This window comes from Bacillus sp. JZ105, from assembly GCF_053903125.1.
Map to the genome: position 1 here is coordinate 1,726,592 of NZ_CP096387.1, position 115,343 is coordinate 1,841,934.

The 115,343-nt window shown below is 38.8% G+C and carries 116 protein-coding genes and 8 pseudogenes (1 of these 124 cut by a window edge); 78 read left to right on the forward strand and 46 right to left on the reverse strand.

The window, feature by feature from the left end:
• The 8 genes and pseudogenes from miaA to M1D81_RS08760 form a co-directional block, all read left to right on the forward strand.
• On the forward strand, nt 1-857 hold the 3' portion of the coding sequence (gene miaA / locus M1D81_RS08725; RefSeq protein WP_252050450.1) for a tRNA (adenosine(37)-N6)-dimethylallyltransferase MiaA. 100 nt of this gene lie to the left of the window's left edge; 857 of the gene's 957 nt are visible here — the last part of the coding sequence; its start codon lies off the left edge, out of view; the stop codon is at nt 855-857.
• A 25-nt stretch (nt 858-882) separates the two neighbouring features.
• Entirely contained in the window at nt 883-1,104 is a 222-nt protein-coding gene (hfq, locus tag M1D81_RS08730; RefSeq protein WP_024424088.1) for an RNA chaperone Hfq, read from the forward strand.
• Nucleotides 1,105-1,264: 160 nt separating this feature from the next.
• Nucleotides 1,265-1,585, forward strand: coding sequence for a YmzC family protein (locus M1D81_RS08735; RefSeq protein ID WP_024424087.1), 321 nt, complete (start codon nt 1,265-1,267; stop codon nt 1,583-1,585).
• Between the two features lie 79 nt (nt 1,586-1,664).
• Entirely contained in the window at nt 1,665-1,877 is a 213-nt protein-coding gene (locus tag M1D81_RS08740; RefSeq protein ID WP_456265040.1) for a hypothetical protein, read from the forward strand.
• 265 nt (nt 1,878-2,142) lie between these two features.
• The gene (gene nrdI / locus M1D81_RS08745) at nt 2,143-2,535 is read left to right on the forward strand and encodes a class Ib ribonucleoside-diphosphate reductase assembly flavoprotein NrdI (protein ID WP_008360380.1); all 393 of its coding nucleotides are present in this window, start codon (nt 2,143-2,145) and stop codon (nt 2,533-2,535) included.
• A 7-nt stretch (nt 2,536-2,542) separates the two neighbouring features.
• Nucleotides 2,543-4,596, forward strand: a pseudogene (gene nrdE, locus M1D81_RS08750) (class 1b ribonucleoside-diphosphate reductase subunit alpha).
• Between the two features lie 17 nt (nt 4,597-4,613).
• On the forward strand, nt 4,614-5,594 hold the full coding sequence (gene nrdF / locus M1D81_RS08755) for a class 1b ribonucleoside-diphosphate reductase subunit beta (RefSeq protein ID WP_024424085.1): 981 nt from the start codon (nt 4,614-4,616) through the stop codon (nt 5,592-5,594).
• 84 nt (nt 5,595-5,678) lie between these two features.
• Nucleotides 5,679-6,296, forward strand: a complete 618-nt coding sequence (locus tag M1D81_RS08760; protein WP_456265039.1) for a hypothetical protein — start codon at nt 5,679-5,681, stop codon at nt 6,294-6,296.
• A gap of 67 nt (nt 6,297-6,363) precedes the next feature.
• On the opposite strand, the gene M1D81_RS08765 is transcribed toward M1D81_RS08760, so the two are convergent.
• Entirely contained in the window at nt 6,364-7,122 is a 759-nt protein-coding gene (locus M1D81_RS08765) for an N-acetylmuramoyl-L-alanine amidase (RefSeq protein ID WP_024427042.1), read from the reverse strand.
• Between the two features lie 320 nt (nt 7,123-7,442).
• Between M1D81_RS08765 and spoVK the strand changes: the two genes are divergently transcribed.
• The 19 genes and pseudogenes from spoVK to M1D81_RS08860 form a co-directional block, all read left to right on the forward strand.
• Nucleotides 7,443-8,402, forward strand: a complete 960-nt coding sequence (spoVK, locus tag M1D81_RS08770; protein WP_024424083.1) for a stage V sporulation protein K — start codon at nt 7,443-7,445, stop codon at nt 8,400-8,402.
• A 121-nt stretch (nt 8,403-8,523) separates the two neighbouring features.
• A complete protein-coding gene (gene hflX / locus M1D81_RS08775; RefSeq protein ID WP_456265038.1) occupies nt 8,524-9,795 on the forward strand; it encodes a GTPase HflX in 1,272 nt (423 codons plus the stop codon).
• A gap of 6 nt (nt 9,796-9,801) precedes the next feature.
• A complete protein-coding gene (locus M1D81_RS08780; protein WP_456265037.1) occupies nt 9,802-11,082 on the forward strand; it encodes a methionine gamma-lyase family protein in 1,281 nt (426 codons plus the stop codon).
• Nucleotides 11,083-11,173: 91 nt separating this feature from the next.
• Nucleotides 11,174-11,584, forward strand: coding sequence for a MerR family transcriptional regulator (locus M1D81_RS08785; protein ID WP_456265036.1), 411 nt, complete (start codon nt 11,174-11,176; stop codon nt 11,582-11,584).
• Between the two features lie 60 nt (nt 11,585-11,644).
• On the forward strand, nt 11,645-12,979 hold the full coding sequence (gene glnA / locus M1D81_RS08790; RefSeq protein ID WP_024427046.1) for a type I glutamate--ammonia ligase: 1,335 nt from the start codon (nt 11,645-11,647) through the stop codon (nt 12,977-12,979).
• Nucleotides 12,980-13,292: 313 nt separating this feature from the next.
• Complete coding sequence (locus tag M1D81_RS08795) at nt 13,293-13,610, forward strand: hypothetical protein (protein ID WP_456265035.1); 318 nt, start codon at nt 13,293-13,295, stop codon at nt 13,608-13,610.
• Nucleotides 13,611-13,715: 105 nt separating this feature from the next.
• The gene (locus M1D81_RS08800) at nt 13,716-14,009 is read left to right on the forward strand and encodes a hypothetical protein (RefSeq protein ID WP_456265034.1); all 294 of its coding nucleotides are present in this window, start codon (nt 13,716-13,718) and stop codon (nt 14,007-14,009) included.
• A 167-nt stretch (nt 14,010-14,176) separates the two neighbouring features.
• Nucleotides 14,177-14,558, forward strand: a pseudogene (locus tag M1D81_RS08805) (ArpU family phage packaging/lysis transcriptional regulator).
• Nucleotides 14,559-14,687: 129 nt separating this feature from the next.
• Entirely contained in the window at nt 14,688-16,283 is a 1,596-nt protein-coding gene (locus tag M1D81_RS08810) for a ribonuclease YeeF family protein (RefSeq protein ID WP_456265033.1), read from the forward strand.
• A 21-nt stretch (nt 16,284-16,304) separates the two neighbouring features.
• Complete coding sequence (locus M1D81_RS08815; protein WP_087976851.1) at nt 16,305-16,766, forward strand: Imm30 family immunity protein; 462 nt, start codon at nt 16,305-16,307, stop codon at nt 16,764-16,766.
• Between the two features lie 493 nt (nt 16,767-17,259).
• Nucleotides 17,260-17,442 carry a hypothetical protein gene (locus tag M1D81_RS08820; RefSeq protein WP_456265032.1) on the forward strand — a complete coding sequence of 61 codons (183 nt, stop codon included), beginning with the start codon at nt 17,260-17,262 and terminating at the stop codon, nt 17,440-17,442.
• An 89-nt stretch (nt 17,443-17,531) separates the two neighbouring features.
• Entirely contained in the window at nt 17,532-17,876 is a 345-nt protein-coding gene (locus M1D81_RS08825; protein ID WP_135031713.1) for a structural protein, read from the forward strand.
• A 55-nt stretch (nt 17,877-17,931) separates the two neighbouring features.
• Nucleotides 17,932-18,138: a ParB N-terminal domain-containing protein gene (locus tag M1D81_RS08830; protein ID WP_235183636.1), complete on the forward strand. Its 207-nt coding sequence runs from the start codon at nt 17,932-17,934 to the stop codon at nt 18,136-18,138.
• 1,559 nt (nt 18,139-19,697) lie between these two features.
• Nucleotides 19,698-20,545 (forward strand): annotated as a pseudogene (terS, locus tag M1D81_RS08835) (phage terminase small subunit).
• Between the two features lie 8 nt (nt 20,546-20,553).
• A complete protein-coding gene (locus M1D81_RS08840) occupies nt 20,554-21,861 on the forward strand; it encodes a PBSX family phage terminase large subunit (protein ID WP_456267136.1) in 1,308 nt (435 codons plus the stop codon).
• Complete coding sequence (locus tag M1D81_RS08845) at nt 21,858-23,381, forward strand: phage portal protein (RefSeq protein WP_456265031.1); 1,524 nt, start codon at nt 21,858-21,860, stop codon at nt 23,379-23,381. Before M1D81_RS08840 ends, M1D81_RS08845 begins: the two co-directional genes overlap by 4 nt.
• Nucleotides 23,378-24,290 (forward strand): annotated as a pseudogene (locus M1D81_RS08850) (phage minor head protein). Before M1D81_RS08845 ends, M1D81_RS08850 begins: the two are co-directional and overlap by 4 nt.
• A gap of 41 nt (nt 24,291-24,331) precedes the next feature.
• Nucleotides 24,332-24,961 (forward strand): hypothetical protein, encoded by a 630-nt coding sequence (locus tag M1D81_RS08855; protein WP_034623542.1) that lies wholly within the window; start codon nt 24,332-24,334, stop codon nt 24,959-24,961.
• A 33-nt stretch (nt 24,962-24,994) separates the two neighbouring features.
• Nucleotides 24,995-25,255, forward strand: a pseudogene (locus M1D81_RS08860) (XkdF-like putative serine protease domain-containing protein); the annotation flags it as partial.
• Between the two features lie 20 nt (nt 25,256-25,275).
• On the opposite strand, the pseudogene M1D81_RS08865 reads toward M1D81_RS08860, so the two are convergent.
• Nucleotides 25,276-25,434: pseudogene (locus M1D81_RS08865) on the reverse strand (BhlA/UviB family holin-like peptide); the annotation flags it as partial.
• Between the two features lie 70 nt (nt 25,435-25,504).
• Here M1D81_RS08865 and M1D81_RS08870 point away from each other — a divergent pair.
• On the forward strand, nt 25,505-26,386 hold the full coding sequence (locus M1D81_RS08870) for a peptidoglycan recognition protein family protein (RefSeq protein WP_456270901.1): 882 nt from the start codon (nt 25,505-25,507) through the stop codon (nt 26,384-26,386).
• Between the two features lie 141 nt (nt 26,387-26,527).
• Here the strand turns inward: M1D81_RS08870 and M1D81_RS08875 are convergent, their stop codons facing one another.
• Together M1D81_RS08875 and M1D81_RS08880 are read right to left on the reverse strand one after the other, a co-directional pair.
• Nucleotides 26,528-28,801 carry a S8 family peptidase gene (locus tag M1D81_RS08875; RefSeq protein WP_034623540.1) on the reverse strand — a complete coding sequence of 758 codons (2,274 nt, stop codon included), beginning with the start codon at nt 28,799-28,801 and terminating at the stop codon, nt 26,528-26,530.
• A gap of 14 nt (nt 28,802-28,815) precedes the next feature.
• Nucleotides 28,816-29,919: an AAA family ATPase gene (locus M1D81_RS08880; protein ID WP_456265029.1), complete on the reverse strand. Its 1,104-nt coding sequence runs from the start codon at nt 29,917-29,919 to the stop codon at nt 28,816-28,818.
• A gap of 492 nt (nt 29,920-30,411) precedes the next feature.
• On the opposite strand from M1D81_RS08880, the gene M1D81_RS08885 reads away from it, so the two are divergent.
• On the forward strand, nt 30,412-30,564 hold the full coding sequence (locus M1D81_RS08885; protein WP_235183634.1) for an STAS-like domain-containing protein: 153 nt from the start codon (nt 30,412-30,414) through the stop codon (nt 30,562-30,564).
• A gap of 188 nt (nt 30,565-30,752) precedes the next feature.
• Here M1D81_RS08885 and M1D81_RS08890 read toward each other — a convergent pair whose 3' ends face one another.
• Nucleotides 30,753-31,604, reverse strand: a complete 852-nt coding sequence (locus tag M1D81_RS08890) for a hypothetical protein (protein WP_034623537.1) — start codon at nt 31,602-31,604, stop codon at nt 30,753-30,755.
• Nucleotides 31,605-31,818: 214 nt separating this feature from the next.
• Between M1D81_RS08890 and M1D81_RS08895 the strand changes: the two genes are divergently transcribed.
• From M1D81_RS08895 to M1D81_RS08920, 6 genes and pseudogenes are all read left to right on the forward strand, one after another.
• Nucleotides 31,819-32,658, forward strand: a complete 840-nt coding sequence (locus M1D81_RS08895; protein WP_283860092.1) for an SMI1/KNR4 family protein — start codon at nt 31,819-31,821, stop codon at nt 32,656-32,658.
• Between the two features lie 139 nt (nt 32,659-32,797).
• Nucleotides 32,798-32,932, forward strand: coding sequence for a hypothetical protein (locus M1D81_RS08900; RefSeq protein ID WP_432244192.1), 135 nt, complete (start codon nt 32,798-32,800; stop codon nt 32,930-32,932).
• Between the two features lie 125 nt (nt 32,933-33,057).
• A complete protein-coding gene (locus M1D81_RS08905) occupies nt 33,058-34,935 on the forward strand; it encodes a T7SS effector LXG polymorphic toxin (RefSeq protein ID WP_245207140.1) in 1,878 nt (625 codons plus the stop codon).
• A gap of 12 nt (nt 34,936-34,947) precedes the next feature.
• Nucleotides 34,948-35,322 (forward strand): immunity 22 family protein, encoded by a 375-nt coding sequence (locus M1D81_RS08910; protein ID WP_135031704.1) that lies wholly within the window; start codon nt 34,948-34,950, stop codon nt 35,320-35,322.
• A gap of 322 nt (nt 35,323-35,644) precedes the next feature.
• Nucleotides 35,645-36,052 (forward strand): annotated as a pseudogene (locus M1D81_RS08915) (DNA/RNA non-specific endonuclease); the annotation flags it as partial.
• 68 nt (nt 36,053-36,120) lie between these two features.
• Nucleotides 36,121-36,519: an immunity protein YezG family protein gene (locus tag M1D81_RS08920; RefSeq protein WP_456265028.1), complete on the forward strand. Its 399-nt coding sequence runs from the start codon at nt 36,121-36,123 to the stop codon at nt 36,517-36,519.
• Nucleotides 36,520-36,582: 63 nt separating this feature from the next.
• Here M1D81_RS08920 and M1D81_RS08925 read toward each other — a convergent pair whose 3' ends face one another.
• On the reverse strand, nt 36,583-37,044 hold the full coding sequence (locus M1D81_RS08925; protein ID WP_456265027.1) for a macro domain-containing protein: 462 nt from the start codon (nt 37,042-37,044) through the stop codon (nt 36,583-36,585).
• Between the two features lie 228 nt (nt 37,045-37,272).
• Between M1D81_RS08925 and M1D81_RS08930 the strand changes: the two genes are divergently transcribed.
• A complete protein-coding gene (locus tag M1D81_RS08930) occupies nt 37,273-37,854 on the forward strand; it encodes an undecaprenyl-diphosphatase (RefSeq protein WP_456265026.1) in 582 nt (193 codons plus the stop codon).
• A 50-nt stretch (nt 37,855-37,904) separates the two neighbouring features.
• Here the strand turns inward: M1D81_RS08930 and M1D81_RS08935 are convergent, their stop codons facing one another.
• A complete protein-coding gene (locus M1D81_RS08935) occupies nt 37,905-38,276 on the reverse strand; it encodes an iron chaperone (RefSeq protein WP_456265025.1) in 372 nt (123 codons plus the stop codon).
• Nucleotides 38,277-38,818: 542 nt separating this feature from the next.
• On the opposite strand from M1D81_RS08935, the gene M1D81_RS08940 reads away from it, so the two are divergent.
• Nucleotides 38,819-39,931 carry a response regulator aspartate phosphatase gene (locus M1D81_RS08940; RefSeq protein WP_456265024.1) on the forward strand — a complete coding sequence of 371 codons (1,113 nt, stop codon included), beginning with the start codon at nt 38,819-38,821 and terminating at the stop codon, nt 39,929-39,931.
• Nucleotides 39,932-40,311: 380 nt separating this feature from the next.
• Entirely contained in the window at nt 40,312-40,620 is a 309-nt protein-coding gene (locus tag M1D81_RS08945; RefSeq protein ID WP_456265023.1) for a hypothetical protein, read from the forward strand.
• 40 nt (nt 40,621-40,660) lie between these two features.
• On the opposite strand, the gene M1D81_RS08950 is transcribed toward M1D81_RS08945, so the two are convergent.
• Both M1D81_RS08950 and M1D81_RS08955 read right to left on the reverse strand, forming a co-directional pair.
• Nucleotides 40,661-41,356, reverse strand: a complete 696-nt coding sequence (locus tag M1D81_RS08950) for a YoaK family protein (protein WP_456267135.1) — start codon at nt 41,354-41,356, stop codon at nt 40,661-40,663.
• Nucleotides 41,357-41,423: 67 nt separating this feature from the next.
• Complete coding sequence (locus M1D81_RS08955; RefSeq protein ID WP_456265022.1) at nt 41,424-43,259, reverse strand: DNA ligase D; 1,836 nt, start codon at nt 43,257-43,259, stop codon at nt 41,424-41,426.
• A gap of 115 nt (nt 43,260-43,374) precedes the next feature.
• On the opposite strand from M1D81_RS08955, the gene ku reads away from it, so the two are divergent.
• Nucleotides 43,375-44,223 carry a non-homologous end joining protein Ku gene (gene ku, locus M1D81_RS08960; protein ID WP_024425113.1) on the forward strand — a complete coding sequence of 283 codons (849 nt, stop codon included), beginning with the start codon at nt 43,375-43,377 and terminating at the stop codon, nt 44,221-44,223.
• A 23-nt stretch (nt 44,224-44,246) separates the two neighbouring features.
• On the opposite strand, the gene M1D81_RS08965 is transcribed toward ku, so the two are convergent.
• A complete protein-coding gene (locus M1D81_RS08965) occupies nt 44,247-44,687 on the reverse strand; it encodes a DUF2188 domain-containing protein (protein WP_456265021.1) in 441 nt (146 codons plus the stop codon).
• A gap of 160 nt (nt 44,688-44,847) precedes the next feature.
• On the opposite strand from M1D81_RS08965, the gene M1D81_RS08970 reads away from it, so the two are divergent.
• The 4 genes from M1D81_RS08970 to M1D81_RS08985 all read left to right on the forward strand — a co-directional run bounded on the left by M1D81_RS08970 (nt 44,848) and on the right by M1D81_RS08985 (nt 47,799).
• A complete protein-coding gene (locus M1D81_RS08970; RefSeq protein WP_456265020.1) occupies nt 44,848-45,321 on the forward strand; it encodes a VOC family protein in 474 nt (157 codons plus the stop codon).
• Nucleotides 45,322-45,369: 48 nt separating this feature from the next.
• Nucleotides 45,370-45,783 carry an Rrf2 family transcriptional regulator gene (locus M1D81_RS08975; RefSeq protein WP_456265019.1) on the forward strand — a complete coding sequence of 138 codons (414 nt, stop codon included), beginning with the start codon at nt 45,370-45,372 and terminating at the stop codon, nt 45,781-45,783.
• A 101-nt stretch (nt 45,784-45,884) separates the two neighbouring features.
• Nucleotides 45,885-46,736, forward strand: coding sequence for an SDR family oxidoreductase (locus M1D81_RS08980; RefSeq protein ID WP_456265018.1), 852 nt, complete (start codon nt 45,885-45,887; stop codon nt 46,734-46,736).
• 154 nt (nt 46,737-46,890) lie between these two features.
• Nucleotides 46,891-47,799, forward strand: a complete 909-nt coding sequence (locus M1D81_RS08985; RefSeq protein ID WP_456265017.1) for a DMT family transporter — start codon at nt 46,891-46,893, stop codon at nt 47,797-47,799.
• Nucleotides 47,800-47,811: 12 nt separating this feature from the next.
• On the opposite strand, the gene M1D81_RS08990 is transcribed toward M1D81_RS08985, so the two are convergent.
• Nucleotides 47,812-48,003 carry a hypothetical protein gene (locus M1D81_RS08990; RefSeq protein ID WP_025093255.1) on the reverse strand — a complete coding sequence of 64 codons (192 nt, stop codon included), beginning with the start codon at nt 48,001-48,003 and terminating at the stop codon, nt 47,812-47,814.
• A 110-nt stretch (nt 48,004-48,113) separates the two neighbouring features.
• Between M1D81_RS08990 and M1D81_RS08995 the strand changes: the two genes are divergently transcribed.
• From M1D81_RS08995 to M1D81_RS09025, 7 genes and pseudogenes are all read left to right on the forward strand, one after another.
• Nucleotides 48,114-50,330 (forward strand): RNA ligase, encoded by a 2,217-nt coding sequence (locus M1D81_RS08995; protein ID WP_456265016.1) that lies wholly within the window; start codon nt 48,114-48,116, stop codon nt 50,328-50,330.
• A gap of 64 nt (nt 50,331-50,394) precedes the next feature.
• Nucleotides 50,395-51,022, forward strand: a pseudogene (locus M1D81_RS09000) (DUF421 domain-containing protein).
• Nucleotides 51,023-51,250: 228 nt separating this feature from the next.
• The gene (locus M1D81_RS09005; RefSeq protein WP_456265015.1) at nt 51,251-51,829 is read left to right on the forward strand and encodes a TetR/AcrR family transcriptional regulator; all 579 of its coding nucleotides are present in this window, start codon (nt 51,251-51,253) and stop codon (nt 51,827-51,829) included.
• A 21-nt stretch (nt 51,830-51,850) separates the two neighbouring features.
• Nucleotides 51,851-54,994: a bifunctional cytochrome P450/NADPH--P450 reductase gene (locus M1D81_RS09010; RefSeq protein WP_456265014.1), complete on the forward strand. Its 3,144-nt coding sequence runs from the start codon at nt 51,851-51,853 to the stop codon at nt 54,992-54,994.
• A gap of 194 nt (nt 54,995-55,188) precedes the next feature.
• Nucleotides 55,189-56,097 carry a trypsin-like serine peptidase gene (locus M1D81_RS09015; protein ID WP_456265013.1) on the forward strand — a complete coding sequence of 303 codons (909 nt, stop codon included), beginning with the start codon at nt 55,189-55,191 and terminating at the stop codon, nt 56,095-56,097.
• 255 nt (nt 56,098-56,352) lie between these two features.
• Nucleotides 56,353-56,733: a NucA/NucB deoxyribonuclease domain-containing protein gene (locus M1D81_RS09020; RefSeq protein WP_044335941.1), complete on the forward strand. Its 381-nt coding sequence runs from the start codon at nt 56,353-56,355 to the stop codon at nt 56,731-56,733.
• Nucleotides 56,734-56,872: 139 nt separating this feature from the next.
• On the forward strand, nt 56,873-57,721 hold the full coding sequence (locus tag M1D81_RS09025; RefSeq protein WP_456265012.1) for an STAS domain-containing protein: 849 nt from the start codon (nt 56,873-56,875) through the stop codon (nt 57,719-57,721).
• Nucleotides 57,722-57,753: 32 nt separating this feature from the next.
• On the opposite strand, the gene M1D81_RS09030 is transcribed toward M1D81_RS09025, so the two are convergent.
• A complete protein-coding gene (locus tag M1D81_RS09030) occupies nt 57,754-58,296 on the reverse strand; it encodes an IseA DL-endopeptidase inhibitor family protein (RefSeq protein ID WP_456265011.1) in 543 nt (180 codons plus the stop codon).
• 294 nt (nt 58,297-58,590) lie between these two features.
• On the opposite strand from M1D81_RS09030, the gene M1D81_RS09035 reads away from it, so the two are divergent.
• Complete coding sequence (locus M1D81_RS09035) at nt 58,591-59,037, forward strand: hypothetical protein (protein WP_456265010.1); 447 nt, start codon at nt 58,591-58,593, stop codon at nt 59,035-59,037.
• 45 nt (nt 59,038-59,082) lie between these two features.
• Here the strand turns inward: M1D81_RS09035 and lexA are convergent, their stop codons facing one another.
• Complete coding sequence (gene lexA / locus M1D81_RS09040) at nt 59,083-59,703, reverse strand: transcriptional repressor LexA (protein ID WP_024425129.1); 621 nt, start codon at nt 59,701-59,703, stop codon at nt 59,083-59,085.
• Between the two features lie 158 nt (nt 59,704-59,861).
• Between lexA and yneA the strand changes: the two genes are divergently transcribed.
• The 6 genes from yneA to M1D81_RS09070 all read left to right on the forward strand — a co-directional run bounded on the left by yneA (nt 59,862) and on the right by M1D81_RS09070 (nt 64,277).
• Entirely contained in the window at nt 59,862-60,173 is a 312-nt protein-coding gene (gene yneA, locus M1D81_RS09045; protein ID WP_024425130.1) for a cell division suppressor protein YneA, read from the forward strand.
• Nucleotides 60,174-60,190: 17 nt separating this feature from the next.
• On the forward strand, nt 60,191-60,838 hold the full coding sequence (locus tag M1D81_RS09050) for a YneB family resolvase-like protein (protein WP_456265009.1): 648 nt from the start codon (nt 60,191-60,193) through the stop codon (nt 60,836-60,838).
• Nucleotides 60,839-60,907: 69 nt separating this feature from the next.
• The gene (locus tag M1D81_RS09055; RefSeq protein WP_024425132.1) at nt 60,908-61,138 is read left to right on the forward strand and encodes a DUF896 domain-containing protein; all 231 of its coding nucleotides are present in this window, start codon (nt 60,908-60,910) and stop codon (nt 61,136-61,138) included.
• 187 nt (nt 61,139-61,325) lie between these two features.
• Nucleotides 61,326-63,329 (forward strand): transketolase, encoded by a 2,004-nt coding sequence (gene tkt / locus M1D81_RS09060; protein WP_456265008.1) that lies wholly within the window; start codon nt 61,326-61,328, stop codon nt 63,327-63,329.
• A gap of 198 nt (nt 63,330-63,527) precedes the next feature.
• On the forward strand, nt 63,528-63,974 hold the full coding sequence (gene sirA / locus M1D81_RS09065) for a sporulation inhibitor of replication protein SirA (RefSeq protein WP_024425134.1): 447 nt from the start codon (nt 63,528-63,530) through the stop codon (nt 63,972-63,974).
• Nucleotides 63,975-64,058: 84 nt separating this feature from the next.
• Entirely contained in the window at nt 64,059-64,277 is a 219-nt protein-coding gene (locus M1D81_RS09070; RefSeq protein ID WP_003212379.1) for a YneF family protein, read from the forward strand.
• Between the two features lie 261 nt (nt 64,278-64,538).
• Here M1D81_RS09070 and M1D81_RS09075 read toward each other — a convergent pair whose 3' ends face one another.
• The gene (locus tag M1D81_RS09075) at nt 64,539-64,712 is read right to left on the reverse strand and encodes an aspartyl-phosphate phosphatase Spo0E family protein (protein ID WP_369810454.1); all 174 of its coding nucleotides are present in this window, start codon (nt 64,710-64,712) and stop codon (nt 64,539-64,541) included.
• Between the two features lie 208 nt (nt 64,713-64,920).
• Between M1D81_RS09075 and M1D81_RS09080 the strand changes: the two genes are divergently transcribed.
• Both M1D81_RS09080 and M1D81_RS09085 read left to right on the forward strand, forming a co-directional pair.
• Nucleotides 64,921-65,628: a cytochrome c biogenesis CcdA family protein gene (locus M1D81_RS09080; protein WP_064498509.1), complete on the forward strand. Its 708-nt coding sequence runs from the start codon at nt 64,921-64,923 to the stop codon at nt 65,626-65,628.
• 94 nt (nt 65,629-65,722) lie between these two features.
• Nucleotides 65,723-66,205, forward strand: a complete 483-nt coding sequence (locus M1D81_RS09085; protein WP_024425136.1) for a CcdC family protein — start codon at nt 65,723-65,725, stop codon at nt 66,203-66,205.
• Nucleotides 66,206-66,423: 218 nt separating this feature from the next.
• Here M1D81_RS09085 and M1D81_RS09090 read toward each other — a convergent pair whose 3' ends face one another.
• From M1D81_RS09090 to sspO, 4 genes are all read right to left on the reverse strand, one after another.
• Complete coding sequence (locus M1D81_RS09090; protein WP_024427086.1) at nt 66,424-66,852, reverse strand: DUF2621 domain-containing protein; 429 nt, start codon at nt 66,850-66,852, stop codon at nt 66,424-66,426.
• Between the two features lie 264 nt (nt 66,853-67,116).
• Entirely contained in the window at nt 67,117-67,518 is a 402-nt protein-coding gene (locus M1D81_RS09095) for an Hsp20/alpha crystallin family protein (RefSeq protein WP_456265007.1), read from the reverse strand.
• Between the two features lie 102 nt (nt 67,519-67,620).
• Nucleotides 67,621-67,767, reverse strand: coding sequence for a small acid-soluble spore protein P (locus M1D81_RS09100; RefSeq protein WP_003211331.1), 147 nt, complete (start codon nt 67,765-67,767; stop codon nt 67,621-67,623).
• Between the two features lie 16 nt (nt 67,768-67,783).
• The gene (gene sspO / locus M1D81_RS09105) at nt 67,784-67,930 is read right to left on the reverse strand and encodes a small acid-soluble spore protein O (RefSeq protein ID WP_058015660.1); all 147 of its coding nucleotides are present in this window, start codon (nt 67,928-67,930) and stop codon (nt 67,784-67,786) included.
• Between the two features lie 220 nt (nt 67,931-68,150).
• On the opposite strand from sspO, the gene acnA reads away from it, so the two are divergent.
• The 7 genes from acnA to M1D81_RS09140 all read left to right on the forward strand — a co-directional run bounded on the left by acnA (nt 68,151) and on the right by M1D81_RS09140 (nt 72,946).
• The gene (acnA, locus tag M1D81_RS09110; protein WP_456265006.1) at nt 68,151-70,880 is read left to right on the forward strand and encodes an aconitate hydratase AcnA; all 2,730 of its coding nucleotides are present in this window, start codon (nt 68,151-68,153) and stop codon (nt 70,878-70,880) included.
• Between the two features lie 66 nt (nt 70,881-70,946).
• Nucleotides 70,947-71,453: a TlpA family protein disulfide reductase gene (locus M1D81_RS09115; protein ID WP_456265005.1), complete on the forward strand. Its 507-nt coding sequence runs from the start codon at nt 70,947-70,949 to the stop codon at nt 71,451-71,453.
• A 70-nt stretch (nt 71,454-71,523) separates the two neighbouring features.
• Entirely contained in the window at nt 71,524-71,649 is a 126-nt protein-coding gene (locus M1D81_RS09120; protein WP_003211002.1) for an FbpB family small basic protein, read from the forward strand.
• A 51-nt stretch (nt 71,650-71,700) separates the two neighbouring features.
• Nucleotides 71,701-71,844, forward strand: a complete 144-nt coding sequence (locus tag M1D81_RS09125) for an acid-soluble spore protein N (protein WP_008357830.1) — start codon at nt 71,701-71,703, stop codon at nt 71,842-71,844.
• 14 nt (nt 71,845-71,858) lie between these two features.
• Nucleotides 71,859-72,101: a small acid-soluble spore protein Tlp gene (gene tlp / locus M1D81_RS09130; protein WP_024427090.1), complete on the forward strand. Its 243-nt coding sequence runs from the start codon at nt 71,859-71,861 to the stop codon at nt 72,099-72,101.
• A gap of 107 nt (nt 72,102-72,208) precedes the next feature.
• On the forward strand, nt 72,209-72,631 hold the full coding sequence (locus M1D81_RS09135) for an acyl-CoA thioesterase (RefSeq protein ID WP_117730445.1): 423 nt from the start codon (nt 72,209-72,211) through the stop codon (nt 72,629-72,631).
• A gap of 3 nt (nt 72,632-72,634) precedes the next feature.
• Entirely contained in the window at nt 72,635-72,946 is a 312-nt protein-coding gene (locus tag M1D81_RS09140) for a hypothetical protein (RefSeq protein ID WP_456265004.1), read from the forward strand.
• 39 nt (nt 72,947-72,985) lie between these two features.
• Here M1D81_RS09140 and M1D81_RS09145 read toward each other — a convergent pair whose 3' ends face one another.
• Nucleotides 72,986-73,273 (reverse strand): HesB/YadR/YfhF family protein, encoded by a 288-nt coding sequence (locus M1D81_RS09145; RefSeq protein ID WP_456265003.1) that lies wholly within the window; start codon nt 73,271-73,273, stop codon nt 72,986-72,988.
• A gap of 98 nt (nt 73,274-73,371) precedes the next feature.
• Nucleotides 73,372-73,953 (reverse strand): glycerol-3-phosphate 1-O-acyltransferase PlsY, encoded by a 582-nt coding sequence (gene plsY / locus M1D81_RS09150; protein ID WP_456265002.1) that lies wholly within the window; start codon nt 73,951-73,953, stop codon nt 73,372-73,374.
• Between the two features lie 75 nt (nt 73,954-74,028).
• Here plsY and M1D81_RS09155 point away from each other — a divergent pair, with 75 nt between their 5' ends.
• From M1D81_RS09155 to parC, 4 genes are all read left to right on the forward strand, one after another.
• The gene (locus M1D81_RS09155) at nt 74,029-74,157 is read left to right on the forward strand and encodes a hypothetical protein (RefSeq protein WP_254966706.1); all 129 of its coding nucleotides are present in this window, start codon (nt 74,029-74,031) and stop codon (nt 74,155-74,157) included.
• On the forward strand, nt 74,108-74,521 hold the full coding sequence (locus M1D81_RS09160; RefSeq protein WP_456265001.1) for a CoA-binding protein: 414 nt from the start codon (nt 74,108-74,110) through the stop codon (nt 74,519-74,521). Before M1D81_RS09155 ends, M1D81_RS09160 begins: the two co-directional genes overlap by 50 nt.
• Before the next feature lie 417 nt (nt 74,522-74,938).
• A complete protein-coding gene (parE, locus tag M1D81_RS09165; protein ID WP_456265000.1) occupies nt 74,939-76,906 on the forward strand; it encodes a DNA topoisomerase IV subunit B in 1,968 nt (655 codons plus the stop codon).
• Nucleotides 76,907-76,908: 2 nt separating this feature from the next.
• The gene (parC, locus tag M1D81_RS09170; RefSeq protein ID WP_456264999.1) at nt 76,909-79,347 is read left to right on the forward strand and encodes a DNA topoisomerase IV subunit A; all 2,439 of its coding nucleotides are present in this window, start codon (nt 76,909-76,911) and stop codon (nt 79,345-79,347) included.
• Between the two features lie 53 nt (nt 79,348-79,400).
• Here the strand turns inward: parC and M1D81_RS09175 are convergent, their stop codons facing one another.
• The 3 genes from M1D81_RS09175 to M1D81_RS09185 form a co-directional block, all read right to left on the reverse strand.
• A complete protein-coding gene (locus M1D81_RS09175) occupies nt 79,401-79,526 on the reverse strand; it encodes a hypothetical protein (RefSeq protein WP_254966705.1) in 126 nt (41 codons plus the stop codon).
• A gap of 43 nt (nt 79,527-79,569) precedes the next feature.
• Nucleotides 79,570-79,905, reverse strand: a complete 336-nt coding sequence (locus M1D81_RS09180; protein ID WP_456264998.1) for a hypothetical protein — start codon at nt 79,903-79,905, stop codon at nt 79,570-79,572.
• Between the two features lie 184 nt (nt 79,906-80,089).
• On the reverse strand, nt 80,090-81,271 hold the full coding sequence (locus M1D81_RS09185; protein ID WP_456264997.1) for an MFS transporter: 1,182 nt from the start codon (nt 81,269-81,271) through the stop codon (nt 80,090-80,092).
• Between the two features lie 202 nt (nt 81,272-81,473).
• On the opposite strand from M1D81_RS09185, the gene M1D81_RS09190 reads away from it, so the two are divergent.
• Nucleotides 81,474-81,608 carry a hypothetical protein gene (locus M1D81_RS09190; RefSeq protein WP_456264996.1) on the forward strand — a complete coding sequence of 45 codons (135 nt, stop codon included), beginning with the start codon at nt 81,474-81,476 and terminating at the stop codon, nt 81,606-81,608.
• A 245-nt stretch (nt 81,609-81,853) separates the two neighbouring features.
• On the opposite strand, the gene M1D81_RS09195 is transcribed toward M1D81_RS09190, so the two are convergent.
• Nucleotides 81,854-82,435, reverse strand: a complete 582-nt coding sequence (locus M1D81_RS09195; protein ID WP_456264995.1) for an NAD(P)H-dependent oxidoreductase — start codon at nt 82,433-82,435, stop codon at nt 81,854-81,856.
• A gap of 122 nt (nt 82,436-82,557) precedes the next feature.
• On the opposite strand from M1D81_RS09195, the gene M1D81_RS09200 reads away from it, so the two are divergent.
• Nucleotides 82,558-82,899 (forward strand): winged helix-turn-helix transcriptional regulator, encoded by a 342-nt coding sequence (locus tag M1D81_RS09200; protein WP_456264994.1) that lies wholly within the window; start codon nt 82,558-82,560, stop codon nt 82,897-82,899.
• Nucleotides 82,900-82,999: 100 nt separating this feature from the next.
• Here M1D81_RS09200 and aldA read toward each other — a convergent pair whose 3' ends face one another.
• On the reverse strand, nt 83,000-84,466 hold the full coding sequence (gene aldA / locus M1D81_RS09205) for an aldehyde dehydrogenase (protein ID WP_456264993.1): 1,467 nt from the start codon (nt 84,464-84,466) through the stop codon (nt 83,000-83,002).
• Nucleotides 84,467-84,508: 42 nt separating this feature from the next.
• A complete protein-coding gene (rhaD, locus tag M1D81_RS09210; protein ID WP_456264992.1) occupies nt 84,509-85,345 on the reverse strand; it encodes a rhamnulose-1-phosphate aldolase in 837 nt (278 codons plus the stop codon).
• Nucleotides 85,346-85,688: 343 nt separating this feature from the next.
• On the opposite strand from rhaD, the gene M1D81_RS09215 reads away from it, so the two are divergent.
• From M1D81_RS09215 to M1D81_RS09225, 3 genes are all read left to right on the forward strand, one after another.
• The gene (locus M1D81_RS09215; protein WP_456264991.1) at nt 85,689-86,471 is read left to right on the forward strand and encodes a DeoR/GlpR family DNA-binding transcription regulator; all 783 of its coding nucleotides are present in this window, start codon (nt 85,689-85,691) and stop codon (nt 86,469-86,471) included.
• A gap of 324 nt (nt 86,472-86,795) precedes the next feature.
• Nucleotides 86,796-87,110, forward strand: a complete 315-nt coding sequence (gene rhaM / locus M1D81_RS09220) for an L-rhamnose mutarotase (RefSeq protein WP_456264990.1) — start codon at nt 86,796-86,798, stop codon at nt 87,108-87,110.
• Nucleotides 87,111-87,196: 86 nt separating this feature from the next.
• Nucleotides 87,197-88,468, forward strand: a complete 1,272-nt coding sequence (locus M1D81_RS09225) for an MFS transporter (RefSeq protein ID WP_456264989.1) — start codon at nt 87,197-87,199, stop codon at nt 88,466-88,468.
• A gap of 144 nt (nt 88,469-88,612) precedes the next feature.
• On the opposite strand, the gene M1D81_RS09230 is transcribed toward M1D81_RS09225, so the two are convergent.
• From M1D81_RS09230 to M1D81_RS09300, 15 genes are all read right to left on the reverse strand, one after another.
• On the reverse strand, nt 88,613-89,326 hold the full coding sequence (locus M1D81_RS09230) for a LutC/YkgG family protein (protein WP_456264988.1): 714 nt from the start codon (nt 89,324-89,326) through the stop codon (nt 88,613-88,615).
• Nucleotides 89,326-90,750 carry a LutB/LldF family L-lactate oxidation iron-sulfur protein gene (locus tag M1D81_RS09235; RefSeq protein ID WP_456264987.1) on the reverse strand — a complete coding sequence of 475 codons (1,425 nt, stop codon included), beginning with the start codon at nt 90,748-90,750 and terminating at the stop codon, nt 89,326-89,328. Before M1D81_RS09235 ends, M1D81_RS09230 begins: the two co-directional genes overlap by 1 nt.
• A 19-nt stretch (nt 90,751-90,769) precedes the next feature.
• Nucleotides 90,770-91,486, reverse strand: coding sequence for a (Fe-S)-binding protein (locus M1D81_RS09240; protein ID WP_456264986.1), 717 nt, complete (start codon nt 91,484-91,486; stop codon nt 90,770-90,772).
• A 118-nt stretch (nt 91,487-91,604) separates the two neighbouring features.
• Nucleotides 91,605-92,873 (reverse strand): L-rhamnose isomerase, encoded by a 1,269-nt coding sequence (gene rhaA, locus M1D81_RS09245; protein ID WP_456264985.1) that lies wholly within the window; start codon nt 92,871-92,873, stop codon nt 91,605-91,607.
• Nucleotides 92,874-92,894: 21 nt separating this feature from the next.
• Complete coding sequence (gene rhaB, locus M1D81_RS09250) at nt 92,895-94,313, reverse strand: rhamnulokinase (RefSeq protein ID WP_456264984.1); 1,419 nt, start codon at nt 94,311-94,313, stop codon at nt 92,895-92,897.
• Between the two features lie 144 nt (nt 94,314-94,457).
• Nucleotides 94,458-95,426, reverse strand: a complete 969-nt coding sequence (locus M1D81_RS09255) for an AraC family transcriptional regulator (protein WP_456264983.1) — start codon at nt 95,424-95,426, stop codon at nt 94,458-94,460.
• Between the two features lie 168 nt (nt 95,427-95,594).
• Entirely contained in the window at nt 95,595-96,245 is a 651-nt protein-coding gene (locus M1D81_RS09260; RefSeq protein WP_456264982.1) for a response regulator, read from the reverse strand.
• A 5-nt stretch (nt 96,246-96,250) separates the two neighbouring features.
• Nucleotides 96,251-97,435 carry a sensor histidine kinase gene (locus M1D81_RS09265; RefSeq protein ID WP_456264981.1) on the reverse strand — a complete coding sequence of 395 codons (1,185 nt, stop codon included), beginning with the start codon at nt 97,433-97,435 and terminating at the stop codon, nt 96,251-96,253.
• A gap of 101 nt (nt 97,436-97,536) precedes the next feature.
• Entirely contained in the window at nt 97,537-99,699 is a 2,163-nt protein-coding gene (locus tag M1D81_RS09270) for an MMPL family transporter (RefSeq protein WP_456264980.1), read from the reverse strand.
• Between the two features lie 216 nt (nt 99,700-99,915).
• Nucleotides 99,916-101,019 carry a threonine synthase gene (locus tag M1D81_RS09275; protein ID WP_456264979.1) on the reverse strand — a complete coding sequence of 368 codons (1,104 nt, stop codon included), beginning with the start codon at nt 101,017-101,019 and terminating at the stop codon, nt 99,916-99,918.
• 72 nt (nt 101,020-101,091) lie between these two features.
• Nucleotides 101,092-101,466: a RidA family protein gene (locus M1D81_RS09280; protein WP_024427108.1), complete on the reverse strand. Its 375-nt coding sequence runs from the start codon at nt 101,464-101,466 to the stop codon at nt 101,092-101,094.
• A complete protein-coding gene (locus M1D81_RS09285) occupies nt 101,463-102,128 on the reverse strand; it encodes a helix-turn-helix transcriptional regulator (RefSeq protein WP_202738998.1) in 666 nt (221 codons plus the stop codon). Before M1D81_RS09285 ends, M1D81_RS09280 begins: the two co-directional genes overlap by 4 nt.
• A gap of 324 nt (nt 102,129-102,452) precedes the next feature.
• Entirely contained in the window at nt 102,453-102,860 is a 408-nt protein-coding gene (locus M1D81_RS09290) for a Rok-like winged helix domain-containing protein (RefSeq protein WP_087977606.1), read from the reverse strand.
• A gap of 131 nt (nt 102,861-102,991) precedes the next feature.
• Nucleotides 102,992-103,558: a class D sortase gene (locus tag M1D81_RS09295; RefSeq protein WP_327823357.1), complete on the reverse strand. Its 567-nt coding sequence runs from the start codon at nt 103,556-103,558 to the stop codon at nt 102,992-102,994.
• Nucleotides 103,559-103,566: 8 nt separating this feature from the next.
• Entirely contained in the window at nt 103,567-105,270 is a 1,704-nt protein-coding gene (locus tag M1D81_RS09300) for a hypothetical protein (protein WP_456264978.1), read from the reverse strand.
• Nucleotides 105,271-105,459: 189 nt separating this feature from the next.
• On the opposite strand from M1D81_RS09300, the gene M1D81_RS09305 reads away from it, so the two are divergent.
• Entirely contained in the window at nt 105,460-106,692 is a 1,233-nt protein-coding gene (locus M1D81_RS09305) for a hypothetical protein (RefSeq protein ID WP_456264977.1), read from the forward strand.
• A 1,207-nt stretch (nt 106,693-107,899) separates the two neighbouring features.
• Here the strand turns inward: M1D81_RS09305 and M1D81_RS09310 are convergent.
• Entirely contained in the window at nt 107,900-108,580 is a 681-nt protein-coding gene (locus M1D81_RS09310) for a TetR/AcrR family transcriptional regulator (RefSeq protein ID WP_456264976.1), read from the reverse strand.
• Between the two features lie 42 nt (nt 108,581-108,622).
• Nucleotides 108,623-109,792, reverse strand: a complete 1,170-nt coding sequence (locus M1D81_RS09315) for an FAD-dependent oxidoreductase (RefSeq protein WP_456264975.1) — start codon at nt 109,790-109,792, stop codon at nt 108,623-108,625.
• 252 nt (nt 109,793-110,044) lie between these two features.
• Between M1D81_RS09315 and M1D81_RS09320 the strand changes: the two genes are divergently transcribed.
• Together M1D81_RS09320 and M1D81_RS09325 are read left to right on the forward strand one after the other, a co-directional pair.
• Nucleotides 110,045-110,233, forward strand: coding sequence for a hypothetical protein (locus M1D81_RS09320; protein ID WP_025093227.1), 189 nt, complete (start codon nt 110,045-110,047; stop codon nt 110,231-110,233).
• Nucleotides 110,234-110,400: 167 nt separating this feature from the next.
• Complete coding sequence (locus tag M1D81_RS09325) at nt 110,401-110,535, forward strand: YdhR family protein (RefSeq protein WP_456264974.1); 135 nt, start codon at nt 110,401-110,403, stop codon at nt 110,533-110,535.
• A 162-nt stretch (nt 110,536-110,697) separates the two neighbouring features.
• Here the strand turns inward: M1D81_RS09325 and M1D81_RS09330 are convergent, their stop codons facing one another.
• The 3 genes from M1D81_RS09330 to M1D81_RS09340 form a co-directional block, all read right to left on the reverse strand.
• Nucleotides 110,698-112,161, reverse strand: coding sequence for a glycoside hydrolase family 1 protein (locus M1D81_RS09330; protein WP_456264973.1), 1,464 nt, complete (start codon nt 112,159-112,161; stop codon nt 110,698-110,700).
• A gap of 23 nt (nt 112,162-112,184) precedes the next feature.
• Nucleotides 112,185-114,086 (reverse strand): beta-glucoside-specific PTS transporter subunit IIABC, encoded by a 1,902-nt coding sequence (locus M1D81_RS09335; protein ID WP_456264972.1) that lies wholly within the window; start codon nt 114,084-114,086, stop codon nt 112,185-112,187.
• A 113-nt stretch (nt 114,087-114,199) separates the two neighbouring features.
• Nucleotides 114,200-115,042: a PRD domain-containing protein gene (locus tag M1D81_RS09340; protein WP_456264971.1), complete on the reverse strand. Its 843-nt coding sequence runs from the start codon at nt 115,040-115,042 to the stop codon at nt 114,200-114,202.
• Nucleotides 115,043-115,343 lie beyond the last annotated feature (301 nt).

Genomic DNA, 115,343 nt, shown 5'->3' on the forward strand with positions numbered 1-115,343 from the left:
TTATCAGCGGGGATTCTATGCAGATTTATAAAGGGATGGATATCGGAACAGCTAAAATCACCCCCGAAGAAATGAATGGCATTCCGCACCATTTAATTGATATTAAACAGCCGGACGAATCTTTTTCGACAGCTGAATTTCAGCAGCTGGTTCGTTCGAAGATCAAAGAGATTGCCGCTAGAGGGAAAACGCCAATGATTGTCGGCGGAACAGGCCTCTATATCCAATCTGTTTTATATGATTACACATTTACGGATGAGAAAAGTGATCCTGCTTTTAGAGAAGAAATGACGCTCTTTGAACAGCAGCACGGCGCGCTTTTGCTGCACGAAAAGCTAAAGGCAGTAGATCCTGATGCGGCAAACGCTATTCATCCGAATAACGTCCGCCGCGTGATCCGGGCGCTGGAAGTGATTCATACAACAGGTCAGAAAATGTCGGAGATGCAAAACGGGCATCAAGAAGTTCCTCTTTATGATACAGCCTTCATTGGACTGAAAATGGATCGAGAGCTTTTGTACGAGCGCATTCATCAAAGAATTGATATGATGATAGATGAAGGCTTAATTGAAGAAGTGAGAGCACTTTATCAATCTGGCTTGAAGGATTGTCAGTCTGTTCAAGCCATTGGTTATAAAGAGCTGTATGCCTATTTTCAAGGTGACTGCTCACTTGATGAAGCCATCCAGCAATTAAAGCAAAATTCCCGTAGATATGCGAAACGTCAGTTCACGTGGTTCCGTAATAAGATGGCGGTCACTTGGTTTGATATGACACCGCCTTGCCACTTTTCAGACAAAAAAGAGGAAATTTTCGCATATATAGCAGGAAAGCTTGGACTTAAAGCGAAACTGTAGTTATCAGAATCAAGGAGGACGAAACATGAAACCGATTAATATTCAGGAGCAGTTTTTGAATCAGATCCGCAAAGACAATACATTTGTCACAGTATTCTTGCTGAATGGCTTTCAGCTTCGCGGTCAAGTGAAAGGGTTTGACAATTTCACGGTGCTGCTTGAAACAGAAGGGAAGCAGCAACTTATTTATAAACACGCCATTTCTACATTTGCGCCTCAAAAGAATGTAAATCTAGAATTAGAATAGGATAGGTTGTATTAAATAGCCCCATGCCTCTGCGAATAAACCGGCCGGAACCCGCTACGTTTTTTGTCAGTGCAGAGGGGCTATTTTGTATGCAATGAAACTTTTCTGCCAATTTTCCGTATCATTCCTTATTGGATATTAGAAGGGTGAGGGGATTCATATGGAAAATGCAGAGCTTGAATTAAGAAGGATTAGAGTGATCCTCCTTTTGATTGGAATTGTTGTCTTGTTTGGATCGTGCGCTATCTCAAACATTGAAACGAGACAAGAAAGTTGGAATAACCATTCTCATGAAAATGCAGATGGAGTTTTACCATCATCTGCTGCACTAAAAAATAATCATTTTGCTGTTGTGAAAGATGATCAAGTACATGTGTACCGGTTTGATGAAAAAGAAGGAGAGCTGACTCTCGTTACAACGAAATACATAGATGAATGGGATGATGAAGAATATGATGATGACCTCGATGAAGAAGAGTAAGCACGTAAATTTACAAATGAATGTGAAGCCGCTACACTATAATCATGCATCAGACATCTAGACAGAAAAGGATGAGTTCATGACACATAAAATTAAAATTAATCATTGGGAACAAACTTGTGAAGACGATTCCTGTTTCGAATATGGAACAAGTGTTTCTGTAAATGGGAAAGAATTAGTGAGAGAAGCTTCAATCGTCTCTGCGCTTGAAGCGGTGCTAAAAGAATTAGGTGTTGAAGTGGAAATTACAGAAGTGTCAGAAGATTTACAGTGCAATGCCTACAAAAAATAAAACAAAAAGTCTAGTCTACTAAGCGATTTTTTTTCGTGTTATGATAGATTTCGGTTTCAGTTGAATAGGGAGTAGAGCAGTCTATTTTTAGATCCTGTTCTGCTCTATTTATTTGAACGTACGAGTTCGGCTATGAAGGTTCGGCCGGGTTGGTTGATTTTTTTCGTTTTGAACATCTATATGTTGTGTTTTGAAAAAACATAGTATACTATATATAGTGAATAGCGAAATGATCAACAATACTAAAAACTAGGTCGTGATGGAATTGATTCAAATCGTATTTGATTCAAAAACAGGAAATGTTCAACGCTTTTTGGACAAGACCCCTTTTACAGACAAACGAAAATTGACTGGAGAAGAGTTTTTGGATACGCCGTTTATTCTCGTCACCTTTACGACAGGATTTGGACAAGTCCCTAGTACCACTCAGTCATTTTTAGAGAAAAATGCTCACCTTTTACTAGGTGTTGCGGTGAGTGGCAACAAAGTGTGGGGAGATAATTTTGCAAAAAGCGCCGATACGATTTCTAAACAATATCAAGTTCCTATTTTGCACACCTTTGAACTAAGCGGAACAAAAAGGGATGTTGAATTGTTTACACAGGAGGTAGAAAGAATTGTCACAAAATCAGGTTCCAAAGTGGATACAATTAAATAACGAAATTATGATTCAAAAAGAAGGAAAGTTTCAGTTCGATAAGGACAAAGAAGCTGTACATAGTTATTTCGTAGATTACATTAATCAAAACACGGTCTTTTTTCACAATCTAGAAGAGAAGATTGATTACTTAATAGAAAACGACTACTATGAGGAAGAATTTTTAAGACAATACAGCATGGCAGATATTAAAGAAGTCTTTGAAGCTGCATATGCCAAAAAATTTAGATTCCCATCATTTATGAGTGCGTTTAAGTTTTACAATGACTATGCACTGAAAACAAATGATAAAAAGAAAATCCTTGAACGCTATGAAGACCGTATTTCAGTTGTAGCACTTTTCTTTGCGGGCGGGGATAAAGAAAAAGCTCTTGAGTTTGTAGAACTGATGATCAATCAAGAGTACCAGCCAAGTACACCAACCTTCTTGAACGCTGGACGTAAAAGACGCGGTGAGCTTGTGAGCTGCTTCTTGCTTGAAGTGAATGACTCACTAAACGATATTTCAAGAGCGATTGATATTTCCATGCAGCTGTCAAAACTAGGCGGCGGCGTCAGTTTGAACCTGTCAAAACTTCGTGCAAAAGGCGAAGCAATCAAAGATGTCGAAAACGCGACAAAAGGTGTTGTCGGCGTGATGAAGCTTCTTGATAATGCATTCAGATATGCAGATCAAATGGGGCAAAGACAAGGATCAGGCAGTGCCTACCTGAATATTTTCCACAGAGATATCAATGATTTCTTAGATACGAAAAAAATCTCTGCTGATGAAGATGTGCGTGTGAAAACTCTGTCCATTGGAGTCGTCATCCCGGATAAATTTATCGAGCTTGCTAGAGAAGATAAAACAGCTTACACTTTCTATCCGCATACAGTCTATAAAGAATATGGACAGCATCTTGATGAGATGGACATGGAAGAAATGTATGACGAGCTTGTAGAAAACCCGAAAGTCAAAAAGAAAAAGTCAATCCGAGAAAGCTTCTTGAAAAATTGGCTGTTCTACGCTCAGAATCAGGCTATCCATATATCATGTTCCAAGATAATGTAAACAGAGAGCATGCTTTGAACCATATTTCACGAGTGAAATTCTCAAACCTTTGCTCAGAAGTGCTCCAGGCTTCAGAAGTTTCTTCTTACACGGACTATGATCAAGAAGATGAAATCGGTCTTGATATTTCTTGTAACCTTGGTTCATTAAATATCATGAATGTCATGAAAAACAAATCGATCGAAAAAACGGTTAAGCTTGCAACAGACTCACTAACGCTTGTGTCTGAAACAACAGACATTCGCAATGCACCGGCTGTTCGAAAAGCGAACAAGGCGATGAAGTCAATCGGACTTGGCGCGATGAATCTTCACGGGTATTTAGCTCAAAACCAAATTGCCTATGAAAGTGAAGAAGCAAGAGATTTCGCAAATACGTTCTTTATGATGGTGAACTATTATTCAATTAAACGCTCAAGTGAGCTTGCAAAAGAAAAAGGAGAAACATTCCATCGTTATGAAGGCTCTGGCTATGCAACTGGTGAGTACTTCAATAAATACGTGGAAAATGATTTCACACCAAAAACAGAAAAAGCAGCTGCACTATTTGAAGGCATGCACATTCCAACTAAAGAAGACTGGGCCGCACTCAAAGAATTTGTAGCGGAACATGGCATGTATCACAGCTATCGTTTATGTATTGCACCAACAGGTTCCATTTCTTATGTTCAATCGGCAACAGCCTCTGTGATGCCAATTATGGAACGTATCGAAGAAAGAACATACGGCAACAGCAAAACCTATTACCCAATGCCAGGTCTTTCAGCACAAAACTGGTTCTTCTATAAAGAAGCGTACGATATGGACATGTTTAAAGTGGTCGATATGATCGCCACAATTCAGCAGCACGTCGATCAAGGAATCAGCTTTACACTATTCTTAAAAGATACGATGACAACGCGTGATTTAAACCGCATCGATCTTTATGCACACCATAAAGGCATTAAGACACTTTATTATGCAAGAACGAAGGATACAGGGCAGGAAGGCTGTCTTTCTTGTGTTGTTTGATTAAAGGAGAGTTTAACGTGACAAAAATTTATGATGCAGCCAACTGGTCAAAACACGAAGACGATTTTACACAAATGTTTTACAACCAAAATGTGAAGCAGTTCTGGCTTCCAGAAGAGATTTCCTTAAACGGAGATCTCTTAACATGGAAATATTTAGGTGAAAAAGAGCGGGATACGTACATGAAGGTACTTGCTGGACTGACTTTGCTTGATACAGAACAAGGAAATACAGGGATGCCGATTGTTGCTGAACATGTGGACGGCCATCAGCGTAAAGCTGTACTCAACTTTATGGCAATGATGGAAAATGCGGTGCATGCGAAATCATACTCAAATATCTTCATGACACTCGCACCAACTGAAACGATCAGTGAAGTGTTTGAATGGGTCAAGAAGAATAAATTCCTGCAAAAGAAAGCAGATATGATTGTCAGTTTATACCGTTCGATTCAAAAGGACGATCCTATTTCTCTCTTTAAAGCAATGGTTGCTTCTGTTTATTTAGAAAGCTTCCTATTTTATAGTGGTTTTTACTACCCGCTTTATTTCTATGGACAAGGAAAGCTCATGCAAAGTGGTGAAATCATCAACTTAATTTTGCGTGATGAAGCGATTCACGGTGTGTACGTTGGATTATTAGCACAAGAAATTTACAACAAACAAACACCTGACGTGCAAAAAGAGCTGTATGATTTCTCTATTGACCTTTTAAACGAGCTTTATGAAAATGAACTTCATTACACTGAAGATATTTATGACCAAGTCAATTTATCGCATGATGTGAAAAAGTTCATTCGTTACAATGCCAATAAAGCGTTAATGAACCTTGGATTTGCCCCTTACTTTGAAGAAGAAGAGATCAATCCTATTGTATTGAATGGACTCAATACAAAAACAAAGTCGCATGACTTCTTCTCAATGAAAGGGAACGGCTACAAAAAAGCAACAGTTGAGCCGTTAAAAGATGACGACTTCTTCTTTGGAGATGAATCATAAGGAAAGCGTAAAAGTCAAAACGCATCACTCGTTTTGGCTTTTTGCCATTTCTAACAATGTGTTACATACTGGAGGTTACCGAACATGGGAAAAATGGACGAAATCATTTTAGTTGCACCGCGTACGCGGGTGTTCCAAAACGAATCACTTGCGTTTAATGGTGTGAATAGTGAAGAGAAAACAATCAGCACCATTATGAAAGAAATCGAAGAGCACTTCGAGCAAATGCGAAGAGGCGATGCAGAAGAAAATCCTGACTTCAAGCAGCCGATTCCTTATGTCGTGATTAAGCGTGAGGACGAAGTGTATGTATACGAAAGACTTCAAGGCGGAGGAGAGACTCGCTTACATCATAAGTTATCTCTTGGCTTTGGGGGGCATATGAATTTCATCGAAGGAAAAAACTTTGCTGAGATTCTAAAAGAAAATACAGATCGTGAGCTGGACGAAGAACTTTCAATTCAAGAAGAAGACAAACTTGAAATGAAAACCCTTGGGTTAATCAATGACGATGACAACAGTGTCGGCCGTGTGCACATCGGACTGTTATCAGCGCTTGAGCTATCTCCGGGTGCTCATGTGGAAGTAAAAGAAACAGATCAAATCTCAGGAAAATGGATGAAAGCAGCCGATTTGAAAAAGCCTGAATACTTCGATCGTCTTGAAACATGGTCTCAATTTGTCGTTAACATCTTAGCGTAAATGAATACACAACAAACCGGCTCAGCAGAAGACTTGAGCCGGTTTTTTTCGTTACAACAGCTTCAGCTTATTGGAAAACGAATGCGTCGTGACCGGCCTGCTTCAATCTTGCGACGAGATCATCTGCATTTTGCTTTGTACGGAAAGCCCCGGCTTGCACTCGGAACATGCCGCCGTCTAATACAACAAACGCGTCAAAGCCTTTGGATTTAAGTGTAGCTGCTAATTCATCTGCATTGGCTTTCACTTTGAAAGCTCCTGCCTGCACTTTATAAAGATTACTTGCTTTTTTTTTCAATTGAAAGGCTTCTTCTAGACCAGTCGCATGAGCGCGAGCGATGCCTTGAAGGAAGGTTGCGTTGCGGAGCTTATTAGCATCAGCTGCCGTATCGATGAAACCATTCTCTGTTAAAATAGCGGGCATAGAAGTTTCTCGAAGAACGTGGAAGTTCGCCGTTTTCTTGCCGCGGTTAGCGAAATCAACCGAGCGGACAATTTCATCATGAAGGGCATTGCGATACGTGGTAGTCGGTGCTGAAACGCCTGGATACACATAGCTTTCAAACCCTGTGCCCCCGCCAGCATTAATATGAATAGACACGAAATAGTCTGCCCCCCAGCTGTTTGCCGCATTCGTACGCTGGGACAAAGTGACGGATTGGTCAGTTGAACGACTTAAGCGGACGGAAACCCCATCATATTCACTAATCAAAATGTCTCTCAATAAAAGCGCGATTTGAAGTGTTATATTTTTCTCCAAAAGTCCATTAGCACTAGCTCCAGAATCTGTTCCTCCGTGGCCAGGATCAATAAAAATTTTCACCATCTATTCATCACCTCGTCTTTATTTTATGAGAAAATAGAAGAATTGCCTGTACAAAATGCGGAAATCATTGAGACTCTTTTCTGCATCATTTGTGATCAAAAAGCTACATTTTTCTAAGAAAAAGCAAATTGTTGGTTTGTCCGCCCAAACGGGATGAATACAATGGAAATAGCACATCATTTCCTGGGAAACCGCAGAAATCCCTACAATATTCGGTTTCTCGGGTCATTTTGACAGCAAACTTGGGCTTAAGCGGGCGATTGTCACGATTACAGCTCCACCCGAATAGAATAAAGAGAGAAGAGCGAGAGGTGAATACGTTGGAGCGAGCTGTCACATATAAAAACAACGGCCAAATCAATATTATACTTAACGGACAAAAGCAAGTATTGGTTGATGCAGACTCAGAAGCAGAATACCTAGAAGCCTTGCAGAAAAATGAGGCAAAACACAGCATCTTACGGGAAATAGAGCGTGAAATGAACAGCCTTGTCGGTATGGATGAAATGAAACGAAACATAAAAGAGATTTATGCTTGGATTTTTGTTAATCAAAAACGGCAGGAACAAGGGTTAAAGGTAGGAAAACAAGCGCTTCATATGATGTTCAAAGGAAACCCAGGCACAGGAAAAACCACAGTTGCAAGACTTGTCGGGAAGCTTTTCTTTGAAATGAATGTGCTCTCAAAGGGTCACTTAATTGAAGCAGAACGCGGTGATCTTGTTGGAGAGTACATTGGTCATACAGCGCAAAAAACAAGGGACTTAATTAAAAAATCACTAGGTGGTATTTTGTTCATTGACGAGGCCTATTCTCTTGCACGCGGAGGAGAAAAGGATTTTGGAAAAGAGGCGATTGATACCCTTGTAAAACATATGGAGGACAAACAGCACGAATTCATTCTCATTCTTGCAGGCTACTCCAAGGAAATGGATCATTTTCTTTCTTTAAACCCCGGTCTGCAATCAAGATTTCCAATCAACATCAGCTTTCCTGATTATACAGTCGATCAGCTCATGGATATTGCAAAACGAATGATGGCAGACAGAGAATATGTATTTACACAAGAAGCCGAATGGAAGCTGCGGGATTATTTAATGCACATTAAAAGTACCACAAGCCCGGCAAAATTCAGCAACGGCCGGTTTGTGCGAAACACCATTGAAAAAGCCATACGAACCCAGGCGATGAGACTGCTTCTTGTGGATCATTATGATAAAAAAGATCTGCTGACCATTAAAAGTCACGATCTTCAAATGAAAGAGGATACGCCTTCTTGAAATGGCGTATCCTTTTTATAAAGAGTCACTAAAATAAACCATCCGAATAGTGGTATACGTGTGATGTGTTTGGTATGATGGTACTACTGAAAACTTAAGTACAGAAAGGAAACAACTAACGTTGAATGAACATGAAATGACTGAAAAAGCGATCCTTGTCGGCTGCCAATTGCCGCATGTAACGGATGAACGCTTTCAATACTCAATGGAAGAATTAGCTTCCTTAACCAAAACAGCTGGCGGTGAAGCTGTCAGTGTGATGACGCAGAAGAGAAATAGACAAGACAGTGCAACGTATATCGGTAAAGGGAAAGTAGAAGAACTTGAAGTGCTTTGCGAGGAACTCGAATGTGATGTCATTATTTTTAATGACGAGCTTTCTCCAAGCCAGCTAAAAGCTTTGGCGTCTGCTTTAGATGTAAAAATTATTGATCGTACGCAATTGATTTTAGATATCTTTGCAAAAAGAGCCCGTACAAGAGAGGGGAAGCTGCAAATAGAGCTTGCCCAGCTTCAGTATGCCTTGCCGAGACTAAGTGGACAAGGGATCAGCCTTTCAAGACAAGGGGGCGGAATTGGCGCAAGAGGTCCAGGTGAAACAAAACTTGAAACAGACAGACGTCATATTCGAAACCGCATTCATGAAATTAACGGGCAGTTATCTGCAGTCAAAGAACACCGAACAAGATACCGGGAGCGCCGAAAGAAAAATGGTGTGTTCCAAATTGCCATTGTCGGGTATACGAATGCCGGAAAATCAACTTTGTTTAACCAATTAACAGAAGCGGATAGTCATGAAGAGGACCTGCTGTTTGCGACACTTGATCCAATGACACGTAAGATGACATTAGAATCTGGCTACAGTGTGCTGATTTCAGATACAGTTGGCTTTATCCAAGACCTTCCAACTACACTGATTGCCGCATTTCGTTCCACCCTTGAAGAAGTGAAGGAAGCCGATTATCTGCTTCATGTCATCGACTCTTCTAATGAGGATTATGAAGGACATGAACGAACGGTTCATGAGCTTTTAGAAGAATTAGAAGCGGACCGAATTCCGATGCTGACTGTTTATAACAAGGAAGATCAAATTAGACCAGATTTCATCCCATCTTCAAAACATCGCCACATCTTAATCAGTGCTAAGCGCAAGGAAGATGTAAAAAGGTTAAAAGCGGATATTATGGCAGAGCTGAAAAAAGCCTTTTTAAAGCCATATCATGTAAAGATTCCAGCGCATGAAGGCAAGCTCATTTCCGCATTAAAATCAGAAACGCTTGTGGAATCACTAAAATTTCAAAAAGAAGCAGAGATATATGACATCACCGGATATAGTGGTGAGGATCAGACCATTTTAGGTCAAATCAAGAAGTATATGTTGGAAAGGAATTAAATCAAGATGTTTCACACATTAAAACACGGCAGTATTTTAGAAAAAGCAGCAGCAGAAACAGAACAAGAGATTTTACACGTGCATCAGCAAATTGATCAAAAGAGCGAACAAAATGAGTGGCGGGTGCTTGAAAGCTATCGAAAGCACAAAGTCAGTGACTCTCACTTTAATCCGACGACTGGATATGGCTACGATGATATGGGGAGAGACACATTAGAAAAGATTTATGCGGAGGTCTTCGGAGGAGAAAGCGGCCTCGTGCGTCCGCAAATTATTTCCGGTACACACGCAATTTCCATTGCCTTATTTGGTGTGCTGAGACCTGGCGATGAATTGATCTATATGACGGGAAAACCATACGATACGCTAGAAGAAATTGTCGGGATTCGCGGGAAAGAAGGGACAGGCTCATTAAAAGACTTCCAGATTGACTACAAAGCCATTGATTTACGACAAGATGGATCCGTCGATTATGAGAAAGTAAAAGAGTCGATTTCCTCTAAAACAAAAGTCATCGGCATTCAGCGTTCAAAAGGCTATGCGTCAAGACCATCCTTTACTATAGAAGAAATTGAGCAAATGATTTCATTTGTGAAAGAGATTAATGAAGAAATCATTGTGTTTGTAGATAACTGTTATGGTGAATTTACTGAATTAAAAGAGCCATGTCATGTCGGAGCTGACCTCATGGCCGGTTCACTCATTAAAAACCCAGGCGGAGGCCTTGCCAAAACAGGCGGCTACATCGTTGGAAAAGAAAAATGGGTAGAAGCTTGCTCTTATCGAATGACATCTCCAGGCATCGGCAGTGAAGCGGGTGCATCGCTGTATGCCCTTCAGGAAATGTATCAAGGCTTTTTCTTGGCGCCGCATGTTGTAGCTCAAAGCTTAAAAGGCGCAGTGTTTACGGCTCGTTTTCTTGAGAAGCTCGGATTCCAAACAAACCCGGCGTGGAATGCGAAAAGAACGGATTTGATTCAATCAGTCGAATTTGGGGATCCTAAAAAAATGATTGCGTTCTGTCAGGCAATCCAGTATGCATCTCCGATTAATAGTCACGTCACACCACATGCAAGCTATATGCCAGGCTACGAAGACGATGTCATTATGGCAGCGGGCACCTTTGTACAAGGAGCTAGTATCGAATTATCAGCCGATGGTCCGATCAGACCGCCTTATACTGCCTATGTTCAAGGCGGACTCACGTATGCCCATGTGAAAAATGCGATTTGCAGTGCTGTCGATGCCTTATTGGAACAAGGTTTTATTGAAGTACCTGCTCAATAAAAAAATCCATGTTAATATTCCTAACATCTTGTTGACACATAATATAACATGACATATAATAAATTTAAGCAAAGAGGAGGAGACAGTTGAGATGAGTGATAACATTCGCCGCTCAATGCCTTTATTCCCAATTGGGATTGTCATGCAGCTAACAGAATTATCTGCAAGACAAATTCGCTATTATGAGGAAAATGGTTTAGTATTTCCAGCAAGAAGTGATGGAAACCGCCGATTATTTTCTTTTCATGATGTTGATAAATTACTAGAAATTAAAAACCTCATCGAACAAGGTGTAAACATGGCAGGAATCAAAAAACTTTTTGCCAAAGCTGAAGCAGAAAATCCATCGTCTAATACAAAGACGGAGGAAAAAGCTGCAGCTAAGCACAACTTGACAGATGATGAACTCAGGAAGCTACTGAAGAAGGAACTCATTCAGGCTGGACGTTTCCAACAAGGAACGACCTTTAGGCAGGGGGATATGTCAAGGTTCTTCCGTTAACCAATTAGCAAAAGCATTGCTATACACATTTTACCTTTTGTAGGGGAGGAGTTTTACGAAATGGCAAAGTACACAAGAGAAGATATCGTAAAATTAGTAAATGAGGAAAACGTAAAGTACATCCGTCTGCAATTTACAGACATTCTCGGAACGATTAAAAATGTTGAGATTCCTGTGAGCCAGTTAGAAAAAGCTCTCGATAACAAATGTATGTTTGACGGTTCATCTATTGAAGGATTCGTACGTATCGAAGAATCAGATATGTACCTATACCCAGATCTAAACACATTTGTTATTTTCCCTTGGACAGCAGAAAAAGGTAAAGTTGCACGCTTTATTTGTGACATTTATAAGCCAGATGGGACACCATTTGATGGAGACCCGCGTAACAACTTAAAGCGTATCTTAAAGGAAATGGAAGAACTAGGATTTAGTGATTTCAACCTTGGACCTGAGCCAGAATTCTTCTTATTTAAATTAGATGAAAAAGGCGAACCAACACTTGAACTAAATGATAAAGGCGGATACTTTGACCTTGCACCAACTGATCTAGGTGAAAACTGCCGCCGTGATATCGTACTTGAGCTTGAAGAAATGGGCTTTGAAATTGAAGCATCTCACCACGAAGTAGCACCAGGGCAGCACGAAATTGATTTCAAATATGCAGGCGCGATCCGTTCTTGTGATGACATTCAAACATTCAAACTCGTTGTCAAAACCATTGCGAGAAAGCATGGTCTTCATGCGACATTCATGCCAAAACCATTGTTCGGTGTAAACGGATCTGGTATGCACTGTAACCTATCATTATTCAAAAATGGTAAAAACGCATTCTTTGATGAAAAAGCAGATTTACAATTAAGCGAGACTGCTAGACACTTTATCGCTGGTATCGTCAAGCACGCAACAAGCTTTACAGCGGTCACAAACCCAACTGTAAACTCTTACAAGCGTCTTGTACCTGGCTATGAAGCACCTTGCTATGTGGCATGGAGTGCACAAAACCGCAGCCCATTGATCCGTATCCCGGCATCACGCGGCATCAGCACACGCGTAGAAGTGCGCAGCGTAGACCCATCTGCAAACCCATACCTTGCACTAAGCGTATTACTTGCAGCAGGTCTAGACGGAATCAAAAACAAACTAGAAGCACCAGCACCAATCGACAGAAACATCTATGTCATGGACAAAGAAGAGCGCCTTGAAAACGGCATCTCTGACCTTCCTGCAACACTTGCAGAAGCACTCGAGCTGCTGAAATCAAACGAAGTCATGATCAACGCACTAGGCGATCACCTATTCGAGCACTTCATCGAATCAAAAGAAATCGAATGGGATATGTTTAGAACCCAAGTACACCCATGGGAACGCGATCAGTATATGTCTCAGTATTAATAAAGAAAACCCCTTGGAGCCATTGGCTTCAGGGGGTTTTTGTTTTGGGATGTTTTTAATATTTCAAAATGAAGCAGGCACCACCCACAATTCACCAACAAAAAAAGTGTCTTTGAAATTTCAACAATGTGGTGTTGGCTGAAACCCCAATGTACGGTAAAACCAAGATCACTACACGAGATGGCCAGTTCACAAATTTAAATTATACAAGTTCTCACAGAATAGATATTTAGCAGATAGAGCTTCCTAATTACTTGAAAAAATCTAAAAAATGCCGATTCAATAAAGAAGAATATTGAAAAGGTGTGTATTTATGGACTATTTTGGATTTCTTAAAACGATGGGGATACCAGGTAATTTGGCTCCTGCAACTATACTTTTTATTATCATTTTCAAATTAATAAGACCTATTAATTTATTATCATCAAGTATCTTTGAACAAAAGTTGTTAACTAAAGATATGGTTATACTATTATTAAGTATTAAATATCTTGGACAGACTTTATGGTGGGTATTGATTAATTTGTCTATACTTTATATTTTTGATGTACCGTCCTGGACAGGGGATCCAGATTTATCTCCCATGATAGGATCAATTTTTTTTGCAATTGGTGCTCCAACTTTTTTTTAAATTTATGCTATTAATAGTGAATTCCCTTCAAAACTTAATCGGTTAAGAGTAAGAATATTATTAGTAATACTTTTCATGATTTGTTTATTATGCTATTATTTTCCGTTGAATGGAACAGTTGTAACAAATGTATTTGTAGTAAATCCAATTGGAAAATTAGCAATTATAATAGGGTGTACGACCGTTTTATGTCTCCCTATACCAGCTTTAATGAAGCAAATTTCAAAATTTTTATATTGGACAAAAGAAAAATATATACTCGTTTCTGACATTGATTTAGCTAATGAACAAAATAATCTTGAAAGTGATTTAAATAAAAAATCTTGGTATGTACTACACGCTATAAACAAAGAATTAATTTTATTAGGAAATAACCCTAAGCCAAAGTTATGTACATAAACAAAAATTATCAAGTTAGAAGACTTGTGCAATATAAAAATGTCGATTGAAGAGGTCGATCAAGATTCTACAAACGAGGAATTTACGAACGATAGTACTACAAACAATAATTCAATTATATAATTAAAGAGCCTGCTTATAAGATTTTTTAGAGGGAGGGTATAAATTTGTTAACCAACCAATTATACCTTATTCCTGAGGTCAATGAAAAGCAGGTACGTAAGACATTAATAAATGAATTGAAGCTTTATAAATCATTAAAAGTTAAACAAGAGAACTTGAATGAGCAAAAAGCAAATGGCATCTTAGCTTTATTTCCAAAATTAAAAGATCAAAATGTTTGTTCGGAGCTGAAGGTGCGGCAAATAGAAAGAGCACTAGAGTAGTTTGGATGAAATTGAACAAGACATTATTCGCATGAAGTACCTTACTTCACGAATCGTCAAAGATCTTGAGGTATGCGAAGAGCTAGGATTAAAGAAAGATCGATATTACAAATTGAAAAAGCAAGCTACGTTTAAACTTTCGACAGCACTTGGAATCATCTGAGTGCTGTTTTTGTATCTTTATTCCTATTTAATGACTAGTTTTGTGTTGGTAAAATTGACCTTGTCAATGAATAGGAAGGAGTGAACTCTGCTGGGGAAGATACTTGATGCTAAAGGACTAACCAGTGCCATGGACGCAAGGGCGAAACATTATCAGGAACTCCGCGAACAAATGGTTGATTTAAAAAAGGCACTTCAAGGCGTGGCAAACCTGGGTGATGATTTCACTGGGAAAGGTGCGGATAACATAAAAAGTTTCTACAAAGAGCTCGCCGGAAATGTAGACATGTTTATCAGCTTCATCGATAAGCAGAAAGCCTTTCATGAAGGTGTTTCTGGGACACTTGATGATACAAACTTTGGCGGTGACACCTTTGTAGAAGAACACTTTTTAGACAACGCTGTACATATGGGAGTCAAGAATGCCAAAAGCATTGTGAAGGATCAAAAAAAGGCACTCAAAACGATTTTCGAAGATATTGATGACCTCATATCTCTAGAGGTATTTGATAGTAAAACCTTTGATGAAAAGATTGCAGATGCGGAAGACGAACGAAAAAAGACGGTTAAAGATTTAATAGAGCTTGATCAAAATCTAAAAGATGAATATGCTTTGTCAGAGACTGAGGAGAAGGCTACAATGGCATTGTATGCAGAAATGATCAATGCTACGAATGACGGGAAATCCATTTCACCTATGAATTTTGATAAAAAAGCATTTCAAGATAGTGAAATCTATAAGGCAAAAAGCGATATTGAGAAGCAAACTGCTGAATATCTCAAAATCAAAAAAGAACAAGAAGAAGCCCGTGAGATCGCAAAGGAACAAGAGGCCCTCGCCAACCGTTCTTGGTATGAAAAAGCGCTCGATTATGGTGGAAACATCGTAAATGAACTGACTGGCGTGAACGATGCAAAACGTGCCGCTACAGGTGTTGACCCGATCACAGGTGAAGAACTAACGTCAGGCCAGCGTGTCGCCGCAGGCGGCATGGCGGCAGCCGGCTACATCCCAATTGTCGGTTGGGCAGGGCGCATTTTTAAAGGCGGAAAAGCGATATATAAAACTTCTAAAGCCACATCAGCTGCAGTAAGAGCGATCGATATTTACAAGACATCACAAAAATCCTTTGACGCATTAAAAACATCTCAAAAAGGCTTATATGGACTCACCGCAACTAACGGCTTCAGCGAAGCGATTACAGGCCGAGACATGTTTGGAAATAAGATCTCAAAAGAACAGCAGGAAGCGAGTATGAATGCGGCGCTGGGGATGCTTTTACCGTTTGGAACAAAAGGATTTCATGGTAAGATGGGGGTTAAGGATACTGGGAAAACTCTGCTTCCTAACGAAGGGAAAGTTGGAACGTATAAAGAACTAATTAAGCAAGGAACAGCTTTTGATAATATTACTCCTCATCACATGCCGGCCGATGCAAAAATGAAACAGTCGGGTATAAAAAGGAACAATGGTATCAGTATGAATATGGAACAACCACATCCTGGTACTGGTGGTAGACACCGTGAGACATATACATATGGTTTATCCGGGCAAAAACTGAAGGATTATCTAGAACTCAATTATCGCGATGCATTAGCTCATGATATTTGGGATGCCCGGAAAATATATATAAAAGATGGTTTATACAATTCTGAGATAAGACAAGGTTTAAAAACCGTAATGAATAAAAATAGAGAACAGTATCCTGATTTGTTCATTAAGTAAATATGGAAGGGTTGAATTCCTTTGAATCTTAAGCAGGAATTAAAAAGCTTATACGATAATCGACTTTTAGAAAACGAAAATAATATAAAAGAGTTTGAAGAGTCTTTGGCAAAAGTACTTGATTATGGAAGTGTTTCGGTTATCCCGGATTTATGTTTAGTTTTTGATGACGATACTGAACAATTTGAAGTTATGTTTGGTTTAGTTCATGGAATAGAAAGGTTATATAAAAATAATACAGAAGAAGGGCTCAGTTACATTGCTAAGGCGATTCCCCAGATTCTTAACCAAGCTTCAGAATGGATTGAAATTCTACATTATAGGATTCTAAACCATCCTGAAGTGAGATTAGTTTATCGCAATGTACTATCAAAACAAGATCCATTCATAGTAGATAATATTAAAGAACTATTAATTGAAATAAAGAATGAAGACCCTGATATGTTTAGTAAATCTGTAGATGAAGTAATAAATAATATCTAGAAAATATTTTAAACCTTGATTGGCCCTTGGCTTTCAAGGTTTTTTTGTGTTTGTTTTTTTGGGCTTTAAGCCGAGAAAACCCCGACAAAAAGGGGGATAAAAAGGGGACCTTTTTTCCTGCGTGGATCATCGTATGATAGAGACAAGCAAAACGAACGTGAATATTTTGTCCAGAAGGAAGAACCTGCGGACGCTGATCATTGAGCACTCTAAGTGCCTTGATTGGTGTCCGCTTTTTTTATTGGGAGACGCGCCTTTCCCTTATCAATGGCGTATCTGGATACGGAACAAAGGTGTTGAGGAATGTGGCCATACGAGAGGGACATTCTGAGCCTGGATAGCAGCTGGTCTGCGGCGGCCGTATCGAGGACAGTTTTTCATTTTATTTGATGATTGACTGTACTTGGCATCCTCTCGGAGTGTAGTCATCATTCAAAAATCTATTAAAGCGAATAGCGTAAGGTGGTGCTTATTCGGCAAGGAGAGTATGAACATGAAGATCAGAGATTCTTTATCAGTAGAAACAACGAAGCAATTTAAAAGCATTACTCCTGGTTCTAATAGAAAGAAGGAGAACGATGCTGATCTCATTACTAATAGGGATTGGGAAGAAATCATGGGAACGAGACGCGAAACATACCAACGACAAGGCGGCCGTATTCGGAGAAAACGATAAATTATTGGGAACAGTCGTCTTTTGGGTGTATGGCTGCAGGTGCTTTGGTGAGGGATAGGAGCGCAAAAACAAAAAAGGAGATGATGAACATGGCATCAAAATTTGGTGTATCTGCTAATCCAAAAAAAGCGAATCATACTTTAGGAAAGGACAAGGTTGTGGTTGTTGCGATTCAGAATCACAATGATTACATTTGTGGGCCAAACCTTATTCCACAGAGCAAGGTTAATGGTAAGTGGGAGACGATTAAAACCAATTCCCCGAACCCGCTTAACCCAGATGAAAAACTTTATGACCAATTTGACATCAAAGAGTCATTTGGTAACAAGAAAGGTACGTATCGATTCAAGGTTGATGTAGAGCGATACGACAAACATGGCAACCATGTTGAAACTGTCGGTACATTCTACACTTCGGAATTTTACATCAAGTAAGCAGCTGATGCCGCCTCCAGAGCGGCATCATTTGTTTTTATAGGAGGAAACAGCGATGAATATCAAAACAATCCCCGTACATAAAATTAACCCTGCACTATATAATCCCCGCATCGATCTGCTGCCAGGAGATCCTGAGTACGATGCTCTTAAAAATTCCATGAAGAAATTTGGATACGTTGATCCGTTAGTTTGGAACGAAAGAACAGGCCATCTTGTTGGAGGCCATCAACGTTTGTCCTTTGTATCACTTAATAAATAAGGTGAAATTTCAATAAGGTTTATAGAAAAACAATTAAGTTCTCCCAAGATTATCTACCGATTCTGTACTTTTTAGATACTCCTTGCTATATCTTCTATAAGGAATAAAATTCTTATGTAATCTCTTCCACTGGAGATTAGGGTTTAAGGACGCTACACCCTCGAATGAGGATTCCTGCAGTAATGATGAAAAAATAACAGAAAAGATTAACAGAATGTGGTTTTATGTAGATTGATTAACTTTTATTTACAGATTAATATCCTTTTGATTAGATAAAATAATTTGTGACTAGTCAAAATACTTTATGAGGTGAAATTATTAATGGATGCAAAAGATATTACTGATAAATTATCGATTAAGTTTCAAGGGCTTGCTTTTGACGATCATGAGGATGAAGTAGTCAGGAGAGGATAAGATGTAAAGGGAATGAGCGGTGGATAGATGGGACTATTCAGGCAGTGGAGTTCCCCCATGGTGAAAAGTTTGAAGACGGAAGGTATTCGACTACAGTACGATTAAAATATGCTGCAAATTATCGAAGAAAGATATTTCACGGTTATGGCTGTGAGTATGATACCGAAAATTTGAATTGCAGTGGGGAGTATGAATTGGATTTGTTTTTATCTATATTTGGGAGAGGAATTACTGATAAGAAGTTATTGTCTTCGGATCCTTCAGAAGCGCATGATTCAACAAGAATGTGTAAAGAAGGTCTAGAAGCGGCAGTAATCAATGCACTGAATAATATTGATTAGCTGCAGAAGTCGACTTATAAAGTCGACTTTTTACATAAAAAGAGGGTGCTTATAACAACCTTTCTTTCAACAAAAAAACTCCCCGCGACCGTGTTTGTGGGAAAATATCACGCTCTTATCCACTTTTTTAATGGAGGTCAGGGAGAATGACAATAGAAGTTCCCTTTCTGACGAAGAAAAGATGGAAATGCTTATTATTCAAGACTGAAGGTATAAAGAGAACTACTGCAAAACTGCACAGGCTTGTATCTCTCAATGGGTGAGAGATTTTAAAGAAGGTAACATCAAACTGTCTTCAGTGGAAGATCTGAAGAAGCTCATAGAACTAGACAATGAGCTTCAGAAACATAAATTTTAGTTATCTTAGTGGAGAAACACCAGACTCGACGGTTATTCTATCCCCTAGAACTGTGATTGATCTGCCAACACATTTGTTATTCGCAGTTCGTGCGTATATAAAGGTTACATTTTCACGGTTTTGAGTATCTAGGAATGAGTTGTGAATAAATATTCTTGTAGGGTTTTGTATAATGCCATCTACTGTTGCTGTGACCCATTGACCTACGTACATTGATAAATCTCTAAGCCCGCTTTGTTGAGAGGGTGGAGGGAAATAGTAACGATAATCATACTGAGTTGGAACATACTGATACGGTTGATAATAATACACTTAAATCAATCTCCTTTTAGATGTGTTGCTGTTATTTATATGAAGGACAGTCTCCTAGTTGGAACGGGAATAAATACTCATTTTTAAAAACAAACTCAAACTTAATTCAGCAGCTCGGAGGTGGGTGATATGTAATGGCTAGACCGAGAAATCCTAAAAGAGATCAGGCATTCCATCTGTGGAAGGAAAGCAATGGAACCCGCTTACTGAAAGACATTGCTGAAGAATTAGAGTGTTCCCCAACGCTTATCCGCAAATGGAAGAACCAAGACTCTTGGGATGAGAAATTGAATGGTAACGTTACTAAACGTCCTGGCGCTCCGAAAGGGAGTAAAAACGCCAGAGGTAATAAAGGGGGTAAAGCGCCACCTGGTAATCAAAATGCTAAAGGCAATAGGGGTGGCGCAGCTCCTAAAGGGAATAAGAATTCATTCAAAACCGGTGAACGATCATGTTTGAGTACATGGATGAAAAGGAGCAGAAGCTTTTTACTGAGATTGAGACTGATCCTTTGTACCAAATTGATCTATCAATACGATTATTGAGCGTTCGTGAAACAAGAATGATGCGCTTAATCAATAAGTATGAGAAAGGATTGACTGATAAGCAGCGGACAGTCTTGCAGCTAATGCGGAAAATGAAAGACGTTGTTCAAGCTCCGGATAAGAATGGGCTGATTAAAGCTGTTCCAATAACTAATGAACGTCTAGCAGTGGTCCAGATCAAGGAGACAGACTCACCGCTGCTAGATAAGATATTGAGCATTGAAGAAGCTCTGACACGTGTGACAGTACAACGTGATAGAGCCAGTGTGAAGAAGGCTGAAATAATGAAAACTATGTCAGAGCATGAATTGAGACTCAGAGGTCTTGATCTTGCAAACCGAACGAGAGAGGCAGAGCTGGAGCGGATCACCGCTCGACCTGTCGATGATTCGGTTCAAATTACTATAAAGAGAGCAAAGAAAAAAGGTGATGGCTGATGCAACTGATGGAGAAGGAAGTCAATCCACACTTTGAAGATTTTCTCTTTGACTGGGATCAGAAGTTTCAGTTCCTAGTGGGTGGTTATGGATCATCTAAAAGCTATCACATTGCCTTGAAACTCATTTTAAAATTGCTTGATGAAAAGAGAACAGCCCTTGTGATTCGTGAAGTCTATGACACACATAGAGATTCGACTTTCTCTTTATTTGAAGAGATCGTGAATGATCTTGGACTTGATCATGTCATTCAATGCCGGACATCACCGCTCATGCTTAAATTCCACAATGGGAGACGGATCATTTTCAAAGGTCTGGACAAGCCTGCCAAGCTGAAGTCGATCAACAACATCTCGATCATATGGATTGAAGAATGTTCAGAGGTAAAGTACGAAGGATTCAAGGAGTTGCTTGGTCGTTTGCGTCATCCAACGCTGCAGCTGCACATGATCCTATCAACGAACCCTGTCGGTCAGGATAATTGGACGTACAGACATTTCTTTAAGGACGATCAAAACAACCGCTTCACCCTTGATGACGAGACACTATACAAGGAACGTACTATCGCTATCAACGATACGTACTATCATCATTCTACAGCTGAAGATAACTTGTTCCTTCCGGTCAGTTACATCAAGCAGCTGGACGCACTAAAGGAATACGATCCAGACCTTTATCGCATAGCCCGAAAAGGTCATTTTGGCATTAACGGAATTCGTGTTCTTCCTCAATTCGAGGTGCAGCCGCATGAAGATGTGATGCTGGCCATCTCAAATATCAATCGGCCTTTGCTTAGAGCGGGAATGGACTTTGGTTTCGTAGAGTCATATAACGCTTTGATTCGAATGGCCGTCCATCACGAAAAGAAATATCTATACATCTATTGGGAGTATTATCAAAAAGGCACAACCGATGATGAAACTGTACAAAAGCTCATCGAATTTACAAAAACAAAAGAGCTGATCAAAGCGGATGCAGCTGAACCGAAAACCATCGCATACTTCAGGAAGATGGGAAACAACATGGTGGCTGCTCGTAAGTTCCAGGGATCACGCTTGCAGTACACCAAAAAGATCAAGCAGTTCAAGAAAATCATATGTTCCGACTCATGCAAAAACACGATCTATGAGCTTCAGCCGCTCACTTACAAGACGGACAAGCACGGTAATATCATAAAGGATGAGTTTCAGATTGACCCTCATACTTTTTCAGCCATCTGGTATGCGTTAGATGATTATGAAGTCACCGATCTGAAAGAGCAGCCTAAAGAGCGGAAACGCCCTAATAGAGAAAGGAGGTCGATGAGAAGGCTATGACAAAACATGTGAAAGCTACTGTGTTTAAAGCAGACATTTCTCAAACTACGAAACAAATTCACGATGATAGTTTTAACTATGAGGCTGATGGATTGATCGAGCCGCCGTACAATATCACAGAGCTCAAACAAATAGCTGAGTATTCTACCATTCTTCAGCAATGCATCGATGCGTATAAAACCAACATTCTAGGTTTTGGCTTGGGAATCGAATATGTCTTTGATTTCAACGCTGAGGATGCACCAGAAGGAAAGAAAGGCGCTGCTGAAAAAGAATGGACGAGGCTAGAGGAACTTGTGCGATACATGAACTATGATGAATCAGCCGAAGTGGTTCTAGGATATGTGATAGAAGATCGGGAGCGGACAGGGAATGGCTTTCTTGAAGTGTTACGTAATGGCACAGGGCAACCATCAGGGATTGAATATTTAGATGCTCAACACATGCGAATATGTAAGATAGGCGATCCTGTCGAAATTGACTTTAAATATACCGATCAGGGTCAAGTCAAATCTCTCAAAAAAATGAAGCGGTTCAGAAAGTATGTGCAGCAGATAAACACTAAAAAAGTATTCTTCAAAGAGTACGGCGATCCAAGAACAATGAACGCTGCTACGGGAGAATATAGCGAAAAAACTCCCCCTGAACTTGTAGCAAGCGAAGTCATTCACTTCAAGATAGGCAGCGGTACATATGGTGTTCCTCGTTGGATTGGTAACATCGTCAATATGTATGGAGCCCGCAAAGCTGAAGAGTTGAACTATCTGTACTTTAAACAGGGGCGGCATGTGCCAGCAGCCATCACAGTGGAAAATGGGATGCTGTCTGAATCGTCATATGAACAGCTGCAGGAATACATGAACGGCATCGAGGGGTCAGACAATGCACATAAATTCCTGCTGCTAGAAGTCGAAGGGATTCCGAAGAAGGATGAGCTATCGAACGATGAAGAGCCGGCTAATGTAAAGGTGGATATAAAATCACTGGCCGAGATTCTCCAGGAGGATGCGCTGTTCCTTGAATATGATGAGAAAACGAGAAACAAGATACGTTCCTCATTCCGTCTGCCGCCGATCTACACTGGCGAATCACAGGATTATAACAAGGCCACAGCTGACACCGCTCGTAAGACAACTGAAGAACAGGTATTTCAGCCGGAAAGAATGATCATCACTGGCAAGCTCAATACGCTCTTCCTTCCTGATCTTGATCTCTGGCATGTGCGGCTCATATTAAATGGTCCTGATTTTCGTGATCCGCTCGAAATTGCAAAGGTTCTTACACCATTTATTCAAGCAGGAGCGGTTTCACCGAATGACCTGCGTGATCTGGCTGGCCGTATTCTTGGTAAGACACTTGAAGAATGGCCAGAGGAAGAATATCACCGACCAATTGAGGCGAAGCCAAAGGCATCAACTAGCTTGCTTGATACGGTTCTTCAAAAATCTGCGGGTTCCCAGGAAGATCTGATCCATCTCTTAAAAGATGTTAGGGATGAACTAGAGGAGATCCGTAAATGAGCAAGATCGATCAGTTGATAAAAAACATCAATGCCTTTGTGCAAAAAGCGGAATCGGATGAGGTCGAGGAACTCAAAGCTGCGGTGGCTGATTTCCCTGAACTGAAGGACGTTCCCTCTTTGGTGGAAGAGTATGAGAAAACCACCGCAAAACTTCTCAGATTGCAACGCAGGACGTTTTTGAATGAACTGAATGGTTTTTATCCAAGGATGATTCGGAGACGTTAGAATCAATTTTAGCGTTCTTTCAAAATGACTTGTTTGCAGCCGATGAATTTGCGGAGCTGTTCGGAAAACTGCTGTCTTTCTGACTCTTACCGTCACCCAGCTGGCCGAGAAAATCATGAATTCCATCGATGCAGATATTCCATTCAAGGTGCTTTCTGAGAAATCTGAACAGTGGATTGAATCATGGTCACAGGAATTGGCGCAGCTGATGCAGCTGAATACTCATACAGCCATTGAACAAAGGTTGAAAGAGGGCATCAAAGATGGCCGCTCTATCCAGGAGATTGAACTGCAGCTGAAGGACATTCCTGAATTCAGTCGGAAGCGCGCACGTGTGACAGCTATAACTAAAGTGTTGACCGCTTCTTCCGTCGCTCAACATGAATCTTATGTTCAATCTCCAGCTGTGACGGGGAAGAAGTGGAAGCACAGTGGAGGGAAAAAGAATCAGTCAAGAGAAAGTCATGTGCAACTCGATGGAACGATCATCCCTCTCGATGAAGAATTTGAAATACCAGGTAGCGGAGAGCGGTGCATGTTTCCGAGGGATACACAGCTCACACCAAAAGAGCGAGTAAACTGTCATTGTGCGGTTGGTCCTGTGGTTGATCCTGTCATTTTAGGTTTGTCAGCTGAGGAAAAAGAAGAGATTAGAAGAAGAGTCTTACAAAACATGGAATGAAATAGTATAATATCCTCATTACTTTGGGAATGAGGGGAAATATGAGTTGGCTTGAGTTCTTTTCTTCAATACTTACTTCAGGTTCGTTAGCAACTATTATAGTGGTTTTGATTTTAAAACAACCTATAACAGTAATTCTTAGTAGAGTTGGTAATTTGTTGAGTTTTAAATATAAAGATATTCTTCATCTTGATTTTGCAAAAACTTTAGATGAAATTGAGCAAAATGAAGATGTAAAAGAAGATGAGCAACATGAAAGTGCCCCCAATAAAAATAGTCATAATAATGCTGAAACAAACGGACTGGATGTTGGATATGTAAAGCATTATGAGCGTTTGGCAAAAAAGTCTCCTGAGGAAGCTGTTTATACAGCTTGGCTGGAGCTTGAGGCAGAATTAAGGTATGTAGTAGTTAGATTAAGCGAGAATAACTTAAGAGATATACCTGAAATAGTGAGAGATCTTCTGTACAAAGAACATATTTCTCAGAATATGGCTAATAACATTTTGGGCTTATGGAGTCTAAGAAATGATATTGTTAAAAACCCACATGCAGTGTTTCTTGATTATAAGGAAGCTATGAGATACTGTTCATCAGTAATTAAGTTAATTAAACAGCTGCAAAAAATTACTGGCGATTATTATATGAGTGGTGAAAAACTGTCTGATTAAAAGACAGTTTTTTCTTTGAAAGGGGGTGAACATATGCCAAGGGAATTAATAAATGCAAAGATCACACACGTTTCATACGTGGACAAGGCTACTAATCAAAAGCAGTTCTTTTTTATGAAGTCAGAAAAACAGCCAGACTTTCAAAAAGAGATCAAAGTCATTGCGAAGGCTGATGATGTGCAACGTCTTGTGTATGGAATTGTATACGAACCAAACGTAGCTGATGCACATGGAGACTTTATGACACCAGAAGAAATTGAGAAAGCGGCTCATGGGTTCCTGAAGGATGCGAAGTTTTTCATAAATGTTCCCTCCTATTTTAAATTCCGTTCAATTTTATCGAGCTTGTCGATAACGACATCATACTTTTCACTAAACTTTGCTAACACTTCATTTTGCGCTTCGATTTGTTCATTGAGCTTGTTTTCTCTTTCCTTTGTCGTGTTGAGAACATAAAACAATACCCAACAAAAACTTCAATGGTTAAACAAGCAATGTCATTTGATGACTGTACTATTGAAGATCTAGAAGAGGGAAACAGAACTGAAGGGCATGAACAAAACTGAACAAGAAGCCATTGTTATTGATCTTGGCGGCGATCCGACTCAGCTCAAGGTAAAAATCATTAAAGATTTTATTCCGAAAAGCAACAAGAACCGTCCTGGCAACTATATGAAACCTTTATATATTACGGTTCATAACACAGCTAACACAGCAAAAGGGGCAAACGCAGCGAGTCACGCATCGTTTGTGAAACGATCTAGTACAGGTGTAAGCTGGCACTATACGGTGGATGAAAATCGCATCTATCAACATCTGCCGTTAAATGAAAACGGATGGCATGCAGGAGATGGCCGAGGAACCGGAAACATGAAGTCAATTGGAATTGAGATTTGTGAAAATGAAGACGGAAATTTTGAAAAATCGGTTGAAAATGCTCAATGGCTCATTCGTAAGCTGATGACAGAACAAGGCATTCCATTAGCCAATGTTGTGCCTCATAAGAGATGGAGTGGGAAACAATGTCCACGAAAGCTGCTTAATCGCTGGAACAGCTTCAAGGCAGGTATTGCAACCGCTCATACGAGTAAAAAGGCAACAGCGAAGCCGACGAAAGCGACACCTTTCAAAAATACATCATCCAAGCCAAAGAAAAGCACGTCTAAAAAGTCATTTAACTTACCATCTGGCATTATTAAAGTAACCAAGCCTTTGACAAAGGGCGCTGGAGTAAAAGCATTGCAGGAAGCTCTGGCTGCTGTGTATTTCTACCCGGACAAAGGCGCAAAAAATAACGGAATTGATGGCTACTATGGGCCAAAAACAGCGAATGCGGTCAAGCGGTTCCAGTTGATGCATGGGCACACAGCAGACGGCATTTATGGTCCGAAGACAAAGGCAAAGCTAGAATCATTATTAAAGTAATGAGCCCTCTTGGAAGAGGGCTTAGCTTTTTATAAACTCAACCTGTCAATTGTTATTCATCACTGTCTCATCTTTTTGACAGTTTGTTGAACATAAAAACCCTTCAAATATAGGTTAGAAGGGCATCACGCTATAATTATACTAAACTCTTAATAACACTTGGTTTCTTGATCGTATAGAAACTGGCTGCAATACCTTATATTCATTTAAGATGTCTTCATACAAGTTCCCAGCATATTTTGGAGCATGAATTGTTATAACTGCGGAATAATCCATTCGATCATAACTACTACCGTTTCTACCCATTCCATGAAGTAAAAGGAAAGGTTGCTCTAAAGAAGAACTTCGCATCTTCTTCCAATTCTTAACTACAGTATCCCATTTTAATTCTCCGCGCCTAGCCAATTCTGTTTGGTATTGGTGTGGAGAACTAGATACAGGCTGTAGACTCTGTTGCCAACCCTCCCTGAGTAATTCTTTGATCTTATCTGCATCTTTCTCTATATGTAAAATTTTACTTTTACCTTTTTTGCTAAACGAAAATTTTTTGGAGTGTGGATAAAATGTATGTTCAATAGCTGATTCAGTGTAATCTTCTGCGTGTAATGCATTTGCTTTGGATAACGTTGCAAAAGTCCAAGATAAGGAAATTTCCCCTTTTAAATTTGAATTTAAGGGTACTGGAATTAATAATTTCGCAACGGCCTTAGGATTAATAGATGCTGAGTAGACAATGGTTACTTTATTCTCGTCACACCCTAGGATATCATCAACATTTTTATTTAAAAATCCATACCCTATTTCGTCATCAACTTTCTCAGGATGAATAGCAGAATGTATCAATAGAGCTCGTGCTGACAAGGAATCGAATTGATTACATCTTCCCATAATTTCTGCAGCCTTTCCTGCGATAAATGGGGATGAAAAGCTAGTACCTGCAGATAATTCCTTCTTATTCATATCCAATGCTAAAAGATGTATTGGAAATTTATCATCCCCTCCAAAAGCGACCAAATCTGGCTTTACTTTGCATCCTTCTCTCCCCATGCCAATACAACTGTAAAAAGCTCTAACTTTTTCTTTGCTACCATAATCGTAAGTAAAAGAACCTACACCGAGACCATTTACTAGATCTGCAGGAGCTTGAACCCTATTCATTGGAGAAGGCTTATCACCGTCATTTCCTACAGCTACAACAAATAACTTTCTATAATTCCAAGCAAGTCTGTCCAACGAGTATGTAAATCTACTTATTTCATCATCAATAATAGGACCTATAGGACCAAAGGATAGGTTGTATACATCTATATCCTTTCGCGAAGGGACTACTGTTTCAATTAAATTAATTGCCTCATATAAATCAAAGTCTCTAGGGTCGCTTTGCGGCAACACTCTAAAACTCTCGACCGTCACTAAAGGATCTTCTAATTGTGTGTTATTATCATACTGGTTTAAATCTCCATATAAGATCACTCCAGCAACTTGAGTGCCGTGCTTTATTCCAGGTAGGATAGGACCAGATGCAACCGATTCATTTTCTTTTGCAAATTTGGACAAAAAAGGATTACTTTCGTCTATACCACCATCGAATACACCCACTTTTAAAGGAGAGATATACTCACCCTTAGGCGGAAATAACTGCAATTCATTTGTGTCAAAACTTCTAGTTGACGGAAACAAATTTACTCTTAAAGGGTGAACAGTTCTTAATGGATTGAAGTCAGCTACTTCTTTTAATAATTGCCTTTTGACAAAAGCACTAATAAAAATAGGACCTTCGTGATATTCTTTTATTCTAAGGGAATCCATATCAATCCCATTCTCTTTCAATAACTTCGAAAATTTGTCAATCACTTCTTTGTTTTCATTTCCGAATGGATGCAAAACAAATTCAACAGTTCCTTCCTGCCAATCATGATCGAACCCTTGTATGACTTCGTTTTTTTGTAAAATTGAAAGTTCTTCAAGTTTTTGAACATCTTTTTTAAAACTGCCTGTTAAATCACTTTCTTCTTTACTAAGTGCATTTTCAAGGGCATCAAGACTGCTTGAGGTGATCTTAACAAAATGCATCTTACTTAGAACATCATTTTCATCATCTAGCTGTTTTCTCCATCTTCGAGATCCGATATTTTCAAAATGGGATGCTTTAAATAGAGAATTTGGAGTATATGACTTTGCAAGAAACTTTTCATTTAGCCTAACAGTGACAACTACCTCATCCATTTTTTTATTTTGTGGAATTGATGATATTGAGCTTCTTAGTTTTTTTAAATCTTCTTGAACTTTTGTTCTAGCTTCTTTGTACGTTTGAGGGAATTTTGGAGGGTTACTACCAAACTTTTTCTTGGAAGGCTCAATTAAATTTTCTCCGTATCCAATAATGGGTAAATACTTAGGTTCGTTATTATCCATTTAAAATCTCTCCTCTATTTTTTTAAGTGATGATTCACTGTAGAAGTACTAATTCCAAGTAACTCGGCTATTTTAGCTTGGCTTATTTTTCTTCCGTATATTTCTTTAAGTTTTAGAGACATTACCTTATTAAATTCTCCTGCATTTCCATCAAATCTTCTTCTTAATTCTTGAATTAAACATAGGTTAGGATCACCGTTGTCAACAACTGTTCGTCGAACTACTTTTTCGCAGATTTGTTTAATATCAGAGGGGCTTATTTGGTTTACGGTTGTGCTTATTAAGTCTAATAAATCTGGGGTGAGCGATGGTGTATTACTCTCATTCAAGAACTCTTTCCACAACCTTTTTCTCGACTCACTTCCTGGCAATGGGACTTCTATTTTTAAGTCAAACCTTCTCCAAATTGCTTTATCTAGATAGTCTGGAAAATTTGTTGCAGCAACCAATACTGAATTACTCGGCCATTCTTCTAATTCTTTTAGAAGAACATTTACAATTCTTTTTAATTCTCCAAGGTCTGAAGGATCGTCCCTTCTTTTTGCCACAGCATCAAACTCATCCAACAATAAAATGCAAGGTGACATTTTAGCGTACTCTAATACTTTTTTTAAATTCTGTCCGGTTTTACCTAGATAACTTGATATTGTTGCTGATAAATCTAATGTTATAAGCGGGAGCATTAATTCTTTTGCAAGATATTTTGATATTAATGTTTTTCCAACGCCAGGTTGACCATAGAGAATTATGCTGTTTGGTGGTTTAATCCCCATTGATAATAATTTTTGAGAAACTGCTCTTTCTCTTACAAAACGTTGAATCATTTCGTCTGTTTCCTGTTCTAAAATAAGTTTATCTGATAAGTCTTTGATTTCTTCAACCTTTACAAGAGACAAAAAAGAATCATTGTCAGCAGGTGGTGGAGTAACTCCCATTGATCTAGTTAGTGAGGCGCCTGCACTGTATGTAGTTATTATTTCGGCAATTTCTTGGCTAATTTTAGGATGTTCTTTTTTAATTTTTCTAATTAAACTAATGGCTGTGAGTTCAACGGTTCTTTTGTCTCCGTCTAGGGAAGCTCTTATTAAGCCGGGGATATTTTTCAATATATTATCCATTCGATTGACACCTCTTAGTTCGTAATATCGAATTTTAACTGAATTTTTCTTTGTATTAAAAGAACTTTTGGTAATTCGATGTGATTTAATTATATAATATTATCGAATTTTTGCAATTAGAAGCTTGATTTTTTTTAGCTATATCCTTCAGTATTAATAAGAAAAATCTTTTCTTTGAGTGAAAATAAATGCAACTTTTATCTTCGATCTGATCCAGACAAGAAACGGCCTTTTTACTTTGTCTAGGTGGTTACTTTATAAATCGGGAAGCAGGCTGACTTGCTCTGGTAGAATCATAACTGAAAATTTATTGATCTCCGATCTTTCAAGTTGTCATCTTTTATGGTGGTTATCTCCTTGAGATTATTATGAGGGAACTCTTGTTCATTATTTGGCAATAAATAAAACCCATCTTTCGAATGGGTCTTTAATAAAAGTTTTAGAATATTTGAACGTTGTTACTCCAATAATGATGGTCAACTTATACAGACAATGATTAAGTGTGCTTTTAGAAACGACGAGAAAATCACTTTGTCGTTTAAGGGTGTGGATGGAGTTACATCATCCTATGTCAAAACTGCTCTGATCGATCTTTTGAAAGAATTCGGTTTTGACTTTATAAAAAAACCATCTCGCTTTTTCTGATACTAACTCTCAAATAAACAAGCTTATAAATGATCGTTTTAAATTTGAAGTAAAAAAAGAAAAAGTATGGTTAATTGCTAAAACCCTTCAATTGAAGGGTTTTTTTAATTCCATAAAAACGAAACAGATGATTTAAATTAATTGAGACTTCCGTTCAAATTTTATATTGAAAGTTTATTTGCTTAACTTTAACCATTTAACCATTTATCCCAATAAGGATATAATTGATCCTTAATAGCAAAAGCAATCCAAGGAAACAGGAAGCAAAATATAAGCAAGATAAGAAATATCATTATGAAAATACTCTCTAAAAATATTATGAATGGTTTTTCCCCTTTTTTTACTGTCGGTAATGCTCTTTTTGTAGTTGACATGATAATGAAGAAGGTAATAAGAAAAAATCCAATACTCCGTCCAATTAAATAATTTAAAGAATCTTTACCAAAATTGTTTATAATATAAGGAATTACACTTCCTAGCCAAGATAAAATAGAATTCATCCCCTGAGAAAATATGGATATGTTGAATTTCAAATCTTTATCAACCTCAATGAGTTCTTTAGGTATAGGTATTAATAGTAAACAAATGATCAGACCAAGTAAAAAAAACATATTTATAAAAGCTAACGTAAATTTTAATTCATTAAATGACCTATTCAGTGTTTTGATTGCAAAAGAAGCCCGGATATAGAAGGTATATCTAATTATAAATATCACTATTAGAATCATATTAAAGAAGTTTAGATAACTAAAATAAATTAATCCAAACAAAATTGAAACAAACAACCATCCAAGGAATTTTGAAATTTCTTTTTCAGTACTCGAGTTCTGAGAAGATTTTTCTACTCTATGTATTATATTATGAGATTGATGTACAGTAGGTTGAATTATTTTATTGATGATCTTTGTTTTACCTATGTTAATTTTATTGCCGTCTCCTTTTACAGATATATTTGTTTTATTATCACGAGCCGTTATAAATCCAATGATTCCTAAAACAGCAGCAATGATAGTCAAAATAACACTCAACAGTTCTAACATGAAATTAACCTCCTGTTATTTATTTTTATTTCAAAACTTTTCATATTATAGCATTTTTAAGGTTTTGTGAGTTCTTATTTTCCATCTATTCATATAATTCCCTAACCAAGAATCGAACTGGATTGTTCTTCTAGCGCGTGCAAAACCAAAGTTGCTAAACAAAACCATTAAAAATGTTACACTTATGTGCATATTATACTTGGGGGTACAAACCTTGAAACCATTTTGGGAAATAGATGAAGAAGGCTATTATACGTTGGAGAAGATAAATGAGAAAAAAATAGCTAAAGCAGAAAAAAAGCTTGGAGTAATTTTACCTGTTACATATAAAAAGCTCATATTGGAACAGAATGGCGGTTATATAGTTCATAATGCTTTTCCAACCACTCACTCTAATGCATGGGCTGAGGATCATATTCAATTTAATCATCTTTTGGGAATTGCAGAAGATGAGGGGATCATGGATAGTGCCTATTTAATAAAAGAGTGGGAGCTGCCAGAAGGGCTTGTTTTGATTAACGGGGATGGCCATACTTGGGTAGCTATGGATTATCGAAAAACGAAAGAGAATCCTGGAATTCATTATTTTGATGTTGAGATGGAAGAAGACTTTAAGTTAGCAGATTCCTTTGATGAATTCATTCAGGGGCTTTATACAGCTGAGTACACTGTTGATGAAGAAGCAGCAGAGGGTGAATATGAACTTTCTGAAGTTAATTTAAGCAAAGAAGAACTTGAAGCCATATTTGAGTTGGACGTCCTTGATGAAGAGAATCTGTATAAAATTCAATATTACCCGATGGTTGATTTGAACGAAATTGAATGGTTTTTTAAAAAGATGCAATATCACATTGAAAAAACAAAAGATGAAGATGCGCTTTATCAAGTAGCTGATACGATTAATAACATTCTCTTATTGAACCCAAATATGCCAATCAATAATAATATTAAGGGGCTGGTGCAACAAATATCCGATTTCTTACAAAGTAATGAAGATCCACTTGTAGTAAATGTAGGCGAACTTATTCTTAGTGAGGTTGAGAGTATTATTTAAGGTGAATTTTAAGAAAAAGAGGTTAAGCAATGAGAGCACCGTATCAAGTTAAGAAGTTAAATCTTTATGAAGAAAGTAACTACTTCTTGGAATTGGCTTTGAAATCTTGTACGCTTATAGGAAAGGAGGTCATATGATCATGAAAAAAATAATGATGATGATTACTACCGCTTTGCTATTAGGTGCAATTCTTGGAATGCCTGCTGGACAACAAACTCAGGCAGATGAGAAAAATGATGTAGTGTTGCTTTTCTCTAGAGGGGCAGGATCATAAAAGGGATAAGATTTAATCCGCCACTACGGAGGATAATTGGTTAAAAAACGATAAAGTGGATTAAAGTGTAAGACTCCTTATGGTATTCTAGTAAAAGAATACGCCATTAAAGGAGTCTTTTTTATATGAAAATATTAGATGCTCCATCTTTACTATCAGCTGTCGAACAAAGGTCAAAAGCCTATCAGGAGCTTCGAGACGAAATGCAGCATGTGAAAAAAGCATTAAAAAGTGTGTCGGGATTAGGTGATAAATTTACTGGAAAAGGTGCAGACAATATCAAAGCCTTTTATGAGGATCTTGCGCTTTACACAGACACTTATCTTGATTTTATTGATATGCAAAAAGCTTTTTTAGATGGGGTAAAAGGAAAGCTTGATGATGAATCGTTAGGCGGGAGTACATTTATTGATGAGCATTTCTTAAACGCTCAACTGAAACAAGGGATTCAGAATAATAAAGATATGGTCAAGGAACAAAAAGAAGCCCTATCCACTATTTTTGATGACATCAGTGATCTCATAGAACTGAATGTATTTTCAAGTAAAGAGGTCAATGAACATTTAGACGATGCGAATAAAAAAAGAAAAGAGGCAATTGATGCTGTACATAAATTAGATCATGCCCTAAAAACTGAATACGAAAAATCAGAAGCGATTGAGAAACATCTTGCAACCTTTTATGCAAAAATGATGGCTGCTACAGGAAAAGGGAAAAATGCGCAGCCCATGTATTACGATTCAAAAGAATTTCATGAGACAGATGTGTACAAGAATCATGATAAAATCGATGCACAGGTGAAAGCATATTTAAAATTGAAAAAAGAAGAAAAAGAGAAACGAAGAATCAAAGAATTGAAAGAAAAACTCAACGATCCTTCGTGTATATCAGAGGAAAAATACTTTGAGATTGTAGACGAAATTGGATATGAAAATCTTTCTTACGATCAAAAAATGTATTACAGCCAGCTTCTCCAGATCAAAGCGCAGGAAGAAGCATCAGAGGGATTTGTTGATGTTGTAAAAGGAGCAGCAGTTGGTCTATATGATGTGGCCAAAGATACAGTAGTTGGCATCTATGATCTTGTGACAGATCCTGGAGGTGCCGTTGAATCGGTCGTAACGGCAGTTTCACATCCAATTGAAACATCGAAAGCGATTGGAAAGTCGATTTCAGACTCATTCCAAAAAGAAGTCATCGATGGTGATGCATATTCTCGATCACACTGGTTCGCCTATGCAACTGGTTCTCTAGCAGAAATCGTCTTTGGTTCTAAAGGGGCAGGTGCCATTACAAAAACGGGGACTACAGCGGCCAAAACAACGGTGAAGAAAGGGCTTGAACAAGGAGCAAGATCGATCGATAACGTCACCATTCCAAATCTATTGCCATATTCACCAAAGTTTCAACTAGCAGGTGGAGGGAAACTGCCTTATAATGTGTTTGATGGTGAGAATATCAAAAATAAGCTTCTCTCCATGGCGAAGCGACTAGACAATTCAGAAGGTAATGGAGGTCATTTGACCTCATCTAATAAAGGATCTAAGGGTATAGACAATGCTAATGATATAACCAAATTAACTGTCGATGATATACCAACTGCAAAAAGTGGGAACTTTAATAAATTTTTCAATTCCCTTACAAGTAAAGAACTAGACGAACTTTGGAAAGATAAAAGAATTAGAAAGAAAATTGAACGTCAGCTTAGAGAACCTGGAGGTTTACATGAGTGGCACTTAGTTTCAAGAGCGCCGCAATTTAAGCATTGGAATATTAGTGCGGAAGAGATTAAAGATTTACGAACAGCAATATCTGATGTTAAATTCGTCAATCCAAACGGTGTCCATGGTGGATTAGGCTCAACTAAGGCACATAATGAATTGTTAGCAATAATAGACACTTCTAGCGACTATGATACATTTGTAAGACGACTTAATAATTGGGCTAATTATAGACTAGAGGGTGGGGTTTCATCTTTACCGGAAGGTCTAAAATTAAAGTAGGAGGATATTATAATGGAAAAACAAGGATGGGTTTCTATTTGGCTAGGTACTATTAAAGAAGGGGACTCTATAGAAGAGTATGTAGATTTAAAGTATGATGAGGATGGCGAGTCTGTACCTTCCAAATTTTTCATTGATTTTAATATTGATATGGATGAAACAGATGAGGATACAATAGAAAAAGCAGTCTATAAGAATAGTAGTAGTGATATTTCATCATTATTAAATGGGTGTTCGTATGAAGAGATTGTCATCCCAAAAATCCAGAAAAGTATAAACCTAAAGAAATCATATAACGCAGTAATTTTAATATATAATTTTGAATATAACAATGAAATTAGTTCAACTGGTGCTTTTGATTTTATTGCTACTACAAATTATGAATAAGAGAACCCTTAAAGGTTCTGATTAGCAAGACTACAGGCAAAGAGATTGATATAATGTAATTTATTGAAACCTTGATTGGCAAAGTGCCTTTCAAGGTTTTTTTGTTGAAGAGATACCTCGTGACGAAATAAACTATTTATTACTTACTGAATAGAGATAATCTTTGCAATCCCAATCTGATGTTTTAACAAAATTTTTAGTACGTACAACACCTTTAGATTGTATGCCCTATTTAATGAATTTCTTAAAAATCGTCATATATTACCATTTTATTCCTGAATATTTTACCTTGCCTTTCTCCCTGCCTTTTAAATTTTTCTCAACTTTTACGAACGATCACTACGGACGTATTGTCAAAGTCGAAGCAAGTGATTTAAAATACGGAGAGGTTAAAAGAAACCAATATGCCCAATCCAATTCAGGTAAGCCAGATCGATTACTGGATGATGACGGAGGTCATTTAATCGCATCTATTTTTAAAGGGTCTGGGGGTATTGATAATCTTGTGCCGATGAGTTCACAGATTAATCGTAGTGGTGGGAAATGGTATCAGTTGGAGCAGGAATGGTTGGCAGCCTTGAGGAAAGTCCCACCTGAGACAGTATCAGTTTCCATAGAAAGCATTAGATATGAAGGAGATTCTATGCGACCAACTTTATTTAAAATTAAGTATAAAATTGGAGCTAGGAGAGTTAAAAAGGTATCGATTGAAAATAAGCCAGGAGGTTAATTCAATGGAAATGGAACCATCGAATGAAGTTTATCAAGAAATTTTGAATACAATAAATGAAATAATATTTGCTATATGCGGAAATTCTGGATGACTCTCGTGAAGTTTATTTTTTCTTTAATACAAACAAACAACAAGAATATATTTATTCTCATGATATTCCTGATATATTTGAGGTCAGTGAAAATATATATGATGACTTATTAATTAATTTACAGGATTCTTTTAAGAAACTCAGAGATGAATTTAAAATTAACGAGCAAAAAACTTGGACAAATTTAACGCTGAAAATCAAGAATAGGAATCAATTTACCATTGATTTTAATTATGATGATGTATTGAACTCTCATTACAATACCTATCAACGGATGGCTATTTGGGAATATGAAAATTTGGGATATCTCCCTGAAGATGAAGAAGATAAAGAAGCCGTATTAAATTATATAAAAAATAAAGACGATAACTAACGCACAATACCCTCCGAATAAAGGAGGGTATTTCTCATATATGTTTCAAAAAACCTCATTCCATTATCTAAACCGATAAACCGTCACTTCACAATCACCCAGCACCTCTTCAATCATCTCTTCCACAATCGTCCAATCGCCGCCAGCCAAGCCGCAGCCGATCCCGTATGGAATGGCGATGGACGTTTGGTGTTTCTCCTCAGATGATTGTGTCACTGTATCCTTTAGGTGTTGAAAGCAGCTGCGTAAGGCATCGTAGTCTGTTTGCTGTCTTGTTCTTCCGTATCCAGCTTGGGCAAATAAGTTGGCAATTGTTTTTCCGTCTTTTGTTGTGATGAGTTGAACGGAGCTTAGCAAGTCATCTCCTTGTTCTGTACATAACTGTTTATAATCTTTGTGCACATTCGGATATTTGCTTTTGATTTGTTTCGCTAATCCAGCTCCCATGACGCCTTTACAGTTCACCTGGTGACAAATGATGTCTTCGCTTGCCTCTAATATATTGCCGTCTACCGTTTTGATCATATGCAGTAACCCCTTTTTGATAAAATGCAAACTTAAGTTCTATTATAGCAGTTTTGTTTCTATGATTTAATAGCCTTTGATGAGTTTTTAGTTAGTACACGATGTTCAGGTGACAGCAAAGTGACAAACATGTCATATGATTCCATGGTTTGTTCGTTCGATCGATGGAGGCAGACATCTCATTTCAATTATCCTTATCGTAAATCAAGTAAAAAGGGATGAAATGAGATGCGGGGACTTAATGAAGATTTATTTAGGTGGGTGAATGAGCTCAGTATCGATCATGGTTACTTGAATCCAATATTTATTGGACTAGCTGAATATACAGTGCTGCTGGCAGTGCTTGTGTGTCTGTTCGTATGGTTTCAAAATCGCAGCAGGTACAATAGAGCGATGGTCGTTTCTGCCGGACTGACCTTCGTGCTCGCCGAGTTACTTGGGAAAATCGCTGGGGTGTTTTATTTTAATCAGCAGCCCTTTGCAGAAATGAGCCGCGTCAATCTTTTGATTCAAAAGGAAGTGAATAACTCGTTTCCGAGTGATCATACCATCTTTATTTTTTCGATTTGCGTGATCTTTTGGCTGTTTCACAAACGCCATATGTATTGGCTGATCATTGCGTGTGCTGTTGGTTTTTCAAGGATTTGGGTAGGTGTTCATTATCCATTTGATGTCTTAGCAGGAGCTGCTATAGCGTGTTTAACAGCCGTCGCCGTTGTATATTTGCCGATATGCCAAAAGAACGTTCATGCCCTTTTGTCATGTTATGAATGGGTTGAACAAAAATTGGTAGGGAAGAGAATAAAATAACTTGCAGCAGTAAAATACCCCGATCTGTAAAGCTGAGATCGGGGTACTGTTTATTTTCGCCAAAACGTTGAACAATCCGCTTTGTCTTCGATATTAAATTCGATGATTTTCTTTAGGAGAGGATAATCAACTGGCAAGCTTTCTTTCATGCGAAACAGATTTTTCCCATGCTCGTACCCAGCTTGTACAATGTCAGCTGAAAATTGATCAATTCCTTTTGCTTCTGGTGCGACAGAAATGTGATGTTTTGCCACGCTAAACCCAATAATAAATGTGCCGTGATCTGTGAACATGGGCTGATTCCAAGCAATTCTTGGCTCTAATTGAGGGAATGTGTCTTCTACCCATTGTAAGATGTCTTGAGTGCGCTGCTTCAGCTCCGGGTTACCGATTTTGCTGATATATTCTTCAAACACATGCATGATATTTTATCCTCCCAATCCATCTACCTCATAAGCCTCAGACGGGATTCGAACCCGCACTCCTTTCGTAAGCATAGGCTAGGGGCAACACGCTTCCCTACGGAATTTCACCGACAGGAATTTCACCTGTCTCAGCTCATGTGCTTTTCGGTGCTTCTGAAACCCTTGCCTTGCGACCCGCCAGCTACAATTTGTTTTACGGCGCTCTTCCCTTCTAGAGCTACTGAGGCGTGTAAGTGATTGATCATATTATATAAAGAAACTGGATAAATGAAAAGCTGCTATGAACCATCATCAGATTAGAAAGCCTCGACATTGGGCTTTTTTCATTTCATCTCAAGATGTTTATTTTAAAAAAAGGCGGAATTTTTTCGCAAATATCATTGACTAGGAGAAAGAAACGCACTTTCAATGGAAACGGTTATTGAAGATTCAAGTGATTCATATTAAAATGATGTCAAATGGACTAATTAGCAATTGCTAATAGAAGTTCCATATTTAGTGAAATATGTGTTGCAGCTGAAGGTGATTGGGGGTGTAGAATGAGCAAAGTTCCTGTTGCGGAATTGGCATCACTATTAAATGACTGGAACATGGAAATCAAAAAAGATCATGCAGATGAGGCAGAACGGTTATTTGCCAAAGCGAAAAAAGCGGTAGAGGAAATTGACGATGCGGATATCCTCATATACTATTCTCTTCTTGAGAAGAGGCATCACATTCTTATGTACAATTTAAGAGGTCAAAAGGGCAATGTTTCAACGAAAAGCATAGAGGGTCATTATGGAAAAAAAGAAGATGACCTGTCTAATCGTCTTGCCTATTATTTTGATTTTTATGAGGGTGTGTATGAGCAGCATCAAGGTAATTATGAGGTTGCATTGCAAATGTATCAAAGTGCTGAAAAGCTCTTAGATAAAATTCCAAGTGAGATAGAACGTGCTGATTTCGATTTTAAAGTGGCATGGCTTTATTACCGGCTCAGTCATATCATGCTCTCATTAAGCTATATCCGCAGAGCGCTGCACGTCTATAAGCGGCACAAGCAGTATGAAAGAAGAACGGCCCTTTCATACTCCCTCATAGCAGCGAATCTAACGGAGATCGGCCGGTATGAAGAGGCGCTTGAGAATTATCGTTTGGCGGAAGAAGTTTTGACAAATGAGCAGGATGATTTTATGCTGGCTCAGCTTCATCACAATGTGGCCATTTTATATTCATTTTGGAATAAACCGAAGGAATCGATACGTCATCTTGAAAAAGCACTGTCCCATCAAGAGTATTATGATTCAGATTTCTTTTTCCATTCTACGTATCTGATCAGCCGGGAACTCTGTGTGATTGGTGAAAAGCAGCGTGCAAGCCAATATATAGAGGCTGCATATGCCAGAATAAAAGATGCTTCTCATGAAGTGTTTCAGCTAAAAATAGGCATCGTACATGATCTTTACTTAACGCATGCGTCACAAAGATTTCAGCAAATTGATGAGAAATTAAGAAAGTTAGAAGAGAAGAATGAATATCATGAAGTAAAAGAGCTATCACAATTTGCAGCAAAATATTGTGAAAAGCAAGCACTTTATGAGCAGTCTGTTTTTTACTTGAACAAAAGTTTAGAAGCGGATTTACATATGAAAAGAATGGGGTTGATTTAAGATGAAAACAGGATTAAAAGTATTATTCGTTGTCGGTTTAGCGGTCGCTGCGACTGTTCTATCGCAAAACGTTGCAGGTTCATTCGAAGTTGCAGAAAAAATCATTGGTGGTTAATACCATTTATCTCTCGCCCTTGTTGATGATCGTCAGCAAGGGTTTTTTGTGTTTTAATAGGCTCTTCTTATTAAACGCTCCAAGAACGTTTAATAAGAAGAATTCGCAACAAAGGGGGTGTGCAAATTTATTACCTGCTCCATTATTCTAAATAAACATAGGGCATAGCAACAAGTTAAAAAGGTCACTTTTCTTTGCTTAATTTAATTTTTTTCAGGACTTTTCATTCAAATTTTAACAAATTGGTCTAATGTACATAGAAGGAATGAAAAAGCAGGAACACCGCCCCATTTGTCATGCATATGATGAGATAAGGTCTGATTCGAAGGCAGGAGATTGTATGTATCCACGGGTTTATGGCGGTTTTCATGGAGGCGGTTTTAGCGGAGGCGGGGCACATATTGGGCCGGTCGGTTCCCATATCGGCTTTGGCGGGTATTATTTGAGCCCTGGTGTATTCTCTGGCTTAGGCGGTTTTCCCGGGTACGGAGGATTCGGGGCATTTTCTGGATATCCATATGGTTCTACATTCATCACGGGACGTCCTCCTGGTTTTTATGTAAGGAGTTATTAGTGTAAAATCACAATCATTGAAATAGCCATCTGAAGAGAGGCTATTTCAATTGGTGAAAGTGCTTCAATCCAGCAGTGATCACAATGATGCCTAGAATGATGATCGGCAGCCAAATGATGATAAACGGATCGTAACGATCTGTGTATGCAGCAATAGCTGCACCTAGGCAGTAGAAGGCAATAGAGCCTATTCGCAGCAAGCTTACAAGCTGGATAGGGGCCTTTCTTTTTTCCCGGTATGATATGCGCTGGGCTGCATCTTCAAATAGGTTAGCAAGTGTACTCGTGAGAACAGTTGTGGAAATCCCAGCAACATTCAATTTACGAGCGGCCGCCGTTTGCATGCCCATCGCCATACTTAAAAGGATGATCAACATAAAGTAAGCACCTTGTGTATAAGGGAAAATGGTCATGAGAGCAAATAGAAGCAAAATCATCAATTCGATGATAAAAATGCGTGTAACGGCTTTTGGCCAAAACGTTTTCTCGTGATTTCCGCCTATCACCACTGCAAGTAAAACCCCTAAAACGAATCCACTTAGAGCAATGATCGAATGAAGAGCTGTTAGCTGCAAGGAACTTCCTGCTGCAATGCCAAGCAGCACAATATTACCTGTCATATTGGCTGTAAACACATGCCCCAGGCTTAAATAGCCAATCACATCCACAATTCCTGCGGAAAGACATATGAAAATTAAAGCTGTATTTCGAAATGAATGTGCGGTCAAAATAGTCATCCCTTTCTTCCTCTCTAATGAATAAGTGTAACGCTTCATGACCGCAAATGTCCATCTGATGAGATGGTCACATGTGTGCAAGCTGATGTAAGACTTGTCTAAAAGCATCATCATTCACAAGGTGCCTCATGCGGCGGAACGGATCGCCTTTTTCCTTTAAACGCTCTATAACAGCCGGCATCGTAAAAAGAGAAGGATGAAGCTCATCATGATAGAGTTCGTCCCATTCAAGCGGTGTCGCAACAAGTCCAAGTTTATTTCCTCTTGGAGAATATGGAGCGATGATTGTTTTCCCAGCATCGTGCTGAATGTAGTCTAAATACAAGCGATTGCCGCGTTTTTTCTTAAGACGTTCCAGAGTAAAAAGATCCGGTGCTTGCTCACATAAAAATTGGCATATAAATGCGGTGAATTGTCTTGTTTCTTCGTATGTGAAGGCGTTTTTCTTTAAAGGAATATAGACTTGAAGCCCTTTACCTCCGCTTGTTTTAATAAAGGCTGTGAGAAAAAGCCCGTCTAAAAGCGCTTTGATTCGTTTGGCCGCTTCTATGGCTAGATGAAACTCATTTACAGATGGCGGGTCTAGATCAAAGACGATTTCTGTCGGCCGATCCGTATCTCTTGTCTCAAAAGGGATATGAAATTCCATTGCCAGCTGGTTGCCAAGCCAAAGAAGCGTACGAGGATCATTACAGACCGTATAAGAAATATCGTCAATTTCATCTGTTAAAACAAAATCCGGCGCATAATCAGGTGTCGACTTTTGATAAAAGAATTCGTCTCCAGTGCCATGTGGATACCGAATTAAAGTAAGACGCCTTTCACGTAAAAAGGGCAACAGGTAGGGAGCCGCTTGTCTTAAATAAAGTAAGTAATCTGCCTTGTTTAGTTGAAGAGCCGGGACAATCGGTTTTTCTGGGTGAGTGACGTCTATAGCAGCAGGGAGTGGATACAGCTGTTTGAGCATTTGCTGAAATGTACATGCTGCTGGATCAGCATCTAGTAAAAAAGAAGAAAAGCGCGGCTCTCTTAACGCCGATCCATCAAAGGATATACACGCAATGCTGGCAACGATAGAAGGAGGGATTTCGTATAAAGATCCTCCTCCTGTTAACTGGCCTTTTGTCTGAAATAGTGTACGCAGCGTTTGTTCTTCTTCTTTAGAAAAACCATGCTTGAATTGGACAACCTCGATGAGAGCCGAATCTTGATAAATGGAACCTTGAAAATAGCCATTTTCTTTGTCAAAACGGGTGATAATGACAGAAACATACCGCCAGTTTTTCATTTTCAGCCATTCTTTTGAACGAGTATTGTCGTACCATTTACTCGACTTTTTTTTCGCTACTAGTCCTTCTGCTAAATACGTCGTCATTAAGTTTTTCATGTATTCAGAGTCGGGGTCTGTATGAATGACCTGCAAAAGGGAAGGGTGCTCCAGCTGAACTGATAAGGGGAGATTTGCTTCTTGGAATAATTGTTGCAGCTGATTTTTTCTTTCCATCAACGGTGAATCAACGAGAGGTTTCCCTTTGCTGCTTAATAGATCGAATGCAATGAAATGACACGGAAATCGTTCAGCCTGTCTTTGGATGGCTTCTTTGTTTTTCAGCCTGCCTCTTTGCTGAACCTTCGCAAACTCGCTTTGCTGTTCACTCAGTAAAAAGACCAATTCTCCGTCAAGTGTCAGCGGTAAAAAGGGAGCAAATTGGTCTTTTAATTGTTCGCATCGATCCATCACTTCAGGAAATTGCTCATTTAGCTGTTTTCCGGTCCTGCTTTCTAAACGAATCTCGTCTTCTTCCCAGACAAGAATAGCCCGAAAGCCATCATATTTTAATTCATACACCCAGTCTGCACCGGCAGGTATATCATGTGCAGGTGTTAATCGCATAGGTTTCATTGTGCATGTCACTTCCTTATATCGTGTGTTCTTAGAGTGGGATGAAATTTTCAATCACATACATAAGTCTGATGAAAACATTACATAGTAAGGAGAAAAGAACGGAGGAAGCGCGATGCATACAGTATGGAAAGGCGGCATTAGTTTCGGGTTGGTCAATATTCCAGTCAAGCTGTTTACCGCTACAGAGAACAAAGACATTAAATTAAGACAGCTGCATAAAGAGTGTCACACGCCCATTAACTACAAGAAAGTATGTGCCAATTGCGGTGAAGAAGTAGCGCCGGAACAAATTGTGAAGGCGTATGAATATGCGAAAAATAAATTTATTGAATTGGACGATGAAGAGCTGGAAAAACTGCGAAAAGAAAATGAAGAAAAAGCCGTTGAAATCATTGATTTTGTAAAGATTGAGGAGATTGATCCAATCTATTACGAAAGAAGTTACTTCTTATCACCGGATACCGGCGGAGCGAAGGCTTATTCATTATTAAGAAAAGCTTTAGAGGAATCGGGGAAAATTGGTGTCGCTAAGATTATGATTCGCTCTAAGGAGCAATTAGCGATCGTTAGGTGCTATGAACATATTTTGCTGATGGAAACCATTCATTTCCCTGACGAAATTAGACAAGTATCAGATGTGCCGAATATCCCCCAAGAGGAGAACATTGTAAAGAAAGAGTTAGATACAGCGCTCCTTTTAATCGAGCAGCTGACCACAACGTTCGATCCAGCGGCATATCAAGATGAATACAGAGAACAGCTGATGAATTTAATTGGCGATAAAATATCTGGAGAACATACCGTTCAGCCAGAAACGACAGGCAAAAAAGATCCTGCAGCCAATGTGACAGATTTAATGGCCGCACTACAGGCTTCGATCGACCGATCAAAACCAGCCAAAGCGAAAAAAGCAGCGCCTAAGAAAAGAAAAACTCCAGCGAAAAAAGAAAAGAATGCATAAAACAAGACCGCTGACGAGCGGTCTTATTGCGGCTTTAACACGTCCTGAATCGTCCCGTCTTTTCGATGAATGACAACGGAAGTTCCTTTATTAGCTGAAATCTCCTTTGCCCGGTCAATGGCTTCTTGTTTTGTTTCTTTGACCTCACTTGCTCGTTTCGCTTTCTCTGTTTGAACCGCCCAGCCTTCCTCGTGTTTCACTACATGCTGCGCATGATCCATGAGCTCTGGTCTTGCGGAGCTGCTCTCTGAAGGTTTGACAGAACCATGAGATGAGAAATTTTCTATCTCTTTCTCGGTGGCATTCTTTTTCCACTCCTTCGCTTGACTGATTGCAATTGGAATGGCTCTATTTTCCTCATAGCCTTCCTGAATCATTTTATTGGCAATCTCAAGCGCTTTTTTCCGAATGACGTTGTCTAATGATTGAAATGAAGCTGGATAATCGTTCATCGTCCAAGGCATATGGACCGCTCCTTTCTTTTACTTGAACACCTTCCCCCATCTGCAATGGATTAAACATACAAGTACTCTCAAACCAATGTTAGGGATAAAATACATCGTTTTGCTGAGGCAGAATATCATCAATTCCTGCAGAATAGAAGATAGAAAAGGAGTGATTTTGATGATGATGAAAGGTTTGTATGAAGCACATTTACCTGTGAGTGACTTGAAGACATCGATTGCGTTTTATGAAAAATTGGGATTGACACTTGCTCATGAGAATGAAAGAGTAGCCTTTTTATGGATTGAGAAAGGAAAGAGCTGGCTTGGCATATGGAAGGCAGATATGTCCACTATTCCATATCACGTAGCAACTCGACATGTAGCCTTCCGAATTAAAACATCCAGCATCGAACAAATCAAAGCCTGGCTGATTGAAAGAGGCATCAGCATTCACCCAATGTTTGGTTTTTCAGAAGAAAAACAGCCTTTAGTTCTCGATAATCCGCCGCAATTTCATGCAGCGATCTATTTTCTTGACCCAGATGAGAATCTGCTTGAATGCATTGCGCCGCTTGAACTTGATACAGCAGAAGACTACGATATCATGACATATGAGGATTGGGAACGAAAGAAAAATCCGTTTATTGATTGACAAAATCACTCATTGTAACTATATTGATTACAACGGTGGTGAAAGATTGTGAAACAAATTAGCAGCAGGTATCCGATTGCTGTTCATATTGTGTCATTTATTGCAGGTGTTCCAAAAGAGTGTACTAGTGATTTTATTGCAGAGAGCGTGAATTCAAATCCAGCCATTGTTCGAAAAATGATGGCAATGCTTAAACGGGCGGGTCTCATTGAAATTCGCCGCGGTGTGGGCGGTGCTTATTTAAATAGACCGCCTGAGGACATCACGCTGTTAGATGTGTACCGCGCTGTGGATGTAAGCGAGGATGAAGAATTATTTAACTTTCATCAGCCCGTCATCGCATGCCCGATTGGTCAAGCGATGGACACGAGACTTCGGCATGAACTAAAAGAAGCACAAGCTGCACTTGAGAATCACCTAAAGCAAGTGACAATTCAGCAATTATTAACAGAGGCGGAATAAAAAAGCTCGTACTTAGGAGCTTTTTTTACACCTTTGTTGTAACCATTTTGATTATAACGTATGCACATCACCGTTGAACGAAAAATGAGGAGGTCAAACAAATGAAATTATTAGTAACAGGTGCAACAGGACAACTTGGATCGCTCGTCGTCAAGCATTTGCTCACAAAAGTACCGGCTGAACAAATTGCAGTCAGTGTTCGAAATCCGAAAAAAGCAGCACATTTGAAGGATGCTGGGGTGGATGTACGCCGTGGAGATTTTACTCAGCCAGATACCCTGACATCAGCATTTGAGGGCATTGATCGTCTGTTGATCATTTCAACAGCGGATGGTGACCGCGTCGAGCAGCATAAAGCAGCAATTGAAGCGGCGAAAGCAGCAAATGTGAGGTTTATTGCTTATACAAGTGTTGTCAATGCAAGAGAGAGTCAGCTTGTCCTTGCAAATGACCATGCCAAAACAGAAGAAGCCATTTTGGCCTCTGGCATTCCTCATGTATTTTTAAGAAACAACTGGTATGTTGAAAACGAAAAAGATACGATTCTGGCGTCAGTCAGCGGCGCACCATTTTTAAGTCCAATTGGCGAAGGAAAGGTTGGCTGGGCAACAAGAAATGACTACGCAGAAGCGGCAGCAAATGCGTTAACACTTCCCATACATGATCAGGAGATATATGAACTGTCAGGACCTCTTCGGACGCATAGTGAACTTGCACAAATTGTTAGTAAGGTGAGTGGAAAAGAAATCAAAGTAGAAAAAATAGATGTAGACACATTTGGAGACTTTTTAGCTTCAAATGGTGTACCGAAAGAAGCAGTGCCATTTGTCAAAGCCATTCAAAGCGGCATACGCGATGGTGCTTTAGCTGTCGAAAGCCAAGATTTCGAAACATTACTAGGCCGGCCGTTAACACCTATTGAAGAGAGAATTCGTGAATTGATTTCAGAATAAACAACAATAACGCCCTATGAAAAGGGCGTTTTTTCCATCCGAAAAGCTCACGCCAGTTTTAAAAAATCATCTTGCCACTAGGTGAATGGACATAGTAAGATGACGACATACAAGATGAACTGCTCATCTACTGCTGATGTAAAGGAAGCTGCTAATGGAAATGAAGACAACTGCTCAAACGAAATCAATTGCACTGCCGCTTGTGATTTCAATTATTGCTATTTCGTTTTCTGCAATCATTGTGAAATGGTCAAATGCACCTGCTGCTATTTTAAGTATGTATCGAATGATTTTTGCGGCGGCTCTCATGCTGCCGTTTATCTTGCCAAGAAAAAAAGAATTTCTCTCGATAAAGCGCAGAGACTGGTTTTTCCTATGTACCTCAGGCTTCTTTTTAGGGCTTCACTTTGTGTTATGGTTTGGCTCACTGAAGCTGACGACAGTGGCAAGCTCTACCATTATTATCGCCCTTCAGCCGATGGTGTCCTTATTAGGCGGATTCCTCATTTTCCGTGAACGAACAACAATGTCTGCAATATTAACGATGTGTGGGGCGATTGTAGGTGCCCTCATGATAGGCTGGGGAGATATTGGTCATAGCAAGGAAGCCATCTTAGGAGATCTTTTATCCTTTTTGAGTGTGATCGCTGTTGTTTGTTATTTGTTAATAGGCCAACAGGCTGTAAGAAAAATATCTCATTGGATTTATAGTTTTTGTGTATTTGGCTTTGCCGGTCTTTTTTTAATTTTATTCAACTTGCTTCAGCAAACTCCTTTTATAGGCTATCCGGTTAAAGAGTGGGGAATCTTTTTATTGCTCGCCATTATTCCCACGATGTCTCATGTCATTAATAATTGGCTATTAACCTATGTTAATGCGACTACCATTTCAATGAGTATTCTAGGTGAACCTGTTGGGGCAACGATCCTTGCTGTATGGCTGCTTGGAGAGAAAGTTACGCTGCTTCAAATGCTTGGCGGTCTGCTTGTTCTTTTAGGCGTCTTTTTCTTTTTGATGCAGCAGCGTCAAGGTATCTTAATGAAAACAAAAAAATCCGGTTAACTTCCGGATTTTTTACTCTTTTAAATCGTTTTTTTCAATCACTTTGTTTAATCTTGCCTCGATTTTTTTCAATTCCATTCGTTTTCTTCTAATCATGCGAAATGCGATAACAATGATTGTCACAATAAAGGCAATGAATAGAAGAGAGAACACTTGAAATAGAAGATCTCCCATGTTGAATGCCACATTCTCTCCATTAGACATACGTAAAACCTCCTTTTCTACCTATATATTACCATAATCAATAAAAGATTGAGATTTATCCATAATTTATCTATAATAGGTAAAATATCACTCATTAAAGGAGAACCAATATGAGAACTTTAGTCCTTTTACGAGGTCTCCCAGGCGTAGGTAAATCAACATGGATCAAAGAACAAGGCTTAGAGCCTTACACTTTATCAGCGGATCAAATCCGGCTGTTAACTCAGCCGCCGCAGCTATCAGTCAATGGGAAACTAGACATTTCAAGCAAGCATGACCACAAAGTTTGGTCTTTATTATTCGATCTACTCACAGCCCGTATGGAGCGCGGAGACTTTACTGTAATTGATGCGACACATATTTCAAGTAAATCGATTTCTCAATATAAGTCTTTAGCGACATCTTATCGTTACAGGGTGTATGTCGTCGATTTCACGCAGGTACCCCTTGAAACAGCTCTTTTGCAAAATCGCTCACGTGAATCTCACAAAGTGGTGCGGGAATCTGTTTTGTATCAAATGAACGAGCGGTTAAAAACAGAAAAGGTCCCATCATGGGTGACTGTTTTGCAGCCGGAGGATTATCCGCAAGTGATGACTTATCAGCCTCGATCCTTTGATCAATATGAGGCCATTCATGTTTTCGGAGATATTCACGGTTGTTACACCGCACTTACCACCTATTTGCAAGGAGACATCAAAGAAAACGAACTTTATATTTTTGCAGGTGACTTGCTTGATAGAGGAATAGAAAACAAAGAAGTATTAGAATGGATGCTCGCCCATAGAGAATGCCGGAATGTCATCGTCATTGAAGGCAATCATGATCAGCATTTATACCGGTTTGCACATGGTGAAAAAGTCAGAAGCAATATGTTTAATCGTCATACAGTGCCTGAAATCGAAGCAGCAAACTTTGATTTGAAGGAAGTACGAAAGTTTGTCAGAACCTTTCATCAGCTGACTTATTTTACGTACCATGATCAGACATTTCTTGTTACACATGGCGGGCTCGCTCATTTGCCTGAAGAACTTCTGCATGTCTCAACACAGCAGCTCATTCACGGCGTAGGAGAATATTCAGATGATATTGATCACTTATTTGTTCAAAATACGGCTGGGATGGATATCATCCAAATTCACGGGCATCGCAATTTATACAGACTGCCTATTCACGCAGCGGAAAGGTCTTATAACCTAGAAGGTCAGGTTGAATTTGGGGGGCAGCTGCGGGTGTTGAAAATCACAGCTGACGGGATTGAGACCCATGAAATTGACAATCCAGTTTACAGAGCATCTGAGAAAAAACAATCAGCTGCTGTTCAGCCAGATATTTCACTGGATGATTTTTTAGCTCATTTAGATCAGCATGAATATGTACAGGAATTAAAGCTTCCGCACCATATTTCATCTTTTAATTTTACGAAAAAGGCTTTTAGTGAACGGCAGTGGGATGATGTGAATGTGAAAGCAAGAGGTTTGTTTGTCAATATGGTTTCTAAGCAGATTGTGTCTAGAAGCTACAATAAATTTTTTAACATTGATGAGCGTCCGGAGACAAGAATGCAGCATTTAGTGAACCATCTTCAATTCCCTGTCACCGTATATGATAAAGCAAATGGATACTTAGGAACTGTTGGGTATAATGAAATGGAAGATGAATTGGTGTTTACATCCAAATCCTATACATCACATGTGAAACAAAATCAGCATGCTTCATGGGTCGAAGAGCTATTTAATAAGACCTTCAGTGATGTGCAGGCTGATTACATTAAATCATATGTCCGTGACCACCATGTATCTCTTGTGTTTGAAGTCATTTTGCCAGAAAAAGATCCGCATATTATCACATATGAACAAGATCAACTCATTTTACTTGATATTGTGAAGCGGCAGTTAAGCTATGAAAAAGCACCATTCGCTGAAGTGAAAAGATTAAGTGAACAGCTTGGAATATCCTGCAAGCAGGAAGTGGCTGTTTTCCATGATTGGACGTCTTTTTATAAATGGTATCAGGCGGTCTCTCATGATAACACAATTAAAGAAGAGGGGTATGTCATTGAGGATGATCAAGGCTTTATGACCAAACTCAAGCTCCCTTATTATCAATTCTGGAAGCAGATGCGCGGGATGAAGCAGCGCGTTGCAGAGAAGCGTACCTCGCAAAAATATATGCAGGCTTTGCAGACAGCGGAGCAAGCAAGATTTTATACATGGCTTCTTGAGCAAGAAGCAGATCATGTGAGGAATAGCTCAATTATTGAACTGCGATCACAATTTGAACAAAGCGGTACTGCCCAATTGAATAATGATGAAATCAATGCATAATCTAACAAAGAGTCTTTTCTAAGGAAAAGGCTTTTTTTGATGCAATTGAAAGGTGGATACTTGCATGCCTGGCCATATTGAAGTCATTCTTCGGACGATGTTTGCTTTTGCGATTTTATTTGGAGGAGCACGTCTTTTAGGGAAACAAACCATTGCGCAAATGAATATTTTTGATTTTATAGCAGCCATCAGCTTAGGTTCAATTGCAGCGAACCTGGCGTTTAATACAACGCTCCCGCTTCAGCACACAACGATTTCCTTTGTGTCACTTATCATACAAAATGGAAAATTATTGAAGGGAATATGAAAGGGATGAGATATACCCTTGATTATTTAAATCAGCAGCTGAGAGAAAAAGACATCTTTAATATTAGCGAAGTTGAATTTGCAATGATTGAAACAGATGGGCATATGTCAGTGAAAAAATACCCTTCGTTTGAAAAAGTCACGCGGAAGGATCTTCATTTATTCATGGAGACAGAGCGTTACATGCCGATTGAAGTCATCATGGACGGGAAACTCATCCAAAAAAACATACAAGAAAATCAATTAACAGAGCAATGGATAGAAGAAGAGCTTAAAAAAGGCAGCTGTCCTTAAAGGACATTGTTTATGCTGTCCGTTCAAGTAATGGAAGCTTATATATTGATACATATGACGACCATATTCATTCCCCAATCGATCAGGAATGAATGTATAGTGCTGATGACACCTGCGTGACACACATTTGACAATCTTTATAAGCCCTTTGGATGTCGTGTGACTAGGTATCATTTCTCAATTATTATTATTTTCAGAAAATGTGGTGACAGAGTAAAATAAGTATGTTTAAGTATAAATAGATGAATTTAAAATATTAATATAATATATCGCCAGCGGAATGAACATTCATTCCTGTAGTTTTAAAAGGAGGGGATGAAATGCCAGCAGTGACTGATAAACAAGAACAAATCATGAAGGCTTCGCTGGAACTATTTATTGAACGAGGCTTTGATGGCACCACAATGCCGATGATTTCAAAAAGAGCTAACGTTGGAGCGGGCACTATTTACCGTTATTTTGACAGCAAGGAGGCACTCGTCAATATTTTGTACCAGCGCAGCCTCTCAGCATTTATCGAAAAAATGAACACAAACAGTCCAGATCCAAAGTTAAGTATTCGGGCGTACTTTAAGCATGTATTTTATTGCTTAGTTTTATTTACAAAGGAGAATCCAAGCGGGCTGTATTTCTTAGAGATTGATAAACAGTCCCATTATTTAGACGAGACAAGCAAAGAGAAAATGCAGGATTTGTTACATGAGCTATTCCTTATCTTTGAAGAAGGGAAAAAGGATGGGATTCACCCAAACCTCTCAGGCAGAACCATTTTATCTATTGTATTTGGTGCATTTGTGCAGCTGCATAAACAAATTCTTGCCGAAGAAATAGAGCCAACAATTGAATTTTTAGAGGATATTGAGCAATGTTTATGGCGTGCCATCAGCGTTGCATCATAAAGAGATAAAGGGAGTGGGCATATGAAGCAAACATCAATCATTCCGAAACCAAAAACATACGGACCTTTTAAGAATATTCCTCATATAAAAAAGGGTGAACCTTCTCAAACTTTTTGGCGGCTGGCAGATGAATTAGGACCGATCTTTCAGTTTGAATTTTCAAATGATACAAGTATTTTTGTTTCCAGTCATGAACTTGTTAAGGAAGTATGTGACGAGAGCCGTTTTGATAAATTTATTGGAATTAGTCTCAATAAAGTAAGGGCATTTGCAGGAGATGGGTTATTTACGAGCTGGACAGAAGAACCGAACTGGAGAAAGGCTCATCAAATTTTGATGCCTGCATTCAGCCAGCAGGCCATGAAGGGCTATCATGAAATGATGCTCGATATTGCCACACAGCTCGTGCAAAAATGGCAAAGAACAGGCCGCGATGAAGAAATTGAAGTAGCTGAGGATATGACAAAGCTGACTTTAGATACAATCGGTCTTTGCGGTTTTGATTTTCGCTTTAACAGCTTTTATAAAGAAAATCAGCATCCGTTCGTCGAAAGCATGCTGAAAGGCTTAAATGAAGCAATGGAGCAGTCGAGCCGATTGCCAATTGCAGATAAACTGATGATCAAAAGAAGAAAAGAATTTGACCAGCATGTTGATTTTATGAAGCAATTAGTAGATGACATTATTCAGGAACGAAGAAAACAAGATAAAACAGGCGATGATTTACTGTCTCTTATGCTGCATGCAGAGGACCCAGAAACAGGTGAACGTTTATCCGATGAAAATATCCGTTATCAAATCATCACCTTCTTAATTGCGGGGCACGAAACAACAAGCGGGCTGCTATCATTTGCGATTTATTTCTTACTGAAGAATCCAGAGAAATTAAAGAAAGCCGTCCAAGAAGCAGATGAAGTGCTGCAGGGCGGGCTTCCAGCATTTAAACAGGTGCAAAAGCTAAGCTACACTCGTATGGTGTTAAATGAAGCTCTTCGCCTCTGGCCAACAGCGCCTTCGTTCTCTCTTTATGCGAAAGAGGACACAGTAATTGGGGGGAAATATCCGATTCAAAAGAATCAAAGTGTCTCTGTTCTGCTTCCTAAATTACACCGTGATCCAGCAGTATGGGGCGAGGATGCTGAAGAATTTAAACCAGAGCGGTTTGCACATCCTGAGAAAATTCCGCAGCATGCCTATAAACCTTTTGGGAATGGACAGCGTGCATGTATCGGTATGCAGTTCGCCCTGCATGAAGCTACGATGGTTCTCGCGATGGTCCTGCACAATTTAGAGTTAATTGATCACACATCTTATGAGCTTGATTTAAAAGAATCTCTCACAATTAAACCTAACGATTTTAAAATCAAAGTGCGGCCAAGGAAGCAGCAATTCTTTATGGCACCACTGAAAGAAGAACCGAAGGAAAGCACCAAACCAAGTGAGTCAAAAGTGGCGAGTCACGGTACACCGCTACTAGTTTTATACGGATCAAATCTTGGTACGGCAAAGCAAATAGCGAACGAACTGGCTGAAGACGGGAAAGCAAAAGGATTTGATGTGACCATTGCGCCGCTTGATGACTTTACACGCCAATTGCCAGATACAGGTGCTGTCTTCATCGTGACCGCTTCATACAACGGACATCCGCCTGACAATGCGAAGCAATTTGTGGATTGGCTGACGCAGGATGAAGAGCAGGATTTATCAAACGTGACATTTGCTGTCTTTGGATGCGGAGATCGAAATTGGGCGAGTACGTACCAGCGGATCCCCCGTCTGATTGATGAAGCTCTAGAAAGAAAAGGAGCCAAACGTGTAGCTGATTTAAGAGAAGGTGATGCAGGCGGTGATATGGATGAGGATAAAGAAATCTTCCAGAAAACAGTCTTCGAACAGCTTGCAAAAGAATTTAAGCTCACCTTCCAAGAAAAAGGGAAGGAAAAACCAAACCTATCAGTTTCTTATACGAATGATCTAGTGGAGCGTCCTGTAGCTAAAATATATGATGCCTTTTCAGCCGTTGTATTGAAAAATGAAGAATTACAATCAGAAAAAAGCACGAGGCAGACAAGACATATTGAATTGAAATTGCCTGCTGGAAAAGCATACAAAGAAGGGGATCATATTGGGATTGTACCGAAAAATAGTGATGCACTCGTTCAGCGTGTGATCCGCCGCTTTAAACTAGATCCAGAGCAGCGCATTAAGCTTTCATCTGATAAAGAGGCAAGTCATTTACCTTTAGATCAGCCGATTCCAATCAAAGAATTACTTGCCTCGCATGTTGAGCTTCAAGAACCTGCGACACGTACACAGCTAAGAGAGCTTGCAGCACATACGGTATGTCCGCCTCACCGCGTGGAACTTGAACAAATGGCTGGTGAAGCATATCAAGAAGCCATCTTAAAGAAACGAGTAACCATGCTGGATTTATTAGATCAATATGAAGCGTGTGAACTGCCATTTGTACACTTTTTGGCGCTTTTACCAGGTTTGAAGCCGCGTTATTATTCGATCTCTAGCTCGCCAAAAGTAGATGAAGAAAAGGTCAGTATCACAGTAGCAGTTGTAAAAGGCAAAGCGTGGAGCGGCCACGGAGAATATGCCGGAGTCGCATCAACCTATTTATGTGATCTAAAAGAAGGAGAAGAAGTAGCCTGCTTCCTGCATGAAGCGCAGGCTGGATTCCAGCTCCCTCCTTCATCAGAAGTACCAATGATTATGATCGGACCAGGTACAGGAATTGCTCCATTTAGAGGATTTGTTCAGGCAAGAGAAGTGTGGCAGAAGGAAGGGAAGCAGCTAGGCGAAGCCCACTTATATTTTGGCTGCCGTCACCCTCAAGAAGATGACCTATATTTTGATGAAATGCAGCTTGCAGCGCAAAACGGCATTGTCCATATCCATCGTGCTTATTCTCGTTACGATGAGCAAAAAGTATATGTCCAGCATTTGTTGAAAGAAGACGGGGGCATGCTCATTGAATTGCTTGATCAAGGTGCTTATCTGTACGTGTGCGGAGACGGAAAAGTCATGGCTCCAGATGTAGAAACTACACTGATCGATCTCTATCAAAACGAGAAACAATGCTCGAAGGAAACAGCTGAAAATTGGCTGACAGCCCTTGCAAATGACAATAGATATGTAAAAGATGTGTGGAGCTGACAAGGAGGAAAGACCGCCAATTAGGCGGTTTTTTTCTGTTCTCATAGAAATAGATCGATAGAATGAAGGTTGGGAAGATACAAAACACCTAATTTCGAAATGAAATATTTTGTAAAAAATAAGAATATTCTCTCATTTACTCCAATATGAAACAATCGTATGATTTTTGATATAGGACATAAAGGAGGAATATGATGAAAAAGGTGAAAATGTTACTCCCTTCTCTTCTCGTTTTTGGTGCTTTAAGTGTGCCTAGTTTTGCCCATGCTGCATCGGATTCAGTACTAACGTCTGATTATGACATGGTGACTTCTAATGGAAAAGTGATTTCTTCAAGTGATTTCCACAATGATACGAAAGCCCCCTCATCCTTTGACAAAGTGGATGATCTTTCTTCTACTGTTGGCGAAAAAGTAAAACCACTATCAAAATATTTAAAAGATTTTCAAACGAAAGTCGTCATTGGAGACGATGGCAGAACCAAAGTAGCAAATACAAGAGTGGCACCATACAATTCGATTGCTTATATTACATTTGGCGGCTCAAGCTGTACGGGAACACTCATTGCTCCTAACAAAATTTTGACAAACGGACACTGCGTGTACAATACGGCATCGAGAAGCTATAGTGAGAAAGGGACTGTATATCCTGGTATGAATGATAGTACTGCGGTGAACGGTTCTGCAAAAATGACTGAGTTCTATGTACCAAGCGGGTATATTAATACTGGTGCAAGCCAATATGACTTTGCCGTGATTAAAACCGATACGAACATTGGCAATACGGTCGGCTACCGATCCATCCGCCAGGTGACAAACTTGACTGGGACAACCATTAAAATCTCAGGATATCCTGGTGATAAAATGAGATCGACTGGTAAGGTGTCACAATGGGAGATGTCAGGTCCTGTGACGAGAGAAGATACGAATCTAGCATACTATACGATTGATACATTCAGCGGAAATTCAGGTTCTGCCATGCTGGATCAGAACCAGCAAATCGTTGGAGTTCATAACGCCGGGTATTCAAACGGAACGATAAATGGCGGGCCGAAAGCGACAGCTGCCTTTGTTGAGTTTATAAACTATGCGAAAGCGCAATAAAAAATAGAGCTTGTTTCCTTCATAGGGGACAAGCTTTTTTTATGAAGTGAATTGATAGGATTCATATGTCTAACCTGAGAGATTTGAGATTGAGAGCCCTCATCATTTTTTTCTCATGTCATCTGCGTACCACTCATACATTAAAATGACACATTTCCTTTCAGTCAAGATGCTTAAGATGGATGAGGAGGTCACGCGCTTTTGAAGATGAAAAGAGGCTGGATCGCTGCTGTCGCCTTATGTTTTGTGATATGGATGGGCACGTTGTTAGGCGGATTTGGAGAGAAGCAGGCAGCAAAAGGGGCTGATCGATATGATCATGTCGTTCAATTTCCAAAGGAAAGGTACCCTGAAACAGGCAGTCATATTCAAGAAGCCATTCGAAAAGGGCATTCAGATGTGTGTACCATTGACCGAAATGGAGCAGATGCCCGCAGGCAAGAATCATTAAAAGGAATTCCGACAAAACCCGGCTTTGACCGGGATGAATGGCCGATGGCGGTTTGTCTTGAGGGAGGAAAAGGCGCAAGTGTACAATATGTCAGCCCATCAGATAATAGGGGAGCAGGCTCATGGGTCGGGCACCAAATCAGCGGGTTTCCTGATGGGAAAAGAATATTATTCATTGTGAAATAAATCGGAAAGAGTCTCCTTAGGGGCTCTTTTGTTTATCCTCAGAGCCTATTCGAGCTAGCAGGGACAAAAGATTCAGTGGTACAATCAATCTATCAGGTACAAAGACTGACAAGAAGAAAATGTGAAGGGACATTTGCTTATGGATAAAAACCGTGCATTATACGATTTTTTTATGCAGCATGCAGAGAAGCTGACTGAAACATGGTATGAATCAATTGAGGACGATGATCCAGAATCCATATATCGTTCAACAGATTCCAGCATCATAGCAGAGCTAAAACGGCAGAATCAAGATTATTACCAGCATTTTATACGAGCTATTATTGAAGATAAGACGTATTTACATACTGAATTTAAAAAATGGTCTGAGGATTTAGCCAGTGACCCAAAGCATTTAAATACACCATTAGATTATGTCGTGAGAGAATACATGTCCAATCAAAGAGTGGTTTTGCATTACTTAAAAGAATTTATCAAACAGCGTCAAAATGACATTGATATTGACCGCATCTTTTATTGGTATGATTTAATTTCCGAAGCGTTTAATATTTCAATCCATGTGTTTATCCAGCAATATGTGAAAAATACAACCGAAAAACTCGTGGCTCAAAGAGATATGATTTACGAATTGAGCTCACCGGTAATTGTTTTAAAAAGCCAGATTGCGTTATTGCCTTTAGTAGGTGACATTGACACAGCGAGAGCAAAAATTATTTTAGAAAATACGCTAAATCAGTGTTCACAAAAAGGTGTTCAGCATTTATGTATTGATCTATCGGGTGTGGTCATGATTGATACAATGGTGGCTCATCAAATCTTTGATCTTGTCACGTCACTTCGGTTGATTGGAGTAGAGACGACCATTTCAGGGATTAGACCAGAAATTGCCCAAACAGCAGTGCAGCTCGGGCTTCCTTTTAATGAATTTCGCACGGCATCATCACTTGCTCACGCGCTGGACCGTTTGACTGAATTTTCTCCAATATAAAAACCAGGCCGATGAAAGGCCTGGTTTTTTATTTAAATGACAGCGTCAATTTGTGTGACTTTCCAATTTTTTTGTACTTTTTCGTACGTAACAGTTCGTTTTACTTTGCGTCCATCAAGTGTTGGGACAGTAAATTCATATGTGCGAACCGTTTGTTTTTTAGAAACAAGTTTAGGTGTGGCTTTTTCCCAATTAAGCATGTTGTCTCCGTCACCGACTGGAACAGCCATTTTGCCTTTATGAACAATGAAATGATAATCTTTTAAACCATGTTTGATGGCATCTTGAGTGAAAACTTGAGATAGGTAGCTGTTTAATTTTTTCTTTGTATCAAATGTTTTAGAAAGATAGTTGTACGTCATATCTTGATAGGTAAAAGATTTTAATTTGACATTTGAATGGTCTTTCATTTTGTAGCCTGACATTGCACTCCAAAAATGTTCTCTTGCATCAAGGGCAATATGTAACGCTTCTTTATTTGTCAAAGAGGCTGATTTCTTCGAAGCGGCCAATGTTGTCGTTTGTAATGAGATCATAAGCATAATAGCAGTTAATAAAACAAATAATTTTTTCAAGGCGATTGCCTCCTTTTCTCAATGAAAACTTCTTATGTTACAAATGTTACAATAATTACAGTGATATTACAAGTATTAAATCTAAATGTTTTTTATTTCTTTTGTTTCTAATTATATAACGTTTGAGGGAGACAAAAAGTTTTCATTTTTTTTATTTTTCTTCTTAATCATTATTTAACCGTTCTAAAGAAGAACGAAACGTCTTTTGGAAAATTTCTATTTAGACGTTTAACACTCTTTTTTATTTAAGACATATACTGTCGTGACGAATGTCTAAAGAAAGGGGTGTTTCGTATGTATCATCCGTATGAAGGTATAGGGAATGGTTACTCGTATGATAGGCAGATGCAGGGATGGCCATCGATTTCTATTCCTCAAATTGGAGGTTTTCCTGGGTTTCCGATTGGAGGAGGTACTTGGCCAGGTCAAGGGTCAGGCGGACAATCGGCACCGCCAGCACCGCCGCAGCATATGATTTCGCAGTATCAGCAAGCACTCTCTCAGCCTCAAAGTATGCAGTCATTTCTATTTGGGCAAGGTGCAGGGGGAGGCCATCAAGCTGTACAATTTGCAGCGGGATGTAATAGAAGATGGACGATTGTGCTTTTGAGAAACGGCCAAGTATTTTTAATGTTCGTTCTTTCTTCACAGCCTTTTGGCCGAACAACTGGCTTTATATGGCCGAACTTTACATTTGGTTCCTTCCCAAGCTCAAGTATTCTTGCCTATTCTTGTGCATAAGAAAAAGCCGGTTCTCATCAGCAGCTGATGAAATACCGGCTTTTTTTAATGAATATTTCGAAATACGCCAATCACTTTACCTAGTATACTCACATTCTGTAAAATAATCGGTTCCATTGATGGGTTTTCTGGCTGTAATCTAAAGTGTGTATCTTCTTTATAAAAACGTTTCACTGTCGCTTCATCTTCCTCTGTCATGGCGACCACAATATCTCCATTGTTAGCGGTGCTTTGCTGGCGCACAATGACATAGTCCTTGTCCAAAATACCTGCATCAATCATACTTTCTCCCATAATTTCAAGCATAAACACTTGTTCGTCTGGTGCAGCAAATGTCTCTGGAAGAGGGAAGTATTCTTCTACATTCTCAACAGCTGTGATAGGCAGGCCTGCCGTTACTTTTCCGATGACTGGAACGTTCATTACAGCACTCTTTGGAATATTCATTTCCTCTTCATCTAGTACTTCGATCGCTCTAGGTTTTGTCGGGTCTCTTCTAATTAAGCCCTTTGTTTCCAGTCTAGCTAAATGTCCATGGACCGTTGAACTGGATGCTAGACCGACAGCTTCTCCAATTTCACGGACGGATGGGGGATAACCCTTGCTTTTTACTTCATCTTTGATGAATTTCAGGATATCGAGTTGTCTTTTTGATAGCTTCGTCATCTTTTGCACCTCAAAACGTCAATTTTAAAGAAATTATAGCATGTTTTTCCTAACAGTACAAACATAGGTTCGAAAAAACGTTTGACAGAAACGTTTGTTCGTATTTATAATGAGAGACAGAAAGAGCGAACGCATATTCTGTTAGGAGAGATGACATTATGAGGTTAAAAGAATCTATTATTTTTATTGGGGTATTCTCATTCATCGTTGGCATATTTCTCTCACTTATTGCAGTCACAAGCCATAATGATTCAAATCAGTATGTTAAAATAGAGGTTCAATCAGGAGATACTCTTTGGGGGTTAGCTGATCAAGTAAACGACAGCAAATCAATCGACAAAAATGCATTTATTGACTGGGTAACAGAACACAATGATCTTGCTTCAACAGAAATCCAGCCTGGAGACATTCTTGTCATACCCGTGAAAAAAGAGCATCCAGTCGTATATCAGCTTGCAACAGTACAGTAGAAAGGTCGATTGAAGACATGAACGCAATCATTTATGCGAGAGTAAGCACTGTGAAAGAAGAGCAGGAAACCTCGCTGAAAAGACAAGAAGAAGAACTGCTGGCTTTAGCTGCCATGCACAAGATGAATGTGGTCAAAGTCATCAAAGAAAAAGCAAGTGGATATGAGCTAGATCGTGATGGCGTGTTTGAAATGCTTGCTGCACTGAAGGAAGAGTCGATCGATGCCGTTCTTATCCAAGATGAAACACGTCTTGGAAGAGGACAAGCAAAAATTGCGCTTCTTCATTGTCTATTTAAAGAGAACGTAAAGGTATACAGCGTGTTTCATAGAGGAGAGCTTGAGCTTTCAGAAGCAGATGAAATGGTCATCGAGATTGTAGGAATCGTCGAAGAGTACCAACGGAAAATTCATAACCTGAAAATCAAGCGGGGGATGAAAAGGGCTGTTGAGCGCGGATATCAGCCTGAACTGAATTTAAGGCAGCAGAACCATGCACCTGGCCGTGAGCGTATTGAAGTGCCGATTTCAGAAATTGTTCGATTAAGAAAAAATAACATGACGTTCGCCGAAATTGCCGCCACTCTTCAGGCATTAGGTTTTGACATTTCAAAAGCAACAGTGCATAGAAGGTATCAAGAATATGAAAAAGGCCTTACCATCTAAAGCGTGATTTGTTGTCAAAATGATTGATATTTAGTAGTATGTAGAGAAAATGCTTTAAAGGAGTTTGTCATGATTTCTAAAGAACAGCTTGCAAGAATAAATGAGCTTTCAAAAAAGTCGAAAGAGACCGGTTTATCAGACGCTGAAAAAACAGAACAAAAGCAGTTGAGAGAAGAGTATTTGAAAGCTTTTCGTTCTTCTATGAAAAATACACTGAAAACTGTCAAAATTGTTGACCCTGAAGGAAACGATGTTACACCAGAAAAATTAAAAAGAGAAAAAGATCAGAACCTTCATTAAGGCTGTGATTTCTTGAATTTTGAAAAGATGGGAAGAATATTCTCGTCTTTTTTCATATTTGCATAACTTTTTAGGTGATCGATAAACTAAATGTGACAAAATCCTTCTTTTTCAGCGTGAAATAGTTGTGAAAAAAGGACAGTAGATTTATGATAATGGTGTACACAAGATACGGAAGGGGATTTATATGGAAACGATTGAATTGAAATCTATTGCAACAATACGTACTCTCTCCATAGACGCAATTGAAAAAGCGAATTCCGGTCACCCAGGAATGCCGATGGGTGCTGCACCAATGGCGTACGCTTTATGGACGAATCACTTAAACGTAAGTCCGCAAAATCCAAATTGGTTTAACAGAGACCGCTTTGTTTTATCCGCGGGCCATGGTTCTATGCTTCTATACAGCATGCTTCATTTAAGCGGATACAATCTGAGCATTGACGATTTAAAACAATTCCGCCAATGGGGAAGCAAAACACCTGGACATCCTGAATTTGGACACACAGAAGGCGTAGACGCGACAACGGGTCCTTTAGGCCAGGGAATTGCGATGGCAGTAGGAATGGCGCTTGCAGAAAGACATCTTGCGGAAACTTATAACAGAGACAACTTCCATGTTGTAGACCACTATACATACAGCATTTGCGGAGATGGAGACTTAATGGAGGGAATTTCCTCTGAAGCAGCTTCACTTGCTGGTCATTTAGGCTTAGGCCGTTTAATCGTTCTTTACGATTCAAATGACATTTCTTTAGATGGCGACTTAGATCGTTCATTCTCTGAAAATGTGAAGAATCGTTTTGAAGCGATGAACTGGGAAGTTCTTTACGTGAAAGACGGCAACAACATCGAAGAAGTAACAGCTGCTATTGAAAAGGCGAAGCAAAGCACAGACAGACCTACATTAATCGAAGTGAAAACAACGATCGGTTTCGGATCGCCAAACCGTGCGGGAACGTCTGGTGTGCATGGTGCACCGCTTGGCAGCGAGGAAGCAAAGCTGACGAAGGAAGCTTACTCTTGGACGTTTGAAGAAGATTTCCATGTACCTTCTGAAGTGTACGATCATTTTAAAGAAGCTGTCAAAGACGCTGGACAGAAAAAAGAAGCAGCGTGGAATGAACTGTTTGCGCAATACGAAAAAGAATATCCAGAGCTGGCAGCACAGCTGAAGCTTGCGATTGAAGGAAAGCTTCCTGAAAATTGGGATCAAGAGGTTCCTGTTTATGAAGCAGGTTCAAGCCTTGCCTCCCGTGCATCTTCAGGCGAAGTGTTAAATGGCATTGCAAAGCAAGTACCTTTCTTTATTGGCGGGTCTGCTGACCTTGCTGGATCAAATAAAACAACGATTAAAAACACGGATGATTTCGGTAAAAATAATTATGCCGGCAAAAACATTTGGTTCGGTGTCAGAGAGTTTGCAATGGGTGCGGCGCTCAATGGTATGGCACTTCACGGCGGTCTTCGTGTATTCGGCGGAACGTTCTTTGTTTTCTCAGATTACTTAAGACCAGCAATTCGTCTTGCTGCGTTAATGGGACTTCCAGTCACTTACGTCTTTACTCATGATAGTATCGCTGTTGGTGAAGATGGTCCGACGCATGAACCGGTTGAACAGCTTGCTTCACTGCGTGCGATGCCTAATCTTTCCGTTATCCGCCCAGCAGATGGAAATGAAACAGCTGCAGCGTGGAAACTAGCTGTATCTTCAACGGATAAACCGACAGCACTAGTTCTTACTCGTCAAAACCTTCCAACGATTGATCAGGCACCAGAGAAGGCATATGAGGGCGTAGAAAAAGGTGGATACGTGGTGGTTGAAGCAGCTGATGCACAGCCAGAAGCACTTCTACTCGCTTCAGGATCTGAGGTTGGTTTAGCCATTGAAGCACAAAAGGCACTTGAAAAAGAAGGTATCCGCGCATCTGTTGTCAGCCTTCCTGCATGGGATCGCTTCGATCAGCAGTCAGACGAATACAAAGAATCCGTTCTTCCTAAAGCAGTACGTGCACGTATTGCGATTGAAATGGGTGCTTCACTTGGCTGGGAGCGTTACACTGGTCTTGATGGTGACGTGATTGCAATTGATAAATTTGGCGCTTCTGCACCAGGAGAAACCATTATCGAGAAATACGGCTTTACTGTCAGCAATGTAGTCAGCCGTGTGAAAGCGAAGCTGAATAAATAAACGAACTCCAAGCATCATGCTTTTTTGCTATCTGTTTGCAGAGCATTTTCATCCGCTCTGCAAACTTTTTTCTTTTTTCTTGTTTTTTTGACAAAACTAGTTTCTTCTTGCTTCATATATAGACAATTCTTTCTTTCACATTTTTGTATAATACAAGCAATAAACGAGATTGACGAAATGTGAAAGGAAGGGATAGACATGGAACGTCATTATTATATTTATTGGATTGAGGATGAATTTGCGCATCACTATTTTGGCAGAGAATCGATTTTGTTTCATTTGTTTGAGTCGTTACATTGGACGAACCGCACTGACGATGAGTTGGTTATGCTTGTGAAGCAAGTGGATTATGTGACGAAACGAATCCCTGCTTTTCATATGCACCAGCGTCTAATGAATAACTTAACGAACATTCACTATACACAAATAGGCTCGATTTACAGCGCTTCCTTACCAGATGGAAAAGGAACTGCAGCATTTATTATTAAGGACCGGTATATTCAAATGTCTGCCACTGGCAGTTATGAGGCAGAAGCGGTGTTTTTTGAAGTGCTGAGAAAAATCAGCCCTTGTTTTCTTGCGATGGACTTTAGTTCAAAGAAACACGGATGGCTCAATCCAGTAAAAGTGAGGAATTTTGTTTAAAAAAATAAAATTGAACGTGAAATGTTGTATAATAGCCTTTTGTTTAGTACACTTTATACGAGACAACATGAAGGAGGAAGAATTATGGATTTATGGGTTGTCATCCTTGTAGGCGTTGTTGCACTGCTTGCAGGAGTTGCACTCGGATTCTTTATTGCTCGTAAGTATATGATGAGCTATTTGAAAAAGAATCCACCGATTAATGAACAAATGCTTCGAATGATGATGATGCAAATGGGCATGAAACCGTCCCAGAAGAAAATCAATCAAATGATGAAAGCCATGAACAACCAAGCGAAATAATACGTACGATATTATGATCATAGATGGAACATGGTTTTAAAGAATGGACAAGCGTTGTCCTTTCTTTATTCAATTCACCTTCATCAGACGCTTAAAACCACTGTACTTGCATGAATGAAGCAGGGAAGGTGGTTTTTATTATGGCGTCAAGAGCATGTGAAAAACAAAAAACCCCTATGTCAGAGGTTTTTGTTTCGTTTATGGTCACACATATCAACTGTTCTAAAAATGGTACGGCATGTTTGATATCATGAAGTATGATTAGTTGGCTGAGTTTGAGTGTAAGTGTCGTTGATATTGTAAGAGGAGATGATCTAGCTGCTGGCTATGTTCGATGGTCACTGTTGATGTCATCCCATTATGCAAGACAACTTTCATCAGCTCTTCTCTTTTTTCTTCGATTTGAGTTAATAATGATGTTTTTACCAAAGTCATGTTCCTTTCATGCAAATCTTGATAAAAAGAATCGATTCTATTATATCCATTTTAAGGTTTATTTTCAAATTTAAAGGATTCATTATCTTGATGTCAAATTAAATTATATAAGGTTTTAAGAGAATAGACCATCTTTATTGAGGTGATGTAAAAAAAATGAAATGATTTTGTCATCTCTTATTGTATATTGTAAGAAGGGGGTGTTCTTTTGACAGATTTGAATTACTTTTTAGCATTTGGAGCAGGATTTCTTTCTTTTATTTCACCGTGCTGTCTGCCGCTTTATCCAGCATTTTTATCGTATATTACGGGCGTTAGTATAGATGAAGTGAAATCCGAGAAGGTGATGCTGAGAAGAAGAAGTCTGCTTCATACTTTATTTTTTTTAGTTGGGTTCTCTATTATATTTATTGCGATTGGCTTTGGGACATCGTTTGTCGGGAAGTTTTTTAATGATTATCATCAAGCGATTCGTCAAATTGGAGCCATCCTCATTATTTTCTTTGGTTTTATGACTCTTGGCGTATTTAAGCCCTCTTTCCTCATGGGCGAAAAGAGAATCCAGTTCAAAAATCGTCCTGCTGGTTTTTTTGGATCCATTCTCATCGGAATGGGCTTTGCCGCTGGATGGACACCTTGTACAGGACCTATTTTATCCGCTGTCATCACACTGGCGAGTAACAATCCTGAGTCGGCGGTCATGTATATGATTGCGTATATATTTGGATTTGCCGTCCCGTTTTTTATTCTCTCCTTTTTCATTACGAAAATGGGGTGGATCAGAAAGCGTCAGCAGCTTATCATGCGAATTGGCGGGATCATTATGATTGTGGTAGGGATTTTGCTGTTCTTTGATCTTCTGACATGGATTATCATCATGTTCTCATCATTGTTTGGCGGCTTTACAGGCTTTTGAAATCGTTTTCCACAGTCGCGGCGAATGGTTTTTTTTCGTCAATTGGAGTATATTATACATAGGCTGACCTTAAAGAATAAAGGAATGATTTGATATGATGATCTTGATCTCTTCTATAATTGCGGTATGTATGGCGGTGGCCGTCATGTTTATTCGCATTAAGTCATCTGCAAAACCTGCAACTGCGAAAAAAATTATTTTACCTCCTATTTTCATGAGCACTGGCGCACTGATGTTTTTTGTTCCTATGTTTCGGGTAACTGGAGCTGAATTTCTAGAAGCGATCACAGTGGGGATGTTTTTCTCCATATTTTTAATCAAAACATCGAAGTTTGAAATTAGAGGCAATGACATCTACTTAAAACGGTCAAAAGCATTTGTGTTCATTCTCATTGGACTTCTTGTCCTTCGTATCGGGATGAAGACCATCCTAAGCTCTTCTATTGATTATGGTTCATTAAGCGGGATGTTTTGGATTCTTGCCTTTGGCATGATCGTGCCTTGGCGGGTTGCCATGTATTTATCGTTTAGAAAGCTGTCTAAACAATTAGATCCGCAGCAGATTCAAATGAATTAAACCTCCTTTAAAAAGGAGGTTACAGCGTGTAGACAAACCCTCGCATTCTTTGTCAGTCCTACGCGCTGGTGCTCACGAATGTCAAATTCGCTCCGCAAAAGTAGCCGTCCTTCCTAGACTGCAAAGGTTTTCTATCACGCTGAAAAGAAGACAAAGGGCTAAAATCAAGATCATTTTAGCCCTTTGTCAACAGTCTGAAACCTCCTTTAAAAAGGAGGTTATTTTAATAGCGATTCATATGGCGAGTGATCAATGTTTTTTTCTTGAAGGCGTTTCAGTAAAAACTTATGATCCCGCTTTGGTGTAGCCATGATGTAGCCGCGAATGATTAAGTCTAAATTAATGCTGGCAGCCTGTTCTTTTAATGCCAGCTCGCCAATTTTACCCGCAATTTTCTCTTTGGCAACATCTCTAAACAGCTCTGGCACAGGTAATACGAGTTCATTTAACAGCTGTTTGTCCTCATCCCGCCATAGGTGAAGGCTCTTTTGAATATATTCATCCTGCCAATCAAGCTCTGATTTACCATCTTCCTTTGGCAATCGTTTTAAAAATTTACGAAACATAAAAAAGCCACCGATTGCGAGTAATCCGATCATCACTGTACCCCAAAATAAAATGAACCACAAAAACCAGCCGCTTAACATGTTCTCACTCCTTATACCCCTTATCTCTCTATTTTATATTACATGAAGAGAGGATAGAAGAAAATAACAAAAATGTATGTCTATTATCTCTATAAACGCCCTTTTTCATTGATAACCGTCCATTTACGAGAAATGACCCAAACCAATTAGTAGAAAAAGAATACATTATCATATAGCGACTCTACTATTTGGCCATGGTGGTTCGCAAAAAGGTATTGACTTGAAACGAACGGGAAGAGAGCCCCCCTAAATGAAGGTGGGCTCTTAATGTTTGAAGTGAGGGATTTGAAAGGAAAATGCACCGCTTGGATGGTCGGAACATTTTTTAATTTTTATCGATATGATTTGGTTTTCATAATCTGTTTCAATGTCTTTGTCGTTTAAATAAAAAGGGAGCATCACGCTTTTTTCAATTGGCTGTTCGCCTTCACCATTTGGCTTTTGTATTGTGTAAGTCAACGTCAGCTCATGACCAGCGAAGGTCAGCTTTACATCAGTGATCGATAAGGTGGAGACATCGATTTCGATAATATAATCACGGCTTGTTTCATAAAGATCAATTGGGAGGTGTTCATCATACCAGGCAAATGGATCATCCATTAAAACATTGAGCCAATCATCTATTTCAAGAAAATCAGAGGAATTCGACTGCTTTTCATTCTCCATAAACACTCCTCCATCACATCTCATAATAAATCATATGATGAAAATGGAAATGTGTGAAAGACCTAAAACATCCCGTGTGCTCACGGGATGAGAGGGAAATAATTACATATCATGATGAGAATTGTGCTTTTGTCTTGTATGGTTGCGGTTTTTCACTTTTTTACTGCCTGATAACGGCTCAGGCTGACCGCCTTGATGCTCCTTAGGAGAGTTTTGACGGATGTCTTTCCCTGTGTTTTTATTCGTCATGATGTTTGGCTCCTTCTTATTGATTCTTTTTACGTTTTTTATTGTTTTGCCTTTGTTCTTCTGTTAAAACGAGCTGATCATCTTCAATATAGCCTGCGCCATTACCCTGGCTTTTGGCTGCGTTCATGCCATTAATGACATGATTAGCTTTGCGTTTTGTCATTTTCTATCACCTCATTTGTAGTATGAGCCCGCCCCGCTTCGTTTATGAAGAGTAATCATTTCCTAATGATAAGTTAAACTTATTGAATTTAATAAAAGCATTGTTATTTACTTATGTATGAATTTGTTTTAAGATGAAATTGTGAGAAAATTGTGGTGAAATACGACGATTTTTCTGAGAATTGAAATTGATCTTGATCATCAAAAGGGGGATTTTGGACATGTCGAAACAGCAGCAAGTCGCTAAACAAGACGCTTTTCAATCTAGAAAAACGTTTTCGACAAATGGGAAAACGTATCACTATTATTCGTTAGAAGCACTAGAGAAACAAGGAATCGGAAATGTTTCTAAGCTGCCTTATTCCATTAAGGTACTTTTAGAATCAGTGCTTCGCCAAGTAGACGGTAGAGTGATCAAGAAGGAACACGTTGAAAACTTGGCAAAATGGGGAACTGCCGAGGTAAAAGAAATTGATGTTCCGTTTAAACCTTCTCGTGTTATTTTACAAGACTTCACGGGTGTACCAGCAGTCGTTGATCTTGCTTCTTTAAGAAAAGCAATGGCAGATGTAGGCGGGGATCCGGATAAAATCAACCCTGAAATTCCAGTTGACCTTGTGATTGACCACTCAGTACAAGTTGATAAAGCTGGAACTGAAGATGCATTAAACATTAACATGGATTTAGAATTCGAACGTAATGCAGAGCGTTATAACTTCCTTAGCTGGGCAAAGAAAGCGTTTAACAACTACCAAGCTGTGCCGCCTGCAACAGGAATTGTTCACCAAGTGAACTTAGAGTATCTAGCAAGTGTTGTTCATGCGATTGAAGAAGATGGCGAGATCATCACATACCCAGATACATTAGTTGGTACTGACTCTCATACAACGATGATTAACGGTATTGGTGTACTTGGATGGGGCGTTGGCGGTATCGAAGCGGAAGCTGGTATGCTTGGTCAGCCTTCATACTTCCCAGTACCAGAAGTGATTGGTGCTAAATTAGTTGGAGAGCTTCCAAACGGAACAACTGCAACTGACCTTGCATTAAAAGTCACACAAGTCCTTCGTGAAAAAGGCGTAGTGAACAAGTTCGTTGAGTTCTTCGGACCTGGTGTTGCACAATTGCCATTAGCAGATCGTGCAACCATTGCGAACATGGCGCCAGAATACGGTGCTACTTGCGGATTCTTCCCAGTAGATGAAGAAGCGCTTGCTTACCTGCGCCTTACTGGACGTGATGAAGAGCAAATTAATATCGTTGAGGAATATTCTCGTGCAAATGGCTTATTCTATACGCCAGATGCAGAAGAACCGATTTTTACTGATGTTGTGGAAATTGATCTTTCTAAAATTGAGCCAAACTTATCTGGACCAAAACGTCCACAAGATTTGATTCCACTTTCTCAAATGAAAGAGACGTTCCATAAACACATCGAAAGCCCGGCTGGTAACCAAGGGTTTGGCTTAGATAAATCAGAGCTAGATAAACAAATCGAATTTGATCTTGCAAACGGTGAAAAAGCTGTGATGAAGACAGGTGCGATTGCGATTGCAGCGATTACGAGCTGTACGAATACATCGAATCCGTACGTGTTAATCGGAGCAGGTCTTGTTGCGAAGAAAGCAAGTGAGCTCGGTATGAAAGTGCCAAACTACGTGAAAACGTCGCTAGCGCCGGGTTCTAAAGTTGTAACAGGATACCTTGTGAATTCGGGACTTCTTCCATATTTAAAAGACCTCGGATTTAACATTGTTGGATATGGCTGTACAACATGTATCGGAAACTCAGGACCGCTTGAGAAAGAAATTGAAGATGCAGTCTCTGAAAATGATCTGCTGATCACTTCTGTTTTATCAGGTAACCGTAACTTTGAAGGTCGTATTCATCCGCTTGTGAAAGGGAACTACCTTGCATCTCCACCATTAGTTGTGGCTTATGCACTTGCTGGTACGGTGAATATTGATTTAACAAAAGATCCTATCGGTGTCGATAAAAATGGCGAAAATGTTTATTTCAATGATATTTGGCCATCAATGGACGAAATCAACAGCGTTGTTAAAAGCACTGTCACACCTGAGCTATTCCGCTCAGAGTATGAAACTGTTTTTGACAACAACGAACGCTGGAATGAAATTAAAACGACGGATGATGCATTGTATAAATGGGATGAAAATTCCACATACATTGATAACCCGCCATTCTTTGAAAACCTATCAGTTGAACCAGGTAAAGTTGAACCGCTTAAAGGCTTGCGTGTCGTTGCGAAGTTCGGTGACTCTGTCACAACTGACCATATTTCTCCTGCTGGAGCGATTGGTAAGGACACACCGGCGGGCAAATACTTGCAAGAAAGAGGCGTATCGCCTAGAGACTTTAACTCATATGGATCTCGACGTGGTAACCACCATGTCATGATGAGAGGTACTTTTGCAAACATCCGTATTAAGAACCAAATTGCACCAGGAACAGAAGGCGGTTATACAACTTACTGGCCGACTGGTGAAGTGACATCGATTTATGATGCATGCATGCGTTATAAAGAGGATGGAACAGGTCTAGCGATCTTAGCAGGTAAAGACTATGGAATGGGTTCTTCACGTGACTGGGCTGCAAAAGGAACAAACCTTCTTGGCATTAAATTTGTTCTAGCTGAAAGCTTTGAGCGTATCCACAGAAGTAACCTTGTCTTCATGGGCGTACTTCCTCTGCAGTTTAAAGACGGAGAAAGTGCAGAAACTCATGGCCTGACAGGAACAGAAACATTTGAAGTTCATGTTGACGAAACAGTTCGTCCGCGTGATCTCGTCACTGTGAAAGCAATTGACACAGATGGAAACGAGAAAACGTTTGAAGTGGTGGTTCGCTTTGACAGTGAAGTCGAAATTGACTACTATCGTCATGGCGGTATCCTTCAAATGGTACTTCGCGAAAAATTGGCAAGCAACTAATACAGCAAAGAAGAGAAGGCGATCCAACAGCTTTCTCTTCTTTTTTAAAATAGTGGAGGATCAATCATGTGGAAAAAAGGAATGGCAAGCGCTGTTTTACTTGTGTTGATTGGTTTACTTGCGTGGAATTTATTTGGGCCAAAAGAGCCCGCAATCGGTCTTGAAAAAGGGGATCAAGCCCCTGATTTTGAACTGAAAACACTTGATGGCAAAACCGCCTCGTTATCTGATTACCGAGGGAAAAAGGTGCTCGTCAATTTCTGGGCGACATGGTGTAAGCCGTGCAGGACGGAAATGCCGGATCTAGACGCGATTAGGAGCGAACATGACCAAGTTGAAGTACTAGCGGTGAATTTAACGACCACTGAAAAGAGTGTGGATCATGTGGCATCATTCACAAAAGAATTAAAGGTGAGCTTTCCTGTTTTATTGGACCAAAAAGGCATTCAAGCAAGATATCAGGTGCTTTCATACCCAACGACATACATATTAGATGAAAAAGGACGCATCATGTCTGTGAAGCATCAAATGCTGACAAAAAAAGAAATTGAAAAAGAGCTGGATCTATCATGATTCAGCTCTTTTGCTTATTTTCTAAATGTTTTGGCGAAAATGTAATCATACATATATGGAGGTGAGTGGAATGAGAAGAAGAAAGCGACGCACATTTGAAGAGCTTGTGCTTGAAAATAAAAAAGAATTATTAAGCAATGAGGAATTTTTAAACCAGCTTGAAGAAAAGTTGGAAGAGCGATTTAGACAGAAATAAGTTATGAATTATCCGTTTTCGTTCATTCTAAAGAAGAGGGAGGGATGAATAATGGGTAGAGAGCATGATAAACAAGCGCAGTTTACACCAGACCATTTAGGGACAAAACCTGTAGCATACAAACGGAATAAAGGTAAAAAGATGCATAATAAATCAAATGAACAGCCTGATGTGATACAGACGAAGGGCGAATAAGGAGGGGAATCATCATGAATAACGAGTCATATCAATCCAATCCAGATGATCGTTCTGATAATGTTGAAAAGCTGCAAGATATGATCGAGAACACACTTGACAATATCGATGAATCTGAAGCAGCGATGTCCGTTTCGACAGAGACAGAAAAGCAAATGATCAAACAAAAAAACGAAAACCGCAAAATGAGTATTGACGCGATGCGTTCTGAGATCAAGGACGAAGAAGCGGCAAGAAAGAATGGCTATACCGAATAAACCAGGGATTCCTGGTTTATTTTATTGCCTCTTTTTAGAAGAACCATTTGGAATGTGGTAAAATGGCAGAGACAGACCTTAGGTTTTGATAGGAGAGCGATGAAAACGTGTATGTATCCAAAAAAGAAATAGAAGTCCGTTATGCAGAAACAGATCAAATGGGCATCGTGTATCATGCCAATTATTTAATTTGGATGGAAGTCGGCAGAACAGCATTGATTAAAGAATTAGGGTTTTCCTATGCGCAGCTAGAAGCAGATGGTGCTCTTGCACCTGTGATAGACTTGCAGGTTCAATATAAAAAACCATTGCTGTATGGTGAAACAGCAACCGTTCATACATGGATTGAAGAATATAATGGTCTCAAAACGGTGTATGGCTATGAAATTCAAAAACCTGATGGACAAACAGCGATTACAGGGACAACCTCACATATATGTGTGGATAAAGACACCTTTAGACCGATTCAATTTAGAAAAGCCTTTCCTGCCTGGCATAAAGTATATGAACAGTCGAAGAAGCAGGTTTAATTTATGGCTTTTGGTATTAAACGAAGCGATTTAAACGCTTGGAAAACAGCTGTCCAGCAAGGAAAAGTTGCTTTTTTAACACATTACTGGCTCGATGACCGTTTTCCAAATGCCAATACTGTCACAAAAGCAGCCTGTCAGGATATGAAGCGGTTAGTTGAGTGGGGAGAAAGACATGGACTAAAAAAAGAATGGATTCATGACCGCGAAGGGTTTTCTCATTTTGACTTGATTGGTGAGCCGCAAAAAAGAATTCTGCAAAAGGAACGATCTTTAGGAAACAATCAAGAGTATGGGCTGTATATTGAAGTGTAAAACAAAAAAGATACCCGAGGGATGAGGTATCTTTTTGTTTTATTCATAATGAAATTCTGGTTCTTTCACGGACTCGTTATAATCAATATGCAGATCATGGTTGTCAAAGTACCAAATATCACTTTCCTCAATAAAGAAAGTAATACCTTCTATTTCAGCGGTTGCGCCGGCATTTTGAGGTGCATCTTTTGTGACGCCGAGAGAAAAGCCTTTTTGTACATTACTGCACCCGCCATATCTCACAAAAAAGCGAACTTGATCACCTTTTTCTAAATCTAATTCATCCTTGTACCAATTGAGTGCATCTTCTTTTATCGTTAATTTCAATGTGATCGCCCCTTTTTGAAGTCATGCTGTTTTTTAAAATGCAGGATGCAAAAACAGCTTTTCTTTACTTTTACCACACATTTAAATGGATGAAACGGCTAGAGCCATTTGACTTTCGGTTCAGTTTTGTTGAGAATTCGTTTGAGGTTGGCGATGTGCCTGTAGATCACAAAGCCAGCAAGAACGGCAACAACAATGATTAAGAATAGGTCTTTGGTGAATATGCTGTAAATGAATGTATAGATCCCGGTCAGCATAGATGATAGTGAAACATATTTACTAATGTATAAAAATAAGAAAAAAGCAGCGATCATCGTGATAAATAGGAATGGGGCATAAAATAGCAGCACACCGCCTGATGTAGCGACTGCCTTTCCCCCTTTAAATTTTGCAAAGACAGGAAAGCTGTGACCGATAACAGCAGCAACTCCTGCTAATAAGGGATGGATGTCCAGCTGCATGAAAAACGGTAAAGCTGAAGCAAGCGTCCCTTTTAGGATATCAGCAGTAATCACAATAGACCCTGCTTTTACACCAAGTGTACGAAATGCATTCGTCGCACCTAGGTTTCCGCTGCCATGTTCACGGATATCGATACCCTTTGCAGCTTTCCCGACAATGAGACCGGATGGAATACTGCCGAGAAGATAAGCCAAAATAAACATCAAAGCAATTAACATCTGCATAACTCCTTTATTTTCTCCCTCTTGTCTTACATTTTAACATGATCTTGTGAAAAACATGGGGAACTTTTTTTGAAAAAATCGAAAGCAGATGGATTCGGCTTTGTTTTTAAGCAGAAATTCGCTAAAATGGAGGAAAAGGAGTGTCTTGATGAACAATCCTACGAAAGAAGAAATCGGCCGTATATTAAAAAGCAGTAAACGAATTGCTGTTGTTGGATTATCAGATCAGCCGCACCGGACGTCTTATATGGTGTCTAAGGCGATGCAGGATGCCGGTTATGAGATCATTCCAGTGAATCCAACGATCGATGAAGCACTCGGTGTGAAAGCAGTCGCTTCTTTAAAAGATATAAAAGAGCCTGTTGATATCGTCAATGTCTTTAGACGTTCAGCGTTTTTACCAGAGGTGGCAGAAGAGTTTCTCGAAATAGACGCACCTGTTTTTTGGGCGCAGCAAGGCATATATCACGAAGAAGCGAAAAGGCTGATTGAGGAAAATGGCAAGGTCGCCATCATGGATTTATGTATCAAGGTGGCTCAAGCGATGACAAAAACTCATTAAATCGTCAAAAATCCTTGGTTTTTCAAGGATTTTTGCTTTTTTGTTGCAGAAATATATTTGCGATTCTGAAAGAAAGCGATAAAATAAGGCGACAGGGACATATCGGCGGCCTTGCATATCGGGAAAAAGAGCGATAAGATAAAAACAGAACATTTGTTCTGTTTTGCTAAAACCATCATATGATTGCATTTGGCTTATGAAACAGTCTTGTTTATAATGGACTTCTAGTTCTGATTGCAGAATGTAGAATGATTCTCATAGCTGTGCAAAAGAGCATGTATTGGTGAATGACACATGCATGATGATGATGCAGCTTATTAAAGTGGACAGTAATGAGCAGCATGATCATCATTAAAATCTAGAGAGATCATTTGATGATTAGCCGGTTATGTTTGTTAGTGAAAGGGGATTAAGCATTTGGTTAAAAAGCAGCAAGTAGATTATAACGATGATTCTATTCAGGTGCTAGAGGGGCTTGAAGCGGTCCGTAAACGTCCAGGGATGTATATTGGATCTACGGATTCGCGCGGTCTTCATCACCTTGTCTATGAGATTGTAGACAACTCTGTTGATGAAGTGCTCGCTGGCCATGGAGATCATATCATTGTCAAAATACATAAAGATAACAGCATTTCCGTCCAAGATAAAGGGCGTGGAATGCCTACTGGTATGCATAAGCTTGGAAAACCGACACCCGAGATCATTTTAACGGTCCTGCACGCAGGCGGAAAATTTGGTCAAGGCGGATATAAAACAAGTGGTGGACTTCACGGAGTTGGGGCATCTGTTGTGAACGCGCTCTCAGAATGGCTCACTGTCACAATTGAACGTGACGGATTTATTTATCATCAGCGCTTTGAAAACGGCGGTAAACCTGTCACATCACTTGAAAAAGTCGGCAAATCGAAAAAAACGGGAACACTGATTCATTTTAAGCCGGATCCAGCCATGTTCAGTGTTACGACCTATAATTTCGATACATTATCAGAGCGTTTAAGAGAATCTGCCTTTTTATTAAAAGGATTAAAAATAGAGCTGATCGATGAACGGCATGATGTACAAGAAACGTTTTATTATGAGACGGGCATTGAAGCCTTTGTTGCTTATTTAAATGAAGAAAAAGATGTTCTGAGTGAAGTCGTCTCATTTGAAGGAGAGCATCAGTCCATTGAAGTAGATTTTGCTTTTCAATTTAACGATGGCTATTCGGAAAATATCCTTTCCTTCGTCAATAACGTCAGAACAAAAGATGGCGGAACACATGAGTCTGGTGCCAAAACGGCCATGACGAGAGCTTTTAACGAATATGCTCGCAAAGTCGCCCTTTTAAAAGAAAAAGACAAAAATTTAGAAGGCACTGATATTCGCGAAGGACTGTCTGCTATTATTTCTGTCAGAATTCCTGAAGAGCTGCTTCAATTTGAAGGGCAGACAAAAGGAAAGCTTGGGACAAGTGAGGCACGTTCAGCTGTTGATGCTGTTATTTCTGAAAAACTTGCGTATTTCCTTGAAGAAAACAGGGAAACAGCCACTCTTCTTGTGAAAAAAGCGATTAAAGCGCAGCAGGCAAGAGAGGCTGCTAGAAAAGCCCGTGAAGAAGCAAGGAGCGGCAAGAAACGGAAAAAGTCTGAAGCCACGCTGAGCGGAAAATTAACACCTGCCCAATCTAGAAACCCAGCAAGAAACGAACTATACCTAGTAGAGGGTGACTCAGCGGGCGGATCAGCAAAACAGGGGCGCGACCGTAAATTCCAGGCGGTGCTGCCGCTGCGCGGAAAGGTCATCAATACAGAAAAAGCAAAGCTTGCTGATATTTTCAAAAACGAAGAAATCAACACCATTATTCATGCAATTGGTGGAGGCGTTGGTGTCGACTTTAATATAGAAGACATCAATTATGACAAAATCGTGATCATGACAGATGCGGATACAGATGGAGCGCATATTCAAGTGCTTCTCTTAACATTCTTCTACCGCTATATGAAGCCGCTGATTGAGCATGGCAAAGTGTTTATTGCACTTCCGCCTTTATATAAAGTCAGCAAAGGCTCAGGGAAAAAAGAAATCATTGAGTACGCATGGTCTGATGAAGAAATGGATGACGTATTGAAGAAAGTTGGAAAAGGGTACACGATTCAGCGCTACAAAGGGTTAGGTGAAATGAATGCCGACCAGCTATGGGAAACGACAATGAATCCAGAATCGAGAACACTTGTCAGGGTCAAAATTGATGATGCTGCACGTGTGGAACGCCGCGTCACAACTCTAATGGGTGACAAAGTAGAACCACGCCGTAAATGGATTGAAAAGAATGTCGCCTTTGGACTTGATGAGGAAAGCAACATTCTTGAAAATGAAAACTTGTCGCTAGCTGAGGAGGTTTAAACATGGCACAACAAGAACGATTTCATGATTTACCATTAGAAGAAGTAATTGGCGACCGGTTTGGCCGCTATAGTAAATATATTATCCAAGACCGAGCGCTTCCAGATGCACGTGATGGTCTAAAACCAGTACAACGAAGAATTTTATATGCGATGTACGCAGAAGGAAATACGCAGGATAAAAACTTCCGTAAAGCCGCTAAAACAGTCGGTAACGTGATTGGTAACTATCACCCGCACGGAGACTCATCTGTTTATGAAGCGATGGTAAGAATGAGTCAGGAGTGGAAAGTACGAAATGTACTGATTGAGATGCATGGGAATAACGGGAGCATCGATGGTGATCCGCCTGCTGCCATGCGTTATACGGAAGCAAGGCTGTCTGCTATTGCTTCAGAGCTTTTAAAGGACTTAGACAAGGAAACGGTCGAATTTGTCGCAAACTTTGATGATACAAGCAAAGAGCCAGTTGTATTACCTGCGATGTTCCCAAACCTTCTTGTGAACGGATCAACAGGGATTTCAGCTGGGTATGCCACAGATATCCCGCCGCATCACTTGGGAGAAGTCATTGATGGCGTTATTAAACGAATCGAACAGCCGCATTGTACGGTTGAGGATTTAATGACGGTCATCAAAGGGCCAGATTTCCCAACAGGCGGTATCATTCAAGGGGTAGACGGTATTAAGAAGGCGTATGAAACAGGAAAAGGAAAGATTATGATTCGAGGCAAAGCGGAGATTGAAACCATCCGCGGCGGACGCCAGCAAATCGTGATCACAGAAATTCCTTACGAAGTGAATAAAGCCAACCTTGTCAAAAAGATGGACGAGTTCCGAATTGAAAGAAAAGTAGAAGGCATTTCAGAGGTTCGAGATGAGACAGACCGTACTGGGCTTCGAATTGTAGTAGAGCTGAAAAAAGAAGCAGATGCAAATGGTGTGCTGAATTTCTTATATAAAAACTCAGATCTGCAAATCCCATATAACTTTAATATGGTCGCGATACATAATCGAAGACCGACCTTAATGACGCTCACCACTGTACTAGATGCATATATTGCCCATCAAAAAGAAGTGGTGACGAACCGCTCAGCGTACGAGCTTCGAAAAGCGAAGGAACGTCACCATATTGTCGACGGCTTAATTAAGGCACTTTCCATCTTAGATGAAGTCATTGCCACAATCCGTTCTTCTAATGATAAGCGAGATGCAAAGAACAACTTGATGGCGAAATATGACTTTACAGAAGCACAATCAGAAGCGATTGTTTCACTCCAGTTATATCGTTTAACGAATACAGATATTACGCAATTAAGAGACGAAGCAAGAGAGCTAGATGTGCGCATAGCAGAGCTTGAAGACATTTTAGCGAACGAGAAAAAGCTGCTGAAGGTCATTACAAACAGCCTGAAAAAGCTCAAAAAGACATATGCTGATGAGAGAAGATCCGTTATTGAGGAAAAAATCGAAGAAATTAAGATTAACCTTGAAGTGATGATCGCATCAGAGGATGTTTATGTGACAGTCACGAAGGATGGTTACATCAAACGAACAAGCCAGCGCTCCTATGCTGCCTCTAACGGTAAGGACTTTGGCATGAAGGATACTGACCGTTTGATTCATCAGTTTGAAATGAACACAACGGATGTTCTTCTGCTGTTTACGAATAAAGGAAGCTACATTTATTGTCCTGTTCATCAGCTGCCAGATATACGCTGGAAAGACATGGGGCAGCATATTACGAATATCATTTCGATTGATCGCGAGGAATCAATCCAAAAAGCCATTCCAATAAATGAATTTGATGAAACGTCATATCTTTTATTCTTTACGAAAGGCGGAATGGTGAAGAAAACAGAGCTTCTTCAATATAAAGCGCAGCGTTATTCGAAACCGCTTGTTGCTTTGAACCTAAAAGGTGACGATGAACTCGTCGATGTTCATGTCACAACAGGACAGCAGGAATTGTTTATTGCAACGAAAAATGGTTACGGTTTGTGGTTTGATGAAGAAGAAGTAAGTGTTGTTGGACCGAGAGCGGCCGGTGTCAAAGGAATCAACTTGAAGGAAGGGGACGAGGTCGTCTCTGGCCAGATTATTGATCCAAAAAACGATGTCCTTGTGCTCACGACACAAAGAGGGGCTGTAAAGCGAATGAACCTCTCTGAATTTGATAAAACTTCAAGAGCAAAACGCGGCGTTCTTATGCTGAGAGAATTAAAGAAAAACCCGCACCGTATTGTGGCTGTGATCGCTGCAGCGCTGAACGATACACTTGAGATAGATACCGAAAAAGGTACAACGATTCCACTTGATATTTCTACTTTAAGAGCAAATGACCGCTATAGCAATGGATCATTTATTGTAGATGAGGAAGAGCAGGGAGAAGTGACGCATGTCCTTCTGACACCTGAACCTGCACCAGATGATAATAAATAAGCAAACGAAAACCCCCTGCCAGTCGCAGGGGGTTTCTTTTATATACGGGTCATTTAGCTCTCGTGGTTGCCAAACATACTTGTAATGGCGTGCACTACTTCAATTCCTTGGTAGACAAAAAGAGAAAGTGAAGTGACAGAGAAAAGACCTAGAATGAAAATTCTTAAGAAAAATAACATCGTGTAAAACCTCCCAATTTTTGTTTTGATTTAGATGGTTGGGTTAAACACGAGCTTGTCGGAAATAAGAAGATTGATAGAACACTGCAAGTAAATGCTTCTTTTTCCGGTCAAATCGATCAGTATGAGTGATGCGTGCAAATCCAGCTGTCATACTGCCAATAATCAGCAGTGCTGTAAATGCGGCAAATACTGCGTTCACATGTTTTTGTTTCTTTTCATCGCCCATTGTCTGGACGATTTTCATTTCATGTGATTCTTGATCGGCAACCACCTTAGCATGGTGGTATACCTGAACGGAATGAGGCATTGAGAACAAATGAAAACTTGCAAGTGCTATGAATAAAACACCTAATTTTAATAGCATATTTTTTTTCATTTTTCTCACCCCTTCCTGGTTATTTTCATGATCTTACCACGTTTTCAGTTATTTGAAAAGTCTTATTTTTTTACTTTCCCTCATTAAAAAAGCGATAAACATCACGACATCTATAGGACTGTTTCACTTCATGAAAGGTTTCAATTTTATTTTTTAAATTTAAAAAAAGTGCCATGATCAAGGATCAGACACTTTTAGTCGCTTGTAATGAATGTGGTTTTGCTACAGCTTTAGTAAAGATTCCTGCAATACATATGGCAATTAGAACAAAGATAAAGGCATGAAGCAGTCCAACCTGATTGGCAAGCAGCCCTAAAATAGGAGGGCCGGAAAGGGAGGCTGTGTAACCTGATAAAGTCACAATACTGACGCGTTTGACAGCATACCGGCTATCATCGCCAGCTGCAGAAATGGTCAGCGGAAAGCCTAAAGAGGCGCCAAGTCCCCATAAAAAGATCGATATCATACATACAACAAGTGAAATCTTCAAAATGACTAAGAATAGGCCGGCAGCTGCTGATAAAATCGCAACTCTTAGCAATAGCACTCTGCCAAAGCGATCGATCAAACGCCCGCTGATCAGTCTGCCGCTAATCATGCCGCACAAAAACAAAGCATAGATGACCGTACTCATGGAATGTGACACTTGGTAGCCATCCACCATTGCAAGTGGAATCCAATCATTGGCGGAGCCTTCGACAAACGCAAGACATAAGGCGATCATCGCAAGAGATATCGTTCGTTTGTTCAGCCATGCCGTTTGAGTAGACTCAACTGTATCGGGCTGCTTCTCATGCTGATCCTTTCCTGTTCCGTGCGGGATAAATCGTGTACAAATCAATATGCTAAGGAAAAGCAGAAGGGCAATAGCGAGAAGATGTATCAATACAGAAACCCCTAAATGGATAAAAAGAATACCAGCACCTGCTCCAATTAAAGTTCCAATGCTAAAGGAAGCGTGCAATATAGGCAGAATGGTTTTCTTGATGCTGTACTCAATCTCTGTTCCTTCTAAGTTCATTGCCACATTGCACATGCCAGAGCCTGCTCCAAAAAGAAAAAGACCAGAAGTGACGACAAGGATAGAAGAGAGCGTTGAACCAATGGCAAGAGTAGTAAATCCAAGGAACATCAAAAAAGCACTGATCACAATCGCCACTCGGCCGCCTTTTTTGCGGACGAATACATTTGAAAGAACAAGCCCAACAATTGAACCAACGGATAAACCGAGTAAAATAAGTCCCATTGTTCCTGTGTTTGCTTGTAATAAATCTCTCACTTCCGGTGTCCGTGAAAACCATGTAGAAATGGAGATCCCAGACATCGTAAAGATCACAATAATTGCTTGATACCACTTTAATTCCATCTAATCCCTCACATTTAAAGATATATATTATTCAACAAATCTACTCGATTATAAATGAGACTGGCTGATTCGTAAATAACAGGAGGGAGGAACGTGATGAAAAAGTGTTAGGCAAAAGAAGTTTTTTTGGTGAGAGGTGAAATGGATGGATACAAATTGAGATTGATGAGCATTTTTGCAAATGTACTGTTAGATGAACGTTTTGATATTAAAACGTGAAAAAAGTATTGAATTTGACAAACAGTCACAAACGAACATCAACTGGCGCAATCATGAACGATTGACAGCAATGCTCATGCCATATGGCGCTGCTGTGATAAAAAACGTTGCAGCGTAATATCATAAAAGCATTTAGATGAATCAATAAAATTTCCTTTCTTGTCTCAATAAGATAAGTATACTTAATTATGAGACAAAAGAAATTCATTCAACGTTTAACTTCCTAGAATATATATTATGTAAACTAAGAAATGAGAATACATATTTGAGTGTCGATATTTAATTTCACAACCTCTACCACCTTCTCAATAAATTAGATCGGTCGTAAAGGTTGTGCCTTTCCTTATTGGCTGCTACAGTAATTTAAATACTTTGGGATATTTCGTTTAAAAATACTTTCCTCTTTTCATCTGTTGTTAAGTTAACTCTCGAAAAATGGATCCATTTGGTGTCTTCATTTTTAATTCCCAAGTCAGCAAGAGTTCTGTTAATAAAAACGCTTTGAATCGCATTCCCACCTTCAGATTCTATATAATCCTTATCTGTTGTAGATGTTGAGATCACGGTTGTTTTTTTAATATTTGTCAATAAACCTTTTAAAGCCCCGGTGTTTTTATCATCCAAGAATGCGAAACCTCTTAACATGACTTTATCAATAAATCCTTTTAAAATTGCAGGTAAATCCCACCACCAGACAGGAAATATAAATATTAATTCAGTTGACTGACTTAATTTCTTTTGGTAATCCTTAACTAATTGATCAGGCGTTTCTCCTTTATGAAAATACTTCAATTCCTCAGCTGAAAAAACGGGATTAAACCCATCTTTATATAAATCGATCACTTGAAATGGTTCTCTCTTTGTTTCTAGATTTTCTGTAATGGAAGTCAAAATGGCATGATTATAGCTTCCATCCCAAGGATGTGCATAGACAATTGTTTTCATGATTCATTCACCCTTTTTTGTTATTTTCATCATATTTTGATGTACATTCATTTTATTGTATGCTATAACGTACTACAAGTACGGTAATTAAAGTGCGATACTAACCTAAAGGAGAGTGTAAAATGACCAAAGAATCCTTTACAGCTCATGCTGTTCTAAAAGAAACTGGATTTGGGTACACTTTATCATTAATTGGCGGGAAATATAAGATGACGGTACTGTATGCTTTATATGCAAATAATGCTCCTATTCGCTATAATCAGTTGAAACGAATGCTTGGGGCAATCTCTTTTAAAACATTAACCAATACACTAAAAGAACTTGAAGCAGATCAATTAATTAATCGTAAAGAATATCCTCAAGTGCCTCCAAAAGTAGAATATAGTTTATCGGAAAAGGGATTATCATTGATCCCTGTATTAGATGCGATTTGCTATTGGGGAGAAGAACAAATGAAAAAATAGTTAGACGTTGAGTGAAATTGTACTTTTGGCAAAAGGGATTGTACATTCAGGCAAAAGAAAAAGAGCATCTCTCTTGAGATACTCTTAGGTTGTCTTTCTCTTATCTTTTCTTTGGATTATGCTGCAAATAAACAACATGAGTTTGTAAAAATTCTTCTAAACCATGTTTACCATCTGCTCCGCCAATTCCAGATTTCTTACGACCTGCGTGGAATCCCTGAATGGCTTCAAAGTTTTCACGGTTAATGTACGTTTCTCCAAATAGTAACTCATTTGCAGCACGCATTGCTGTATCTAAATTCTGTGTAAAGATAGATGATGTTAATCCATATTGGCAATCATTCGCAAGCTCAATTGCTTCATCTAAATCTTTAAACGTCATAATCGGGAGAACCGGGCCAAATACTTCTTCCTGGACAATTTCTGAATCTTGTTTTACATTCACAAGGACCGTTGGTTCATAGTAATATCCAGGTGTCACATCTGCACGTTTTCCACCAGTTAACACGTGGGCCCCTTCTTCAACAGCTCGGTTTACCATCGCTTCAATTGATTCTATTGCTTGCTTATTTGTAAGTGGCCCCATATCTAAATCTTCATCTTCGAGAGGATTGCCATATTTCACATTTTTCATTGCTGTGACAATTTTTTTGATAAATGTATCGGCGATACTTTCATGAACATATACGCGTTCAGCACAGTTACATACTTGTCCCGTATTAATGATACGCGAGTCGACAATTGCTTTTACGGCTAAATCAATGTCTGCATCTTCTGCTACAATAGCTGGTGCTTTACCGCCAAGCTCTAGACTGACTTTTGTTACATTTTGAGCTGCAGCTTTCATGACACTTACACCTGCATCCACGCTCCCTGTTAAACTGACTAAACCAATCTTTTCATTTGAAGCAAGTTCGTCTCCCACTGTACCTCCGCGCCCTGTTACAAGATTGAATACCCCTTTTGGAATACCCACTTTATCTACTAATTTCGCAAATTCTATTGCATTATTTGGCGTATCACTACTAGGTTTAATGACAATGGTATTCCCTGTTACCAATGCAGGCGCAGCCTTTCTCGCTACAAGGAAGAATGGGAAATTCCATGGTAAAAAGCCAGCTACAACCCCGATTGGCTCTTTAAAGATCATTATATTTTCATTTGGTCTGTCACTTTGAAGAATTTCCCCTTCGTACGTTCTTGCTGAACCTGCCATATAATCAATGTAGTCAGCAGTAAAATCAACTTCTGTAGTAGAGAGAGCAAGTACTTTTCCTTGTTCTTCTGAGATGACGCGTGCAAGAAAATCTCTATTGTTTCGAATTTCTTCAGCTAAACGTGTTAAATACTTTGCACGCTCAGCAGCCGGTTTCTTTTTCCATTCTTTTTGTGCAGCTTCTGCAAACTCAATCGCTTCTTGAACCTCTTCTTTAGAACAACTTGGCACTTCTGAAATCACTTTTTCAGTTGCCGGATTTAACACCTGTATCACTTCGCCCGAGCTAGCATTTACAAATTCTCCATTAATGTACATTTGAAATTGTTTAACATTGGTTTGTGAGTTCATTTACTGAAACCTCCTAATATTGGATTGTCGGAAGAACTATTTTTATAGATTTAAAACTCCTTGTCTTGGCACAACACCAAATGCATCTGCCAAGTCTTGAAGCTGTTGATCTGTAATGGTTTGTTTCACACTTCCTTGTGCACATACAACTGTGTATACTTCCGCAGCTTTTTCAGCTGTTTCAATTAACCCAAATGTTTCATCCATTGTAGTTCCAGCACCAAAAATTCCGTGGTGTGGCCAAATAACTGAACGAACATTTTTCATTTTTTCAGCTGTAGCTTCTCCAATTGAATCAGTTCCTGGAACCATCCATGGAATAATACCAATTCCTTCTGGGAATACAACAATGCATTCGGTACACATCTGCCATAAAGTTTTTGTAAATGCTGCTTCATCCAAGCTGTGTGTGAATGTCATACCAATAAGGTTTGTTGCATGACAGTGCATGATCACACGATGGTTTGGATCTGCTTTTAATCTTTCAATATGGCTCATTAAATGTGATGGGAGCTCACTTGTTGGAACGCCTCCCTCTTCTAATCCCCATAAAATATCAAGTGATTTGCCATCTTCAGTTATACGAATAATACCAAGATTAGCGGCAGGATCATCTATTACATTTTTAAAATATTTCCCCGAACCCGTCACAATAAAATATTTCCCTGCTAACTCAGCACCATCAAAAATCATCGGCACCGTTCGTTTTACATCATGAACGTCAAGGTACTCTGCTACTTCGTCCTCTTTTAATAAATAACTAATATTCCCGCCATTTCGTTCATCCCAACCTAAGCGGTATAGGTTTGCTGTCGTTTTTGTCATTTCTTGAAGGAAAGGTGCTTTTAGTATATCTTTCTTTGTCAGAAGGTCTTTCATCTCCATCTTCTCCCTTGTTTTCATTGATATATCTTTCTAAATAAAATTTATTCTTTTGATAAATTAATGCAAAAGCGTTTACATCCTCATATTACTTTGAGAAATACATTAAGTCAACATAAACAAACATTTTATCTTTGTTTATGTTTGTTTTGGTTGTGATATGAGTGGTTATTTTATGGTTGATAAATGCTGTTTCATTGCTGCTGTTTAAGATCATTTTTTTGAAGTTATAAGTATGTTATGATGAAAACAAACAAAAATAAAAACAAAACAACAACCTTATAAGCAATTTTATGCTGTTTTTCTTTTATTCATATTTAAAAGCGAAAGGAAGTTACACATGTTATTAGCTGAAAGGCATCAAAAAATAGTAGATTTAGTTAATTTACGATCCAGCATTCGTGTTTCAGAATTAAGCGAAATTTTTTCTGTGACAGATGAAACGATTCGCCGTGATCTTGAAAAATTAGAGAAAGAAAATAAGTTGCGGCGAAGCCACGGCGGAGCAGTTAGTATTGAGGAAAAAGAATCAGAAGTTGATTTTTCAGAGCGAGAAATTACGAATGTATTAGAAAAGAAAGTGATTGCACGTGAAGCTGTGAAGCAAGTTGAAGAAGGTGACCGTATGATCCTTGACGCAAGTACCACTGCATGGTACATGTCAAAAATCCTTCCGAATATTCCTTTGACTGTTATCACCAACTCCATTAAGGTTGCCATAGAATTAAGTAAGAAAGAAAAAATTCAGGTGATTTCAACAGGAGGTCTCCTCCTTCCTAAATCGTTGTCCTACGTAGGACCTCTAGCAGAGCGCTCACTGGAAAATTATCATGTGAATAAAGTGTTCTTATCTTGTAAGGGTATTGACTTAAATAGCGGTTTAAGTGATTCAAACGAGTTGCAGGCTCTCTTAAAAAGAAAAATGATTGAGCGGTCACATGAAACCATTTTAATGGTCGACTCTAGTAAGTTTGGATCCCGTGAATTTTCTCATATCTCTTCATTAAGTGATATTAGCCGCATTATTGTTGACGATAAACTAAGCAATGACGCACATGCCATTTTACGTGATAAAAATATTAATGTTACTTCTGTAGCCTTGATGAGTGAATCTGCTTCATAGTCCATCCAAATAGAAGATTAAGGTCTCCCCTTTGTAATACACATGTTTAAGACAAATCTATATAGGTTTGTCTTTTTCTATGTCCACCATTTTATCTTGTCTTATTTATGATAAATCCCTTCGTAATCAACATTAACAAAAATAAAAAATAAAAAAATGTTGTTTTATTTTTGTTTTTATAATAATATGACCATATAAACAAAGGGAAATAAAGATTTTGCAGAAATTAGGGAGAAAATCACTTTATTGTGAAGATTAAATCCCCTTTTTGCAAGCGCTTTCTTTATTTTTCCCATTTATTCTACAGTACAAGGGGCGAAAGAGATGATAAGAAAAGCCAGTATTATGTTTGTACACAAGGATCAATTTGATGAATACAAACGTCGACATGATGAAATATGGCCGGAAATGGTAGACGCATTAAAACAGCATGGTGCTCATAACTATTCTATTTTCTTAGAAAAAGAAAGTGGTCAATTGTTCGCTTATGTGGAAATCGAAAATGAAGATAGATGGAACGAGATGGCTAAAAGTGTTATTTGTAAAAAATGGTGGGATTACATGGCGCCTCTCATGGAGACAAATTCAGATAACAGTCCACGCTCTGTAGATTTAAATGAATTGTTTTACTTAGCATAATTTTTTAGGAAAACAAAGACAGCAAAAATACAGGCATTCAAACGGATTTATCATCGTTTGAAGGTACTTGAGAGGAGATTTAAAATATGGCTGGTAATGCAAAAGGCGGTTTAAAGTCTACTATTACTGTGGCAATGTCAAATTATTTGGAGGCAGCATCCATTGTAGCTGCTGCTGGCGGCCTGACACTCTGGATGGAATATTTAAATTTAAATGATTTTAAACTGGGATTATTAGGAGCGCTGAGTGCTAATGGATTTGCTTCTGCAGCAGGAGCCCTCATAGGAGGCGTTCTGGTTGATAAATATGGCCGAAAGTTAATTTATAAATACGATTTATTGGTCTATATGTTTGGTGTCTTATTAACGATGTTGTCTTTTAACTTCCCCATGTTGTTAGCTGGATACATTATTACTGGAATAGCCGTAGGAGCTGCCATTCCAGCCGCTTGGACGTATATAGCAGAAGAAGCGCCTGAAAATGAACGTGCAGCTCGTGTAGGATGGGGACAGTTAGCGTGGTCGGTTGGTCCAGCTATTTCGCTACTCCTCTCTGTCGCCTTGGCTCCGTTAGGTCTTTTAGGAAGCCGCATTATTTTTGGTCAATTATTTGTAATCGCTTTAATTACTTGGATTATGCAACAACAAATTAGTGAATCAAAAATATGGGAAGAAGAAAAACAAAAAGAAGTGAATCAAAGAGCAAATGGTGAAAAATTAAAAAGTCCAGTCAAAGAATTATTCACTATCAAAGCAAACCGTCATGCCATTATTTTATTACTAGGGATCTATTGCTTCTGGAACTTAGTAGCTGGTGTAATGGGATATTTCATGCCTTATATTTATCAGACGGTTGGAGGGCTTTCATCATCACAAGCAAATTTATTACAAGCGTTTTTATGGATTTTAACCGTTTTAGGAACGTACTTTGTCTTTATTAAACTAGGTGATAAAGTAAACAGACGTGTATTGTATGGCATTGGAGCGGCAATGGGGATTGCTGCTTGGGCTACTCTTACGTATGGCGGAATGGGCATGACTGAACTGCTTATATTTGTGATATTATGGGGAACTGCAGCTGGTTTTGGTGCTCAAGCATTTTATGGGCTTTGGTCAAGTGAGTTATTTCATACAAAATACCGTGCAAAGGCACAAGGATTTCTTTTTTGTACAGCTCGTGTAGCCGTTGGACTTATATCACTTGTGGTTCCAACGATGATTTCTACATTAGGATTTAAAATATCAGGTTCTATTATGATTGGGTTCCTTGTAATTGCTGCAATTATTGGCTTAGTCATGGCGCCAGAAACAAGAGGAAAATCATTAAAAGAAATTGAAAAGGAACGATACAGCGCATAAAAAAATAGCCAAGCTTTCTTTGAGAAGCTTGGCTATTTTACTGCCTCCCTCCTGCTCTCCTTTACTACGATGTATTCTCATTCATAAACAAAATAAAAAAATAGAGATTCCAAATGGAAACTCTATTTTTTATATCATCCATGCTCACACAATCAAATAAAAAGCTTTTAAAGGTCCATGCACACCCACGACCAAATTCATTTCGATATCTGCAGAATTACTTGGTCCAGAAATAAAGTGAATACAAGAAGCAACAGCCTCTCCCTTTTCCACACGTTGGTTTAGGTCGAAGACAGCCTGTGTAATACGTGCCACAATCGTTTCACGCGGGATAATCGTGACATAGGCAGTTGGCAAAAAGTGAAGTGCCCGCCCTTGTCCCTCATGAGTTTTTACAACAATTGTTCCTGACTCGGCCAGTGCATAGTCACAGAATGTAATACCAAAATTGGCTTTTTCGGCGAGGGAATGATTCGCTTCACGTCCTTTTTTTGAATCCCATACATTTACCTCTATATTTTCTTCCGGCCATTCTTTTTCAAGTAAATCTGTTAAACCATATTCTTTGAAACGTGAATCCTGGGCTGTCATCACAGGCCCCCCGCCATGTTCAGCAACAATTTTCTTTAAAGCTTCAGCTAAGTGCTCTTTTGTTGTTTCAAAAACAGTGGTATGAATTTTGCTGCAGTGCTCTGTGAACGTAGCGATTAACTTCTTTTCTGTATAACCTTTCATTACATCCCAGTTGACGTTATTCTTCCACTCTGGTCGTACAACATCACTTATTCGTCTTTCGCGTCCCAATTGTTTAGCAACATGATTTAAAAAAACTTCCTGATTTTGAGCTGTTCCTCTCATTATTTTCCCCCGCCTTTTTTATGATCATCAAACCAGTCTCGAAAACGTTCTTTACTTGGAGCTGGGAATTCTCGGATGTCAGTCCAATTTTTTAAGGGGCCGATTCCTTTGGAAATTCGATCTCCTGATACAATGGGCATCATAGCTGTAGGTGCCATTTTTGTACCTAGTTTGTATAGACCAGGAGTTGATGCTCCCATTCCAAACATTTTCATCGCAAGTTTCTCACCTAGAGGGGCACGTCCTTCTTTTTCAACAATTACTTGACGATGTTTTAAAAGTAGTTCGTGTAGCGGAATTTTAACTGGACAAGCATCAGTACATGCTGCACAAAGAGATGATGCATATGGCAGTTCTTTATAATCGTCATATCCACCTAATAGTGGACTTAATACTGCACCAATTGGCCCCGGATAGATAGAGCCATAAGAATGTCCTCCGACATGACGGTATACTGGACATACATTAATACACGCTGCACAACGGATGCATTGTAATACTTGTTGGAACTCAGTCCCTAAGATTTCAGAACGGCCGTTATCAACGACAACAAGGTGAAATTCTTCTGGACCATCTGCCTCTTCTTCATATTTAGGCCCTACTGTCGTAATGTAACTAGTTAGCTTTTGCCCTACTGCACTTCTGCAAAGCAATCCAACGAGTACATCCAGCTCCTCCATTGTTGGTACAAGACGTTCCATTCCCATTACAGCGATTTGCGTTTTAGGGATAGCAGTGACAAGGTCTGCATTTCCTTCATTGGTCACTAAACAGATTGATCCTGTATTTGCAACGGCAAAGTTACAACCGGTGACACCGATTTCTGCTTCAAGAAATTTTTCGCGCAGGATTTTACGAACAAATTTTGTCATCTCGTAAGGATCCTCCGACTTTCCATAACCTAGTTTTTCTTGAATTACATCACGAATTTGTTCTTTTTTCATATGGAGAGCCGGCGCTACGATGTGGGAAGGTGGTTCATGATCATCAACTTGCAAAATGTATTCGCCAAGGTCACTTTCTATCACTTCACAACCTATGTCTTCTAATGTTTTATTCATTTCTATTTCTTCGGTTACCATTGATTTGGATTTCACGACTTTCTTGGCTTGTTTCTTTTCTGCAACTTCCTTAATGTATTGAGCGGCTTCTTCTTTTGTTTTCGCAAAAAAGACATGTCCCCCGCGTTTTGTCACATTTTCACTTAATTGCATTAAGTAATAATCTAAATTCTCCAGCGTGTGTTGGCGGATTTGCTCCCCTAAATCGCGCCATTCTTCCCAGTTCCCAAGCTCTTCACTAGCTGCCAAACGACGTGTATACAGGCGTTCTTGAGCTGTAGACACAGCTTCACGCATCGTAGAATCTTGGATTCCTTTATCAATACGTTCATTAAATTTTTTATCACTAATTTTCATGCTCATGTCGTGTTCCCCCCTTGAATTAACGGCTATTTAATACCTCTGCAATATGTAGTACCCGCGCTGATTTTCCTAAACGTTCTATTCGTCCTCCAATATTCATTAAACATCCACAATCTGCACTAATTAAATAGTCCGCACCTGTCTGTTCAACACTTTCTACTTTTTCGTCTACCATTTGTTCAGATATTGGCATCATTTTCACTGAAAAAGTTCCACCAAATCCACAGCAATTTTGGGCGTTGGGAAGGTGCTCAACTTCTAAATCTTTTACATTAGAAAGCAGCGTAAAAGGTGCTTCCTTCACACCTAGCAAACGTGTCATATGACAAGATGTATGATAGGTCGCTTTCCCTTTTAAACGTGCCCCTACATCTGTAACCTTTAAAACATCAACGATAAATTGAGTTAGTTCATACGTTTTCTCAGCAAGACGCCTTGCTCGCTCCTCCCATTGAACATCTCCTTTGAATATATGTGGATATTCGTGGAACATCGTTGCACAAGAACCAGAGGGAGTTACTATATACTCTGCATCTTCAAAAGTTTTAATCATATTTTTCGCTGCTTGCTTGGCTTCGGCTACATAGCCACTATTATAGGCGGGCTGGCCACAACATACTTGTGATGTAGGAAATGATACTTCACAACCAAGGCGTTCAAGTATTTCAACTGTTGCCTTACCGACTTTCGGCTGGAAAGTATCAATTAAACATGTAATAAATAAGCTCACTTTCATTTTTAAAGCCTCCTCTTAACGAATATTTAGATTTATCTGGTCGGCTGATGACTGAAAAGTAAAAGCAGGCCTGACTGTATCTCTTTGTAAATTTACTAGTTAGCTTTTCATGATTTTTTTAGGCTAAAACAGAGTTTCTTTTTGTTAATACATCTTGCTCATATTGTTTCACTTCTTCCAGCCATGTTTCTTTTACAGGTACGTCCATTTTTTCACAATAGTAATCCCAGATTGCACCGAAAGGATACGTTTTGAATTCCTCTATTAATGCTAATCTTTCTGTAAAGTTTCCATCTTCCTGTAACTGTTTTAAATGTTCATTTGGTACTAACATTGCATATAATAATGATTTAATCATGTTTCTTGTTCCAATTGTCCATGCTGCAACTCGGTTAATACTTGCATCAAAGAAATCAAGGCCAATCATCACTTTATCCAATGCTTGATTTCGAACAATTTCGAGGCCAATTTCACGTAACTCATCATCCAGCGTCACAACATGATCACTGTCCCAGCGAACAGGACGAGAAACATGAAGGGCAAGCTTGTCACTGTAAAGCAGCATAGATGAAATTTTGTTTGATACAGTTTCAGTCGGATGGAAATGTCCTGTATCTAATAAACATAGTTTATTATTCTTTAATGCGTATCCAAGATAAAATTCATGCGACCCAACTACATAAGATTCAGAACCAATACCGAATAACTTACTTTCAACGGCATCAAGATTATAGTTTTCATTGATCTCTTCTTCAAAAATCTTATCTAACGAATCTTTTAATCGTTGACGAGGCGTTAGTCGATCACTTGGAATATCTTTATAACCATCTGGAATCCAAATATTTGTTAAGGATGCTGTTCCTAATTCTTTACCAAAATACTCGCCGATTTTGCGGCTGGCGATACAATGATTGATCCAAAACTTTCTGATTCGTTCATCAGGATGAGACAATGTTAGACCATCTGCTGCTTTTACATGTGAGAATAATGTTGGATTGAAATCTAAGCCTACACCTTGATCTTTAGCCCATTTCACCCAGTTTTCAAAGTGTCTTGGCTCTAATTGATCTCTTTCAACGACTTCTCCATTAGTTTCCGCATAAATGGCATGTAAGTTTACACGATGTTTTCCAGGGATTAAAGACAACGCTTTTTCTAAATCTGCTCTTAGTTCTTGAGGTGTCGTTGCTTTACCAGGATAGTTTCCCGTTACATCAATTCCACCTGACAATTCTCCTTTATTTACTTCAAATCCAGCAATGTCATCTCCCTGCCAGCAATGAATGGAAATCGGAACATTTTTTAATTGTTCCAATACTTCATCAACATTGATTCCCCACCTTTCATATTCTTTTTTCGCAATCTCATAATTTTCTCTCATTGTCATTTGATATTCTCCCTTTCTTTTTTACGGTGTCGTTACTGTTAAAGGTGTGTATTTTTTAACCTTAAAAGAGTTCTTGATGATTGTTCTTGCTTCTTTTATATCTTCAATTTCGCCAACTGCCATTAACTGCGTTACAATATTTCCAATTGCGGTTGCTTCAACTGGACCAGCGTATACTACTTTTTTTGTTGCGTCAGCAATTAGTTGATTTAACATTTCATTTTGGCTACCCCCTCCGATCACATTAATTTGATTGAATGTTCTTTCAAAAATTTCTTCAATTTGATTAATGGCTTGTTGGTAGCTGCATACTAAACTGTCAAACACACATTTTGCTACTTCTCCAGGTTTAGATGGAATTGGCTGGTTTGTTTCTTCACAATAACTTTGAATCTCTTGAATCATATTTTCTGGCTTTAAAAACCGTGGATCATCTACATTAACGATGGATTTAAATGTTTGAGCCTGATTAGCTAAGACGACCAGCTCTGCAAAAGAAAATTGATCCTTATAATTTCTTTTCACTTCTTGTATCATCCAAAGTCCCATAATATTCTTTAAAAATCTATAGCGATAATCAATGCCGCCCTCATTGGTGAAATTGTAATCTAAAGCTTTTGTAATACATATTGGAAAATGATTTTCTACACCAACTAAAGACCACGTTCCTGAACTAATATAGATTGTTTCTTCCTGCTCAGGAACCGAAATGACAGCTGAACCAGTATCGTGAGTGGCTGGCAGAATAACCTTCATATTAAAGCCGAATTCCTCTATTAAATCTTCAGTCAATGTACCCAGCACTGTTTTAGGTGTATGAATATCTTGGAACATTTCTTTATTGATGCCTAGTTGATCTAATATTTCATGATCCCATTTCTTTGTGAAAGCATTAACCAGCTGAGTTGAAGTGGCATTTGTGTATTCGTTTGCCTTTTTTCCTGTTAATAAATAATGAAAATAGTCAGGAACCATTAGAAAAGATTTTGCATTTTCTAAAATTTCCGGATGATTTTGTTTGATTGAATAAAGTTGATAAATCGTATTAAATTTTTGAAATTGAATTCCTGTCTCTAGATACAGACGTTCCTTCATGAATGTTTTAAAAACTTCATCCATCATCCCGTCTGTTCTCGAATCGCGATAGGCAACAAAATCTGTTAAAGGTTGGTTCCATTCATCTAGTAAAACAAAGTCTACTGCCCATGTATCAATACCGATACTTTCTGGAGATAATCCCATCTCACTACATTGATGAATTCCCTTTTTTATTTCTTCAAATAATCGATTGAGCTCCCAGCAAAACTGTCCATTTTTTTGGATCATTTTATTCTCGAAACGGTGGATTTCTTTTAGATTTAAACGTCCATCTTCAAGATGACCCGCTATTAATCTTCCACTAGAAGCACCAATATCAACTGCTAAACAACATTTCTTCATTATAATCCATCACCCTTTGTATGAAAGCATTTGCTTATGTCTTTATATTAAGCCAGCTTAAAGGAGAAAATAATGTCTAAAATTAATTATTTATTGTCCTTATTTGCAATTGTTGAAAATAAAAAAAGAACATTTAGCAGCATCTTATTTTTTTGCTAAGTGTTCTCTGAATTGCTTTGGTGTCTGATGATATTTGTTTTTAAAAATCCGATAGAAATAACTTACATTATCATATCCAACTTGATCTATAACAGAGGCAATTGGCATATCTGTACTTTCCAGCAGCTCTTTCGCTTTAATCAAACGTTTTTCTTGAAGTAATTCTTTAAATGTATAGTTGGTAGCCTTTTTAATCTCTTTACTTAAAGCATAATCGGGCTGGCTTAATTTTGAGGCTAATTCATTCAGTGATGCTCTCTGGAAATGTTCATCAATATACTTTAATGATTCAACAATTAAATAATGTTGTACAGGATAGTCTTCTGTATGTTCGGCCTTATCAGCGTGTTTAATTAACTCCACCATTAAAAGACCCATATACAATTTAATGGTGGATTCAGACATAAAAGCAGGAGACATAATTTCAATAATAATTTTTTTTATTAAATCTTGAATGCTCTTTACTTCTGAAACTTTAAAGTAGAGGAATTGTCCATTTTGAGTACTGTTATATAAACTGTTAATTAAGAAATTACTAATTCTATTTTCAGTGTTTAAAAACGAAAAGATAAAATCAAAAAATTTAGGTAAAATGATAAAATTAATAATAATGTCTTCTTCTGCACAAGCTTGAGTTTCATGCTCAATATGCTGGTTTAAAAATAACAGCTCCCCTTGTTGCAAATTTATTTTTTGATTCCCTACTTTTTGGTTATACTCTCCATTGTAAACATAATTAATCTCAATATAGTCGTGTTTATGTTTAGGAAAATCCACAAAGCGTGTATGTTTTCGAACCGTAATCATACTCTCTTGATTGAGAAATTTTTGACTTTCTATAATAAAATTAGACTGATTGGTATAAATTTCTTTATTTACCTCTCTTCTGTTTTGTAGAATCAGTTCCTCTTCATCTGTTATCTTTAATAATTGATTTAGAAGATCATGTGGCATAGGTTTCTCCTTTGTTTATAATCTTACTGCATTGTTTATTAGACGTCTTCCCCCAAAGCCCACATACATTCTTTAGAGTCTAATTCCATGCTTTTCTTGTACCTAAATCATTCATGCACTTTAGGCGATCTTATGCTTATTCGGCTTCCCCTATGAAGAGAATGAAATCTAAAAATGAATGATTCCTAATTCTATTGATGTTTTAATTGCTTCAGCTCTTGATGTCACATTTAATTTTTGATAAATGTTTGTTAAATGTGCTTTTACAGTTCTTTCGGAAATTCCCATATCAAATGCAATTTCCTTACTCCGGAACCCTCTAGCTACTGCTTGCAAAACGAGCATCTCTTTTTCGGTAAGCAAATGATTTTCTGTTTTCAATTTTGCTTGAGGTTCTTTGTGGGTGGTTGATTCAAATACCTTTGAGGCCACATTTGATTGAAGTAAAATGTCTCCTCTGATGGCTGCTTCAATTGTATTAAATAAGTTTTCTCTGCTGGCATCCTTTAAGAGGTAGCCTTTTGCACCAAGCTGTAACCCTTGAATCATTAATTTCTCTTCATTATAAGTAGTCAGAATGAGTACGGGAACTTTTATTTGAAGAGTCTGCATTTCTCTAAGCATATCAAGCCCGCTCATCATAGGCATGTTGAGGTCAAGTAATACAAGGTCAGGGGATTTTTCTTTCATCACATCTATCCCCTTTCTCCCATCTTCTGCTTCTCCAACAACTTCAAATCTTTCGTCTGTTTCAAGAATTAATTTTAATCCTTCTCTCACAACATAATGATCATCAACAATCACAATTCGATAAGACACTGTATTTACTCCTTTTTCAAAGGTATGTTCACTATTACTTGTGTACCTTCATTTTTTTTACTTTTCAATTGGATCTCTCCACCAAGCAGCCGGACACGCTCTGACATACCAATGATGCCGTAATGTCCAAAAGTGGATTCTCGTTTTTTCTCATCAAACCCTACTCCATTGTCTGCTATTTCCAAATGGATGTGATCACCTTGTTGTACCATCACTAACTCGACATGGCTTGCTTTGGCATGTTTTGAAACATTCGTTAAGCATTCTTTTATAATGTAAATAGTATGTTCAATAAAAAAAGGCGACATATTCTGAGGGACAGATATCTTTGTACGAATTGGGATATTCGTTGCTGTCGTAAATCGATTGACTTCATTTTTCACTGTTTCAGTTAAATCGTATTGGTCATGACGATCCTTCCGAAGATCATCAATCACCATTCGTGCCTCACCTAATGTTTTTCGCGCTTGGCTCATTGAGCCCTTGATAATGCTTTGAGCACGCTGAGTATTTTGATTCTCTAAATGTGCTTGAACAGCTTCCAATTGCATAATAATGCCTGCAAGCCCTTGTGCAAGGGTATCATGTAAATCTCTAGCCATTCTTTGACGCTCATTAGCAAGGGTTAACTCTTCCACCTGCTGATGTGCGAGTTCGAGTTCCTTTAGAAACGTTTGAGTTCGAATTCTAGCCTTTACTTGTCTAAAAAATAAGATAGAGTACGCAACGACCACAATAAGGATAAGAAATAAAATCGGAATGTAGACAGTCAGATCATCTGTATCATTAGCCAAAATAAGAGCTAGAAAAAAAAGCACATAAAAACAAAGGCCTGTCAAAATAATCTTTAATGTATGATAGTATACACCGATGCTCTGAGCAATTATGATCGGTAAAAGACCAATTAAAATAACAGGAGAGGCAGCTGGCATGGCTAAAACACAAAGTAGAATAACGATTCCTTGTATGAAGAAATAAATCCAAGGTTTCTTCTGGAACCAATAATATGACCACCAATGAAAAATCAGATGAATTGCAAAAAGGCCAGAAAAAAACAAACTTGAAAGCGATAAAGATACTGTTAAAAACTGAAAAATCATCGCTGCAGCATACACAAGAATGCCCCATAATAGCGTGGGAATTCGGGAATATATCATTTCATTAAATGGGTCTATCCGTTTCTTACCCATAAACACTCACCTTCCAAATCCTATCATAACACGAAAAATACCGCCCGCCTGTGAAAGAGGCAATGGCGGTATTAGAATTTTAACATTTCAAAAAGAATAAATTATATAATCTTCTTTTCTTTTTGGGCAATTGACTCTCCTTCAATATCAATATGCGGGAGTAATCGTGCCAGCCATTTAGGTAAGTACCAATTTGCACGCCCTAATAGCATCATACAAGCAGGGATAAAGGTCATTCTAATGACAAATGCATCGAATAAAACCCCAAATGCCAATGTTAATCCCATTGTTTTAATAATCAAGTCTTGCGCAAAAATAAAGCTTGCGAAAACGAAAATCATAATTAAGCCTGCTGCAGTTACAACCCTGCCGCTATGCTGTAAGCCAGAAATAACTGATTTCTTTGCATCCTGAGATAGAAGGAATTCTTCCCTCATTCTACTAACTAAAAATACTTCATAATCCATCGCAAGACCAAATAATATTCCTGTTACTAGTACAGGCATAAAGTTCAACAGAGGACCTGCTGCAGGTATTCCAAACAATGGGGCAAGGTGTCCATCCTGTAAAACAAAGACAGCAAAACCTAATGTAGCAGTTAATGTCATTAAAAATCCTAGTACAGCCTTTAATGGAACAAGGAGTGATCTAAATACAAGAATCATTAACACAAAAGCAAATCCAATAATGACTCCTGCAAATTTTGGCAATGCTTCACTGAGTCTATCTGAAATATCTATATTCACGGCAGTAGAACCAGTCACAAGAAACTTTGTGTCAGTCACACTCGATTCATTTCGAATGTCTTTCACTAATTGCTTCGTTTCTTTATCCTCCGGACCACTTCTAGGTAAGATTGTTAACATTGCGTATTCACCCGATTGATCAGGGATCGCCGGCGTGATTTGTTTGACACCATCCATTTTCTCTAACAATTTTGATGATTCCTCGATGGACTTGGACTTCATCGCTTTATCTGCTTGAGAGGCATCTATGATGACAACAAGTGGTCCATTAAACCCCTTGCCAAATCCTTCTGCTAAAAGATCGTATCCTTTACGTTCAGTTGTTTCTTTGCCCTTCATCCCGTTATCCGGAAGACCAAGCTCCATATGAAGTGCTGGCCAGCTTATCAATCCTGTCAATAAAATGACACCTATCATTATTTTACCCGGATGCTTTTGAATAAATCTTCCCCAGCCCATTGTTTTTTTCTCTTTTTTTGGCTGTAATTTAGAAAATAACTTATTTTTCCTGGAAGGACTCACCTTATCTCCAAGAAGCCCTAGTATAGCTGGAACAATCGTGAGAGAAACAAGCATAACAGATAGTACCATAAAGGCTCCCACAAGACCCATGATACCTAGAAACGGTATGTCAACTAATACAAGTCCACATAATGCAACAATAACAGTGACGCCCGCAAATAATACAGCACTTCCTGCGGTACCCACTGCTCTAGCAGCAGCCTCATTCAAATTGTAGCCTTCTGCTAACAGCTGTCGATATCTTGAAATGATAAACAGCGCATAATCAATTCCTACTGCAAGACCAATCATCACCGCTAATGTGAGACTAAATGCAGACATGTCTACAAAGTTTGAGGTGATTAAAATGACCATAACACCTATTACTAACCCAATCACAGCCGTCAATATTGGTAATCCTGCGACCAAAAGTGAAGCAAATGTAAAGGCTAAAATCAAGAAGGCAAAGACAATCCCTATGATTTCAGAAATCCCGCCTACTTCAATTTCAGAGAATGTGACGGAGCCGCCTAATTCCGTTTGGATGCCGGCATCTCTTGAAATCTTTATGCTATTTAATACTTTCTCTTTTGAGGATTCCTTTACCTTATCCGCTTTCACTCGATACGTAATATCAGCATATCCTATCTTCTTATCTTTACTTATCGTAAAGGTCTGATATAAATCGGTCACCTGCTTAACTGCTTTATCCTTTTTAATTTCTTTTATCGTCTCATTAATTTTATGTTTCACTTTCTTTGCTTCTAAAGTTTCATCTTTAGGTGCTTTAAATATCAGACGAATCGTTCCCCCATCATCACCTGCTGGGAACTTCTTTTCCAAGAGATCCATCGCTTTTTCAGATTTTGTTCCTGGAATCGACATATCTCCATTAAATGAAACGCCTGTCCCTATTGTTGCTGCCACTACAGCTACTAAAATAAGTAACCAACCGATTAACATTCGTTTAGGCTTAGTAAAAGCAAAGTTTCCTAAGTTATATAAAAATTTAGCCATTCACTTACTCCTTTTTCATCGAATTCATGATATTCACCTCTTTATTCTACGTAATGAAATAGTGAAGTAAAATTGTACTTTTGGGCAAAAGGGATTGTACATTCAGGCAAGAAAAAGAGCATCTCTTTTGAGATACCCTTCTATTTATAGAGAGCGTTCATTTTATCTATATCATCATCTGGCCAATTCCGGATCAGTTGTAATAGTCATATCGGGTTATTTTGATTTAATTCCTGCACCACAAAGAGGGATGACGATTGTTTCTTTTGATTCCTTTTTATATTTCAGGTAGCCAGCAAAATTGACTGCAGATGTCACTTCCACATAAAATCCTTTCTCACTTAGTTTAGAGCGTGCATTCAATATCTCATCTTCTTCAATATCTATAAATGTACCATTGGTATCTTGTACAGCTTCTAGAATTTGTTTGGAGCGCGCCGGGGCAGCAATGGCTATCCCTTCTGCCAAGGTTCCTGTATTCGTAACAGGCGATGCTGATTCTTTCGCATTTTGATAAGCTTTCACAAGAGGAGCACAGTTTTTCGCTTGTATGGCAATGATTTTCGGTATTTTATGAATCAAACCATTTTCAAATAACTCTTTAAAACCGTAATACGCACCTAGGAGGAGAGTACCATTTCCAACAGGAATGATTAAAGCATCAGGTGCTCCTTTTATTTGTTCATAGATTTCATAAGCGTATGTTTTTGTTCCTTCAAAAAAATAGGGATTATACACATGGCTTGCATAAAAAACGTTTTCGGCGTCTACTGCTTTTTGGGCAGCAGCAGCAATGTCCTCGCGTGTACCGCGAATTTCTTTAACCTGTGCTCCATGGGCTTTTATTTGAGCGACCTTTTTAGGTGAAGTTTCATCGCTTAGATAGATGTCACATGCAATCTCGCAACGAGCTGCATAAGCGGCAATCGCCGTTCCTGCATTCCCGCTGCTATCCGCAATGACTTTTGCTACCCCTAATTCCTTTGCCTTTGTCATTAAAACAGCAGCTCCTCGATCTTTAAAGGATAGCGTAGGCATCATATAATCAACTTTTACATAAGTGTTTGGCTCATGAGGATCTAAAACGATTAACGGAGTTTGACCTTCACCCATTGTCACAGATTCCCAAGTCTTAGAACCTTTTGAAAATGGCATGGTTTCAACATAACGCCATAATGAGTTTGGGTAGTGATTCCAAGCCGCAATATCTATTTTAGGGGTATCTTTCACCAGGTTTAATACGCCGTTACAATCACATTTCCATAAAGTTGGTGTCATCTCATACTTTTTACCGCAATGGTTACAAATCAATTGATTCATCAATCATCAACCCCTTTGGATAATTTTTTATATAAAATATACTTTTTTATATATCATGGGCAAAAAAATATTCTAAATATAAGAAATAGCATCAATTTCAATTTTGAAACCAAAATGTAATTCATTCGTTGGTACAACAGTACGTGCTGGTTGATGTTCACCGAAAAATTCAGTGTAAACCGCATCTACTTTGTCCCATAGTTCAATATCAGAAATGTATAATGTCATACGCAAAATCTTTTCTTTTTTACTTCCGGCTGCTTCTACAATCATCTCCACATTCTTAAGCGCTTGTAATGTCTCTTCCTCAATGGGGCCGAATTCTTTTTCTCTCGTTTCGGGATTGATGGCAAATTGTCCTGAAACATAGACCGTGTTTTGATGAATGGTTGCGAATGCATAGTGTCCGTTGGATTTTAGATTCCCTACCTCGAGGATGCTTTTCATTTCGTTTCCCCTTCATTCGATTTATGTTTGATTTCATCCAAATAGCTATAGACGGTGACTTTAGAAATTCCTAACATAGATGCGACCTTCTCAACTGAACCTTTCATTAAAAAGATTCCCTTTTCATCCATGAACCTTATTAATTCAATTTTTTCATGACGTTTCATAACTGGGTGAACACTGTTTTGAATGATCTGTTGAATCAATTGATCTACGATTCCTTCCACATTTTCAAGATCATCATTTGATGTTGTTTCATTCTCTTGAACTTCAACTTTTGTAGAAAGAAAAGTATCCATAAATTGCTGCATTTGATTCAATGCTTCAACATCAAAATTGATACAGAATGCCCCGATCACCTTTTGCTTCGAATCACGAATTAATGAAGTCGAAGAACGAATGGTACGGTTGTCTTCTGTTTTAAATGTATACCCAGCAAGATAATCTTCTTTAAAATCTTCTGATTGTAAAACAGTCTTTACCAAATGATCAAATGATTGACCGATTTTTCTTCCCGTCACATGATGATTGACTGTAAACATGACAGATGCTTGTGGGTTCGTTAAATCATGAATAACGACTTCACAATTTGGTCCAAACATTTTTGCCGTAGATTTTGCTAAAGGAATATAGCTCTCTAATAAATTCTTTATATTTTCCATGCCTAAGCACCTCATTTGTTTATTCCACTAGATTATATAATTTTTTATATATAAAAACAATATATAGATTTTTTTATATATGTTGTTGAAGATTTGAAGACGGAAGGGGAATATTCAGGACTGAATTTCATTCATTGCCAAGCACATTGGTCTGCTAAAGAAAAATTTTTAACAACTATTTTGAGTCCGCACGAAAAAACCATCTATCCTACATGAATAGATGGTAAAACTAAGATATCATTTTCTAAAGTAAATAAAACTCAATGGATAATATTACAACACTTCAAGAAGTGCATGTTGTCGTTGCTGCTTAATATCATAAAGCTACGATTCCTTATCATCTTTAGAATGTGGAGAAAATTTATAATAACCATGTCTTACTCTAACTATATAAGGATTAATTGCTCGTAGTTTTCGATAAAAATAACTGAATGAAGGGATTTTGTAACCTGTCTTTAAAAATATTAGCTGCCTTATTTCATTACTCGAAAAAGCTCTTTCAGGATTTTTTTCAAATAATTGAATTGCTTCGTAATAAGCAATCAAACGATCTTCCATTTCTCCATTTATTTTTACATGTCTCGGTACAAAGTTTTTATGATAAACTTCATCTAATTCTCGCAATCTTTTATTGATTTCTCTTTTTTTAGATGCGATTTCGTCATAAACTTTTCTCTCATAAACATTTAATTCCTCTAGTTGTTTGAGTAATTTCTTTTTCTCTTTATACATAGATGAATATCCCCCAATTACAGAATTACAGTTCATATCTTTTGATTGTGATAAATTTCAAGTAATCTTTATCACTTTTCATCTATATTAATTTCAATATAAAACGTTTTAACAACTATTGAAATTTAATCTCACTGCTGTTTTTTTGCATAAAGAACATACCTCTGTGAAGTTTGGCCGATTGTATGAAAGGGATAACATGTAGATAAAAGTAATGTTTCGTGTTTACTACTAAGATCTACAACCGTTCGATCATCAGCGTGTACAATCTTACTTTTTGTCATAACGTAGTGGAATTCACCATAAGGCATTTCAACTGTCAATTCATCTCCTTTTTTTAGTTGACCAATCGTTCGCAAAGAAGAATCATTATGGCCCGATAATAGAATTTGTTTCATTTGGCCTGGGAATGCTGTTTTGATATGATGGCCGATACCTTTACTAAGCTGTATTTTATCAGTTCCCTCTAGGATAGGGACTTTTAATTGAATAGAGGGGGCTTTTAAAATGCCAATAACGTCACCTTCATTAGGGGAAAAGCGTATAGAGTCTGGTTGCTTATCAATATGCTTTTTTTGTTCTGTTAATATTTTTTGAGCATGATGAAGTTCCTCAGTTGAATTCCATTTATAAGTGAATATTTGAATTCCGCAATAAATAATTAGTATCACACCAATCCAAATCAACAATTGACTCATAATCCGTCTCATCTTGTTCCCACTCTATTCTTTTCAGAAATTTTATTTAAAAAGTAGCGGCAGTAACCTGATAAATTATGCTCGATATCATCTATTCTGACTCTGAAAGAATGGTGTCTAATAAAAAAGGAACCGATAATTGATTTCGGTCTCTTGAAATACATTGCTAATTCTGGATAAAAAAAGCCAGTAGTTTGATAATAAGCTCGATGTTCAATAGCTTTTTTTAAATATTCTACTGGAAAATCAATTAATAAATAATCTTTTTCTAGTTTATATATTAATTTCACCATTTCATAAGCCGCCATCATCAATTCTAAAAAGGTCGGATAAGTTGTCTGACGATGATAAATGAAATCTAGTTTTTCTTTCACATTTTGAAGACCAAATTGGAAGTATTGATCTTCTGGTCGGAATTTAGTTAATTCATTTGTACAGTAGCTTAACCAATGATCGTGATGTTTCCAGTAATCATTTTTAATAAAATAAGCAAAAGCTTTTTCTACAGCATTAATCCACGATTCATTTCGATCAATATTATAGAGTTTCATTAATGCGAAAACAGCTTCTCCATCATAATAAATAATGCGATGCTCATCTTTTACTTGAAAAGAGGGGTAGTTCAAAACATGTGAAAACGATCCATTATCCATTTGCATATGAATAATACCATTCGCCAGCTTTTTTGCTAAGTGCAGATCATCTGTTGTTTGAAAAACCTCCATATATTTTGTTAATGCTAAGATTGCTGCTGCATTAGCTCCTAATTTTATTTCTTGTTGATTTCTCCAATCAACGACAAATGCTACATCATTTGTCGTGGCGGTATATATTAGTTCTTTTTTTAAATAATCAAGTGCTTTTTCTATTTGTTCTTTGACATATAAATTTGGTATAACTTCATAAGCTTCAATCATTGAATATAATGTACTTGCATGGCGTAAACTGTTATACCAATTAATTTTTTTATCATAACAAGGAAAATAACCATAAATAAATTCTCCATTATCCTTTACTTGCTTTGCTAAAAAATTAGCGCTTGAAGTTATTAAATGCTTTATTTCTTTATTTGTCAGTTCAATTAATCGAAATCCGTTAAACTGTTCTTTATTATTTAATTTTATAAGTTTATCTTCCAAAAAATAAGAAATTGTTGTGAACTCGTAAATTATTTGATTATCACGAATTGTGAATGCAGTTTGTTTTTTTCCTGTTTTTTTTAGATAGTTGATAATATTTGTTTCGTTTAAAGACATTTTATGTGAGTGCGTGGATTCTTTTATTAGAGCATTTCCATTAATCTCTTGTTCCAGAAATGCCGTGTTAAAGAGAGGGTCAAAGGAAATTCCTTTTCTGAAGTAATTTTTTCTCATTTTTGCGATCTGACTAGTCCAAATAGTATATGGTTTGCTTTCAATATGATTTACAAGATCAGCCTTTAACCAGAGAAAATCAAATATTTTTTGCTTTTTCATATGTTTAGCGGCTTTATTTGCAGCACTTTTCCATGCAGATTCCACAGTATTCCCAATACCAGAAAACACAATTGCTCGTTCATCCATATTTCCAAGAGATAAGAACAAAACAAATTTTTGTTTTCTGCCAAAATGCAATTTAACTGAGGGCATCAATTTCTTTTCTTCACTTATAATTGCTTGTTTAAGTTGAACTAATTTTTCAGCAAAAGAGTTTGTTCTTTTCTCATTGTACATAAGATTTCCTCCATTAAAAGTTGCCTATTGCATAGTTTCTATGCAATAGGCAAGGCAGTATAAATTTATTTTTGATTATACTCTATTATTTTTTCTACGTACTCTAGTCAATAAGCCAGCAAATAATGCAGATAATCCTAATAGGGAGGAAGTCAACCAGTTATTCGACGTGACGGGTAAGTCGACCTGGTGATTAGGATCACCGTTACCATCCGCATCGGCATCAGCGTCAGCATCGGCATCAGCGTCGGCATCCGCATCAGCATCAGCATCGGCATCAGCGTCCGCGTCAGCATCAGCGTCAGCATCGGCATCGGCATCCGCATCGGCATCGGCATCAGCGTCGGCATCAGCATCGGCATCAGCGTCAGCATCCGCATCAGCATCGGCATCAGCGTCCGCGTCAGCATCAGCGTCCGCGTCAGCATCAGCGTCCGCGTCAGCATCGGCATCAGCGTCGGCATCCGCATCGGCATCAGCGTCAGCATCCGCATCGGCATCAGCGTCCGCATCAGCGTCAGCATCGGCATCCGCGTCCGCGTCAGCATCAGCGTCAGCATCGGCATCAGCGTCGGCATCAGCATCGGCATCAGCATCGGCATCCGCGTCAGCGTCAGCATCCGCATCGGCATCCGCATCCGCGTCGGCATCCGCGTCGGCATCGGCATCCGCGTCAGCGTCAGCATCGGCATCAGCATCGGCATCCGCATCGGCATCCGCGTCAGCATCCGCATCGGCATCAGCGTCGGCATCAGCGTCGGCATCCGCATCGGCATCCGCATCCGCGTCAGCATCCGCATCGGCATCCGCGTCGGCATCAGCATCGGCATCAGCGTCGGCATCCGCATCGGCATCCGCGTCCGCATCAGCGTCAGCATCGGCATCCGCGTCCGCGTCAGCATCCGCATCGGCATCCGCGTCAGCATCCGCATCGGCATCAGCGTCCGCATCAGCGTCAGCATCGGCATCCGCGTCCGCGTCAGCATCAGCGTCAGCATCGGCATCCGCGTCGGCATCCGCATCGGCATCCGCATCAGCATCGGCATCCGCGTCCGCGTCAGCATCAGCATCGGCATCCGCATCAGCGTCGGCATCAGCATCGGCATCAGCGTCAGCATCAGCGTCAGCATCGGCATCCGCGTCAGCATCAGCATCGGCATCCGCATCAGCGTCGGCATCCGCGTCGGCATCGGCATCCGCGTCAGCGTCAGCATCGGCATCAGCGTCAGCATCGGCATCAGCATCGGCATCCGCGTCAGCATCAGCATCGGCATCCGCGTCGGCATCCGCGTCGGCATCAGCATCGGCATCAGCATCAGCGTCAGCATCCGCATCGGCATCAGCATCGGCATCAGCATCGGCATCCGCGTCAGCATCAGCATCAGCATCCGCATCGGCATCAGCGTCTTTATCTGGGGCTAATATTTCTAATTTTGCATCACTGTTTTGTAATATATTTAGTTGAATATTGTCTGTTGATGTTGCAGCAAATGTATAGATACCGTTATCAGGAATTTCAATAGAGTTAGGATATTCAGGAATGTCTGCAGTTAAGTTAAATTGATAAGCACCTTTATTTAATAAATTTAAGCTGAAGATATTATTATATTTCACGTATATTTTTTTCCCAGATATCTCAATATCCTCAGGGGCAATTTCACCTTTCTTTGGGACAGTAATGCCTCCTACCCCTACGAACGGTACACTGTATTGAATCTTTAATGAGTTTTTGAATTCTTCACTATTGATTGCCTCTTGAAATTCATCAGGAACTTGAAATACGATATTTGTTGATGTTAGTAAATCTAAGTTAGCTAAACCACTTCCCTCATAAGTTAAATTTAACTTCCCATCATCACTCAAACTTCCATTTAATTTTTCATTGTCAAAAACACTGATAGTTGCAGCTGAAGCGACGTTTTGTGTAACACCAAATGTTGGTATGACCCCTTTGAATGAAATTGGACTAAATAAAACCGCCGAAGCAGACAAGATGGCAACAGCTTGCTTTCTACGCCTGTTTTTCGCTCTGTTCATTTTCCTTTTATAATCAAAACTTTTACTCAATATAAATCCCTCCCTAAGTTATGTATAGGCCCTTTTGTCGAAAGACTGTGACACCTATAAACTAGAGGAAAACATATACTGTAAATTCACTCAAATCTTTAAAAACACGTAGCATTAAAGTACTAGTTTTGATAAAACTTACATAATACAACAAGATTCTTTGTTTGTTTAACATATTTTTTAAATTGAATTCGAGATTTCCAAATCAAAGATAAGCACAAAGTAACTTATTAATAAGAAAAAATAAAAATTGATTTGAAAAAATGAGCATTAAGATTTATTTCCAATTCAAGAGAACTTTGATTTTTATGCCAAATGTAAATATCCCTTATTTTTTCACGGAATATTCCCCTTTAATAAAACTTGAGAATTACTATAAGACTACTCATATATTTCTGTGAGTGAAGGGCAAGAAGAAATTTGATATGTTTAAGCTTAAAGTAAGGGTATGCTTTTTTCTTATTTTTGGTAGAACACATTATATAGATATTTTATATATGTTGAAAAAGTTAAGAAAATATAAAAAAAGCAGCCATTGACTGCTTTTTGCTTGTGCTCCTTTCTAATTGATTTCTTGCTGGATTCCATACAAAATGACTTCAATTCCCCACCTGAACCGTTCCATTGATACGGTATCACCTGCAAACATTTCTTCTTTTAGGCTATGGATGAAAGGAAACCGCGTTTTGTCTGCATCATGAAATGCTTTTTTTGTATCTGAAATCTGCGAAGAGCCATGTTTCTTCCAAGAGACCTTTTCGTATGCTACGGAAGATACGTATAACAGTAACAGGTCTACTCCCCATGCAGCAGATGTAGATTTGATCCCGCCTTCATGCAATGCAGCGAGAATATGTTCGGTCAACTGTAAAAAGTTCGTTCCTTGCGGGATGGTGGAAAGAGAAATTTCAGCAAGACCAGGTTTTTCGAATAACAGTAGGAAATAAGTATGCAATATGTCAAATAACTGTTCTTTCCATGTGCCATTCACTGAATTTGGGTAAACCATTTGGCCGAGACCATAATCCAATACGTAAGCACTTAGTTCTTGGAAATTGTTCACGTAGACATACAAGGATGCAGGTCCCGTATCGAGTGCTTTAGCCACCTTACGCATACTCATGCCCTCTAACTCTTGCTCCTTTAGTAGCTCATAGGCAGTTTTCACAATGAGTTCACGGCTTAAGGGCTCTTTAGCCGGCCGAGACCGACGACTTATAATACGACGATTTGAATTGTTCATAATCTCTTTATAACATGTCAAAGTCAAATAGTAAATTGAGCATCAATCACCGTTTTCTTGAAAAGAATTCATCATTTCAGCAAGCTTGACGGCAGCCTCTTTTGAAAAACACAGCTTTAAACTTTTTTCCGATTCATGAGCTTTCTCCGATGAATATTCGTACATCCTGTCTTCGTATTCTTCAATAGCCTTTTCAATATGATGAGGATTTCGAACAATCGCAAGTGCAAGCTCCATTGCATCAAACATCGCCATGTTTACACCCTCCCCTGCGAATGGCGACATGACATGAGCGGCATCACCGATAAGCGTTGCTCCTTTATGGCGGTTCCATTTAAAACCGACAGGAAGCGTATAAATCCGTCTTGGAATGATGGCATCTTCTGCATAACGAATATAATTTTTCAGCTGATCGTCCCAATCACTAAATAATTCTAATAATTGTTCTTTTGCTTCTTTCGCTTGATGAAACGGAATACCACAAGTCTCAATCCAGTTACGCTCTACCATAAGGCTTGCATACACTTTGATTCGTCCATCTCCGTTTAACTGACCAATCAGTCCTTTGTGGTCAGCTAAAGCAAACATCTTACCACGTTTATTAAATTCAGCTAAATCAGGGTGGTTCATCTCTACGTTGAGGATATTCAGTTCCAGCATCGTGAGTCCGGCGTATTCAATATCAATATCTGTTAACAGAGGACGCACACGAGAAAAAGCACCATCTGCCCCAATGACAAGATCAACTGTCTCAACAACTCCGTTTTCAAAATGAAGCTCCGTCATGCCGCTTTCTAATGAAATGCAACTTTCTAGTTTATATCCATATTTGATGTTTTCAGCATCAATTTGATCTAACAGCAGTTCGCACAAAACACCACGATCAATTTCTGGGCGGGTTCCTTTTTGATCTGATTCCGTTTCTTCATCTAAATAAATTCTTCCTGATTTATCAAGTAAACGGAAATCTTCTCCTTCATAGCGGGCGTTCCTTTGAAATTCCTCATAAACTCCTGCTTCTTTTAAAGCTTTTTGACCTGTTTCTTCATGAATATCCAGTGATCCCCCTCTTTCAAGACTCTTGTCATGCATCTCTCGCTCATAGATGGTCGTTTGTATACCGTAATTTTGCAGAATTAAGGCAAGTGTTAGCCCCCCAGGCCCTCCTCCAATAATAGCGATCTGCTTTTGTTTCTTAAATAATGCCGTCATCGTATGCATCTCCTCTTCTTTATGGAAATCGTTTAAAGCCACATCACATTTATATTATAACGAACACCGTTCGTAAAGAACAGTGTTCGTTTAAAAGTTTATTTCACAATTGTGTGTTTTAATGAATAGAAACCAATCGCCCGCCACCATATGATACACTCCAACTAGGAAGTGAAAGGATGTCGAATCATCACAATGATTCTTGAATCAGTCGTTTCCATTGTTCTAATTCTGAGTGTAAGAGGTGTTTCTATGAATAAATTATTGGCAACGTTCATATTAGGATTGAGCTTTAGTGGTGCGGCTCTCATTCTTTCTGTCCCTTTGTTATTCAAGTCCAAACCAGAACAATTTGAGCTGGTGTTTGCTGCTGGATCAGCGGGCGCTTTCGCAGTATTCGCTGTCTCATGCCTAGTTCTTCGAAAACAATTCAATCGCTAAAAAACCTAAACACAGTCCGCCATTAGAACAACGGTCCAATTGATCCTGCAAGTTCACCAATCAGATGTACGGCTTTTTATGGAGAAGGAATTTCTGCGAGAGCAGTATCAAATGAAAGAAGTGCTCGGGGAACTCTATTTTACAACTTCAACATAAGGAGAATGACGATGGCATACTTATTACAGGTGGATTTTAAAATGAAGGGCCCTTTCGGTGTTGAAATGGCAAAAGAGTTTTCTGATTTAGCGAAAAGTATGAATGAAGAAGAATTCATATGGAAAATGATGCCCACAATTTTGTAATGACATCTATTCTTTTGGTAAAATGTTGTGTTCTTCATAGTGTTTGGCAAGTCTCCTCTAGTCATACTCCGCCGTTACTCCTTTTTCGTAAAAAACAAAACACCATCGCATACAGCCGGTTAAGGCGCCCTGAGATGGTGTTTTACATTATTCATTTTGTTTTTATAGGTTTTCTCCATTTGATGCGATTACATTTTTGTACCAGAAGAATGAGTCTTTGCGGTAACGATTCAGTGTACCATTTCCTAGGTCGTCTTGATCCACATAGATCAAACCATAGCGTTTAGTCATTTGAGATGTTCCGCAGCTGATTAAGTCAATGCAGCCCCAAGGTGTGTACCCCATTAAGTCAACACCTTCTTTTACGGCTTCTTTCATCTGTTCAATATGTTTTTTCAAATAATCAATTCGATAATCATCGTGTACTTTTTCGTCTTGTGTCAATGTATCCCTTGCCCCCAGTCCATTTTCACAAACAAATAAAGGCTTTTGGTATCTGTCGTACAGTTTAATTAATGAAATGCGCAGACCCATTGGATCGATCGGCCAATCCCATTGTGATAATTCCAAGTGTTCGTTTTTAATCGGACTGTCAAACGTACCCGCTAGTTCAGCGGCATCTTCACGTGCTTCTGCTACGTGGGACATATAATAGCTGATCGCAACAAAGTCAACAGTGCCCTCTTTTAAAATTTGTTCATCCTGCTCTTCAATATCCAGTTTGATTTGATTATCAGCAAAGTATTTCACCATGTATGTTGGATATTCGCCTCTAGCTTGAACATCAGGATAGAACATATTCAATTGATTCGATTTGACTGCCTGCAGCTGATCCTCTGGTTTTGTTGTTTTTGCATAGGCTTCAATCTGGTTAATCATACAGCCAATTTGGACATCTGGAATGATTTCCTTCGCAGCCTTCACTGTTAAGGCACTTGCCACAAATTGATGATGAGATGCTTGGTAAGCAGCCTGTAATTTATGGTCTACTAGATCCTCTAAAATTCCAGCACCTGTATAAAGGCTGTTGAGGTTCATATTCATTTCATTAAACGTAATCCAATATTTCACTTTGTTTTTATATCTTTCTAAAATCGCACGTGCGTATTTTTCGAACAATGGGACAAGCTCTCTACTCATCCATCCATTATATTTTTCTGTTAAAGTAATCGGCATTTCATAATGAGACATCGTTACTAGCGGTTCAATTCCATATTTCGCACATTCATCAAATACTTTATCGTAAAAAGCCAATCCTTCTTCATTCGGCTTGTCCTCTAAGCCTGTTGGAAAGATTCTTGCCCATGAGATAGACAAACGAAATACTTTAAATCCCATTTCTGCAAATAGTGCAATATCTTCTTCATAACGATGATAAAAATCAATTCCGCGTCTTTTTGGGAAATCAAATGCATCAGGACTTTCCTTGTACTTGTTTAGTTCAGCTGAACTCACATCGAATGTAAAGTTGTTCACTTTTCCTTGTGCATAAGGATCTTTATATGCAGCGAAGTCTGAAGTTGACAGCCCTTTTCCGCCTTCTAAATAGGCACCCTCTATTTGATTGGCAGCGGTTGCGCCACCCCATAGAAAATTATCTGAAAATCCTTTTTTTAATTCTTTCATTTCAATCATCCCTTCTATTATGATTAATGAATAAGCATTAAGAGTTTATTTTCTCCTGCGTTGACATAAGAGTCACCTGTATAGATAACATCCAGGTATTTCGAGGAATTAGTGACGATCATAGGTGTCACGACATCTAATCCTTTTGATTGAATTCCTTCTATATCAAATGATAATAAATGATCCCCGATCTTGATTTCATCTCCTTCTTCCACCAATCCCTCAAAGAATTGACCATTTAGGCTGACGGTATCAATCCCTACATGTATTAATAATTCAACCCCATCATTTGACACCAAACCTATTGCATGTTTAGTAGGTGTAACGGTCACTACTTTTCCGGAAAATGGTGCTTGTACCACCCCCTTATCAGGCATAATCGCTACTCCCTTGCCCATCATTTCGCTTGAAAAGACGGCATCTTTTACGTCAGATAAAGGAACGACTTTACCAGTTATAGGTGCTTGTACTTCATAAGGATTTACTTGCCGGGCAGCTTGTTGATTGACTGCATTTTCTGGATTTTTAGATGGCTTTTCCTGTTTTTCCGGCTGACCTTCATCCTTTGTGGCAGGTTCCTTGAAGCCAAGAAACATAGTAGCAAGCAGTGAGACCAAAAAGCTCAGCGCTATTCCAATTAAAGCCAGCTGGAAATTATTTGTGCCTTTCATAATATAGGTTGGCAGAGATGTAATACCTGGAATTGAAAATGCTGTCGTTTTGACTGAAAATAAACCATAAAAACATCCGCCAACTGCGCCGCCTATTAATGAAGCATAGAAAGGCTTTTTCAATCTCAGTGTTACTCCATAAATGGCTGGTTCTGTAATTCCAAAGAAACTCGGAAGCAATGTTGATAACGCCAAAGACCTTGTTTCTACTCGTTTTGTGCGAATGATGACCCCTAAAACGGCGCCTGCTTGTGCCATATTGGCAATAAAGTTCATCGGAAGCAGCATGATATCGTAACCAACTTTTTCAAAGCTGGCAAACGTGCTTGGGAAGAATGCGTAATGCATCCCAGTTAGCACAATTAAAGGCATGAGGCCTCCCATTAATAAACCTGCAATCGGCCCAGCAAAATGGAATAAAGAAGTGAAAAAGATCTCTAAATACTGACCGAAAACGTTTCCAATAGGCGCTATGAAAGCTAGTGTAAGAGGCGCCGTGATCATTAAGCTCAGTACCGGTGTAAACACGATGCTTAAGGATTTTGGAATCACTTTCGTTATCCACTTATCAATAAAGCTAAGGAGCAGCACTCCTAAAATAATCGGTAAGACAGAAGAAGTATAATTATTTAATGGAATACTCAATCCTAAAAAACTAAGTGGATCTGCCCCTTTTGCTGCACCTTCCACCATTGCCGGATACAATAAAATCCCAGCGAGTGCCATCGCAAGAGATTCTCGTGTTTTAAATTTCTTCGCTGCAGAATACGCAATGAGGAAAGGTAAAAAGTAAAAGACAGCATTTGAAAAGATTTGAAGTACAGCATAGGTAGAGCTTTTTTCCGTCATCCAGCCTAAACTAACGAACAAAGCCATGATCCCTTTTATCAATCCACTACCAACAATCGCCGGCAAAATCGGTGTGAAAATCCCGCTAATGACATCGAATACGACTTCGATTGGATTCATTTTTGACGTATTTTTAGCAGGAGTAGAATCATTGCTGCTCTCTCCAATCAGATGGTCGATTTCCTCATAGACTTCTGCAACCTTTGCTCCAATAATGACTTGGAATTGTCCGCTTTGGAATTGCGCTCCCAGCACACCGTCTACTGTTTTCAGTTCATCTACTTTCACCTGTTTTTCATCGTTGATATTAAATCTCAGCCTCGTAATACAATGCCAGCTTTGAGATATATTGCCGGTTCCACCGATTAATTTGATAATTTCTTGCGCCAATTCTTTGTTTCCCATGTCTTCACCCCTTCATTTTCACAAAAAAAACCTAAACAAAATCCACCATTAGAAAGACTACTAAATGGAGATTTGTTTAGGTTAATGCTTTTTCATAACACGCCTAAATGAGATCATTTATTTTGTTGATGTTTCTTTGTAATTCTTTCAATATGGATGACTAGAAAAACAAGTTCGTCTTCCGTGACATTCCAGTTGAATTCCCGCTTTAACATTTCTTTAATAATTAAACCGCATGCATAGCTCTTCATATAACGATCCTGAATTAATTCTTTTAATGAATCATCCATTTGCTGCGGCGGTTGATTTGTTTCTTGTCTGACAATAAAATATCTCAAATGAGTGATAAACCTCGAATAATCTATCGATGATTTATCTAATACCATCTCGAAAATGTTTTGAATAATCTTAACGATTTCCTTCGTGAGATGGGTCATTTTGATCGTATCTCCCATAGACTGACCATCTATTTGAGCGTTTACAAAATGAAGGGCAATAAGTGAAGCCTCTGTATCATGAAAAGTAATCCCCATCATTTTTTGAATAATTTTAAGTGCTTTTTTCCCAATTTGATATTCTTGAAAATATAGATGTGGAATTTCCCATACAATCGGGTTTTCATATTCCATTTTTTCTTGATGTCTTTGAATAGAAAAGGTAAGATGATCAGATAGCGAAAACAGCATGCTAGAACCTAATTTTTTATTCAACATCTCTTCGCCCATATGAATGATTTTTTCAGTTAATAAAAGAATATCAGTTGGGATAGCGGTAAGTTGAGATTCTAATGGAGACGTCTGATCAGAATAAAATGTCTTACTGACAGCGCTCTCATCAAGTGTATCACCCTTTTTCTTCTTAAAGCCTATTCCTGTACCAAAAACAACTACTTCATTTTGAGTGTCTGTTAGAGCTAATACGATATTATTGTTTAAAACTTTAACGACGGTGAACATCTTCATCCCACCTTACCTAAAACTGCTAAAAAAGCATAAAAAAAACACCAAAATCTCAGCAAACAACGTACAAATGTACAACATGTTTACCTGACTTGGTGGTGCCTGATGATATCAGTAACACTCCTGCATCGGTTACGACTTTATTGTAAACACAGGATAAACCAAAGTCAACTACTTTTTTCGGTAAAATAGATTTAAATACCTATATTATAGTATGTCGTTTATAAATTATTTTAACAGGTAAACATTTTTAAGGTTGCTGTAAGGTTCAGATTAATACAGGTTAAGGTTGAGGTAG

What these genes read in the sequence shown, in the direction of transcription:
- M1D81_RS09235 (WP_456264987.1), bottom strand. Translation starts at nt 90,750, where the DNA reads ATGAGCATGAAAATTAGTGATAAAAAATTTAATGAACGTATTGATAAA.
- M1D81_RS08945 (WP_456265023.1), top strand. Translation starts at nt 40,312, where the DNA reads ATGAAAAAGCAGGAACACCGCCCCATTTGTCATGCATATGATGAGATA.
- tlp (WP_024427090.1), top strand. Translation starts at nt 71,859, where the DNA reads ATGAATAACGAGTCATATCAATCCAATCCAGATGATCGTTCTGATAAT.
- M1D81_RS08955 (WP_456265022.1), bottom strand. Translation starts at nt 43,259, where the DNA reads ATGAAACCTATGCGATTAACACCTGCACATGATATACCTGCCGGTGCA.
- M1D81_RS08980 (WP_456265018.1), top strand. Translation starts at nt 45,885, where the DNA reads ATGAAATTATTAGTAACAGGTGCAACAGGACAACTTGGATCGCTCGTC.
- M1D81_RS08970 (WP_456265020.1), top strand. Translation starts at nt 44,848, where the DNA reads ATGATGATGAAAGGTTTGTATGAAGCACATTTACCTGTGAGTGACTTG.
- M1D81_RS09230 (WP_456264988.1), bottom strand. Translation starts at nt 89,326, where the DNA reads ATGAGAGGAACAGCTCAAAATCAGGAAGTTTTTTTAAATCATGTTGCT.
- M1D81_RS08900 (WP_432244192.1), top strand. Translation starts at nt 32,798, where the DNA reads ATGAAAAAAATAATGATGATGATTACTACCGCTTTGCTATTAGGTGCA.
- M1D81_RS09050 (WP_456265009.1), top strand. Translation starts at nt 60,191, where the DNA reads ATGAACGCAATCATTTATGCGAGAGTAAGCACTGTGAAAGAAGAGCAG.
- M1D81_RS09115 (WP_456265005.1), top strand. Translation starts at nt 70,947, where the DNA reads ATGTGGAAAAAAGGAATGGCAAGCGCTGTTTTACTTGTGTTGATTGGT.
- M1D81_RS09180 (WP_456264998.1), bottom strand. Translation starts at nt 79,905, where the DNA reads ATGAAAAAAAATATGCTATTAAAATTAGGTGTTTTATTCATAGCACTT.
- M1D81_RS09295 (WP_327823357.1), bottom strand. Translation starts at nt 103,558, where the DNA reads ATGAGTCAATTGTTGATTTGGATTGGTGTGATACTAATTATTTATTGC.
- plsY (WP_456265002.1), bottom strand. Translation starts at nt 73,953, where the DNA reads ATGTTAATTGCTTTGATGTTTATTTTGGCTTATCTTCTCGGCAGTATT.
- rhaB (WP_456264984.1), bottom strand. Translation starts at nt 94,313, where the DNA reads ATGAAGAAATGTTGTTTAGCAGTTGATATTGGTGCTTCTAGTGGAAGA.
- M1D81_RS09225 (WP_456264989.1), top strand. Translation starts at nt 87,197, where the DNA reads ATGGCTGGTAATGCAAAAGGCGGTTTAAAGTCTACTATTACTGTGGCA.
- lexA (WP_024425129.1), bottom strand. Translation starts at nt 59,703, where the DNA reads ATGACGAAGCTATCAAAAAGACAACTCGATATCCTGAAATTCATCAAA.
- M1D81_RS09315 (WP_456264975.1), bottom strand. Translation starts at nt 109,792, where the DNA reads ATGACGGCATTATTTAAGAAACAAAAGCAGATCGCTATTATTGGAGGA.
- M1D81_RS09285 (WP_202738998.1), bottom strand. Translation starts at nt 102,128, where the DNA reads ATGGAAAATATAAAGAATTTATTAGAGAGCTATATTCCTTTAGCAAAA.
- M1D81_RS08940 (WP_456265024.1), top strand. Translation starts at nt 38,819, where the DNA reads ATGAGCAAAGTTCCTGTTGCGGAATTGGCATCACTATTAAATGACTGG.
- M1D81_RS08765 (WP_024427042.1), bottom strand. Translation starts at nt 7,122, where the DNA reads ATGGTGAAAATTTTTATTGATCCTGGCCACGGAGGAACAGATTCTGGA.
- M1D81_RS09320 (WP_025093227.1), top strand. Translation starts at nt 110,045, where the DNA reads ATGAATAAATTATTGGCAACGTTCATATTAGGATTGAGCTTTAGTGGT.
- rhaM (WP_456264990.1), top strand. Translation starts at nt 86,796, where the DNA reads ATGATAAGAAAAGCCAGTATTATGTTTGTACACAAGGATCAATTTGAT.
- M1D81_RS09025 (WP_456265012.1), top strand. Translation starts at nt 56,873, where the DNA reads ATGGATAAAAACCGTGCATTATACGATTTTTTTATGCAGCATGCAGAG.
- M1D81_RS09010 (WP_456265014.1), top strand. Translation starts at nt 51,851, where the DNA reads ATGAAGCAAACATCAATCATTCCGAAACCAAAAACATACGGACCTTTT.
- M1D81_RS08950 (WP_456267135.1), bottom strand. Translation starts at nt 41,356, where the DNA reads ATGACTATTTTGACCGCACATTCATTTCGAAATACAGCTTTAATTTTC.
- M1D81_RS08995 (WP_456265016.1), top strand. Translation starts at nt 48,114, where the DNA reads ATGAGAACTTTAGTCCTTTTACGAGGTCTCCCAGGCGTAGGTAAATCA.
- M1D81_RS09335 (WP_456264972.1), bottom strand. Translation starts at nt 114,086, where the DNA reads ATGGGAAACAAAGAATTGGCGCAAGAAATTATCAAATTAATCGGTGGA.
- M1D81_RS09200 (WP_456264994.1), top strand. Translation starts at nt 82,558, where the DNA reads ATGACCAAAGAATCCTTTACAGCTCATGCTGTTCTAAAAGAAACTGGA.
- M1D81_RS08930 (WP_456265026.1), top strand. Translation starts at nt 37,273, where the DNA reads ATGCGGGGACTTAATGAAGATTTATTTAGGTGGGTGAATGAGCTCAGT.
- M1D81_RS09100 (WP_003211331.1), bottom strand. Translation starts at nt 67,767, where the DNA reads ATGACGAATAAAAACACAGGGAAAGACATCCGTCAAAACTCTCCTAAG.
- M1D81_RS09215 (WP_456264991.1), top strand. Translation starts at nt 85,689, where the DNA reads ATGTTATTAGCTGAAAGGCATCAAAAAATAGTAGATTTAGTTAATTTA.
- M1D81_RS09275 (WP_456264979.1), bottom strand. Translation starts at nt 101,019, where the DNA reads ATGAATCAATTGATTTGTAACCATTGCGGTAAAAAGTATGAGATGACA.
- M1D81_RS08885 (WP_235183634.1), top strand. Translation starts at nt 30,412, where the DNA reads ATGATTAAGTGTGCTTTTAGAAACGACGAGAAAATCACTTTGTCGTTT.
- M1D81_RS08840 (WP_456267136.1), top strand. Translation starts at nt 20,554, where the DNA reads ATGGAGAAGGAAGTCAATCCACACTTTGAAGATTTTCTCTTTGACTGG.
- M1D81_RS09090 (WP_024427086.1), bottom strand. Translation starts at nt 66,852, where the DNA reads ATGTTAAGCGGCTGGTTTTTGTGGTTCATTTTATTTTGGGGTACAGTG.
- M1D81_RS08925 (WP_456265027.1), bottom strand. Translation starts at nt 37,044, where the DNA reads ATGATCAAAACGGTAGACGGCAATATATTAGAGGCAAGCGAAGACATC.
- M1D81_RS08785 (WP_456265036.1), top strand. Translation starts at nt 11,174, where the DNA reads ATGAGTGATAACATTCGCCGCTCAATGCCTTTATTCCCAATTGGGATT.
- M1D81_RS08735 (WP_024424087.1), top strand. Translation starts at nt 1,265, where the DNA reads ATGGAAAATGCAGAGCTTGAATTAAGAAGGATTAGAGTGATCCTCCTT.
- M1D81_RS09125 (WP_008357830.1), top strand. Translation starts at nt 71,701, where the DNA reads ATGGGTAGAGAGCATGATAAACAAGCGCAGTTTACACCAGACCATTTA.
- M1D81_RS08760 (WP_456265039.1), top strand. Translation starts at nt 5,679, where the DNA reads ATGGGAAAAATGGACGAAATCATTTTAGTTGCACCGCGTACGCGGGTG.
- M1D81_RS08990 (WP_025093255.1), bottom strand. Translation starts at nt 48,003, where the DNA reads ATGTCTAATGGAGAGAATGTGGCATTCAACATGGGAGATCTTCTATTT.
- tkt (WP_456265008.1), top strand. Translation starts at nt 61,326, where the DNA reads ATGGAAACGATTGAATTGAAATCTATTGCAACAATACGTACTCTCTCC.
- yneA (WP_024425130.1), top strand. Translation starts at nt 59,862, where the DNA reads ATGAGGTTAAAAGAATCTATTATTTTTATTGGGGTATTCTCATTCATC.
- M1D81_RS09240 (WP_456264986.1), bottom strand. Translation starts at nt 91,486, where the DNA reads ATGAAAGTGAGCTTATTTATTACATGTTTAATTGATACTTTCCAGCCG.
- M1D81_RS08825 (WP_135031713.1), top strand. Translation starts at nt 17,532, where the DNA reads ATGGCATCAAAATTTGGTGTATCTGCTAATCCAAAAAAAGCGAATCAT.
- acnA (WP_456265006.1), top strand. Translation starts at nt 68,151, where the DNA reads ATGTCGAAACAGCAGCAAGTCGCTAAACAAGACGCTTTTCAATCTAGA.
- M1D81_RS09035 (WP_456265010.1), top strand. Translation starts at nt 58,591, where the DNA reads ATGTATCATCCGTATGAAGGTATAGGGAATGGTTACTCGTATGATAGG.
- sirA (WP_024425134.1), top strand. Translation starts at nt 63,528, where the DNA reads ATGGAACGTCATTATTATATTTATTGGATTGAGGATGAATTTGCGCAT.
- M1D81_RS09075 (WP_369810454.1), bottom strand. Translation starts at nt 64,712, where the DNA reads ATGACTTTGGTAAAAACATCATTATTAACTCAAATCGAAGAAAAAAGA.
- M1D81_RS09185 (WP_456264997.1), bottom strand. Translation starts at nt 81,271, where the DNA reads ATGGAATTAAAGTGGTATCAAGCAATTATTGTGATCTTTACGATGTCT.
- M1D81_RS09265 (WP_456264981.1), bottom strand. Translation starts at nt 97,435, where the DNA reads ATGGGTAAGAAACGGATAGACCCATTTAATGAAATGATATATTCCCGA.
- rhaD (WP_456264992.1), bottom strand. Translation starts at nt 85,345, where the DNA reads ATGAAAGACCTTCTGACAAAGAAAGATATACTAAAAGCACCTTTCCTT.
- M1D81_RS09270 (WP_456264980.1), bottom strand. Translation starts at nt 99,699, where the DNA reads ATGGCTAAATTTTTATATAACTTAGGAAACTTTGCTTTTACTAAGCCT.
- M1D81_RS08855 (WP_034623542.1), top strand. Translation starts at nt 24,332, where the DNA reads ATGAGTTGGCTTGAGTTCTTTTCTTCAATACTTACTTCAGGTTCGTTA.
- M1D81_RS09120 (WP_003211002.1), top strand. Translation starts at nt 71,524, where the DNA reads ATGAGAAGAAGAAAGCGACGCACATTTGAAGAGCTTGTGCTTGAAAAT.
- sspO (WP_058015660.1), bottom strand. Translation starts at nt 67,930, where the DNA reads ATGACAAAACGCAAAGCTAATCATGTCATTAATGGCATGAACGCAGCC.
- M1D81_RS08845 (WP_456265031.1), top strand. Translation starts at nt 21,858, where the DNA reads ATGACAAAACATGTGAAAGCTACTGTGTTTAAAGCAGACATTTCTCAA.
- M1D81_RS09340 (WP_456264971.1), bottom strand. Translation starts at nt 115,042, where the DNA reads ATGTTCACCGTCGTTAAAGTTTTAAACAATAATATCGTATTAGCTCTA.
- parC (WP_456264999.1), top strand. Translation starts at nt 76,909, where the DNA reads ATGGCACAACAAGAACGATTTCATGATTTACCATTAGAAGAAGTAATT.
- M1D81_RS08810 (WP_456265033.1), top strand. Translation starts at nt 14,688, where the DNA reads ATGGACGCAAGGGCGAAACATTATCAGGAACTCCGCGAACAAATGGTT.
- M1D81_RS09070 (WP_003212379.1), top strand. Translation starts at nt 64,059, where the DNA reads ATGGATTTATGGGTTGTCATCCTTGTAGGCGTTGTTGCACTGCTTGCA.
- M1D81_RS09160 (WP_456265001.1), top strand. Translation starts at nt 74,108, where the DNA reads ATGAACAATCCTACGAAAGAAGAAATCGGCCGTATATTAAAAAGCAGT.
- M1D81_RS09140 (WP_456265004.1), top strand. Translation starts at nt 72,635, where the DNA reads ATGGCTTTTGGTATTAAACGAAGCGATTTAAACGCTTGGAAAACAGCT.
- ku (WP_024425113.1), top strand. Translation starts at nt 43,375, where the DNA reads ATGCATACAGTATGGAAAGGCGGCATTAGTTTCGGGTTGGTCAATATT.
- glnA (WP_024427046.1), top strand. Translation starts at nt 11,645, where the DNA reads ATGGCAAAGTACACAAGAGAAGATATCGTAAAATTAGTAAATGAGGAA.
- M1D81_RS08910 (WP_135031704.1), top strand. Translation starts at nt 34,948, where the DNA reads ATGGAAAAACAAGGATGGGTTTCTATTTGGCTAGGTACTATTAAAGAA.
- M1D81_RS09300 (WP_456264978.1), bottom strand. Translation starts at nt 105,270, where the DNA reads ATGTACAATGAGAAAAGAACAAACTCTTTTGCTGAAAAATTAGTTCAA.
- M1D81_RS09095 (WP_456265007.1), bottom strand. Translation starts at nt 67,518, where the DNA reads ATGGAGAATGAAAAGCAGTCGAATTCCTCTGATTTTCTTGAAATAGAT.
- M1D81_RS09325 (WP_456264974.1), top strand. Translation starts at nt 110,401, where the DNA reads ATGGCATACTTATTACAGGTGGATTTTAAAATGAAGGGCCCTTTCGGT.
- M1D81_RS09280 (WP_024427108.1), bottom strand. Translation starts at nt 101,466, where the DNA reads ATGAAAAGCATCCTCGAGGTAGGGAATCTAAAATCCAACGGACACTAT.
- M1D81_RS08880 (WP_456265029.1), bottom strand. Translation starts at nt 29,919, where the DNA reads ATGGATAATATATTGAAAAATATCCCCGGCTTAATAAGAGCTTCCCTA.
- aldA (WP_456264993.1), bottom strand. Translation starts at nt 84,466, where the DNA reads ATGAACTCACAAACCAATGTTAAACAATTTCAAATGTACATTAATGGA.
- M1D81_RS09175 (WP_254966705.1), bottom strand. Translation starts at nt 79,526, where the DNA reads ATGTTATTTTTCTTAAGAATTTTCATTCTAGGTCTTTTCTCTGTCACT.
- M1D81_RS09330 (WP_456264973.1), bottom strand. Translation starts at nt 112,161, where the DNA reads ATGAAAGAATTAAAAAAAGGATTTTCAGATAATTTTCTATGGGGTGGC.
- M1D81_RS09290 (WP_087977606.1), bottom strand. Translation starts at nt 102,860, where the DNA reads ATGTATAAAGAGAAAAAGAAATTACTCAAACAACTAGAGGAATTAAAT.
- M1D81_RS08935 (WP_456265025.1), bottom strand. Translation starts at nt 38,276, where the DNA reads ATGCATGTGTTTGAAGAATATATCAGCAAAATCGGTAACCCGGAGCTG.
- M1D81_RS09255 (WP_456264983.1), bottom strand. Translation starts at nt 95,426, where the DNA reads ATGCCACATGATCTTCTAAATCAATTATTAAAGATAACAGATGAAGAG.
- hfq (WP_024424088.1), top strand. Translation starts at nt 883, where the DNA reads ATGAAACCGATTAATATTCAGGAGCAGTTTTTGAATCAGATCCGCAAA.
- M1D81_RS09020 (WP_044335941.1), top strand. Translation starts at nt 56,353, where the DNA reads ATGGGCACGTTGTTAGGCGGATTTGGAGAGAAGCAGGCAGCAAAAGGG.
- M1D81_RS08820 (WP_456265032.1), top strand. Translation starts at nt 17,260, where the DNA reads ATGAAGATCAGAGATTCTTTATCAGTAGAAACAACGAAGCAATTTAAA.
- M1D81_RS08780 (WP_456265037.1), top strand. Translation starts at nt 9,802, where the DNA reads ATGTTTCACACATTAAAACACGGCAGTATTTTAGAAAAAGCAGCAGCA.
- M1D81_RS08965 (WP_456265021.1), bottom strand. Translation starts at nt 44,687, where the DNA reads ATGCCTTGGACGATGAACGATTATCCAGCTTCATTTCAATCATTAGAC.
- M1D81_RS09015 (WP_456265013.1), top strand. Translation starts at nt 55,189, where the DNA reads ATGAAAAAGGTGAAAATGTTACTCCCTTCTCTTCTCGTTTTTGGTGCT.
- M1D81_RS08740 (WP_456265040.1), top strand. Translation starts at nt 1,665, where the DNA reads ATGACACATAAAATTAAAATTAATCATTGGGAACAAACTTGTGAAGAC.
- M1D81_RS08890 (WP_034623537.1), bottom strand. Translation starts at nt 31,604, where the DNA reads ATGTTAGAACTGTTGAGTGTTATTTTGACTATCATTGCTGCTGTTTTA.
- M1D81_RS08875 (WP_034623540.1), bottom strand. Translation starts at nt 28,801, where the DNA reads ATGGATAATAACGAACCTAAGTATTTACCCATTATTGGATACGGAGAA.
- rhaA (WP_456264985.1), bottom strand. Translation starts at nt 92,873, where the DNA reads ATGACAATGAGAGAAAATTATGAGATTGCGAAAAAAGAATATGAAAGG.
- M1D81_RS08795 (WP_456265035.1), top strand. Translation starts at nt 13,293, where the DNA reads ATGGACTATTTTGGATTTCTTAAAACGATGGGGATACCAGGTAATTTG.
- M1D81_RS09055 (WP_024425132.1), top strand. Translation starts at nt 60,908, where the DNA reads ATGATTTCTAAAGAACAGCTTGCAAGAATAAATGAGCTTTCAAAAAAG.
- M1D81_RS09085 (WP_024425136.1), top strand. Translation starts at nt 65,723, where the DNA reads ATGATGATCTTGATCTCTTCTATAATTGCGGTATGTATGGCGGTGGCC.
- M1D81_RS09310 (WP_456264976.1), bottom strand. Translation starts at nt 108,580, where the DNA reads ATGAACAATTCAAATCGTCGTATTATAAGTCGTCGGTCTCGGCCGGCT.
- M1D81_RS08830 (WP_235183636.1), top strand. Translation starts at nt 17,932, where the DNA reads ATGAATATCAAAACAATCCCCGTACATAAAATTAACCCTGCACTATAT.
- M1D81_RS08985 (WP_456265017.1), top strand. Translation starts at nt 46,891, where the DNA reads ATGGAAATGAAGACAACTGCTCAAACGAAATCAATTGCACTGCCGCTT.
- M1D81_RS09195 (WP_456264995.1), bottom strand. Translation starts at nt 82,435, where the DNA reads ATGAAAACAATTGTCTATGCACATCCTTGGGATGGAAGCTATAATCAT.
- M1D81_RS09005 (WP_456265015.1), top strand. Translation starts at nt 51,251, where the DNA reads ATGCCAGCAGTGACTGATAAACAAGAACAAATCATGAAGGCTTCGCTG.
- M1D81_RS08905 (WP_245207140.1), top strand. Translation starts at nt 33,058, where the DNA reads ATGAAAATATTAGATGCTCCATCTTTACTATCAGCTGTCGAACAAAGG.